The organism is uncultured Shimia sp. (genome assembly GCF_947493595.1).
In the GTDB taxonomy this organism is placed as follows: domain Bacteria; phylum Pseudomonadota; class Alphaproteobacteria; order Rhodobacterales; family Rhodobacteraceae; genus Shimia.
Genome location: NZ_CANLRL010000008.1, coordinates 57,241 through 171,292 on the forward strand (window position 1 = coordinate 57,241; position 114,052 = coordinate 171,292).

At 57.3% G+C, this 114,052-nt stretch carries 105 protein-coding genes and 1 pseudogene (2 of these 106 running past the window's edge); 39 read left to right on the plus strand and 67 right to left on the minus strand.

The annotated features are described in order from the left end of the window. Window positions 1-840: the 5' portion of a hypothetical protein gene (locus tag Q0955_RS16820; protein ID WP_299426564.1), read on the minus strand. Its footprint begins 768 nt before the window's first position; 840 of the gene's 1,608 nt are visible here — the first part of the coding sequence; its start codon is at window positions 838-840; the stop codon falls past the left edge of the window. 137 nt (window positions 841-977) lie between these two features. Here Q0955_RS16820 and Q0955_RS16825 point away from each other — a divergent pair, with 137 nt between their 5' ends. The 3 genes from Q0955_RS16825 to Q0955_RS16835 all read left to right on the plus strand — a co-directional run bounded on the left by Q0955_RS16825 (window position 978) and on the right by Q0955_RS16835 (window position 4,265). Then, a complete protein-coding gene (locus tag Q0955_RS16825) occupies window positions 978-1,328 on the plus strand; it encodes a hypothetical protein (protein ID WP_299426567.1) in 351 nt (116 codons plus the stop codon). Between the two features lie 194 nt (window positions 1,329-1,522). After that, window positions 1,523-2,257 carry a phosphatase PAP2 family protein gene (locus tag Q0955_RS16830; protein ID WP_299426570.1) on the plus strand — a complete coding sequence of 245 codons (735 nt, stop codon included), beginning with the start codon at window positions 1,523-1,525 and terminating at the stop codon, window positions 2,255-2,257. Window positions 2,258-2,261: 4 nt separating this feature from the next. Next, window positions 2,262-4,265, plus strand: coding sequence for a hypothetical protein (locus Q0955_RS16835; protein WP_299426573.1), 2,004 nt, complete (start codon window positions 2,262-2,264; stop codon window positions 4,263-4,265). 124 nt (window positions 4,266-4,389) lie between these two features. Here Q0955_RS16835 and Q0955_RS16840 read toward each other — a convergent pair whose 3' ends face one another. From Q0955_RS16840 to Q0955_RS16855, 4 genes and pseudogenes are all read right to left on the minus strand, one after another. Further along, on the minus strand, window positions 4,390-4,998 hold the full coding sequence (locus tag Q0955_RS16840) for an adenylate/guanylate cyclase domain-containing protein (RefSeq protein ID WP_299426576.1): 609 nt from the start codon (window positions 4,996-4,998) through the stop codon (window positions 4,390-4,392). Window positions 4,999-5,713: 715 nt separating this feature from the next. After that, window positions 5,714-6,146, minus strand: a pseudogene (locus Q0955_RS16845) (tyrosine-type recombinase/integrase). A 359-nt stretch (window positions 6,147-6,505) separates the two neighbouring features. Continuing rightward, window positions 6,506-8,599, minus strand: a complete 2,094-nt coding sequence (locus Q0955_RS16850) for a hypothetical protein (RefSeq protein WP_299426579.1) — start codon at window positions 8,597-8,599, stop codon at window positions 6,506-6,508. Window position 8,600: 1 nt separating this feature from the next. Continuing rightward, window positions 8,601-10,733: a glycosyltransferase 61 family protein gene (locus tag Q0955_RS16855; protein ID WP_299426582.1), complete on the minus strand. Its 2,133-nt coding sequence runs from the start codon at window positions 10,731-10,733 to the stop codon at window positions 8,601-8,603. 947 nt (window positions 10,734-11,680) lie between these two features. On the opposite strand from Q0955_RS16855, the gene Q0955_RS16860 reads away from it, so the two are divergent. Next, window positions 11,681-12,331 (plus strand): response regulator transcription factor, encoded by a 651-nt coding sequence (locus tag Q0955_RS16860; RefSeq protein WP_299426585.1) that lies wholly within the window; start codon window positions 11,681-11,683, stop codon window positions 12,329-12,331. On the opposite strand, the gene Q0955_RS16865 is transcribed toward Q0955_RS16860, so the two are convergent. Beyond that, window positions 12,301-13,980 carry a HAMP domain-containing sensor histidine kinase gene (locus Q0955_RS16865; protein WP_299426588.1) on the minus strand — a complete coding sequence of 560 codons (1,680 nt, stop codon included), beginning with the start codon at window positions 13,978-13,980 and terminating at the stop codon, window positions 12,301-12,303. The two genes, Q0955_RS16860 and Q0955_RS16865, sit on opposite strands and share 31 nt — an antisense overlap. 314 nt (window positions 13,981-14,294) lie before the next feature. Between Q0955_RS16865 and Q0955_RS16870 the strand changes: the two genes are divergently transcribed. Further along, on the plus strand, window positions 14,295-16,703 hold the full coding sequence (locus tag Q0955_RS16870; protein WP_299426591.1) for an Ig-like domain-containing protein: 2,409 nt from the start codon (window positions 14,295-14,297) through the stop codon (window positions 16,701-16,703). Window positions 16,704-17,241: 538 nt separating this feature from the next. Here the strand turns inward: Q0955_RS16870 and Q0955_RS16875 are convergent. After that, window positions 17,242-17,553, minus strand: coding sequence for an ETC complex I subunit (locus Q0955_RS16875; protein WP_299426594.1), 312 nt, complete (start codon window positions 17,551-17,553; stop codon window positions 17,242-17,244). Window positions 17,554-18,089: 536 nt separating this feature from the next. Between Q0955_RS16875 and uvrB the strand changes: the two genes are divergently transcribed. Beyond that, window positions 18,090-20,273: an excinuclease ABC subunit UvrB gene (uvrB, locus tag Q0955_RS16880; protein WP_299426597.1), complete on the plus strand. Its 2,184-nt coding sequence runs from the start codon at window positions 18,090-18,092 to the stop codon at window positions 20,271-20,273. Between the two features lie 303 nt (window positions 20,274-20,576). Beyond that, window positions 20,577-21,398, plus strand: coding sequence for a leucine-rich repeat domain-containing protein (locus tag Q0955_RS16885; RefSeq protein WP_299426600.1), 822 nt, complete (start codon window positions 20,577-20,579; stop codon window positions 21,396-21,398). Window positions 21,399-21,499: 101 nt separating this feature from the next. Here the strand turns inward: Q0955_RS16885 and Q0955_RS16890 are convergent, their stop codons facing one another. From Q0955_RS16890 to dctP, 4 genes are all read right to left on the minus strand, one after another. Continuing rightward, window positions 21,500-22,393: an isocitrate lyase/PEP mutase family protein gene (locus tag Q0955_RS16890; protein WP_299426603.1), complete on the minus strand. Its 894-nt coding sequence runs from the start codon at window positions 22,391-22,393 to the stop codon at window positions 21,500-21,502. A gap of 17 nt (window positions 22,394-22,410) precedes the next feature. Further along, on the minus strand, window positions 22,411-23,688 hold the full coding sequence (locus Q0955_RS16895; RefSeq protein WP_299426606.1) for a TRAP transporter large permease: 1,278 nt from the start codon (window positions 23,686-23,688) through the stop codon (window positions 22,411-22,413). Next, on the minus strand, window positions 23,688-24,197 hold the full coding sequence (locus Q0955_RS16900) for a TRAP transporter small permease (RefSeq protein ID WP_299426608.1): 510 nt from the start codon (window positions 24,195-24,197) through the stop codon (window positions 23,688-23,690). The genes Q0955_RS16895 and Q0955_RS16900 overlap by 1 nt, the downstream gene beginning before the upstream one ends. Window positions 24,198-24,276: 79 nt before the next feature. Then, complete coding sequence (gene dctP / locus Q0955_RS16905) at window positions 24,277-25,272, minus strand: TRAP transporter substrate-binding protein DctP (protein WP_299426611.1); 996 nt, start codon at window positions 25,270-25,272, stop codon at window positions 24,277-24,279. Window positions 25,273-25,475: 203 nt separating this feature from the next. Between dctP and Q0955_RS16910 the strand changes: the two genes are divergently transcribed. Beyond that, a complete protein-coding gene (locus tag Q0955_RS16910; RefSeq protein ID WP_299426614.1) occupies window positions 25,476-25,928 on the plus strand; it encodes an Lrp/AsnC family transcriptional regulator in 453 nt (150 codons plus the stop codon). Between the two features lie 24 nt (window positions 25,929-25,952). On the opposite strand, the gene Q0955_RS16915 is transcribed toward Q0955_RS16910, so the two are convergent. From Q0955_RS16915 to Q0955_RS16945, 7 genes are all read right to left on the minus strand, one after another. Further along, the gene (locus tag Q0955_RS16915) at window positions 25,953-27,770 is read right to left on the minus strand and encodes an aminopeptidase P family protein (RefSeq protein WP_299426617.1); all 1,818 of its coding nucleotides are present in this window, start codon (window positions 27,768-27,770) and stop codon (window positions 25,953-25,955) included. Further along, window positions 27,763-28,761, minus strand: coding sequence for an oligopeptide/dipeptide ABC transporter ATP-binding protein (locus tag Q0955_RS16920; protein WP_299426620.1), 999 nt, complete (start codon window positions 28,759-28,761; stop codon window positions 27,763-27,765). The genes Q0955_RS16915 and Q0955_RS16920 overlap by 8 nt, the downstream gene beginning before the upstream one ends. After that, on the minus strand, window positions 28,758-29,747 hold the full coding sequence (locus Q0955_RS16925) for an ABC transporter ATP-binding protein (protein WP_299426623.1): 990 nt from the start codon (window positions 29,745-29,747) through the stop codon (window positions 28,758-28,760). The genes Q0955_RS16920 and Q0955_RS16925 overlap by 4 nt, the downstream gene beginning before the upstream one ends. A gap of 11 nt (window positions 29,748-29,758) precedes the next feature. Further along, window positions 29,759-30,625: an ABC transporter permease gene (locus Q0955_RS16930; protein WP_299426626.1), complete on the minus strand. Its 867-nt coding sequence runs from the start codon at window positions 30,623-30,625 to the stop codon at window positions 29,759-29,761. After that, window positions 30,622-31,563, minus strand: coding sequence for an ABC transporter permease (locus tag Q0955_RS16935; RefSeq protein WP_299426629.1), 942 nt, complete (start codon window positions 31,561-31,563; stop codon window positions 30,622-30,624). Before Q0955_RS16935 ends, Q0955_RS16930 begins: the two co-directional genes overlap by 4 nt. Before the next feature lie 57 nt (window positions 31,564-31,620). Beyond that, on the minus strand, window positions 31,621-33,204 hold the full coding sequence (locus Q0955_RS16940; protein ID WP_299426632.1) for an ABC transporter substrate-binding protein: 1,584 nt from the start codon (window positions 33,202-33,204) through the stop codon (window positions 31,621-31,623). Window positions 33,205-33,380: 176 nt separating this feature from the next. Continuing rightward, window positions 33,381-33,980, minus strand: coding sequence for an XRE family transcriptional regulator (locus tag Q0955_RS16945; RefSeq protein ID WP_299426635.1), 600 nt, complete (start codon window positions 33,978-33,980; stop codon window positions 33,381-33,383). Window positions 33,981-34,174: 194 nt separating this feature from the next. On the opposite strand from Q0955_RS16945, the gene Q0955_RS16950 reads away from it, so the two are divergent. After that, window positions 34,175-34,561 (plus strand): hypothetical protein, encoded by a 387-nt coding sequence (locus Q0955_RS16950; RefSeq protein WP_299426638.1) that lies wholly within the window; start codon window positions 34,175-34,177, stop codon window positions 34,559-34,561. Window positions 34,562-34,583: 22 nt separating this feature from the next. Here the strand turns inward: Q0955_RS16950 and Q0955_RS16955 are convergent, their stop codons facing one another. Beyond that, entirely contained in the window at window positions 34,584-34,883 is a 300-nt protein-coding gene (locus Q0955_RS16955; RefSeq protein ID WP_299426641.1) for a zf-TFIIB domain-containing protein, read from the minus strand. A 416-nt stretch (window positions 34,884-35,299) separates the two neighbouring features. On the opposite strand from Q0955_RS16955, the gene Q0955_RS16960 reads away from it, so the two are divergent. Both Q0955_RS16960 and Q0955_RS16965 read left to right on the plus strand, forming a co-directional pair. Beyond that, on the plus strand, window positions 35,300-35,803 hold the full coding sequence (locus tag Q0955_RS16960; RefSeq protein ID WP_299426644.1) for a pyridoxamine 5'-phosphate oxidase family protein: 504 nt from the start codon (window positions 35,300-35,302) through the stop codon (window positions 35,801-35,803). Window positions 35,804-35,835: 32 nt separating this feature from the next. Then, complete coding sequence (locus Q0955_RS16965; protein WP_299426647.1) at window positions 35,836-36,240, plus strand: VOC family protein; 405 nt, start codon at window positions 35,836-35,838, stop codon at window positions 36,238-36,240. 112 nt (window positions 36,241-36,352) lie between these two features. Here the strand turns inward: Q0955_RS16965 and Q0955_RS16970 are convergent, their stop codons facing one another. From Q0955_RS16970 to Q0955_RS16980, 3 genes are read right to left on the minus strand one after another with little or no spacing between them, the layout of a single operon-like run. Further along, window positions 36,353-36,853, minus strand: coding sequence for a hypothetical protein (locus tag Q0955_RS16970; protein ID WP_299426650.1), 501 nt, complete (start codon window positions 36,851-36,853; stop codon window positions 36,353-36,355). Window positions 36,854-36,872: 19 nt separating this feature from the next. Continuing rightward, on the minus strand, window positions 36,873-37,280 hold the full coding sequence (locus Q0955_RS16975) for a universal stress protein (protein WP_299426653.1): 408 nt from the start codon (window positions 37,278-37,280) through the stop codon (window positions 36,873-36,875). A gap of 46 nt (window positions 37,281-37,326) precedes the next feature. Beyond that, window positions 37,327-37,647, minus strand: coding sequence for an antibiotic biosynthesis monooxygenase family protein (locus Q0955_RS16980; protein WP_299426656.1), 321 nt, complete (start codon window positions 37,645-37,647; stop codon window positions 37,327-37,329). A gap of 218 nt (window positions 37,648-37,865) precedes the next feature. Between Q0955_RS16980 and Q0955_RS16985 the strand changes: the two genes are divergently transcribed. Together Q0955_RS16985 and Q0955_RS16990 are read left to right on the plus strand one after the other, a co-directional pair. Then, window positions 37,866-38,186: a hypothetical protein gene (locus Q0955_RS16985; RefSeq protein ID WP_299426659.1), complete on the plus strand. Its 321-nt coding sequence runs from the start codon at window positions 37,866-37,868 to the stop codon at window positions 38,184-38,186. Between the two features lie 75 nt (window positions 38,187-38,261). Next, window positions 38,262-39,233: a LysR family transcriptional regulator gene (locus tag Q0955_RS16990; protein ID WP_299426662.1), complete on the plus strand. Its 972-nt coding sequence runs from the start codon at window positions 38,262-38,264 to the stop codon at window positions 39,231-39,233. Between the two features lie 24 nt (window positions 39,234-39,257). On the opposite strand, the gene Q0955_RS16995 is transcribed toward Q0955_RS16990, so the two are convergent. Next, window positions 39,258-39,698, minus strand: a complete 441-nt coding sequence (locus Q0955_RS16995; protein WP_299426665.1) for a low molecular weight protein-tyrosine-phosphatase — start codon at window positions 39,696-39,698, stop codon at window positions 39,258-39,260. Window positions 39,699-39,810: 112 nt separating this feature from the next. Between Q0955_RS16995 and Q0955_RS17000 the strand changes: the two genes are divergently transcribed. After that, window positions 39,811-40,512: an NAD-dependent deacylase gene (locus Q0955_RS17000; protein WP_299426668.1), complete on the plus strand. Its 702-nt coding sequence runs from the start codon at window positions 39,811-39,813 to the stop codon at window positions 40,510-40,512. Window positions 40,513-40,568: 56 nt separating this feature from the next. Here Q0955_RS17000 and Q0955_RS17005 read toward each other — a convergent pair whose 3' ends face one another. The 6 genes from Q0955_RS17005 to meaB form a co-directional block, all read right to left on the minus strand. Further along, a complete protein-coding gene (locus tag Q0955_RS17005) occupies window positions 40,569-41,075 on the minus strand; it encodes a copper chaperone PCu(A)C (RefSeq protein WP_299426670.1) in 507 nt (168 codons plus the stop codon). 43 nt (window positions 41,076-41,118) lie between these two features. Next, window positions 41,119-41,472: a hypothetical protein gene (locus Q0955_RS17010; RefSeq protein WP_299426673.1), complete on the minus strand. Its 354-nt coding sequence runs from the start codon at window positions 41,470-41,472 to the stop codon at window positions 41,119-41,121. A 102-nt stretch (window positions 41,473-41,574) separates the two neighbouring features. After that, window positions 41,575-41,865 carry a 50S ribosomal protein L28 gene (rpmB, locus tag Q0955_RS17015; protein ID WP_299426676.1) on the minus strand — a complete coding sequence of 97 codons (291 nt, stop codon included), beginning with the start codon at window positions 41,863-41,865 and terminating at the stop codon, window positions 41,575-41,577. A 154-nt stretch (window positions 41,866-42,019) separates the two neighbouring features. Next, entirely contained in the window at window positions 42,020-42,655 is a 636-nt protein-coding gene (locus Q0955_RS17020) for a hypothetical protein (RefSeq protein WP_299426679.1), read from the minus strand. Between the two features lie 206 nt (window positions 42,656-42,861). After that, complete coding sequence (locus tag Q0955_RS17025) at window positions 42,862-43,521, minus strand: hypothetical protein (protein ID WP_299426681.1); 660 nt, start codon at window positions 43,519-43,521, stop codon at window positions 42,862-42,864. A gap of 99 nt (window positions 43,522-43,620) precedes the next feature. Further along, a complete protein-coding gene (gene meaB, locus Q0955_RS17030; protein WP_299426684.1) occupies window positions 43,621-44,592 on the minus strand; it encodes a methylmalonyl Co-A mutase-associated GTPase MeaB in 972 nt (323 codons plus the stop codon). 43 nt (window positions 44,593-44,635) lie between these two features. On the opposite strand from meaB, the gene Q0955_RS17035 reads away from it, so the two are divergent. From Q0955_RS17035 to Q0955_RS17050, 4 genes are all read left to right on the plus strand, one after another. After that, window positions 44,636-45,370: a DUF3108 domain-containing protein gene (locus tag Q0955_RS17035; RefSeq protein ID WP_299426687.1), complete on the plus strand. Its 735-nt coding sequence runs from the start codon at window positions 44,636-44,638 to the stop codon at window positions 45,368-45,370. Window positions 45,371-45,417: 47 nt separating this feature from the next. Then, window positions 45,418-47,862, plus strand: a complete 2,445-nt coding sequence (hrpB, locus tag Q0955_RS17040; RefSeq protein ID WP_299426690.1) for an ATP-dependent helicase HrpB — start codon at window positions 45,418-45,420, stop codon at window positions 47,860-47,862. 107 nt (window positions 47,863-47,969) lie between these two features. Continuing rightward, window positions 47,970-48,428 (plus strand): NUDIX hydrolase, encoded by a 459-nt coding sequence (locus Q0955_RS17045; RefSeq protein ID WP_299426693.1) that lies wholly within the window; start codon window positions 47,970-47,972, stop codon window positions 48,426-48,428. 91 nt (window positions 48,429-48,519) lie between these two features. Next, window positions 48,520-50,001: an inorganic phosphate transporter gene (locus tag Q0955_RS17050; protein WP_299426696.1), complete on the plus strand. Its 1,482-nt coding sequence runs from the start codon at window positions 48,520-48,522 to the stop codon at window positions 49,999-50,001. Between the two features lie 3 nt (window positions 50,002-50,004). Here Q0955_RS17050 and Q0955_RS17055 read toward each other — a convergent pair whose 3' ends face one another. The 3 genes from Q0955_RS17055 to Q0955_RS17065 form a co-directional block, all read right to left on the minus strand. After that, window positions 50,005-51,060, minus strand: coding sequence for a 2-dehydropantoate 2-reductase (locus Q0955_RS17055; RefSeq protein ID WP_299426699.1), 1,056 nt, complete (start codon window positions 51,058-51,060; stop codon window positions 50,005-50,007). Between the two features lie 113 nt (window positions 51,061-51,173). Then, window positions 51,174-52,100: an ornithine carbamoyltransferase gene (gene argF / locus Q0955_RS17060; protein ID WP_299426702.1), complete on the minus strand. Its 927-nt coding sequence runs from the start codon at window positions 52,098-52,100 to the stop codon at window positions 51,174-51,176. Window positions 52,101-52,111: 11 nt separating this feature from the next. Next, the gene (locus Q0955_RS17065) at window positions 52,112-53,293 is read right to left on the minus strand and encodes an aspartate aminotransferase family protein (RefSeq protein WP_299426705.1); all 1,182 of its coding nucleotides are present in this window, start codon (window positions 53,291-53,293) and stop codon (window positions 52,112-52,114) included. A 325-nt stretch (window positions 53,294-53,618) separates the two neighbouring features. On the opposite strand from Q0955_RS17065, the gene Q0955_RS17070 reads away from it, so the two are divergent. Continuing rightward, window positions 53,619-54,503: a DMT family transporter gene (locus Q0955_RS17070; protein ID WP_299426708.1), complete on the plus strand. Its 885-nt coding sequence runs from the start codon at window positions 53,619-53,621 to the stop codon at window positions 54,501-54,503. 62 nt (window positions 54,504-54,565) lie between these two features. On the opposite strand, the gene Q0955_RS17075 is transcribed toward Q0955_RS17070, so the two are convergent. Then, window positions 54,566-56,218 carry a lysine--tRNA ligase gene (locus tag Q0955_RS17075; RefSeq protein WP_299426711.1) on the minus strand — a complete coding sequence of 551 codons (1,653 nt, stop codon included), beginning with the start codon at window positions 56,216-56,218 and terminating at the stop codon, window positions 54,566-54,568. 143 nt (window positions 56,219-56,361) lie between these two features. Between Q0955_RS17075 and Q0955_RS17080 the strand changes: the two genes are divergently transcribed. After that, complete coding sequence (locus tag Q0955_RS17080; protein WP_299426714.1) at window positions 56,362-56,784, plus strand: tellurite resistance TerB family protein; 423 nt, start codon at window positions 56,362-56,364, stop codon at window positions 56,782-56,784. A 16-nt stretch (window positions 56,785-56,800) separates the two neighbouring features. On the opposite strand, the gene Q0955_RS17085 is transcribed toward Q0955_RS17080, so the two are convergent. The 4 genes from Q0955_RS17085 to dacB all read right to left on the minus strand — a co-directional run bounded on the left by Q0955_RS17085 (window position 56,801) and on the right by dacB (window position 63,929). After that, on the minus strand, window positions 56,801-58,447 hold the full coding sequence (locus Q0955_RS17085; protein WP_299426717.1) for an ATP-binding protein: 1,647 nt from the start codon (window positions 58,445-58,447) through the stop codon (window positions 56,801-56,803). A gap of 234 nt (window positions 58,448-58,681) precedes the next feature. Next, window positions 58,682-60,355, minus strand: coding sequence for an ATP-binding protein (locus Q0955_RS17090; RefSeq protein WP_299426720.1), 1,674 nt, complete (start codon window positions 60,353-60,355; stop codon window positions 58,682-58,684). Window positions 60,356-60,565: 210 nt separating this feature from the next. Then, a complete protein-coding gene (locus Q0955_RS17095; protein ID WP_299426723.1) occupies window positions 60,566-62,122 on the minus strand; it encodes a PAS domain-containing hybrid sensor histidine kinase/response regulator in 1,557 nt (518 codons plus the stop codon). A gap of 310 nt (window positions 62,123-62,432) precedes the next feature. Further along, on the minus strand, window positions 62,433-63,929 hold the full coding sequence (gene dacB, locus Q0955_RS17100) for a D-alanyl-D-alanine carboxypeptidase/D-alanyl-D-alanine-endopeptidase (protein ID WP_299426726.1): 1,497 nt from the start codon (window positions 63,927-63,929) through the stop codon (window positions 62,433-62,435). Between the two features lie 121 nt (window positions 63,930-64,050). Between dacB and Q0955_RS17105 the strand changes: the two genes are divergently transcribed. Further along, window positions 64,051-64,926, plus strand: coding sequence for a DMT family transporter (locus tag Q0955_RS17105; protein WP_299426729.1), 876 nt, complete (start codon window positions 64,051-64,053; stop codon window positions 64,924-64,926). On the opposite strand, the gene Q0955_RS17110 is transcribed toward Q0955_RS17105, so the two are convergent. From Q0955_RS17110 to ruvC, 6 genes are all read right to left on the minus strand, one after another. Further along, window positions 64,877-66,154 (minus strand): porin family protein, encoded by a 1,278-nt coding sequence (locus tag Q0955_RS17110; RefSeq protein WP_299426732.1) that lies wholly within the window; start codon window positions 66,152-66,154, stop codon window positions 64,877-64,879. The two genes, Q0955_RS17105 and Q0955_RS17110, sit on opposite strands and share 50 nt — an antisense overlap. A gap of 86 nt (window positions 66,155-66,240) precedes the next feature. Further along, window positions 66,241-67,152: a transferrin-binding protein-like solute binding protein gene (locus Q0955_RS17115; protein ID WP_299426735.1), complete on the minus strand. Its 912-nt coding sequence runs from the start codon at window positions 67,150-67,152 to the stop codon at window positions 66,241-66,243. Window positions 67,153-67,694: 542 nt separating this feature from the next. After that, window positions 67,695-68,042 (minus strand): hypothetical protein, encoded by a 348-nt coding sequence (locus Q0955_RS17120; RefSeq protein ID WP_299426738.1) that lies wholly within the window; start codon window positions 68,040-68,042, stop codon window positions 67,695-67,697. Between the two features lie 72 nt (window positions 68,043-68,114). Continuing rightward, the gene (gene ruvB, locus Q0955_RS17125) at window positions 68,115-69,158 is read right to left on the minus strand and encodes a Holliday junction branch migration DNA helicase RuvB (protein ID WP_299426741.1); all 1,044 of its coding nucleotides are present in this window, start codon (window positions 69,156-69,158) and stop codon (window positions 68,115-68,117) included. A gap of 3 nt (window positions 69,159-69,161) precedes the next feature. Then, window positions 69,162-69,875, minus strand: coding sequence for a Holliday junction branch migration protein RuvA (gene ruvA, locus Q0955_RS17130; protein ID WP_299426744.1), 714 nt, complete (start codon window positions 69,873-69,875; stop codon window positions 69,162-69,164). Then, window positions 69,872-70,378 (minus strand): crossover junction endodeoxyribonuclease RuvC, encoded by a 507-nt coding sequence (ruvC, locus tag Q0955_RS17135; protein WP_299426747.1) that lies wholly within the window; start codon window positions 70,376-70,378, stop codon window positions 69,872-69,874. The genes ruvA and ruvC overlap by 4 nt, the downstream gene beginning before the upstream one ends. Before the next feature lie 329 nt (window positions 70,379-70,707). On the opposite strand from ruvC, the gene Q0955_RS17140 reads away from it, so the two are divergent. Further along, the gene (locus Q0955_RS17140) at window positions 70,708-70,896 is read left to right on the plus strand and encodes a DUF1127 domain-containing protein (protein ID WP_299426750.1); all 189 of its coding nucleotides are present in this window, start codon (window positions 70,708-70,710) and stop codon (window positions 70,894-70,896) included. Window positions 70,897-71,060: 164 nt separating this feature from the next. Here the strand turns inward: Q0955_RS17140 and Q0955_RS17145 are convergent, their stop codons facing one another. The 4 genes from Q0955_RS17145 to Q0955_RS17160 form a co-directional block, all read right to left on the minus strand. Beyond that, complete coding sequence (locus Q0955_RS17145; protein WP_299426752.1) at window positions 71,061-71,408, minus strand: hypothetical protein; 348 nt, start codon at window positions 71,406-71,408, stop codon at window positions 71,061-71,063. Window positions 71,409-71,673: 265 nt separating this feature from the next. Next, window positions 71,674-72,546 carry a 50S ribosomal protein L11 methyltransferase gene (locus Q0955_RS17150; RefSeq protein ID WP_299426755.1) on the minus strand — a complete coding sequence of 291 codons (873 nt, stop codon included), beginning with the start codon at window positions 72,544-72,546 and terminating at the stop codon, window positions 71,674-71,676. A 71-nt stretch (window positions 72,547-72,617) separates the two neighbouring features. Next, complete coding sequence (locus tag Q0955_RS17155; protein WP_299427032.1) at window positions 72,618-73,850, minus strand: MFS transporter; 1,233 nt, start codon at window positions 73,848-73,850, stop codon at window positions 72,618-72,620. Window positions 73,851-74,001: 151 nt separating this feature from the next. Next, the gene (locus Q0955_RS17160) at window positions 74,002-76,197 is read right to left on the minus strand and encodes a primosomal protein N' (protein WP_299426758.1); all 2,196 of its coding nucleotides are present in this window, start codon (window positions 76,195-76,197) and stop codon (window positions 74,002-74,004) included. Between the two features lie 179 nt (window positions 76,198-76,376). Here Q0955_RS17160 and fsa point away from each other — a divergent pair, with 179 nt between their 5' ends. Both fsa and Q0955_RS17170 read left to right on the plus strand, forming a co-directional pair. After that, window positions 76,377-77,030, plus strand: coding sequence for a fructose-6-phosphate aldolase (gene fsa / locus Q0955_RS17165; protein WP_299426761.1), 654 nt, complete (start codon window positions 76,377-76,379; stop codon window positions 77,028-77,030). Between the two features lie 128 nt (window positions 77,031-77,158). Further along, window positions 77,159-78,169: a hypothetical protein gene (locus tag Q0955_RS17170; RefSeq protein ID WP_299426764.1), complete on the plus strand. Its 1,011-nt coding sequence runs from the start codon at window positions 77,159-77,161 to the stop codon at window positions 78,167-78,169. A gap of 22 nt (window positions 78,170-78,191) precedes the next feature. Here the strand turns inward: Q0955_RS17170 and Q0955_RS17175 are convergent, their stop codons facing one another. The 7 genes from Q0955_RS17175 to Q0955_RS17205 all read right to left on the minus strand — a co-directional run bounded on the left by Q0955_RS17175 (window position 78,192) and on the right by Q0955_RS17205 (window position 85,289). Then, window positions 78,192-79,574, minus strand: coding sequence for an SPOR domain-containing protein (locus Q0955_RS17175; RefSeq protein ID WP_299426767.1), 1,383 nt, complete (start codon window positions 79,572-79,574; stop codon window positions 78,192-78,194). A gap of 77 nt (window positions 79,575-79,651) precedes the next feature. After that, window positions 79,652-80,284 carry a uracil phosphoribosyltransferase gene (gene upp, locus Q0955_RS17180; protein WP_299427035.1) on the minus strand — a complete coding sequence of 211 codons (633 nt, stop codon included), beginning with the start codon at window positions 80,282-80,284 and terminating at the stop codon, window positions 79,652-79,654. Continuing rightward, the gene (locus Q0955_RS17185) at window positions 80,281-81,267 is read right to left on the minus strand and encodes an adenosine deaminase (protein ID WP_299426769.1); all 987 of its coding nucleotides are present in this window, start codon (window positions 81,265-81,267) and stop codon (window positions 80,281-80,283) included. The genes upp and Q0955_RS17185 overlap by 4 nt, the downstream gene beginning before the upstream one ends. After that, window positions 81,264-82,472: a phosphopentomutase gene (locus tag Q0955_RS17190; protein WP_299426772.1), complete on the minus strand. Its 1,209-nt coding sequence runs from the start codon at window positions 82,470-82,472 to the stop codon at window positions 81,264-81,266. Before Q0955_RS17190 ends, Q0955_RS17185 begins: the two co-directional genes overlap by 4 nt. Then, window positions 82,472-83,776 carry a thymidine phosphorylase gene (locus Q0955_RS17195; RefSeq protein ID WP_299426775.1) on the minus strand — a complete coding sequence of 435 codons (1,305 nt, stop codon included), beginning with the start codon at window positions 83,774-83,776 and terminating at the stop codon, window positions 82,472-82,474. The genes Q0955_RS17190 and Q0955_RS17195 overlap by 1 nt, the downstream gene beginning before the upstream one ends. Window positions 83,777-83,793: 17 nt before the next feature. Then, entirely contained in the window at window positions 83,794-84,201 is a 408-nt protein-coding gene (locus tag Q0955_RS17200; protein WP_299426778.1) for a cytidine deaminase, read from the minus strand. Next, a complete protein-coding gene (locus Q0955_RS17205) occupies window positions 84,198-85,289 on the minus strand; it encodes a cupin domain-containing protein (protein ID WP_299426780.1) in 1,092 nt (363 codons plus the stop codon). The genes Q0955_RS17200 and Q0955_RS17205 overlap by 4 nt, the downstream gene beginning before the upstream one ends. A 198-nt stretch (window positions 85,290-85,487) precedes the next feature. Here Q0955_RS17205 and Q0955_RS17210 point away from each other — a divergent pair, with 198 nt between their 5' ends. Together Q0955_RS17210 and prpE are read left to right on the plus strand one after the other, a co-directional pair. Then, the gene (locus Q0955_RS17210) at window positions 85,488-87,767 is read left to right on the plus strand and encodes an NADP-dependent malic enzyme (RefSeq protein WP_299426783.1); all 2,280 of its coding nucleotides are present in this window, start codon (window positions 85,488-85,490) and stop codon (window positions 87,765-87,767) included. A 255-nt stretch (window positions 87,768-88,022) separates the two neighbouring features. Next, on the plus strand, window positions 88,023-89,915 hold the full coding sequence (prpE, locus tag Q0955_RS17215; RefSeq protein WP_299426786.1) for a propionate-CoA ligase PrpE: 1,893 nt from the start codon (window positions 88,023-88,025) through the stop codon (window positions 89,913-89,915). A 92-nt stretch (window positions 89,916-90,007) separates the two neighbouring features. On the opposite strand, the gene Q0955_RS17220 is transcribed toward prpE, so the two are convergent. Then, window positions 90,008-90,769, minus strand: a complete 762-nt coding sequence (locus Q0955_RS17220; protein WP_299426789.1) for an NAD kinase — start codon at window positions 90,767-90,769, stop codon at window positions 90,008-90,010. Between the two features lie 189 nt (window positions 90,770-90,958). Here Q0955_RS17220 and glyA point away from each other — a divergent pair, with 189 nt between their 5' ends. After that, window positions 90,959-92,257 (plus strand): serine hydroxymethyltransferase, encoded by a 1,299-nt coding sequence (glyA, locus tag Q0955_RS17225; protein WP_299426792.1) that lies wholly within the window; start codon window positions 90,959-90,961, stop codon window positions 92,255-92,257. 50 nt (window positions 92,258-92,307) lie between these two features. Here glyA and Q0955_RS17230 read toward each other — a convergent pair whose 3' ends face one another. Next, window positions 92,308-92,499 carry a hypothetical protein gene (locus tag Q0955_RS17230; protein WP_299426795.1) on the minus strand — a complete coding sequence of 64 codons (192 nt, stop codon included), beginning with the start codon at window positions 92,497-92,499 and terminating at the stop codon, window positions 92,308-92,310. 97 nt (window positions 92,500-92,596) lie between these two features. On the opposite strand from Q0955_RS17230, the gene Q0955_RS17235 reads away from it, so the two are divergent. Further along, window positions 92,597-93,472: a LysR family transcriptional regulator gene (locus Q0955_RS17235; protein WP_299426798.1), complete on the plus strand. Its 876-nt coding sequence runs from the start codon at window positions 92,597-92,599 to the stop codon at window positions 93,470-93,472. 63 nt (window positions 93,473-93,535) lie between these two features. Here Q0955_RS17235 and Q0955_RS17240 read toward each other — a convergent pair whose 3' ends face one another. The 3 genes from Q0955_RS17240 to Q0955_RS17250 form a co-directional block, all read right to left on the minus strand. Continuing rightward, complete coding sequence (locus tag Q0955_RS17240; RefSeq protein WP_299426801.1) at window positions 93,536-93,820, minus strand: hypothetical protein; 285 nt, start codon at window positions 93,818-93,820, stop codon at window positions 93,536-93,538. A 55-nt stretch (window positions 93,821-93,875) separates the two neighbouring features. Next, entirely contained in the window at window positions 93,876-94,556 is a 681-nt protein-coding gene (locus Q0955_RS17245) for a PspA/IM30 family protein (protein WP_299426804.1), read from the minus strand. Between the two features lie 115 nt (window positions 94,557-94,671). Then, on the minus strand, window positions 94,672-95,277 hold the full coding sequence (locus Q0955_RS17250) for a TetR/AcrR family transcriptional regulator (protein ID WP_299426807.1): 606 nt from the start codon (window positions 95,275-95,277) through the stop codon (window positions 94,672-94,674). A 118-nt stretch (window positions 95,278-95,395) separates the two neighbouring features. On the opposite strand from Q0955_RS17250, the gene Q0955_RS17255 reads away from it, so the two are divergent. Then, complete coding sequence (locus tag Q0955_RS17255; protein ID WP_299426810.1) at window positions 95,396-96,574, plus strand: crosslink repair DNA glycosylase YcaQ family protein; 1,179 nt, start codon at window positions 95,396-95,398, stop codon at window positions 96,572-96,574. Here Q0955_RS17255 and Q0955_RS17260 read toward each other — a convergent pair. Then, window positions 96,571-96,945: a hypothetical protein gene (locus Q0955_RS17260; RefSeq protein ID WP_299426813.1), complete on the minus strand. Its 375-nt coding sequence runs from the start codon at window positions 96,943-96,945 to the stop codon at window positions 96,571-96,573. The two genes, Q0955_RS17255 and Q0955_RS17260, sit on opposite strands and share 4 nt — an antisense overlap. Window positions 96,946-97,018: 73 nt before the next feature. On the opposite strand from Q0955_RS17260, the gene Q0955_RS17265 reads away from it, so the two are divergent. After that, on the plus strand, window positions 97,019-97,789 hold the full coding sequence (locus Q0955_RS17265) for an alpha/beta fold hydrolase (RefSeq protein ID WP_299426816.1): 771 nt from the start codon (window positions 97,019-97,021) through the stop codon (window positions 97,787-97,789). Here the strand turns inward: Q0955_RS17265 and Q0955_RS17270 are convergent. Both Q0955_RS17270 and Q0955_RS17275 read right to left on the minus strand, forming a co-directional pair. Then, a complete protein-coding gene (locus Q0955_RS17270) occupies window positions 97,777-97,959 on the minus strand; it encodes a CTP synthetase (RefSeq protein WP_299426819.1) in 183 nt (60 codons plus the stop codon). The two genes, Q0955_RS17265 and Q0955_RS17270, sit on opposite strands and share 13 nt — an antisense overlap. Window positions 97,960-98,050: 91 nt before the next feature. Then, a complete protein-coding gene (locus tag Q0955_RS17275) occupies window positions 98,051-98,806 on the minus strand; it encodes an META domain-containing protein (protein WP_299426822.1) in 756 nt (251 codons plus the stop codon). Between the two features lie 182 nt (window positions 98,807-98,988). Between Q0955_RS17275 and Q0955_RS17280 the strand changes: the two genes are divergently transcribed. The 5 genes from Q0955_RS17280 (at window position 98,989) to Q0955_RS17300 (ending at window position 104,498) form a co-directional block, all read left to right on the plus strand. Next, window positions 98,989-99,675, plus strand: coding sequence for a response regulator transcription factor (locus Q0955_RS17280; protein WP_299426825.1), 687 nt, complete (start codon window positions 98,989-98,991; stop codon window positions 99,673-99,675). 54 nt (window positions 99,676-99,729) lie between these two features. Continuing rightward, window positions 99,730-100,884: an FIST N-terminal domain-containing protein gene (locus Q0955_RS17285; protein WP_299426828.1), complete on the plus strand. Its 1,155-nt coding sequence runs from the start codon at window positions 99,730-99,732 to the stop codon at window positions 100,882-100,884. Window positions 100,885-100,891: 7 nt separating this feature from the next. Continuing rightward, window positions 100,892-103,090 carry a PAS-domain containing protein gene (locus Q0955_RS17290; protein ID WP_299426831.1) on the plus strand — a complete coding sequence of 733 codons (2,199 nt, stop codon included), beginning with the start codon at window positions 100,892-100,894 and terminating at the stop codon, window positions 103,088-103,090. Between the two features lie 140 nt (window positions 103,091-103,230). Next, on the plus strand, window positions 103,231-103,800 hold the full coding sequence (locus tag Q0955_RS17295; RefSeq protein WP_299426834.1) for a DUF4202 domain-containing protein: 570 nt from the start codon (window positions 103,231-103,233) through the stop codon (window positions 103,798-103,800). Further along, window positions 103,797-104,498 carry a CbiX/SirB N-terminal domain-containing protein gene (locus Q0955_RS17300; protein ID WP_299426836.1) on the plus strand — a complete coding sequence of 234 codons (702 nt, stop codon included), beginning with the start codon at window positions 103,797-103,799 and terminating at the stop codon, window positions 104,496-104,498. Before Q0955_RS17295 ends, Q0955_RS17300 begins: the two co-directional genes overlap by 4 nt. Here Q0955_RS17300 and Q0955_RS17305 read toward each other — a convergent pair. Continuing rightward, window positions 104,495-105,493, minus strand: a complete 999-nt coding sequence (locus Q0955_RS17305) for a LacI family DNA-binding transcriptional regulator (RefSeq protein WP_299426839.1) — start codon at window positions 105,491-105,493, stop codon at window positions 104,495-104,497. The two genes, Q0955_RS17300 and Q0955_RS17305, sit on opposite strands and share 4 nt — an antisense overlap. A gap of 155 nt (window positions 105,494-105,648) precedes the next feature. On the opposite strand from Q0955_RS17305, the gene gap reads away from it, so the two are divergent. From gap to eda, 4 genes are read left to right on the plus strand one after another with little or no spacing between them, the layout of a single operon-like run. After that, the gene (gap, locus tag Q0955_RS17310) at window positions 105,649-106,656 is read left to right on the plus strand and encodes a type I glyceraldehyde-3-phosphate dehydrogenase (protein WP_299426842.1); all 1,008 of its coding nucleotides are present in this window, start codon (window positions 105,649-105,651) and stop codon (window positions 106,654-106,656) included. Between the two features lie 6 nt (window positions 106,657-106,662). After that, window positions 106,663-108,117, plus strand: coding sequence for a glucose-6-phosphate dehydrogenase (gene zwf / locus Q0955_RS17315; RefSeq protein WP_299426845.1), 1,455 nt, complete (start codon window positions 106,663-106,665; stop codon window positions 108,115-108,117). 37 nt (window positions 108,118-108,154) lie between these two features. Beyond that, window positions 108,155-109,963 (plus strand): phosphogluconate dehydratase, encoded by a 1,809-nt coding sequence (gene edd / locus Q0955_RS17320; protein WP_299426847.1) that lies wholly within the window; start codon window positions 108,155-108,157, stop codon window positions 109,961-109,963. A gap of 6 nt (window positions 109,964-109,969) precedes the next feature. Then, a complete protein-coding gene (eda, locus tag Q0955_RS17325) occupies window positions 109,970-110,617 on the plus strand; it encodes a bifunctional 4-hydroxy-2-oxoglutarate aldolase/2-dehydro-3-deoxy-phosphogluconate aldolase (protein ID WP_299426850.1) in 648 nt (215 codons plus the stop codon). A gap of 1 nt (window position 110,618) precedes the next feature. Here the strand turns inward: eda and Q0955_RS17330 are convergent, their stop codons facing one another. The 4 genes from Q0955_RS17330 to Q0955_RS17345 form a co-directional block, all read right to left on the minus strand. Continuing rightward, window positions 110,619-112,007, minus strand: coding sequence for an MATE family efflux transporter (locus tag Q0955_RS17330; protein WP_299426853.1), 1,389 nt, complete (start codon window positions 112,005-112,007; stop codon window positions 110,619-110,621). Window positions 112,008-112,146: 139 nt separating this feature from the next. Next, window positions 112,147-113,370, minus strand: coding sequence for an NADH:ubiquinone reductase (Na(+)-transporting) subunit F (gene nqrF, locus Q0955_RS17335; protein ID WP_299426856.1), 1,224 nt, complete (start codon window positions 113,368-113,370; stop codon window positions 112,147-112,149). A gap of 12 nt (window positions 113,371-113,382) precedes the next feature. Further along, complete coding sequence (nqrE, locus tag Q0955_RS17340) at window positions 113,383-113,991, minus strand: NADH:ubiquinone reductase (Na(+)-transporting) subunit E (RefSeq protein ID WP_164645323.1); 609 nt, start codon at window positions 113,989-113,991, stop codon at window positions 113,383-113,385. Then, window positions 113,991-114,052, minus strand: the final stretch of a protein-coding gene (locus tag Q0955_RS17345) for an NADH:ubiquinone reductase (Na(+)-transporting) subunit D (protein ID WP_294228437.1). Its footprint extends 592 nt past the window's final position; the window shows 62 of its 654 coding nt (coding positions 593-654); the start codon falls outside the window, past its right edge; the stop codon is at window positions 113,991-113,993. Before Q0955_RS17345 ends, nqrE begins: the two co-directional genes overlap by 1 nt.

Here is a 114,052-nt window from a genome sequence, read left to right on the forward strand (position 1 = left end):
GGTCGAGTCAAATGCAACAGTTGTGACCGTTCTATCAATGGCTTCGTTAATGAGCCTGGTCAGATTGTTGCGAATACCCGCCCTCTCCCCGATATCAAATTCAAGCGCGCTACGCCAAAGGGTGCTGCCATTTTCAACATCTTTCATGGCGATTTGGACGTAAGTGTCTTGTTCTATCCGGGTTTCATCGACCTCTAGCAGAAGCGTGTTGGCAGGCGGGCGAGCCGGCATAACGTTGCGTATGTCCAGTGGCAGCCAGTCACTTACCCCACTTGAAACAGCGCTTGCCAGATGCTTGGAAAGCGAGCCCGCCGTCTCTGAATATGACAACACCAGAGTTCGCGGAACCTTTGTATCGCACCTGTCTTTTGGTCTGGGCGCGATCGGAGGTTTCGCATCATATTCCGACCGCCGATCCCTCAGCCAGTTGGTAAATTCAGGGTCTTTGACAGTGTTGCCTTCAAGGAACTCGCGGTTGCGGGTGAATGCCCGTTCCGTCGGTCCGTTTTCATCGCAGTCCGTTTCAAAAAGCGACTTGTCCAACCATACCAGTGTTCTGTCACTGTTCAGAATCTGACCAAAATCGCGGAATCCCTTTTTTAATCCGGAAATCTCCTGACGAAGGCTGGCGGCGCCTTGCTCTTGTTCTCGGTCGCTCCAGAGCAGGTCTTGTAGTGTCGATCTGGGGCGGCAAAATTCAGGCGCAACGAGCAGAAACGCCAGCATTCCTTGGGCTTTTTGCGAGTGAGGAGTAATGTTTGATCCGTCAGGAGCGAAGACCCGCAGTCCCCCAAAAGTTACAAACGAGAATTTCTTCGCTCCAAATTTCGTCGATTCCATGCTATTGTCTGGGTCGGACATTTTGAATGGTTCCACGCGCGCTGGGGGTGACTGCAACACTGGTTCGTCCCCCATATTAGCGCAAATTGACGTAAATTTGTGATTTTCAAGCTACACAATTTTTTGGTGCGATATGGATGGAATTCGAAACGCTGGCTCAGGTCCGCTCAATGCAGGCAACGCGGGAAACGCTGGAAATGCAGGCAACGCCGGGAATGCAGGCAATGCCGGAAACGCGGGCAATGCCGGTGGAGAAACGGTCTCTCCTTTCACGTCTGGCGCGCTTCTTCGAAATCGTGACGGGATCGTTGGGAACTGGCAAGAGCTCCAAAACGCTCCACGGCAACATGCTTTTGGGGACCCGCAGAATGCAGGCCTGTGGTCGGATCGCGTTAGGCAGGTCATTTTTGTTCAACAATTACTGCAGCCTTTGGAATTTGCGCAGAGCGCAGAAACTGCTGAAACAGAGGAAGAACAAGAAGATTTGAATGACAAGGGGGGCTGGGCCACGTTGTGGCACCGCGGCCCAATTCTCACTACGCCGCTGGAGGATATGCCAACGTTTGGCAGTTCTGCCCAGCGGCTTTTTGCAATGCGACGCCCGGGGCGAGAATTGTTTCGCGCCCAGATGGAATGGGTGAACCGCTATGCAGATCTGCGCGCGGATCGGTCTGTCGAGATCATGTCCGAGATCAACGACATAATGACGTTTTTTGCGTCGATCATGACAATGCCGTTTCCCCGGATGCGCCACACGAACGAGCTGCTCTTGGCGGTGCAATCGGCCGTAGTCGCAATCGAGATGCGGTTCAAGGATGCGATGGCCTGCAGGCGTCCCTCTGAATTCTCGCCTCAAGACCAACCTCTGATCGTGACACCCGGTCATTCAAGCTTGCCCAGTGGTCACGCAACTGAATCATTTGCGGTCGCCACCGTTATGAGAGCTCTGGCGATTCACCGTGAAAGTGCGCAAGCGACGGCAGGGGGCGCGTCAGGCCCCAGCGCGACCCACACCGAAATCCAGTTGATGCGACAAGCCTATCGGATCGCTGTAAACCGAACCGTGGCAGGTGTGCATTTCCCAGTGGACTCGGCGGCTGGTGCTTATCTTGGTATGGCGCTTGGACGATACTTTGTGCAGCGTTTTCAAAAAGCGTCCGATGCTCCCGAGGTTGTCGATTGGACCGTTGATTCCTATGTTTTCAATGGCCCGGCATACAGCTCTACAGCCATGCCCGGCGTTTCTCCCGACTTTATACCGGCACTTGCGGAGGCCACGCTGGAAAGCGGCGGCGCGTCCGAGACCAACGCCGAAAATCCCGCATATGTGCGGGAAGACAACCCGATCCAGATCACCGGAACAGGTTCGGCTGAACTGGGGCTTTTGTGGAAAAATGCCCTAGACGAGTGGAGGTAGGGCGATGAGTATCGCCTGGTCGGACCCAATTGAGTTGTCGCCGGCTGAAAATGCTCAGGACTCCGCTCAGCACTGGCTATTCGTTCCACCCCAGTCGGATGAAGACAACGAAGACTACAAGGAGCTCATTGTTGCCTACACATTCGTGTTCAATTCCAATGACGTATACAATGAATTCAAGAATGATTTTTTGCCGGATGGTGATGGCGAAACCAAGGTGGTGTTTCCAGAAGGCTTGACGCCGCTAAATGTCTCAGAAGACGAAGGCCTTTTGATGGTCGGGTTTGCCAAGCTTGGCAGCCTTTCGACCATTTATGCCGAACTGATCCGACGTGAAGCCGGCGACATGTTCCTGACCGGCCTTCCAGTCGAAAACACTGATTTTCTTGCAGCTGGGGAAAAGTTAACTGGCGTCACTCCTGACGATAACATTGTGGCGATCATTGACACCGATATCGCTTTCGCCAATGCACGATTTCGCGAGTCCGTCACAAAAACGCGCATAGGGGCTTATTGGGATCAGGACGCAAGTTCGGGCGTGACAAATCCGTTGTTTCTCGGTCGCGCGATACGGGCCTCCGAAATTGATACGTTACTGGGAACCTTCAACCAGGACGGCAACGTCGATGAACATGCGCTCTATGCCCAATATTATTCTGAAAGCTACGGTCCAGGTTCTTACCATCGCCTGCCGACACGGATGGGGCATGGCACCCACGTGCTTGACGTGATGACCGGTGGGGATGGATCTGACAGTATTATCATTGCCGTCGACCTGCGCAGCGAAGCGGTGAACGCGACGCAGGGGAATTTTATCTTTCCCTGGGTGGCAATGGCTTTGATCTGGGTTTCAGGGCTGACCAGCACGGGTCAAACTCCACATATCAACTACAGTTTCGGCGGTCTCGCTGGACGCCATGACGGCAAGGGGCCGTTGGAAATCCTCTTAGACTTGATGTTGCTGTTCTCTAGGGCGTCTGCGATCACGGTGCCAGCCGGCAATTTTTATGACACTGAAACCCACGCCAGCTTCCTCGGCAGCGACTTGCAATCTCAAAAAACACTCGGCTGGAATATTCAGCCTGATGACGGCACATCAAACGCTTTGGAAGTGTGGCTGCCTTTATGTGACGAGAACAACCCGCAGATCTCCTTGACCCTCACGACGCCCGGCGGTGATTTCAGTCTGACCGTCACCGATGCCGAACTTGGTACGTACCACGAGTTGCTCGATGGAGAGACGCTTCTGGCCCGTGTGTATGTTCAATGCGTTGGCATTTTCGGGGCAGATGCACGCGCGCGCATCGCGATCTACACGCGCCACACAGCAATAGACCGGGACTACTATCAGATGCACGGCGGCAGGCCCGACCTCGCCGGTCGCTGGACAATCAGCCTGACAGCTTTGTCGCTAACGGATGACGATAAAGTCGAGTTGTGGATCGAGCGGGATGACAAATTGGGGCATGCCAAAAATGGCGCGAGACAATCTTATTTCGAAGCACAGCGCCCTGTCTGGCCGGAAGTGGAGACGGAGCCGGTCTTTATCCGTAACGATGGAACAACATCTGATCTTTCTACGGGGGCACAAACGCTTGTCGCTGCTGGCTCGATCCGTAACTCCCGCCAACCCGCCCTATATTCCAGCGAAGGATTTGATCGTCCTGTAACATTTCCACCGACGGCGGCGGCGATATGTGACGACAGCCGCGTCCATCGGGGCGTCCTTGCCAGTGGGTTCTTCAGCGGAAGCACAGTGCCAATGAACGGCACAAGCGTCTCCAGCGCTGTTGTCGCCCATATTGTCGGTGAGCGGCTCGCTGCAGGCCAGCCGGTGACGCGCGCAAGTATCGGGAATTTGGCCTCAGTTGACGACGGACGAAATATACCCCCCTCCGCTCCGATACACCCATTATTTCAAACCTACGATCCGACCCCTCCTGAAACCCGGATTGGCCGCGGCTGCCTCAGTTCGGGGTGGACACGTCTGCCGCGGTTTGAAGTTTGAGGCAATAAACTCGGTAGAGCCTTTTTGTAGTCGAGCCAAACAATTGGGTGCCATGTCAACGTCGCCCCATGACCGATGGACGTCTGCGATCGGCAATGGCAAAAACAACTCGCCAGCGCTAACTCTATTTTCGAACCTCATAAAGTGGCCAATCTCCCGGAACGTCCTTCAGGCGTGGTGCACTCACATGGCGAAGATCATGCCCTGATCCGATGGTCACGTCTCTCACCGTTCCGGAGATCAATACTTGCCCGCGAGACGCGTAGCACAGAATTCGAGCCGCAATGTGTACGGTCAAACCGCTGATGTCAGCGCCACGACGCTCGCATTCTCCAATGTGGATTCCCATTCGCATCGCAATCTTCAAGCGGGAAACTTGTGACCGTATTTTCTGCGCACACTTAATCGCGTTTGTCGGCCCCGAAAATGCGATGATAAATCCGTCTCCAGTCGTATTGATGGTGTAGCCGCCATATTCACAGACGGTTTTTCGAACGATTTCATCGTGTTGGTCCAATAATTTGGCCCAGCGATGATCACCAAGCTGCGCCAATTTGCTTGTCGACCCAACTATGTCCGTCATCAAGAGCGTCAATAAAACTGTCTCTGTTTGGCAATCCTCCGCGCTTTGGGAAAACAGAGCCGCAATCTCGTCGCGAACCACATCTTGATTGCTGCACAATTTTAGGTGACCGTCTCTTGGGCCGAATGTGGCCAGTCTCGCGTTCATCATGGCAACTATTCCTTGATATGTATTGACTCACTGTTTCTGGAAATAGCGATACTCAAGTGTCGGTTCGATACATCGTTACGGTACTAATGCGCGGTCCGAGACCAAGCGCCATTTGCAGATAGATCGGCGACCGGACGCCGTTCACAGACGTGTAATCGCTCAACACCAGACCAGTGGGTGCAGAAAACTGCAGATTGAGCGCTAAGATCGGACCAACACCACATACGGCAACCATCGAGCGAAACGTAAAAAAGTTCATTTCTTGAGCCCTTTCCTGTCGTTTTGGTCACTTCCAAAAATCCCGAAAATGCATGTTGGCGTTTAAGTCTTCCCCGCAGCTCGAATAAAATCGGGTGTCGTAAATGCGGCGTATGAGAAACGTAATTTGACCGCAAATATTTCAGGAAAACTGCGTGAAATGGCTCTTTGACTGATGTTTCTGGTTATGCGTCCATGGCGAACTGAGATTTCGGCAAATTGTTTTGATCCCAATACAGGCATGAGCCTTCGGCCTGCTCGCGATTTGACGGGGCTTCGGGGGTTCTTGCTTACTTCTTGCCTATGCATCGCGACGCTTCGAAGCGACATCATCTTTCAGAACACCAGTGCGTTGCCCATTCGACCTTGCAATTGCAGCAAATGACCGGTCTGGGCAGCCGCAATGTTGCTGTCGGATAAGCGGCAGCACTGGACCGCGTGAAGACGGCCCAGGAATTCAGATTTCTACCGCCTCGGCAATCGCCAAAGCGTCTTCCAGTTCTACACCCGGTATCTGACTGTACTGTCCATCTTGGTGTGTCCAAGCAGGAGCTGAACAGCGCGCAGATTGCATGTCTTCCGGTAGATCTGCGCAACCTTCGTCTGCCGCATTGAATGGGGTCCATACGCACTCGGCTCCAGCCCGATTGATTTCACCCAGTCTCGCAACAAACGCGCAGATTGCCGCGTAGAAATATGAAGCCATCCGTGTAAGCGCCCTGGTCAAAGGATTCCGGAGCCGACCATTAGTGGTTCCGCCATCCACCTCAAAAGCGATTTCCAACCGCACACGGATTGCCCAGACATGTTTGGGCAGAAGTGGACGTTTCTGCCCGACAATGCGACCTTTGTTCCAGGCAGGGAATGGTAGGTAAGATTGGTGTTTGCATGGAGGATCCTCCGATCCGCCACTCCCTCCCACTGCGACAACCCGACGTTGACCTGGTCACCTTACTACGGATGCTGCGCTGTCTCCGAGGTCTGCTTTGAGCCCTTAAGGCCGGATCCTGAACTAAGCTCGAACGGCTGCAATGCAAAGGTAGCAGCCGTGATTCAATGAAGAGAACAGCTCATATCGGCCGATACCGGTTTATGAAGGCCCTGAAAGGCATTTAAGAGGCAGACATCGGTCAGCACTTCGACTTTGGGGAACCAAATTACTCAGCACTAGCAAGACGAGGTTCGTTCTAGACCAGTTTATTGCCTTTGTACCAAAGATATCTTGTATACCATTCCTGCCTTCTCGCATTCAGCGTTTACGGCTGTTTGCGATACTTCTAAGCGCCAATTCAACCCGGTTTTGCCGAATTTGACCGCCGCTCGCCTCCGCCCGCTTCAGCAAGTTCATTGCATAAAGCCTGTCCGTTCGACACCGCCTGTATAACCGATGGATTGCAGGAACAGTTGCCTCGTCCTCAACAATAGTGCTCACAACCTTACTCAGAACACCGCCGTTCCGTAGCACAAGCGCAGTTTTGTGATCTGCGTTTCTCAGTGGTACCCGGCGCACATTTGGACTTTTGAAACGTTCCACATGTTTGACATCAAGCGGCATATAGGGATCGTAGAAAATCCATGCCTTTTCCGCTGCCGCCACCTCTTTACTCGCATCGACAAAAGCGCCTGTCCAATTGGCGCGTCGACCAGCTGGGTATCGCGGCTCCCAAGGGACCAAACGTTTGGACAGTGTAGATTGCGGTGAAAATGCCGCGACCCGGCACCCTGGAACAAGAGACGCAAAGGCACAGGCAGCATATGCGCCCATTGATGTGCCAAACAGTGTGACATTCTGAAAACGAGAGAAAAAACCAGACTCGCTCAAGGAGGTGAGGTAGTCGTGCAAAGTTTCGTCGCGGTACCACGCAGGCACATAGGTCATAACGCCCAAATGGGACCACCCTGCTTTGCGTACAAAACCATACCCCCAAGGCTCCCGTTCCACAGGGTTTTCCGAAACCGAGGACAAGTTATCAAAAGACACCAAAAGATGCTCTTGGCTGCGCGCGACATAGCTGCACCCATAGTTTGGCATCGAATGATAAAACCCATGTGCATGTCCAGATAGCCTGAGATCGCTCAGCCATTCAGGCGCATGGTTTTGCGTCGGACTGCTTGCATTGTTTTCAAGCCCTTTAGGAGAGTCATCTTCGTCTGCAAACATGCTTTCTTCGCTCAGTTCCGACTTTGAAACATTATGCCTAGCCGCCCAGGTCGAGGTGGCTTCCGACACGGGGGGGAGTGTGGTTTCAACCCCCATCGGAACCTCCCACCCATACATGTTGGCAGCGGGAATTTGCCCCGCCAAAAACAGTTTGATCGTCTCAACTGCTTGAGGGTCTTGCTTGGCCAACAGCCTGTTTAATCTCGAGCGGAATTCTTCGACGACTGCCTTATGCGCATCTCTGATAGATGGCGCGCCCTCAAAGAGGGCGTCTCTTGCGGCTTCAAGCCGGCTGATATCTCGATCCAGCCCTGAGACCTTGGATTGCAGAAAGTTGAATCGCGCGTAGTTCTCAATGGACGCCTTCAGCATATCTGGCGTGATAAAACGAAGCGTTTCTGATGAGTCTGTTTTCCGCAACAGCCAGGTCTCGGGATCCTGCGCGGCAAAGGAAACAACACGCGCATATCCAAACCCTGGGTCTGTTTTGGGCGCTCTCCAACCCTTCTCGCGATACCGCTCAAACACCTCTTGCCCGGCACCGTCAAGCCACTGAAGTGTTTCTTTACGTTTTTTGTATTTGGGTTTCAGTTTCGGGCGGTTCGGTTGGACAGATGCAGCAACCGATGGTCGAAACAGGGTGCGCAGGGCTGTTGCAAAGATGGGCCCACCTTCACCTGCGCCAGTACCAGCATCAAAGCGGCGCATGAGCAAATCCGGCTGATAAGTAAGCTGTCTGCTTCCGCCAATCATTTGTGTTGTCAAACTCAATAAATCGAGTGACGGCGACAAAACGTCGGCCAAATCCAAAAGCCGTCCATCCCCCACCGAAACAATGACAAAATCTTCAGGCGCCAGCCACAATGCCAGTTCATCTCGGCCCCTTTTGGCACTGTCGAGCATATGTGCCATACTGGCCTGCTCCCGTGCTTTCTGAACACTCAGGCCTTTTAGCTCAGGACTGATGTAGCTGATCAATTTTGCATCGTGGAGCGCTCGACAAAGAACTTCCGCCTCGGAATTGGCGCCATCACCATAAACTGTGATTTTTCCAAAACCCAAAACGCGATGATGCAGCACCCATTCTAGCAGCGTCGGCGCGCTGTCACTCATTGCCATGAACAGGCTGACGCCTGGCATCGCGGGCCATTTTTTCTCAAAGTTGTCTAAAAAATATGACATGTTATTTCTCGCCCGCCTCTGAACCTGCGCCGGTCTGACGCAAAGCCTCGGCCCTCTGTGTGATGCGCTCCGCGTAGCCGCGCATATTGTTCGCAATTGCGAACTGGGCAACACGGCCCAAAAGCTCGGGGCGGTTTTTAGCCTCCAAGCGTTCACACAGCTCCTGCAAGAACCACGTCCGAGTTCTCATGGTTCGGTAGGCCGCACGAAAACGTGTCACGTCCATCTGGTTTTGGGCGATCTCCCGCATCATCGTCCCAAACATATCCGCTTGTACCAGACGTAAAACGCCGTTTCTGCCTGTGTATCGCGCTCTCAGATGGACAACATTTGACGAGGTGAACCGTTGTGCATGTCGTAGATCCGAGGCCTCAAGCGGGTCATAAACCAGATACACCTGGCACGCCGATTCAACCTCAGCGGCAGCATCTGCATAAGGCCCCTCCCAAGAAGCAGCCCGCCCTGAGGGAAACCGCTCCTCCCATGGCACCAAAGTCTTGTCCAATGTTGATTGCGGCGAAAATGCCAACACTCGCGTACCCTGGGCCAAGGAAGAAAATGCGCAGGCCGCATATCCCCCCATCGATATGCCACTCATGGTCACACTCTTGAACTGCCTAAAAAAACCGCTGTCGCGCAGACGGTGCAGGTAGTCAAACAAGGTCGCGTCACGATACCAGTTCGGGCTGAAAGAGAACACACCCAGGTGCGACCAGTTTGCCTTGGAAGCAAGACCATATCCCCAGGTCTCGCGGTCAATTTGATCGTGCCGAGTTGCGACCAGATCGTCAAATGTCACAAACAAATGCTCGCCGCCGCGATTTGCAAACAGTGCGGCGAAGGTTTCTTCGGAATGATAAAACCCGCGTCGCCAGGCTGATCGGCGGAAGTCCACCAACCACTTTGGTGCATGATTGGGCTGCGTGTTCTTGTCTGAGGTGGCCTCTTTCTCAGGCGGCAACGCCGCCGAGGGCGAGGTCGGCAACGGCTGCGGCTCCCATGGCGTCGCGATATTGATCGGCATAATCGGAGTAATGACCGAGGATGGAGGTTTTGGCCTGCGCGGGCGCTCATGTTGCACAGGCTTTCCGACGTTGGAGGCCCCGACGGCTTGAGCGCGCTGTTTGGCCTCACGCTCGGCGAGCTTCGCGTCGCGAATGGCAATGTTTTCGTCCAAAGGATGAAAGGAATTATTGTGCAGCAACGCGATCCGATCCAGATCTTCTTGCCGCTGTGCGTCCGTCAATGCAGGCCAGGGCGTTCCTCCAGACACCATGCCGTTGGCGTTCAACACCTCCCAAGCCTCCTCAAAATTCATTTCCCCGAAAGAGCTGCGGCTTGGGCGCAGGCCCCGGCCCGGAATCCAGTCCCGATCCAATGCGTCAACTTCAAACGCAACCCCATCGTTAAACGCTTTCAGCTGGCGCACAAAATCCGCGCTGAATGCCATGCTACGACGCGTCAAAATGCCCACTTTCTGCGATGCATTCCCTACATATGCAAGAAGGTGGAGGGGCGAACAATCAACGGCAATGATGTGTGTGGCAGCTTTGTAGGCGGCAATCTGTTCGGCGGCCGAATGGTTCTGCGGATGGAACATTTCGTAGCCTTCCGCAGCCAGATAGTCCTCAAGAATGCTCTCGCAAATGAGGCCACCACGATGCGGGGGAAGCTTGCTGCGCGAGATGTAGATCTTTGTGGCCCCATCCGCTGGAATATCGGCCCCGGCGTGTTTATTCATGAAGTCGCGAAACTTCTGACTGCCCTCCATGAGGTCGTGCATGCCTATACCTTGACGAGGCACGAAAAGGGTTTCGACGCGGGTCGGCGCCAAAGCCACGCGGGCCTCAACGTTAACCCCAAGCGCTTCCATCAGTGGCCTAAGCTGTTTCAACACCTGATGAAACTGAGGGTCGTTGCGCTTCGGTGTGAATATCACTCCATCAATTTTTCCACGCAGGTCCTCCAACGCCCAAATTCGGCTCAGGGATTCCAAAATGAAGTGACCAAAATGCCCATACAGCGTCCCGCCAAACACCCAAGTGCCGGCTAATTCTTCTGCGCTTGAGGGCATGTCCGGTTTGGAATTGACCGGGCTTGTGCTGTCGGTCCAGCTGATGGAGTTGCTCACCATTTGACCGTCAGGTGAAAGAACCCCACAAGGGTGATTTCGGGATCCTGTTTCGCCCATTGGAGGAACTACGAGCGCGTTTTTGACGCGGTCAAGGTCACCGGCTTCGTCTAGTTCGAGCATTTGCAAAACCGATCACTCCAGTTCAAATCCAAATTTGGCTACACGGGCGTCATGTTAAATTTGTGTCCTGAATGTGATCAATTTTTTTGTTTGTCGGAGCACTTGCCACTGAAGTGACTTTTTGTCGGCATCTGGTTTCGAAGATTGGGCGTAGGTAGGATAGGAGCGCAGTAACTTTACGAACGGTCCTACCCGGTTCTAAATGGCGTTAGCTTTTTTACTTGAAGCCCGCTCAAAACCGCGCTTCGCAAGGTTAGGGAACACTTATGCGGCTTTGAAGCTGCATTTGAAGCGCAATGCACCGAAAGTCCACGCCACCCAAGGTGCGATCTACTTTAGGTGGAGAACTGCGCATTGCGCAAGTTGAGATCAACGGCGGCTTCGTCCCGCTCTGCCGACCTTCACCTTTCGAAAATGCTGCGCTCACGGGGCAATGTCTGCTTCGGTGAAAATGCGATGCAGCAATGGGACATCGGGTCAATGACCGCAAAGGGCCGTTTCTGAATTTGCAAAGTCAGCTATCTCCGCATAGCCACCATCGGCACGACGGGTTTCCGTATGCCGGCTGCCCGCGGGAGCGGGCCTTGGCGTTCGGAGGTCGGCTACCAGCCCAAAGCAGACACGTCGGATCTACACGTCGGGCGGTAAGCGGAACTACGCTACAGGGCAGAACCATGAAACACATTCGCCAGTGTCTCAATGTGCGAATTAACGTACCTGCGTTGATCAACAACGCCACTCTCCCTTACACTATCTAGCGAACCACAATGCAAATCGACGTCAATGCGGACGTTTGAATCCTGTCGGTTGAATGGGGAGAAGTCAAATTGGGGAATTCGCCAATCCGTTTGGCTGTAATTGATGATCATGTGCTGTTCTTGCAGGGCCTCGCCTATGTGTTTGAGAATTGTGATCTGGATCTCGAAGTGCAGAGCTTCACAACGGCGACCAGCTTTTTGAATGCGACCGATGTTGGCCAAAAATGGGATGTGGTCGTTACGGATTTGGCCATGAAACAGATCAATGGGATTGCGCTGATCGGTGCCCTGCGCGCCCGTAACGTGGGGGTGCAGGTGATTGTACTCTCCGCCTCCGAGGACGCGATAACCCGAAACAACGCAGAGATGGTAGGCGCGTTTTGTTTTGTTCACAAATCCAGTGATGAACAAATTCTACTTGAGACCATCAAGTCGGCGTATGAAGCTGGCCCGCTCCCTATGCGGTCCGTCCAAAACGGGACGCGCCGTATGATCTTCCGACCAGACGGCACCGACACTATTGTGCAGCCAAAACTAGGCCCGCAACAGCAGCGTATCCTGGGGATGATGGCTGAAGGCGCCACCAACAAGGACATCGCCCGCGCTCTCTCCATCAGTGAAAACACCGTCAAAACCCACGCCAAGGCGATTTTCCGGGAGCTTTCGGTCAGCAGCCGTGCTGCTGCTGTTCAAAGAGCACGAGAATTAGCGTTGTTCTGAATGCAACACTCAAACATCTGCCGAAGCTCGGTTTCTAAATCTGGCAAGGCGATAGTCGTGTGGCTTGAAGGCGGGGCCTCCTCTTGCGAAGAGCGTCTGAGTTGCACGATAGGCGCATGTGCGCCAATGGTTCGCACGTCTTCTGAGGAGAATGTTTGACCCACCGCGGGATCCAGAACAATCAAATCGGGGACTTGTCCCAGAACAGACATCATCCCCAATGCGTCTTCGCAGGTTTCGGTATGGGCAAACATCCAGGCCCACGAAGAAATCAGGTCTGCCCAAGCACCCATGTTGGGCAGAGTCTCTTGCCCAACAATCAACACAAAGGCCTGTTCTCGCACTTCAACGGTTTTAAAGTGTGGTAGGCGCAGCAACGCTTTCGTTCCATTGTCTTTGCTTGAGGCGATCTCAACCGATCCGCCAATCTCTTGGGCCAACTTCCGGGCAATGCCCAGACCAAGCCCGTTGCCAAACGACGTTGCCTCAAGGTCCTCACCACGCTTTACGGCACGCATCTGCGCTTCTGACATGCCTGGGCCACAATCCGCGACTAGCCAAGCGCTTTCATGATTTTGCGCGGTAATTGACAGATCAACCCGCCCTCCAGACGCGCCATATTTCACCGCGTTGCTGAGAAAATTGCGCAAAATGCGCTCAAGTCGGGCGCGATCACTTTCAACGACATCCAAGTCTACATTGACGGTAAACGCGCACCCTACTGCCGCAAACTGCGGTCGGTACTCATCGTCCAACTGCGCCACTAGCTCAGGCACATTAATCTCGGCTTGCACTCTCTCAGGCGCCGGTTGGCCGACATTTGAGAGTTCCTCAACAAGCGTTTCCTGGCTAATCAGCGCGAGACGAATTTGCCTTACCAGAACCGCTTGCTCCGGCGAAGTCGCCTTCCGGTCCATCTCGGCCAGAAAATTTCGGAGCGCCAGCAATGGCTGGGCCATGTCGTGGCGAATAGCCTGCAAGGAACGCTTGCTTGCGCGCTGGCGCTTGGCCGTTTCGGCAAACTCCTTGAGAGCCACTTCAGCCTTCCGGCTTGTCAGATTAGCGGCCAAAGCGTCACGCGATTTTTGGCTGGCGGTCTTGTTGGTGGTGAAACAGAAACTCAGGTAAAACAGGAGAAAGCCGCCATAAATCCGCTGAACCCCCGCCATGGTGATCAATAGGTAAAGGCTAAACGGCAGCAGTGTGCAAAGGGCAAGAGCGAGGTATCCCGGCCGATACACGGTGCCCGCCATCACCCCGCCAGCGGTGATCGATGTCAGAAACAGTCCCGCCAGGAATGTCTGAAGTTCAGAGGTGGGGCTAGCCAGTTGCATAGCGCCCAAGGCCCACAACAGACCGGTGCACGCCGAAATCGCAATGTGTCCCTTCAGGTAGCGGTTCACCTGTCGCACGTCGGTCTCGGAAAACTGCGAGAACCGCGCGTACAGAACTGTGACTGCGACCATGATCGAGGCCAGACCAGTCCAGAGTAAAGCCTCTCGATAGAGATGCACTGACGCCAAGCTGATCGCGATCAAACCGATCAGGATCAGCACCGACCGGGCAGACCCCACGGCACGCCCGCGCAGCATCCGAGCCTCTTCCGCGCGTATTTCGAGCGCTGTTGGTGGCGCAAAAAACTGGCTCATGTAACCAGTACCGTCACGGCTGTCTCTTGCTCGCGGCGCGCGCTGAAACCGAGAAAAGACCAACTGTCCAGGGTCCGATTGTGTGATGTCATGTGTATTCCCCAAGCCCCCAACAGCATCTTGAACGCATTGATGTTTCCAAAGAAACAACTTTCTGTTTCACCGATAACAATCACCCGTTTGGGTGATTGCCGCCGCGGCACTCAAATTCCTAAAATTTAATTTGTTTTTGCGATTTCCGCCCTGGGTCCGGGCACACATCTGTTGAGGGTTGGGGCGCATAGGCGATCCCATGACAAATTTGGAGGGGTATCATGGGATATCGTGGTCGTGGCTATCTGAAAAACAAAGACATGGAGGTGGATGCCTCCGGTGCGTCCCACGGGCAATTCATCTGGACCCGAAGAGGAGATGATGAAGTGACCGGGTCTAATCACAGCGATTTTATTTTCACGGGCCGCGGGGACGATACGGTTGAAGGCGGCGGCGGCAACGACGTGATGTTTGGCGGCCGCGGAACCGATACCGCGGTCTTCTCAGGTTCTGTACTGGACTACAAAGTGCTCAGCTTTGGATGTGGGCGCTGGAACCTTGTCCAGGGGGCCGACGGCTATGATTTCCTGCATAGTTTTGAGGTCCTGCAGTTTGACGATTTCACGCTGGACTTGAGATCCAACAACGACCCGCTGGTCATCCTGCGAGATGACGGTCTGGAGACATCGCAAGGCGAGCCCTTGAGCTTTCAGGTGGATTTTTATGATCTGGACGGCTCCACCGTGGAACTGGTTTCGGCCAGCGTCACCGGCGGCGGCACCCTTACCACGCATAACAGCGGCGCAAGCCAGGTTGGGCAAATCGGTGTCGGCGGCGGGACAACCATCTCTTTTGATCCAGGCAGCGCTTATAACAATCTTGGCGCCGGTGAAAGCACCACCGAAACGGTCACGCTTGTCATCTCGGATGGGCAGGGCGGCACCACCACGGTGACCTATGACATTACCATCGAAGGGCAAAACGACGCCCCTTTAGCTTTGGCGGTTTCGGCGACCGCGACAGAAGACAGCCCCATTGTTGTGACCGCGGACTACAGCGATGTTGACGCCAACGATACGCACAGCGTCTCCATCGACACGACCGGCACATTGGGCGCTGTCACAAACAATGGGGATGGCACCTTCAGCTATGACCCTACCGCAGCATTTGACAGCCTTGCCTTTGGAGAAACCGCAACGGATACATTTACGTACACAGTAGATGATGGCAATGGCGGCACATCGACGGAGACCGTGACTATTACCGTTCAGGGGCAGAATGATGCGCCCATTGCCATGGCCGTCAGCGACACAGCCGATGAAAACGGCTCCACAATCACCGTGACAGCAGATTTTTCAGACATCGATGCCTCCGATACACACACGTTTAGTGTTGATACAAGTGGCACGCTCGGCACTGTGATCAACAATGGCGATGGCACCTTTGACTATGATCCCAACGGGGCCTTTGAGAACCTCGCCGGCGGGGAAACCGCTACAGACACCTTCACTTACACGGTGGATGACAGCAATGGCGGCACCGCCACTGAGACCGTAACTATCACAATTCAAGGCCAAAATGACGCCCCGGTGGCGCTTTCCGTGGGTGCCGTGGTCAGTGAGGACGGACCGGTTTTGACAGTCTCGGCCGATGTCTCTGATGCAGACACCTCCGACACCCATACCTTTGCCGTCGACACAACCGGTACACTTGGGTCGGTGACCAACAACGGCGACGGTACTTTTAACTATGACGCCAATGGCGCTTTTGAGAGCCTCGGGGTCGGGGAAACCGCAACCGACACGTTCACATATACGGTGGATGACGGCAACGGCGGCACTGCGACAGAGACTGTTACAGTGACGATCACCGGCCAGAATGACGCTCCGATTGCTGAGGCGGTTGTTGGTGAAGTTGCCGAAGACCCTGCGGCTTTCAGTTCGGCAAGCGTCGGAGCCTACACGATCCCCAACTACGGGCGGTTTTACGTCTATGACTTTGACACCGGCACAGCCATTTCGATCCCGCGAGACGGCGGTGCGAATAACACCTATGACCAGCTCGCAGCCCAATACTTGAGCGACGGCAACGGCGTGGTTATGCAAGCCAACCCCAACAATGTTGGATGGGGGTTTGCAGCTGTCGTCTATGTGGATGGGGTCGGAGACTTCGTTGATGCCTCCACCTTTGATGTCATAGGCGGCAACGGCGATGAAGACCGCTCCAATGGAGACTGGATTGCGTTTGGCGACAGCAACGAGAATATTGACAGCATCGAATTTGACATCGTTGGACTTGATCTGGGCAATGGTTACTCAGTGGATGCGCAGGTTTCGATTGGGCCATTGAACTATGAGTATTATACGACCGACGACCTGCGCGTGGATGGCGCACAGTTCAGTTCGACACTGAATGGCCCTAGCCCGTCGGTCACGGTTGCGGCTGACGTCACCGATCCGGACAGCGATACTTTTGTGTTTAGCGTTGATGACAGCGGAACCCTTGGGTCCGTTGTCAACAATGGCAATGGTACGTTCACCTATTCGGCTGACGGCATGTTCGAACATCTGGATAATGGCGAAACGGCCACCGATAGCTTCTCCTATACGGTTGATGACGGAGAAGGCGGTTTGGATACCGAATTGGTCACCATCACCATCACAGGTTCTGACGATTTCTTGTTCGCCTAGTTGGCAAGCAGGGAGGCGCCTCTTCAGTGAGGCGCCTCCAGCGGTTTGGGTGAAATAGCGGGGCAACTTCTAATCTCTGAATCGCGCTCGTCTCGATATCTCAAAAAGTCTACCTTGCGATGCTGCGGTGAGGCGTTTTGGCGTCCAGCCAATATCCGCTAAGGGCGGTCTACGAGACTCTGCAAAGTCCGCATCCTGCCCATGGCTGCCCACAAAGAGCTAGGCTGGGCGCTCAGCTCTTTGCCTTGGTTCAGGTCGCCAACAATTAGCGATCCCACCCCAGCCGTTCTGCGCGATCCGCGACCATGGCGGCGAGCCCATGTGCAAACTGAAAAGACGGCGCAAACAGGTCGTCCTCATCGACCAGAAACACTATCTTCGCCACCTCGGTCCTCGAAAACAAAAGGCGCCCATGGGCGCCCAAAACAAAATCAACATATGACCACAATGCACACTCGCACCACAAAATACGGAGTACATCGAGGCTTCGCGAAATCTTTAACTCGATTTCGCGAGAACTATACCCAGATCTACAGCCTCAGTGCGTCCAGGCCCCACGCCGATTGGTGGCAAAGTTCTCGCCATAGCCGCCCTGCCGGATGTTGGCCTTGCGCTTGTGCGGCTCCATCACCTGCACCTCAATGTCGTTTTCCCGCGCATAGGTGACAGCCGCTTCTTTGCTGTCAAACTTCAGACGCACTTGGCTTTGCGTGTCGCCAGAGCCGGTCCACCCCATCAGCGGATCAATGTCTTTGGCTTCTGACGGACCATATTCCAACACCCACTGGTGGGTCTTGGCGGTTCCGGACGACATTGCCGTGCGGGCTGGCTGATAGATACGTGCAATCATGGGGCACTCCTTCGCTTGCCGCTTTATCACGGATTCTACGCCATCGGGCAAGAGGCCAATCTTAGACAAACCGCCGCAAAGCCACTGCATTTCCATATATTTCTAAGGAGAAAGCTTGCAAGCAGCCCAAGGTCCGGACCAAGCCGCGGGGAGCGAGGGGTGTAGGTGCAGTTTGGACTGGAGACCTTAACGGGCTGCTTGCTGAGTTGACCATAGCGAGGATGCCAATCATTTGGCAAGTGCAACATATATTTAATTTCATAGATGGGTGGAATTTTGTTCTAAAATTACCAAAGCACCCACAATTTCTTACCAAAAGCGGCTCCGCCATGCTTTACCATGGGTAACTTCACCCCAATCGCACGCATTTTGGCCGACCAAACAGTTAACATTTTCTGCGCATGCAAAGCACTTTTTTGCGCACCGCAGCATCTCCGCCCACAAAACCCTTGATCACAACTGCGCTTTCGCCCTTGCATAAGAACAAAAAGAGACCAAAATCGCGCCAACGACTCTTTCCAACACGGGACGCCACGATGAGCGATGCAAGCAACCTGCCCCAGATGGCCGATCGCGCGGCCCAACGCCGCCCCAAGCTTGAGGGCGGCAAGCGCATTGTCATGCACACCGAGTTTGAACCGGCTGGCGACCAACCCACCGCGATTGCTGAACTCGCAGCAGCCATTAACGAGGGCGAACGCAACCAAGTCCTGCTGGGTGCCACCGGCACAGGCAAAACCTTCACCATGGCCAAGGTGATCGAGCAAACTCAGCGCCCGGCCATCATCCTTGCCCCCAACAAAACCCTCGCCGCGCAGCTTTATGGCGAGATGAAAGGCTTCTTCCCGGAAAACTCCGTCGAATACTTCGTCAGCTTCTATGACTACTACCAGCCCGAGGCCTATGTGGCGCGCTCTGACACCTTCATCGAGAAGGAAAGCCAGATCAACGAACAGATCGACCGCATGCGCCACTCAGCTACGCGAGCTTTGCTGGAGCGCGACGACGTGATCATCGTTGCGTCTGTCAGCTGCATCTACGGCATCGGCTCGGTGGAAACCTACTCCGCCATGACCCTCGACCTGAAAGCCGGCGGCGAATATGACCAGCGCCAGGTCATCGCCGATTTGGTGGCCCAGCAATACCGCCGCAACGACGCTGCCTTCCAACGTGGTTCCTTCCGTGTGCGCGGCGACAGTCTGGAAATCTTCCCGGCCCACCTCGAAGACCGCGCCTGGAAACTGTCTTTCTTTGGCGAGGAGCTGGAAAGCATCACCGAGTTTGACCCCCTAACGGGCGAAAAAACCGGCACGTTTGAGCAGGTGCGCGTCTACGCCAACAGCCACTACGTCACACCCAAACCCACGCTGACCCAAGCCATCATCAACATCAAAAAAGAGCTGCGCACGCGGCTTGATCAACTGGTCGACGAAGGCAAATTGCTCGAGGCCCAACGGCTGGAGCAGCGCTGTACCTTTGATCTGGAAATGATGGAGGCGCAGGGCTTCTGCAACGGCATCGAAAACTACTCTCGTTACCTCACTGGCCGCGCGCCGGGCGAGCCCCCCCCCACCTTGTTTGAATTCATCCCTGACAACGCCATTGTCTTTGCGGATGAAAGCCACGTCTCCGTGCCACAAATCGGCGGCATGTATCGCGGCGACTACCGCCGCAAGTTTACACTGGCGGAACACGGCTTCCGCCTGCCGTCCTGTATGGACAACCGCCCGCTGAAGTTTGAGGAATGGGACGCCATGCGCCCCCAATCCATCTTTGTCTCCGCCACCCCATCGGCGTGGGAGCTGGAGCAATCCGGCGGCGTCTTTGCCGAACAGGTAATCCGCCCCACCGGCCTGCTGGAACCCGTGATCGAAATCCGCCCGGTGGAGATGCAGGTTGACGATCTACTGGATGAGGTGCGCAAAGTCACAGCTGAAGGCTTCCGCACATTGGTCACCACGCTGACCAAACGCATGGCCGAAGACCTCACCGAATACCTGCACGAACAGGGCATCAAGGTGCGCTACATGCACAGTGACATCGACACGCTGGAGCGCATTGAAATCCTGCGCGACCTGCGCCTTGGCGCGTTTGACGTGCTGATTGGCATTAACCTGCTGCGTGAGGGGCTTGATATCCCCGAATGTGGGCTTGTGGCCATTCTGGACGCCGACAAAGAGGGCTTTCTGCGCTCTGAAACCTCACTGGTGCAAACCATCGGCCGCGCCGCGCGCAACGCCGAGGGCCGCGTGATCATGTACGCCGACCGCATCACCGGCTCCATGGAACGCGCCATGGGCGAAACCGAGCGCCGCCGCGCCAAACAGATCGCTTACAACGAAGAGCACGGCATCACCCCCCAGACGGTCAAAAAGAACGTCGAGGATGTGTTGTCTGGCCTCTATCAAGGCGACACCGATCAATCCCGCGTCACCGCCACCATCGACAAGCCATTGCACGGCGCCAATTTGGAGGCTGTGCTGGACGGTCTACGTGATGATATGCGCAAAGCTGCCGAGAACCTCGAGTTTGAAGAGGCCGCCCGCCTGCGCGATGAGGTCAAACGTCTGGAGGCGGTGGACTTGGCCGTCGCCGACGACCCCATGGCGCGCCAGTACGCGATCAAGGCCGCTGAGGAAAAAGCGACCAAAAGCCGGGGCCGCTCTATGGCTGGTCGGGCTGGGCAACGCGGTGGCAATGTGAAGCGGCGGGGGCGGTAACCCCCTACCCCGGCCCTAATCCGGGGCTTCTCCCTGCAATCTCTGTAGGGTGCGCATTCACTGCGCACCGCCTCATTCACAACAGAAGGGCCAGCGCCGGACCGGGGGCTGGCGCACACGACGTCCCAAGTTGGCACTTTATGTCCGCCACGTGTCTCCCGCCCTCTCCAGCGGGCTCGACACTCGCAAAAGCGCCGGCCCATGGGGCCGGTCCGGCGCTGGCCCGGCGGCGCAAAGCGCCTTGTTCCGGGCTGCAGAAGATTCAACAATAAGTAGAACAGACTCTTCGACAATGAGCCAATGATGAAACCAGCCGAATTCCATGACCAAATTAGAATTGCCTGCGGAGATGCACGCCCTTGCTCCGAAGATTACTTTATCTGCATCGACGGAGTAAGCTACCCACTGGAAAATCTTCCAAGAGGTAAAGTCACTGCGTGTTTTGGCTCCGGAATTAGTCAAAAAGTGTTCGACACGCTCTGCGCGGCAATTGATCCTACGTTTCTTGCCTTTAAGGAGTTGCGAGCGCATGACTTAACAGCCCTTACTGGCTTCTCTAACCTGCGAGGCCTAGAGCTGTTTTGGTGTCCAAAGCTTGAAAACTTGAACCCCCTTGGCAAACTTGCCAATCTTGAACTTCTGGAATTGACTGACTGCAATAGGGTAACGGATCTCTCGCCACTCTCTCAGCTTTGTGTCAGTTCTTTGGCTGTAGAAGGCGGTATGTGGAAGCCGACAAAAGTGAACACGCTCGAGCCACTGGCTCGCATGGCAAACCTAAAGTGGCTCAGGCTAGCTTCATTAAAGTGCCATAAAGATGGGTTAAAGCCCTTGGCTAAAAATCAAAATCTAGAGGCCCTTCAACTACCTCTGACATTCCCAACAGAGGACTACGCGTTTTTGAAAGCCAAAATGCCAAACGTTCAATCAAATGCACTGCAGCCATGGGTAGATGCGACATTGCGTACTACGCAAGATGAACAGCAGCGTACTTCAGCACCCGAAGTCAGAATCACAGGCTTCCGAAAGCCGACCCTCGAGCAAGGCAAAGACAACGAACGAATAATGAAGTACGAGGCCGCATTTTGGAAACTGGTTAGGGAATTCCAATCGCCTGAAGATTGACGGTAAGGGACGGGCCTCGGAATTCTGCGACGTCAACTGCTCAACGCGATCCCAACGGGCCAAAAGTTCCGCGCCTGCACCGCCGTGCAACTCAGCTAGTCCTACGCCTTATACCCCTCCGAGGCCTCATAATACGCCTCAAACCCAATCCGGTCCCGCACCTCAGCAAACGACATCAGCGCGCTATCTTGCACCGTATCGGCCTTCATCGCCGCCAGGGTCTCCACCATCTGCTGCATCACCGCCGACAACAGCGTCAGCGGATAGGCCGCCAGGTTGAACCCCATGTCCGCCAGCTCCGCATGGGACAGGATTGGCGTGTCGCCACCTTCCAGCATATTGGCCATCAACAGCCCCGGCGTTTCCTCACAAATCAGGCGCATCTCCGCCACGCTCTGCGGCGCCTCAACAAAGATGATGTCCGCACCAAGCTCAAAGAACCGCTGTGCCCGCTCAATCGCCTCGCTCATGCCATGCGCCTTACGTGCATCCGTGCGCGCAAGGATCAGCACATCTTCCTCTTCGCGCGCATCCACCGCAGCCTTAATGCGGTCAAACGCCACCTCGCGTGCCACCACCGCCTTGCCCGGGGTGTGGCCACAACGTTTGGGCGCCACCTGATCCTCAATCATCACCGCCGCCGCCCCGGCCCGCGCCAGACCTTTCACGGTGCGGATCACATTCATCGCATTGCCGTACCCGGTGTCCCCGTCCGCCACAAACGGCAGGCTGGTCGCCTCCGATATGTTGCGCACGTGGTCCACCACCTCGCCATAGCTCATCAGCCCCAGATCCGGCATGCCAATGCGCGAGGCCGAGGCGGCAAAGCCCGACATAAACGTCATGTCAAACCCGGCCTGCTCAATCAGCTTGGCGGAGAGCGCATCATAACAACAAGGCGCCACCACCAGCTCTTTCTGCTCCAGAAGCGAGCGTAATCGTGCCGCGCGCAGGTTGCGCCCCTCGTTGGGTGCAATGCGAACTGTATTTGTCATGGTCAGTGTCCTTCCGCTCAGCGGGCCAATTCATACGGGATGTACAGCGCCAGCGCAGGCCAGAACCACAACAGCACCGCCACCGCCAGCATGATCGCCGCAAACGGCAGCGCGCCTTTCGCAACCTCCTGCAACCGCGCATTGGCCACCGCCTGAATGACAAACAGGTTCATCCCCACCGGCGGCGTGATCAACGCGGTCTCAATCAGCACCACAAAGAAGATGCCAAACCAGATCGGATCAATCCCGATGTTGAGCACCGCTGGCAAAAGCACTGGCACCATAATGAGCAGCATCGACAGGCTCTCCAGAAAGAACCCCATGAACAGCAGCACCAGGCCCACTGCGAGAATAAACAAGCTTGGGTTGGAGATGTTCTCCGTCAAAAACGCGCTGATCGACTGCGGGATCAGGTAGAGCGTGATCGCATAAGAAAACACCTTCGCCCCCGCCACAATGATCAACACCATCACCGACGTGCGCAGCGAGCCTTCGACTGCCTCCCGCAGCTTGGCCCAATCCATGCGCCCCATGGCAAAGGTCATGATCAGCGCAATCACAAAGCCCAACCCCGCGCTTTCAGATGGCGTCGCAATACCGGTGTAAATCGAACCTACGATCGCCACTGCCAGCGCCACCGTTGGCAGCGCCATCAACGAGCTTCGCGCGCGTGTGCCCCAATCGGCTTTGGGCATCGGTTGATAGGCACCCGAGAAGCGCGAAAATAACATCCCATAAACAATGAAGGCCCCGGCCAAAAATAACCCCGGCCCAATGCCCGCCAGGAACAGCGTCGGGATCGAGCTTTCCGTTACCACACCATAAATGATCAGCGGGATCGACGGCGGGATCAAAATCCCCAAAGTGCCGCCCGCCGCCAACATGCCGTAAACAAACGGTTTGTCATAGCCACGCTTAGACATCTCCGGGATCGCCACGGTGCCAATGGTTGCTGCGGTCGCCACCGAAGAGCCGGAAATGGCGGAGAACAACGTGCAGGACAGGATCGTCGCCACGCCCAGCCCGCCGGGCCAATGCCCGACCCAACTTTGCACCGCCGCATAAAGATCACGCCCCACCCCGCCTTTGAGCAAGACATTGGACATCAGCAAAAACATCGGCACGGCGAGGAGCTCAAAACTGTCCATCGAGCCATGCAACCGCTGCGGCACCGCCACCAATGGCAGGCCTTTCAGACCCAGCAGGATCACCCCGAGACCGCCCAGCGCAAAGGCCACCGGAGTGCGCAACAACAACAGCGCCATCAGTGCCACAAGAATGAGAACCGCTTCCATCAGTGCGCGCCCCCCATCACGTCATCGCCGGGCAAAGGCTCTGCCCACACGCGATACAGCTGCACTCCGCCCTGCAGCATCAACAAAGCGCTGCCGACCCAGACCGGGGCATGGGTGATCATCTTTGGCGGTGCCAGATAGGTGTCCGTGGTATGCCCCGCCATGGTGGCTTTCAGCCAAATCTGAAACCCGAAATAACAAGCCGTGCCGGCAAAAATGAACAACACGACAATCGCCAAAGTCTCCGCCAACCGGCGCCAGAGCGTGTTGGGGTTGCTCAACAGCACATCAATCGTGACCATCTCACGGTGCTTCAGCACATAGGCCGCGCCCAGGTACACCACCCAGACCTGCAACACCCGGCTGATCTCATCCACCCAAATGGTGGGCGCGTTAAAAACGTAACGCATAAGCACTTCAAACGTGATGAAAAAGCCGATGGCAAACAGGGTCCAGGCACAAATCTTGCCTGTAAACTCAGTGATGCCATCAATGATCCGGATGATCATTGGCCACTCCTTGCTGTGAATTTTCGCGGGAAAGAAAAAGGGGGACGCCATCCCTTAGGACAGCGCCCCCCCAAAAGGCTTAGTTGGTCATTGCGCCTTTCACAGCCGCAACCGCCGCCGCGCCGGTCTCGCCGGTTTCTTCAACAAAACGGTCCACAACGCTGGCCGTCGCCGCAACCCAGGCCGCGCGCTGATCATCAGACAGTTCGGTCACGGTCATGTTGGCTTTCATCTCATCCACGGTGGCCGCTTCTTCTGCGTAGATCTGATCACGCAGTTTTTGCTCCACTTCCGCCGCAGCCGCGTCGATGATGGCTTTGTGCTCAACAGACAAACCTTCGTAGACGTCATTGTTGATCACCGCGACAAACTCGATCGCGCTGTCAAAGGTCAGGGTCATCTGATCCATCACCTCAAACAGCTTGCGGGATTTCACCGCAGACGCGCCGGTCATGCCCACATCCACGGCACCCTGCTGATACGCGAGGAATTGTTTGGAACCGGACATCAGGGTTGGCGCACCGCCAAGTTCCTGCACGGTCCAGCCATGGACCTTGCCGTAGGTACGGACTTTTTTATCCGCAATATCAGCCGGTTCCACAATTGCGTCGCCGTTGGTCAGATACACGTTGCGACCAAATGCCTGCCACCACAGAATGCGGTTGTTGGTCTCTTTCAGGATCGCCGCGTCCAATGTCGCACGCATGTCAGAGCCTGGTGCAACAGCGGCGCGGATGTGGGCTTCGTCAGCAAAGATAAACGGGATCGACACCACGTCCACCGCAGGAACTGACCCGGCAAAACGACCAATAAAGGCAGAGCCCGCCTCAACTGCACCGCTGCCCACCGCACCTGGTACTTCTTTGTCTTTGAAAAGCTGCGCAGACGGGAACAATTGAATTTCCAGCGCACCATCGGATTTTTCTTCAACGATGCTGGCAAAATCCTGCCAGTTCTTGCCCAAGGAATGTGTTTCCGGCAGCTGCAAAGTCACCCGGATGGTCTCTGCAAAGCTGGCAACTGGTGCAACGCTGACAAGCGCGGCTGTCGCGGCGGCTGCAATCCAATGTTTCATGACGTCCTCCCAAAATCGTACTTATGAACGCTCAACCCTAGGGCGGCTTATGGAAACCGGGTCACAATTTTGAACGCCTGTTTCCGCTAACGCGCAACAGCGTTTCTTTTTGCGCGCAAATTGTAGGACCAAACGGTCAAATTTTGGACTGCAAGGAAATTTGCTTTCGTTGTATACAGTTACAACCGAGGAAGGAAACCGCTTTGGACGACGCCGACAAACGCATCTTGCGCGCTATTCAAGAACAACCAGAGCTCACAATGCGAGAGCTTGGCGAAGTCACCGGCTTAAGCCACACGCCCTGTTGGCGCCGCCTGAAACGGTTGCGCGAAGAGGGCTATATCACTGATAAACGGTATGTTTTGGACGCCCAGAAGCTTGGCTTCGACATTGTTGCCTTCTGTTTGGTGAAGCTGCAGAAGCACACACAGGAGTCGCTGGAGGAATTTGAAGCCGCCATCGAATTTCTGCCGGAGGTGGTGGAGTGCTACTCCGCCACCGGTGATCAGGACTACATCCTCAAGGTGCTCGCGCTCAGCGTGCGGGACTACGAGGAAACCATCAAACAGCGCCTGCTAAAACTGCCGCACATTGGATCCATCCGCACCAGCCTCGCGCTCAACGAGATCAAGAACACACCAGACGTGCCGGTCTGAAGCGCCAGCACGTCCGCGTAATTATCAACCTGACGCTGCGCCCAACCCTATCGCCGCATTGGCCTGACACCATGCCAATGCACGGTCACTCAAAAACGAACCAAGCTTCACCTCAACCTCCTGATGGTAGCTGTCCAACCAGGCGATTTCCGCCACTGTCAGCGCATCATAATCCAACATCTCGGTCATGATCGGCGCCCAGGTCAGATTGCGGAACCCAAAGAAGCCATTGTCCTCTTCGACAATCTCAAACAGGTTTTCGATACGGATGCCATAAAGCCCCGCCACATAGTGTCCCGGCTCAATCGACATCACCATACCAGGCATCAAATCCACCGCACTGACCGGCTTGCCAATCCGCTGCGGATGTTCATGCACCGACAGCCGATGCCCAATCCCATGGCCCGTGCCGTGGTCATAATCCAAGCCTAAGTCCCACAGCGGACGCCGACAGATGGCATCAATATGATGCCCCTGCGTGCCGCGCGGAAACTTCAACGTGGCCAGCGCATAGAACGCTTTGAACACTGCGGTGTAGGCCTGATCGTACCCTTCGGGCCGCTGCCCAAAGGCAAAGCTGCGGGTAATGTCGGTGGTCCCTGTCTCATACTGCCCACCACTGTCCAGCAGGTACGGAGCCTCCGGCAAGATCGCCGCGTTGCGCGTTTCCGTGGTGGCATAATGGCACATCGCGGCATTGCCGCCCGCCGCCGAGATCGTATTGAAACTCTCACTCAGGTAACTACCACTGGCCTGGCGAAACGCGTTCACCTGCGCCTCCGCCTCGCTTTCCCGCAGAGGATCGCCATTGGCCGCCCGCACAGGCACCGCTTCTGCCAACCAGGCCGAAAACTCGGTCACCGCCACGCCATCCTGAATGTGGCAGGCACGCATGCCTTCCAGCTCCACCGCATTCTTCAACGCCTTGAGATGCGTCAGGTAGCTGGTCCGTCGCTCAATCTTAGCACCAATCTTCTCCAGCGCCAGACACACCGCAACAGGCGAGAACTCAGGATCCACCAAGACCCGCTGTCCGGTTTTCACCGAGGCGCGGATAGAAGGCAAAAACCCATGTGGCGGCATGACCGAAATACTCTCCGGCAGGCTGGCCACCAGATCATCCGGCAGTTTCTCCGGCTCCACAAACCAAGTGACTGCGCCCGTGTCTGCCACCAACATAAAGGACTGCGGAATCGGCAAAAACGGCACATCGCCGCCGCGCACATTCAGGCACCAGGCAATGTTGTCCGGCTGCGTTTCCACATGAAACTGCGCCTGCTCCTGCGCCATAAACGTCGTCAGCTCCGCTACCTTCTCACTTGCCGTTGTCCCGGCAAACTGCACCGGCATCGCGCTCACCTTCTCCATGGGTGGCGGTGGCTGCGTGTCCCAAATGAAATCCACCGGATTGTCATTTTGTGCCGCCAGCTGCACGCCTGTCTCCGCAAGGGCCCCGGCAAAGCGATCGTACCAACTCGGCGGCAAATGCATCGGATCAAACCCAACGCACCACCAATCTCCGGCCTGCTCCGACAGCCACGCCTCCGGCGGCTCCTCAAACAAGTGGCGGAAGGAAAACACCCCGCCCAAACACTCTTCGCGCACCTGCACGCTATAGCGCCCGTCCACAAACATCGCGACCTCATCCATGGTCACAATCGCCATGCCAGCCGATCCCGAAAACCCGGTCACATACTGCAACCGCTCATCATGCGGCGCGACATACTCGCCTTGATGGGCGTCATAGCGCGGCAGGATGAACGCATCCAACCCACGCACACGCATCTCCGCGCGCAACGCAGACACCTGCGGCGGCACAGTCTCGATCCCACAATCAGGCATGGTGGTTGATCTCCTCCGCATGGTGACAGGCCACCTCTCCCCGTCCCTCCAAGGCCCGCAATTCCGGGATCACTGTCCGGCACTGGGCTGTCACATGACGACAGCGCACATGGAACGGACAGCCGGGCGGCACATTCAGGGGCGACGGCAACTCGCCCTCCAACTGGATCGCCGCGCCTTTGTCATCGGGATCCAACGACGGCGCCGCGCTCAAAAGCGCCTGCGAATAGGGATGCGACGGCGCCGAAAATAACGTCTCACTGTCGCCAATCTCCACAATCCGCCCCAGATAAATCACCGCCACACGGTTGGACACATGCCGCACCAATCGCAGATCATGCGCCACAAACAGGATGGTCAGCTGCAGCCGCTCCTGCAGCTCAAGCAACAGGTTCACCACCTGCGCCTGCACCGACACATCCAAGGCCGAAACCAGCTCATCCGCGATCAGCACCTCCGGCTCCACCGCCAAGGCCCGCGCAATGGCAATCCGCTGACGCTGTCCGCCGGAAAACTCATGGGGCAACTTGTCGACCGCATCTTGCGGCAAACGCACCAGCTCCAACAACTCCGCAACCCGTCCGGCAATCTCCGCCTCCGGCCGCATCTGATGCACCCGCAGTGCTTCGGCCAGAATGTCGCCGGTTGTCATACGTGGGTTCAACGACGAGTACGGGTCCTGAAACATCATCTGAACACGCCGGTTGTAGCTGCGGTCCTTGCGCGCCGCCGCGCCAAAGATGTTCTCCGCGTCAAAGTGGATCTCACCGCTGGTCGGCTCATACAGCCGTACGATGCAGCGTGCCAAAGTCGACTTGCCACAGCCGGACTCGCCGACCACACCAAGGGTCTCGCCCTGCTGCAACTCAAGGCTCACACCATTGAGCGCATTCACCGCTTTACCCGGCTTGCGCTGCACCACATCCAGAAGGCTGCGCGACACCGGAAACGACAAATGCAGGTCGTCAATTTTCATCACAGTCTGGGTCATGCGGCATCTTCCTGTGTCGCGGGCAGTGGGTTGAAACAGGCGGTCTGCCGCCCAGGCGCAATGTCCTGCAAACTAGGTCGCGCGGTCTGACAGGCCTTTCCAGCCGCCTGACAGCGCGGCGCAAAGGCACAGCCTTTAGGCAGTGAAAACAGGCTCGGCGGCGTGCCTGGCACCGAATACAGCTGTGTACGAGGCGGCACGTCCTGCGGCACCGAGCGCATCAGGCCTTCAGTATACGGATGGCGCGGGGTTTGCAGCACCTGCCGCACGTCACCCTGTTCAACCACCCGTCCGGCATACATCACCGACACCGTGTCACAGGTCTGCGCCACAACGCCAAGGTCATGCGTCACCAGCACAACCCCCATCGACATCTCATCCGCCAGCTTCAGGATCAAATCCAAAATCTGCGCCTGAATGGTCACGTCCAGCGCGGTGGTTGGCTCATCCGCCAGCAACAGCTTCGGGCTCGCAGCCAAAGCAATCGCAATCATCACCCGTTGCCGCATCCCGCCAGAAAACTGGTGCGGATATTCGCCAAGCCGCGAGGCCGCCGCCGGAATGCCCACGTGATCGAGCATCTCAATTGCGCGGTCCCGCCGCGCCCGCCGCCCCAAATCGGTATGCGCCTTCAGGGTCTCGGTCAATTGCGTGCCAACGGTCAGCAGCGGATTGAGCGAGGTCATCGGCTCTTGAAAAATCATTGCAATCTCGCGTCCACGGATCTTGCGCAGCTGTCGTTCTGACATCGTAGTCAGCTCTTGTCCCTGCCAGCGCACGGACCCGCTCACCTCGCCATAATGCCGCGCCAATCCCAGGATCGAGCGCAAGGTCACGCTCTTGCCGGAACCACTTTCACCGACAAGCCCCTGCACCTGCCCTTTACCAAGCGCAAAGCTCACATCGCGAACCGCAGGGAGGGCAGTGCCGCCCCGGCTAAAGGTGGTGCAGAGGTTCTCTACTTCCAAAATCGGGTGATCAGCCATTGTCTTTCCCCTCACCCGCGTGGCCGCAACAGATCTGCCAGACCGTCGCCAATCAACGAAAAGCCCAGCCCGGTGATCACAATCGCAATCCCCGGCATCAGGCTCAGCCACCAGGCCGTGGTGATAAAGTTACGCCCCTCAGCAATCAGCACGCCCCACTCGGCCTGCGGCGGCTGCGCCCCCAATCCAAGATAGCCGAGCGACGAACCGAGCAGGATCGCCAGCGCCATATCGGTCATCCAGTAAACAATCACCGGCGTGATCGCATTGGGCAGCAGGTGGCGGAAAATGATACGCCGGTCGGAATAGCCCATGACAATCCCGGCACTGGCATAATCATTGCCCATCTGCGCAATCACCTCGGCCCGCATCAGCCGCGCATAGTAGACCCAGCCCACCAGCGTGATCGCGATATACATATTGATCAGCCCCGGCCCCAACACGGCCACCACCGCGATGACCAACACCAAAAACGGGAAGGTGATGATTGCGTCGACCACGCGGCCAAAAATCATGTCAGCCACGCCGCGGTAGTATCCCACCAAGGCTCCAACAGTGACGCCGATGGTCAAGGCAAATACCGTCGCCAAAATCGCCATTTGCATGTTCACCGTATAGGCGTGGATCACCCGCGACAGCGCGTCCCGTCCCAGCATATCGGTGCCAAACGGATGGGCCCAACTTGGCGGTTGCCGCACTGCCAGATAGTCGATGAAGTTCGGATCATAAGGCGCAAAGAAGCTTGGAAAGAGCGCCAACAGGGTGGAAAACCCGATGATCACAGCCCCGATCAGAAACCCCGGCTTGCGCAGCGCCAGTTGCACCCGCGACAGCGGCGCATCGGAGGATTTTGCAGAAGTCACAACAGCATCGCTCATGTCAGACGCATCCTTGGATCAAGCAGGCTTTGGAACAGATCGGTCAGCAGGAAAACAACCGACACCAGAATGGCAAAGGTCAGCGTCAGCCCCTGAATAAGCGGATAGTCCCGCGCAAAAATCGCTTCCAGCATCAGTCGCCCCAATCCGGGCACGGCAAACACGGTCTCGGTCACCAGCGTGCCGCTCATCAGGTTGCCAATCGACAGACCCAGCAGCGTGATGGTGGAAATCAACGCGTTGCGCAGCACGTGCCGCCCCAGGATCAACCGATTAGGCAGCCCTTTGGCGCGCGCAAACTGCACATATTCCGCATCCAGCACTTCGATAATGGCGGCACGCAAATTGCGCATGATGATCGCGGAGGTGTAGAGCGCCACAGTCATTGACGGCAGGAACAGATAATAAAGCTGGCCAAAGAAGCCATCGCCACTGCCCCCTACCGGAAACCAGCGGAGCTGCGCCGCCAGAAAGGTCAGCAGGATAAGACCGATGTAAAACACCGGCATCGACAGGCCGACCTGAAAGACCGTCCGGATCACCGTGTCCGGCCATCTGCCACGGTTGAGCGCGGCAACAAAGGCCAGCGGCCCGGCGATCAGCAACGATAGGGATACCGCAAAAAGCGCAAGGAACCCTGTGGTTGGCAGCCGCTCGATGATTACACTGGACACAGAGGTGCGCATCATGATCGACCGCCCAAGGTCGCCTTGCAAAGTGTTGGTGAAAAACAGCCAGAACTGCACCAGCAGCGGGTCATTCAGACCAAGCTTTTCCCGGATTGCCGCCAAATCGGCGTCCGAAGCTTTGTCGCCCGCAATTGCGATGGCTGGGTCGCCCGGCAACAGCCGGACCAGAAGAAAAATGATGATCATCACAAGCACAAATGTGGGGACCATCAGCGCGAGGCGCTTCAGAACGTATTGCAGTCCGGCCATGGGTATTTTCCAATTGAGAAACGCGCCGCAGGCCCTCACCCGCGACGCGCTAAGGTCTTACTTGCTCACAGTTGCACGGGAGAAGATGTTGGCGCCCAACGGGGTCTGAACATAGCCGTCAACCGCTGTGGACACCGCCACCGAAAAGGGAGTCTCATACATGAACAGCAACGGCGCAGCATCGGCGTAGATCTTCTGCATGTCCGCATATTGCTGAGCCCGAGCCGCTTGGTCCATTTCTGTACCGGAAGCCTCAAAGAGCGCGTTGAACTTGTCGCTCTCCCAACCGGTGCCCACCGCATTGCGCACTGGCGAATAGCCCAACCAACCAGTGACCTGGCTTGGATCGTTCACGTCATCCACCCAGCCATAGGTGTGGATGTCAAACTCACCGGAACGGTTTTTCGCGCCACGGGTTGCCCCGTCCACTTGCTCCACCACCAGATCAATGCCCAGCGGCGCCCACATCTGCTGAAGCGCCGCAAAGATGGTCGCGTCATCAGACGAGCCTGCCAGCGTGGTCAGCGTCACCTTGGTGCCCGCTTCAATCCCCGCCTCTTTCACCAGCGCCATGGCTTTGTCCATGTCGTAGGAATAGAGATCCAGCTTGGATGCCAGACGGGTAGACGAGGACATCAACGGCGCGGTCATCGGCTGACCAGCGCCTTGTAGCACCAGACCAATCAGCGCGTCTTTGTTGGTGGCATAATTGATCGCCTGACGCACACGCACATCGTTGAGCGGGTTGGCCGAACCATCCGCACGGGTTTCGCGGGTGTTGATCGGCGAATAGATGATCCGCGTGGACGGGTAGAGGTTCATGTTGATCGCCGGATCGGCGTCCAGTTCGGCCACACGGCTGAACGGCACAAACTCCACCGCATCAACTTCGCCCGCCTGCAGCTTCAGGATACGGGTGGCATCATCCGGGATGATCTCAAAATGCACCTTGTCCAGATATGGCAGCGGCTTGCCATCGGCGCCCATCTCCCAGTGGTGCTCGTTGGCGCAGAAATCCATCGACGCGCCCTGCTCAAAGCCACACATATAGAACGCGCCGGAACCGACACCGGCGCTTGCGGTGGCAAAGATGGCGGCGGATTTCTCTTGATCCGTTGCGCCCTCTGCCGCCTCAAACACGTCTTTGTTCACAATCGCGGTGTTAAACGTCGCCAGCATCGACAGAATGGTTGGGTCCGGCTGGCTCAGGCTCACGGTGATGGTGTTGCCGTCCGCGGTCACGTCAGACACGCTGCCCAGCATGCCGGACCACGGCCCCAAATCGCCATTGCGTGCGCGGTCCAGTGAGAACAGAACATCGTCCGCCTCCAGCGCCGACCCATCGGCAAACTTCAGGCCCGACTGCAGCATCAGCTTGACGGTCTTGCCATCCTCTGAGACTTCAAAGCTCTCGGCCAATCCGCCCACAATCGACTTCCCGTCATCAGACGAACGCAACAGCGTGTCAAACAAGCTGCCCACCATCCAGATGTCCGGATTGCGGTCCGCGTAAATCGGATCAATCAGGCGCGAGCCGTCGTAGCGGGCAAAGTTCATTGTGCCGCCGCGCTCCTGCGCCGCCACCGGCATTACAAGTGCGGTCGTTGCCGCCAAAGCCGCCGCCATAAGGGTGCGTGTCATGTCTATTTTCCTCCCTGGTCGAATCTCTTCGGTGACCGGGAGAATAGGCAGTTTTTGACATTTTGCTAAAACTTTTTTTAGCAAAACTAAATTTTTGAAGTGGAGACTTTAGCCAAAATCCAGAAATTGGATACAATATACTGAAAACACTACCCTTCTTTCTGACATCCGCAAACTTAATTTTCTGCCGCTGTGCTCATTGGCGTGGTGCTGACCCACAACTCCACGGATTCCACATCGCTTACGACACGCGAAAAATGCGGTTTTGCGGTGTTGTGGTGAATCACATCCCCCGGCCCCATGACAAACACTGCGCCCTCCAGATGGTACTCAACCTCTCCAGACAGCAGGTAACAAAACACCTCCCCGTCGTGGCACATCTTCTCGGATTCATGCCCAGGCGGACGGTGAATGATCTGTGAATGCATCAGCGCACCGGGGAAGCCAGGCCCCAATCTCTCATAAAAACGCCCTGCTGTGCCAAGTGCATAGGATTGTCGGCGGTCTTTCTGGATAAACTCGGAATAGGTTTCCGGCACACTCAACAACTGCTCCACGCTGGTCTGCAACGCCGCTGCAATTGACATCAGCGAAGACAGAGACGGAGAGCTGATCCCGCGCTCCACCTGCGAAATGAATCCGGTGGTCAGATCAGCCTCTTCAGCAACCGCATTCAGCGTCTTGCCCAACGCCTTGCGCCGCAGACGGATCGCCCGCCCCAGCTTCTCCGGCTGCCCCTTTTGTTTTTTCTTCTTTGTTGTCGGGGAAGCCGCCATCACTCTCTCCAATGGTTGATCTGGGAAAACTGCGGCCACACCATATCAGCGGAAAAAGATATGTATACTAAAATGAATTTTAGCATGACTAAATACCGCGCCCCGCTCTGTGCGCCGGTTATCTAATAACAAGCCACTGATTTTGCCCGACGCGCGACACCGGCGGCACCCTGCTACCATCAAAGGAGCTCTTCATGCAATTTGTCTGCCCCGCCGCCCTGCTCGGCCTCTCCCTTTTGACCGCCTGCGCCACCCCACTGGAACGCTGCATCTCCACCGCCCAATCCGAGGTCGCCACCCTACGACGCGCCATCACCACCGCCGAGGGCAACATCACCCGCGGCTACGCCATCCACCGCAGCTCAGAAAGCTACACCTATTATGACACCTGCTATGACAAAAAAGACCGCCCCTACAGCTGCCCGGAAACCCGCTACCGCACCGTGGAAACCCCAGTCGAAATTGACGTCGCGCAGCAGCGCCAGCGGTTGAAATCGCTGCGGCGGGACCTGCCCTCCGCCGAAGACCGCGCCCGTGTTCAGGCGCAGCATTGCACGGCCCTGCACCCGCCAACCGGATGACAGAGCCACGCTCTAAGAGATCTTAGAAGTCAAAAATATCATCTAGGAAGCTGCTCATCTTTTTCTTCTTGCGCGGCTTGCCCTCGTAGCGGCGCGCATGGCCTTCGTCATAGCCACGCCCATCGTACCCCCGCTGCGGCGCAGGCTGGACGTTCTCGGATGGCGGCGGAGGCGGTGGCGCAACATAGGCACTCGCCCGCTCGATGATCTTATCCAGTTCTCCGCGATCCAGCCAAACGCCACGACACGTTGGGCAATAGTCAATCTCCACCCCGTTGCGGTCCGCAATCACCAGGGTTTCGCCATCCACTGGACATTTCATCAAGCACTCTCCTCTTCTTGCTTCCCAACTAGATAGGAAGCCCTCTCGCCATTTTCATCACCCCGGCACGCTTTCCTCTGCGCAAAAGCATCAACACGCCCACACATGGGCACCGCAAGCCTGAATACCCGACAAAACCTATCAAGTATTTGTTTTTAAACGATTTTCCCTTGCACTCCCCCGCGGCTCATTCTACATACCAATCAACAGAGCAAGCCAGACCGGCCACTCACGTACGCAGCACGCATTCCAGCAAGGCCCAGCTTTCGCCAGGTCCAGCCAGACAGCAAGCCACGCACGCAGGCAGATACGGTCCAGCCAGCCACACAAGAACGGCGCCAAGGTTTCATCCCAGGCGCCGTTTTTGTTTGCACCCTCCCCTTTTGCCTTCCCTGAATTACTGGCACGCTCCCACCATGACCAAATCCGATCCCATTCGCCCAACCGATGCGGACGCCCGCGCCTTGGCCCGCGACCTTCTGTCCTCGGCCACCTATGCCGCGCTTGCCGTCACCGATCCCGCCACTCGCACCCCATCCGTGACCCGCGTGGCCCTTGCCACCGCGCCAGACGGCATGCCCTTCACATTAATCTCCGATCTCTCCAGCCATACCGGAGCACTGCAGGCCGATGCCCACTGCGCCTTGCTGGTGGGTGAGCCCGGCGACAAAGGCGACCCGCTCACGCATCCGCGCATGACCCTGCACGCCAAAGCCTCATTCCTTGAAAGAGACAGCGATGAACACGCGCAAACACGCGCCCACTATCTATCGCTGCGCCCCAAAGCCAAACTCTACGTCGATTTCCCCGACTTCTCCTTTGTGCGCTTTAAGATGACCGGCGGGCTGCTGAATGGCGGCTTTGGCAAAGCGTTTCACTTGACGCCAGACGATCTGTTAGCGCCAACACCTTTCGCTTGACGCAAGGCTACGGCGCACCCTACCGTCGCGCCATGCCATTACACAGCTTAGATCACGCCAACATCGGCACGCAAAATCTCGACGTCATGATCCGCTTCTACGAAGAGGTGCTGGGCATGACCAATGGCCCCCGCCCGGACTTCGGCTTTCCCGGCGCTTGGATGTATCTCGGCGAAACAGCGGTGGTGCATCTGGTGGGCGCAACCAAACCATTGATCGCGGGCGGTGGAAACATCGCGCTGGAGCACGCCGCCTTTGCCGCCACAGACATGCCAGCTTTCCTGGACGTGCTCAAAGCGCACGATCTGGACTATTACCTCGGCTTCCCACCCGGTTTCCCGATTGTGCAGGTCAATATCCACGACCCGGACGGCAATCACCTGCATGTGGATTTTCACATCGACGAGCTGCCCGATGAGCTGCGCCCCGCGACCTAAGGCGCCCAATAAGTTAACGGAGGCGCGTTCAAATCCGCACCTCCGTGAAACAGTCGCAATACCGACGTAATACCGACGGCCAAATCTGCCGTTCGATCCCGGTCGTAAACCTTTATTGCAGCAGCGCCTTGGACGCTTCGATGGCCTCGGCAATTGGCGCAAAATAACGCACTTCGATCGACGACCCGCTGCGCATCACCTCCGCCGCCTTATCCGCACCCGCCATATAAAGCTGAGTGGCCTGCGGCAAAGACGCCTCTGTAATGGCCTTGATCCGCCCGCCGTTCACACGTTCCCGCCCAAGGTTGGAATCGGTGTTGGCGCGCACAAAAGAATACAAACCACGGTTCACGCGGGTCAGCGCCACTTCCGCTTCCCAATAGACCGAAGCCTTTGAAATCACACGCACAGTTTGGCTGTAGGTCTGACGCAAACAATCAATCCGATATACCTTCGCCACCTTCGCACACTCGCCCACACCGTAGGTGAAAATATCCACCGTGCGCTTGGTCTGCTGGTCAGAAAACCCAATGTCATCTTCCGCCATCGCGGGCTGCGCCATCACCCCAACCACAACCACTGCCGCTGCTTGCAACGTTTTGACTAAGCGCATGAACTGTCTTCCTTTTGCTCTACCGCGTCACATGTACCGCGCATTTGGCATGACGCACAACCTGTGCTGCGGTGCTGCCCAACACAATATCCTGAACCCCAGGCCGATGTGACGCAATCACAATGCAATCCACCGCGTTTGCCGCCCCCCATTTCACAATGGTTTTCCCTGCATGCCCTTCTTCTACAACGCCTTTTACGTTGGGAAGGTCAGCACCCATGGCCTCCAGGCTGGCCACAATCGCCGTCTGCGCTTCTGCCTGGAACCCCTCCGGCACGTAGTTGATCACATAGCTGGGGACATGGGCCATGACATGCAGCAAGCTGACCTGGCCATCCTCATCAATCAACCGCCGCGCCACGGCCACAGCCTCACTTGGGTCATGCGCTTCGTCAAAGGCCACCGGCACCAAAATATGCTTATACATTTCAATCTCCTAACAACAATCAACCACACGAATGTTGCCGCCGTCGTTAGTCAAAGGCGTCCATAACATCATACATGACAGGCTCAAAGCTGCGACACAGCTGATTGATTTTGCGATTGCGCTCACGCATCTCCTCAGACCGCAACATCGCTTGAAAATCTTCACGTCTTTGCCATTGGGAATAATTGGCAATCCGCGTCTGCGCATCGTTTACATGTAACCCGGCAGCAATAAATCCCGGCTGTTTGGAAATGAACTGCTCATAGGCATCGGTCAGCGCATCCAACAAATCCTGACAGGTGCCCGGTGTCATCTCAAAGGTGGTGATGACGGTCTGAAGCTCCGCCTCCTTGGAAATCTTCGGCATAAGTTCCTCCTTCCTTTTCCTCAGCTTAGTCCAGCCTCGCCCAGCTTGGCCATACGTTTTAACCGGCAATGCAGCCTCAAGGGCGCTGCACCCTGTGTCAGACACACGCATGTGATTGCACAAATCCGGTTTTTGCCCCATATTGGGCTTGGTTTTCTGCTGGGTGAAACAGATGGCGACACATGCCACACAGCCCGGCACAGGCAGATGAGGCAACCATGACCAGATTCCTAGCTGCGCCAATTCTGGCGCTGATGCTCGTTCCCGCACTTCCCCATATTGGTGATGCCAACACGTTGAATCGCGCCTGTATGCGTTCAGACCGCGATGGTGCCACCCGACAGATGTGCCGCTGCATTCAGAAAACGGCGAACAAAAGCCTGTCCCGCGCGGATCAGCGCTTGGCGGCCAGCTTCATCAAAGACCCGCACCGGGCACAAGAAATCCGCCAATCCGACCAACGCAGCCACGAGATTTTCTGGAAGCGCTACAAGAAGTTTGAAACCAGCGTTGTCTCGAGCTGCAAACACCTGCGCTGATCCGACGTCCTGATGAAAGCCACTTGACCCATCGTCGTTCCCTATTCACAAAAGCAAAAGCTGGTGGAGGGACCTATGCTCAACAAAGGTGTCACCTTACGTGGCCTCGAGGTCTTTGAAGCGCTCGCCGAGCACGGTTCTGTCGCGCGCGCCTCCGAGATCACCGGCCTGTCGCAGCCAGCCGTGTCTCAGCAAATCCGCAACCTCCAAACCGCGCTTGGCACCGACCTGATTGATCACAGCAAACGCCCGATGCAGCTCACCGCAGCCGGGCGCACCTATTTGGTTCGGGCGCGTGACGTTCTCTCACAACTGCGGCTGGCGGAATCTGAGCTCACCGTCATGGACCTCACCCATTTGACGCAGCTGTCGATGGGCATCATTGACGATTTTGACAACGACTTGACCCCTCGGCTTGTGACCAAACTGGCGGAATCGATGACCCAATGTCGCTTTCGCCTCGTGACCGCGCCCAGTCATGAAATCACCGACGCCATTCGCGATGGAGACCTGCACCTCGCGATCACCGCCGTGGCTCCGCAAGCGGCTGAAGGCATGACAGAATATCCTCTGGCGCAAGATCCCTTCATCCTGGTTACGCCTTCCGGTCGCCTCCCCGCGTCCGGCGATATCACCCAGATTTTGCACGATCTTCCAATGCTGCGCTACGGACAGGAACAGCTGATCGGACGCCAAATTGAGACGGAGTTGATCCGCGCCAACCTGGACGTGCCACAGCGTTTCGAGATTGGCTCCAACCCCTCTCTCATGGCCATGGTCTCACGCGGCATCGGCTGGGCTATCACCACGCCTTTGGGATATTTGCGCGCCGCCCGTTTTCACGATCAAGTCGACGCCCACCCGCTCCCCTTTTCCCCGTTCAGCCGCCAAATCTCACTGCTGGCAAGCGGAGATTGGGCCGACACTGTACCGCGCGATGTGGCCCAGACCATGCGCGGCTTGATCCAGGCACACATGGTCACCCCTGCAATTGAACGCTTCCCATGGTTGGAAGGTGAGTTCAAAATTCTTGGGTCTGACACCTAATCCAGTTTTCAGTTTCCCAAAACTTCACACACGTTCAAGCGCCGCCTTGAGCCCGCGTGCGCAGTCTTCAATCAGATCCAACGCCCCGTCAAAATCGCGGGTGTAATACGGATCCGGCACCTCAGACATGCCGCAATCCGGCGCATAGTCGGTGAACAGGCGCACTACAGTATCGCTGCCATCCGGGCGCAACGCCTCAATATTGGCGATGTTCTCCGCGTCCATCCCAATGATCAGATCGAACCGTTCAAAATCCGCTGCCACAAACTGCCGTGCGCGCAAATCGGACAAGTCCACATCTCGCGCCAGTGCCGCATCCTGCATTGGCCCATAAGGCGACTTGCCCACATGCCATCCCGCAGTTCCCGCGCTATCGGTTTCCACCTCTGGCGCCAAGGCGCGAAACACGCCTTCCGCCGAGGGCGACCGACAGATATTGCCCAAGCATACAAACAGAACCCGCATGGTACCTCTCCCTTGTGGTGCCCTAGCCATCGCCGCAACTGGCTTATAGGTCAAGCACTTGCCTCCCTCCGAGCCGCTTGCAACACTGCACACAGCCAATTCAGGAGCGCCTATGTCACAATCGATTGTCATCCTCACCGGTGCCGGGATCAGCGCCGAAAGCGGTCTGGGCACCTTTCGCGACGAAAATGGCCTCTGGGCGCAGCACCGGATCGAAGATGTCGCCACGCCAGAAGGCTTCGCCCGCAACCCTAAGCTGGTGCATGATTTCTACAACGCGCGCCGCGTGCAATCTTCCGAGGCAGAGCCCAATGCAGGTCATCATGCGCTTGCCAAGCTTGAAGCCAATTATCCAGGGGAGGTGTTAATCGTCACCCAAAACGTGGATGGGCTGCACGAAAAAGCGGGGAGCCGGAACGTGTTACACATGCACGGAACACTGCACGGCGCCCTTTGCCACAGCTGCGACCACCGATGGCCTGCCCCTCTTGAGATGGCCGCAAACGACCCCTGCCCGGCTTGTAGCGCGCCAACAACTCGCCCCGACATCGTCTGGTTTGGCGAGATGCCATACGGCATGGAGCGCATCTCAAACGCGCTGGCACGTGCCGATGTGTTTGTCTCAATTGGCACCTCCGGCGAGGTCTACCCTGCGGCCAATTTTGTCAATGAAGCCGACATGTTTGGCGCCCATACAGTGGAACTGAACCTCGAGCCCTCATCCGGCGTCTCCCGCTTTGCCGAAACCCACTTTGGCCCCGCCACCCAGGTTGTGCCGCAATGGGTCGCCACAGAGCTCGCCCGCACCAAATAGAAAAAGGCCGATCCCCACGGACCGGCCCTCCATTATTCAACAGTTTTGACAGACGCTTAGCCGTCAGATTTTTTCATGTCATGGCCAGAATGATCACCGTGCTTCATCGCACCGTGATCTGGCTTGCGTTCTAGGTCCACTGGTACTTCCAGGGTCACGTCGCCTGCTTTTTCGAACGTCAGAGTGATTGTCACAACGTCACCATGCTCCAGTCCACGGTTAAGGCCCATAAACATCACATGATCGCCGCCACGCGCCAGCGCATGCGTACCGTTTGCTGGCACAGCAAAACCTTCTTTCACGTGCATCATCTTCATGTTGCCGTCGGCGTCTTCTTTATGCGTGTGCAACTCTGTCCGCTTGGCCACGTCTGACGATACGCCGATCAGCTGATCATCTTCTGCGCCGGTGTTTTCGATCACCATAAAGGCGGCACCTGCTTTGGACATTTTTGTTGCCACACGCGCATAGGCATCGTTCACGGCAATGGTGCTTTCTGCAAAGGCAGGCAAAGCAAGGACAACGGTAGCCGCGGCCGCGAGGGAAAGTGTTTTGAAGGACATGTTGGTCTCCTGACCGTTAGATTTTCTTGATTTTGAAACGGGATCAAAGAAAATCAAACGGCGGCGCACGGGCACTTTCGGCGATGAGTCGAATCACATCTTCAACCGCGGCCTGTGGACTGCGCAGCACTTCGCCGCGCCCAAGCTCAAGGCCAACCTCCTGCGGATCAGCAGCGATCCAATTCAGCAGAGAAAAGCTCACTTCCGGGCACAGATGCGCCGGCCCGGTCGGATTGCCCTCGGCATCCACCGGCACCATGACAGCGCTTTCGCCAATGCAGTATTCCGCAAAGCCCTCAGGGCCTGTCATACCACGCGCAATGGCCATGCTGTGCCCGGTTAAGACCAGCACCAGCGCCATTGTGGCAGCCACATATTTGCGCAATCGAAGCATCATGGCCGCATATAGGCACGCCCCGTCAAGATTGTGAAGCGTGACAAAAAGAAACAGCCCCGCAAAACTGCGAGGCTGCCCAAATCTTCAAAAAGATCAGTGCGATCAGGCGTTTGCGGCCTGTGCTTTGGCGATCTCTTTTTTAACTTTCAGCGCGTTGTCAGACAGCTCAACGTCTTTGGCTTTCGCCATGAAGCCGTCCAGACCACCGCGGTGATCTACAGTGCGCAGCGCGGCCGCGGAGATGCGGAACTTGAAGCCACGGCCCAGAGTCTCAGACTGCAGGGTCACGTCGTTCAGGTTTGGCAGAAACCGGCGACGGGTGCGGTTTTTGGCGTGGCTTACGTTGTTGCCCGTCATCGGGCCTTTTCCGGTCAGTTCGCAACGGCGCGACATGGGTATATCCTCGTTTTACGGTCCACGGGGATATGGACCCCGTCAAAGCAATTGGGCGCCGCCTAGGCCGCGCCCGGAAATTCGTTTGGCGTCATTAGGCCCATTTCGCGGGGGCGTCAAGTGATTCAGCTGCGCTTTGGCTGCATTTTGCAGCTTAAGCCTCCGGCGCGTGATCTTCGTTATCCGCCAGACAGTTTCGGTCCCACTGAATTGTCATACCTTGATGCCGACGGGCAAAGATTTCAGGCAGAAAGTTTTCAAAATTTCCAACCTCTTCGACCGAATGCAAAATCCACGCGTAATTCTTGTCTTCGTAATAAAGCCAGGGAATCATCACCCTGTTGACCAACGGTTTCAGCCACCCGCTTTCCACCCCCACAGTGAGGTGGTTGGTAAACTTGGCCCCTTCCGGCCCATCTTCAAACCGGAATTCCAAATCCGCCACGGTCACCCCACGCCGCGTTGCCTTCAGAGCAAACTTCTCCTCCTCCAGCGCCACCACTTCCAGCCGTTCATCCAACATGTATTTTGGATTGCGCTGATAAGCCTCTTTGACGTTCACGAAGTCCCCAGCAGTTAAAGGCCCTTCGGGGGAGGCCTTCTCACTGTCCAGAGAAATATGATCCTGCGGGTGGCTGACCATAAAAGCCGGGTACGTCTGCCCGTCAATCACCAGCGTTAAATCCGCGTAGACACCATACCACCAGCTGAGCATCTCGGCGGTCACGTCCCGCACCGGCGGGTGATCCACCTCAAACAAAGTGCGCCCGTCCGGGAGATGGGTCACCATTGAGTGGGCATTGTCAAAACTCTTGAGTTCCCAGCCGAACTCACGTGGTTCAGGTAACTGCACTTCGCTCCCCCTGCATCTCGACGCTCTACGTGCGGTCCCATCGCGTCGTTAGTTGCACCGTGATGGTGCCGTGTATGTAGAGTGCGTGTACTTACCATTGGCGGGCAAGAAACATTTTCCACATTTCAAATAAACCTTTTGCACTAACTTTCCTCAACAGCCCGATCCCACACAATCACCTCCCCCTGATCCCGGCGGGCGTAAATGTCCGGCAAGAAATGCGCCCAAGCGCTGATTTCTTCCACATTGTGCTGCATCCAAGCCTCAGTTTTCTTCTCGTCAAAGAGCACAGGAATGAACACCTGATTGATCAGTGTCTTTGCCCACCCATTTGGGACTCCAATACACAGCCGGGTCATCACCTGCACACCACTATCGGTGTCTTGGAAAGAGTGTTCCAGCTGGGCAACGGTCAATCCCAACCGAACAGACCGAATGGCATAATTTCGGGGAGTCCGTCGCAAGACCTGGAGCGTCTCATCTGTGGAATATCGCGTATTCCGACCATAGGCCTCTTGAAAGGCAATCCGATCCCCAGCTTTCAGCGGCGCTTTTGTCTCGCCTCCGACCCGTTCGATGTACGCATGGTCGCGGGGATGCCACACCAAAAAGGCCAGATGTGTCTCTCCATCAATTTTCAGCTTGAGATGCGCATAAACCCCAAACCACCACGCAACCATCTCGGCTGTCACACCCGGCACAACCGGGTGGCTCAATTCCATGACCAGACGCCCATCATGGGTTTGGGTAAACACCGTTTCGGCTTCTTCAAGTCCACGCAAAGCCCAGCCGAAATCACGCACGGGGGGTAAATTTTCCAACGGCTTAGTCAAACGGCACCATCTTGCATCCCAGGCAAGGTACGGGAGAACGTATTATCCATACAGACATGATGGCGCAGTTTAAGAGAGGTGATCAAGCATCTCTTTGGCCGCCTGGCCCGGGGTCATAGCACCAGACGCCACTTTTCCATCCAGTTTTGCCATTTGGTGCGGGGCCTGCCCTTGCTGCAATCTGGCCAACAGCCCTTGCCGCACTTCCTCGTGAAACCAGAACTGCGCCTGCGCCGCGCGCCGGTAGGCCCAATGACCCTCCGCCTTGCGCCACTCCGTAAGCGTCGTCATCTCGCCCCACGCGTCGGTCAATCCGTTTTCTTCCAGAGCCGACACTGTCATCGCTTTTGGGAACCCTTCCGGGTCCTGCGGCCGTTTGCGCAACAAGCGCAACGCTCCGGAATAATCCGCACAGGTCCGCATCGCGGTGGCCTTCAGTTCGCCATCCGCCTTATTCACCAGGATGACGTCCGCCATCTCCATAATCCCGCGCTTCACACCTTGAAGCTCATCGCCCCCGGCAGGCGCCAGCAACAGCAAGAACAGGTCCGACATCTCCGCCACGACGGTTTCGGATTGCCCAACGCCCACAGTCTCAATCAGCACCACGTCAAAGCCCGCCGCCTCACAGAGTGCCACAGCTTCCCGCGTGCGCCGTGCCACGCCGCCCAAATGGGTCTGACTGGGCGAAGGTCGAATGAACGCATTCCGATCCCGGCTCAGCCGTTCCATGCGCGTTTTGTCACCCAGAATAGACCCGCCCGACCGCGCCGAAGACGGATCCACCGCCAGCACAGCCACCCGCAGACCCTGCGCGGTCAACATCATGCCAAAGCTCTCGATAAAGGTGGATTTACCCACCCCCGGCGTGCCCGACAGCCCAATCCGCAGCGACTGTTTGCCCGCCTTTGACAGTTCATCTAACAGGGCCGTGGCCTGCGCCCGATGATCGGGCCGCGCGCTCTCCACCAACGTGATGGCACGGGCCAGAGCCCGACGGTCCTGTTTCAGTATTCTGTCGCGCAGATCTGCGATATCCATGGACAAGCCTGTATCTTTTTGATTGTGAGTCTTCATGCCGCGCATGACCCCATTTTGTCTACCCCGCCCCGCCCACCTTCTCGCCCCACTGCTGCTCTGTGCCGCAGTTGGCGTGCCGCACGTGGGGCAAGCCAATTCTGAAACCCAAAAGTGGTCGGTACATGCCTTTGGCTTCAAGGTTGGCGAATTGGACGTGGCCGCGCAGCAAACCAAAAGCAAATTTTCCGGCAAAGGCATTTTTTACACAACCGGGCTTGCTGGCGCCCTCCGCCGCATCCGCTTCACCGTACAAAGTCAGGGCACGATCCGCGGCAACAAAATCGCTCCGTCCCGCTATGACGGCTTCATCGACACCGGCAAACGGGTCAGCGAAACTACCCTGACCTTCACAGGCAACCTGCCCCGTAAAACCGCTGGCGCCCAAACGCCCGCCGCACCGATCTCGGACAAAGCCAAGCGCGACGCTGTCGATCCGATGACCATGATGTGGCTCACGCTACGCGATCAGGACGCGGATCAACTCTGCACGTTGGACCAAACCCAGTACGACGGCACCCGCCTCGTGCGCATCACGCTGAAATCCCGCCAAAACGGAAACGGCAAAGTCACCTGTGCCGGCACCTACGACCGCATCGGCGGCTATTCCGCCGAAGAACTGGCGGAACTCAAGACCTCACCACTCTCCATTGTCTACACGCCCGCTGGCGACCACTGGCGCGCCAGCGAGGTGCATCTCACCTCCCGCCACGGCAAGGCCAAACTCTTCCGCCGCGACTAGCGTATCCCCCCTAGACGCCCCGCGCCCACGGGCCGATAAGGTGCTTCATGACGCAACTGCCCATCCACGACGCCCTCGATCCCCTGATCGCCGCTCTGCGCACCACCGGCCGTGCGGTCCTGCAAGCCCCACCCGGAGCAGGTAAAACCACCGTTGTGCCCCTTGCCATGCTGGAGGCGAACCTCAGCGAAGGCCGCATCCTAATGCTGGAGCCGCGCCGTCTGGCCGCCCGCGCCGCTGCCGAGCGCATGGCGCAGACCTTGGGGGAAACCGCCGGTCAAACCGTGGGTTACCGCGTGCGTGGCGAAAGCAAGACCTCCAAGTCCACCCGCATTGAAGTGGTGACCGAAGGCATCCTCACCCGCATGATTCAATCTGACCCGGAACTCTCCGGCATCGGAGCGGTGATCTTTGACGAATTCCACGAACGCAGCCTGAACGCCGACCTTGGCTTGGCCCTTTGCCTCGAAATCTGCGACGCCCTGCGCGATGACCTGCTTTTGCTAGCCATGTCCGCCACGTTGGACGCGGAACCCGTGGCCGCCCTGATGGCCAACGCCCCGATGATCACGTCGGAAGGCCGCGACTATCCCGTTGAAACCCGCTGGCTCGACAAACCCTTGCCCAAAAAGGCACGTCTGGAAGAGGCCACCGCGCGCCTCATCACCCAAGCGGTCAAAGAAACCGACGGTGGCGTGCTGGTCTTCCTACCCGGCGAAGGCGAAATCCGCCGCACGCAATCTCTGCTCAACCTGCCCGATGACTGCACCGTACACCCTCTGTTTGGCGCCATGCCTTTCAAGGATCAACAAGCCGCCATCCGCCCCGCCAAAACCGGTCGCAAGGTGGTGCTCGCCACCTCAATCGCGGAAACGTCCCTCACCATTCAGGACGTGCGTGTGGTGGTTGACGCAGGCCGCGCCCGTCGCGCCCGCTTTGATCCCGGCTCCGGCATGTCCCGCCTTGTGACGGAACGCGTCACCCGCGCGGAAGCCACCCAACGCCAAGGCCGCGCCGGGCGTGTCGCTGAGGGCATCTGCTATCGTCTCTGGACCAAAGGCGAGGAAGGCGCGCTTTTGCCCTTCCCGCCTGCCGAAATCGAAGCCGCCGACCTCAACGGCCTCGCGCTTGAGCTTGCCCTCTGGGGCGCCGCCCCCACGGACCTCGCCCTTCTGACACAGCCCAACCCCGGCAGCTTTGCCGAAGCGCAAGCGGTCCTGCACATGCTTGGCGCATTGGACGGTGACAACCGCATCACCGCGCATGGCAAAGCCCTTGCCAAACTGCCGCTACATCCGCGCCTTGCCCACATGCTCACCACTGCAGGACCGCAAGCCGCGCCCATGGCCGCACTGCTCGCCGCCCGTGACCCACTCACCCGAGGCGCCCCTGTGGATCTATCACTGCGCATCGAAGCCTTAACCGATCTCAAAGCCTTCACAGACCGCCGCCCCTACAGCGTCAACCGCGCCGCGCTGCACACCATCCGTGACGAAGCCAAACGCCTCGCCAAATCCGCCAAAGGCAGCGATCCGACCCCGCGCAGCACCGCAGAGCTCGCCGCACTGGCCTATCCCGACCGCATCGGCCTGCATCGCAAAGGCGACGATCCGCGCTTTGTCTTATCCGGCGGCAAAGGCACTGTCCTCAACGACGAAGACCCTTTGGCCGCCACACGCCTGATTGTGGTGACCGACACGGACGGCAACCCGCGCGAGGCCCGCATTCGCCAAGCCATCCAAATAACAGAGAGCCAAATCCGCGAGTTGTTTGCGGATCAGATCTCTTGGCAAGACAACTGCCACTGGTCCAAACGAGAGCGCCGGGTCATCGCCCGTCGGCAAGAGATGTTTGGCGCAGTCGCCTTGGATGACCGCATCTGGAAAGACGCGCCTGATGACGCCGTGGCGCAAGCCATGCTGCACGGCGTGCGTGATCTTGGCATCACGCTCTCCCCTGCTGCCCAACGCTTTGTGGCCCGTGTCGAACTGATCCGCGCCGCCGGTCACGACCTGCCCAACATGACGCCCGACGCTCTCCTATCCACCATCGACGAATGGTTGCTGCCGCATCTCTCCGGCGTGAAAACCGCGGACCATTGGAAGAAGTTCGACCTACTGGACGCCCTGCGCGCCCGCCTCGACTGGAACCAGATGCAGCTCGTGGACAAGCTCGCGCCCGCACATTTCACCACACCGCTCGATCGCAAAATCCCGATCGACTATTCCGGCGAAAACCCAGAAATCACCCTGCGCCTGCAAGAGCTCTTTGGCCAAACCACACACCCAATGGTCGGCAACACGCCCTTGCGCGTCACCCTGCTCTCTCCGGGGCAAAAACCGGTGCAAACCACCATGGACATTCCCGGCTTCTGGGCCAGTTCTTATGGTGACGTGCGCAAGGACATGCGCGGCCGTTACCCCAAGCATCCCTGGCCCGAAGACCCCACGCAAGCGGACCCCACTTTGCGCGCCAAACGCCGGAAACAATAGGTGTATTTGGGACAAACCTTGACGTTTTGCCAACCAAAACGTATATACAAAAAGAACAGCAAAGAACCGTCCCGATAATAAAACCGAAAAAAGCCGAGCAGACCTCCATGACCAACGCCCTTAAGTCCGCCTTTGACAGCGTGATCGCACCGATGTTGCGCCGCCCGCGCCGGATTCAGGTGGCTGCGCTTTGCACGCGTGAGGCAAAAGGCGCAACCGAGGTTTTGCTGATCACGTCGCGTGACACTGGCCGTTGGGTTCTACCCAAAGGTTGGCCAATCAACGGGTTGGACGCGCCTGGCGCAGCCCTGCGCGAAGCCTGGGAAGAAGCTGGCGTGAAAGAAGCCAACATCAACAGCCAGCCGGTTGGAATCTATGGCTACGACAAACGTCTGGATGGTGGGCTTGAGGTACCGGTCGACGTGACGGTGTTTGAGACTGAGGTCATGGAATTGGTTGATGATTTCCCCGAAGCGGAGGAACGCACCCGCAAATGGGTGCCTGCGCAAGAAGCCGCCGGTATGGTGAACGAACCACAGCTTCAGGCCATTCTAAGAGAATTGTAATCCTTTCGTAACGCATTTGTAATGAAATCGTTGCAATGACCCAGCGACGGGGGTAGCCCCCCCGTACGACATAAAGCTGGGATTCTTTGTCATGACCTCGCCAAACTCAGGCAAGAAATGGTCCACTCTGGACCGAGACCTCAACCGCATCTCCCATTTGGAATCTGCCACCCTCTATGTCTCCCGCCCTATGGTCGGGTTTGGCATTGCGATTGCCTTCATTGTGCTCGCAGGGATGGCGGCTGGTCTGCTGTCTGGCAGCGACTCCAATACGATGATCATCATCGCCGCCGCAGGTATCGGCGCTTATATGGCGATCAACATCGGTGCCAACGATGTGGCCAACAACATGGGCCCCGCTGTGGGCGCCAATGCGCTCACGATGGGGGGCGCCATTGTCATTGCCGCTTTCTTTGAAAGCGCAGGAGCCCTGCTTGCCGGTGGCGACGTGGTTTCGACCATCTCCAAAGGCATCATTGATCCAACCGGAATGGCCAATACCACCATCTTCATCTGGGCAATGATGGCCGCGCTGATTTCTTCCGCGCTTTGGGTTAACCTTGCCACGTGGGTGGGCGCACCGGTTTCCACCACGCACTCGGTTGTGGGTGGCGTGATGGGTGCAGGCATCGCCGCCGCAGGTTTTGCCGCCGTGAACTGGCCGACCATGGCCAAAATCGCCGCGTCTTGGGTGATTTCTCCGGTTTTGGGTGGCGTGATTGCCGCAGCTTTCCTCGCCTTCATCAAAGTCAAAATCATCTATCAGGATGACAAGATCGCCGCCGCCCGCCGCTGGGTGCCAGTGTTGATCGGCATCATGGCCGCAGCGTTTGCGTCTTATCTGGCCCTGAAAGGCCTGAAGAAAATTATCAAGATCGACCTGCAAACCGCGCTGCTGATCGGCGTTGCCACAGGTGGTCTGGCCTATGTGGTGTCCGCCCCGCTCATTCGCCGCCAGTCCGAAGGTCTGGAGAACCGCAACAAGTCGCTCAAAGTTCTGTTTGGTATCCCACTGGTGTTCTCCGCTGCGCTTCTGTCTTTTGCCCATGGCGCAAACGACGTCGCCAACGCAGTTGGTCCGCTGGCCGCTATTGTTCACGCCGCCGAGTTTGGCGAATTTGCCGCCAAGGTTTCGATCCCAAGCTGGGTGATGATCATTGGTGCCTTCGGGATCTCTTTTGGCCTGTTCCTGTTTGGCCCAAAGCTGATCCGCATGGTGGGCGAGAAGATCACTAAGCTGAACCCGATGCGCGCTTACTGCGTGGCCCTGTCTGCGGCCATCACCGTGATTGTCGCCTCTTGGCTCGGCCTGCCCGTCAGCTCCACCCACATCGCTGTTGGCGGCATCTTTGGGGTTGGCTTCTACCGCGAATGGCACGCCGAGCGCCGCCTGCGCAAAACCGCCGTTCAACGCGCGCCGGAAAAACGCATCGCCCCCGAAGAACGCCGCCGCCGCAAGCTGGTGCGCCGCAGCCACTTCATGACCATCATCGCCGCCTGGGTTATCACTGTCCCTGCCGCAGCCCTGATGTCCGCTGCAATCTTCTTCGTGCTCAACACATTGAGCAGCTAAGCCTTAGCCGTCTGCGGGTGCGTCTAGGGCCCGCAGACGCGCCTGCACCTCCTGTGCCGTAAGTTTGGGTGCCCCGCCACCCAGCGTCTCCACTTCCTTTAACAACTCGGAAATTCCCACATTGATGGGCGCTGCCACATTGGCGACGCGCGCCAATCGCACAATCTTGCCCTGCAGCTCATCAATCTCGGTCCTACGACCTTTCTGAAGGTCCTCCCACATGGAACTGCGGGCACTGGGATCAATCGACAGCATGGTCTTCGCCACCAGCCGAAACGCCCAGGTTGGCAGCCGCAATATCCGCGGCACCAGCCCCATAGGCACCTTTGCCACAGGGTTCTGAAAAGCCATTTCCGCCGCCTGCAAAACCATCACAGCTTCCGCCATTTGCACCGCCATTAACCGCCGCCACCGCCTGTCCCCAAGCTGCTCCCGCAACGGCAAGCCTGACAGAGCATTCAGGGCATTGTTGAGGTTGATCAGCAGTTTGCCCCATTGCACGGCCGCAATGTCTACGTGTTCATGAATGGCCAAGCCCGGCACGCTCAGGTGCCGCCCCACGTGCCCGTGGCCCTTCTCAATAACGATGTCGCCACTGGTGCCGCGATGAAAGCGACCACCACCAACCCAGACCACATTAAACGGCACCATACCGGCCCGCACGTCCCAGCCCGGCAGCATCTCGCGCAGCAGCGCTGCGTTCGCCACCCCGTTCTGAAGGCTCACCACCACGGCATCTTGCGGCACATGCTCTGCTATCAGCGCCGCCATCTCTTCCGTGGCCCCGCTTTTCACCGTGACCAACACCACATCCGCTGCCGCCAAACATGCCGGGTCAACGCTCATCGCAAACCGATCCGGCGACAGGGCCACGTCCAAATCACCAAAATCCGTCAGCGTCAGACCATTCTGCGTGATCTCCTCAGCCGTGTCAGCCCGCAACAACAGCGTCACATCATGACCGCCGCGCGCCAACAGCCCGCCGACAAAACACCCAATACTGCCAGCTCCGGCCACCACAACCCTTGGCGTGCTCCTACGCCCCTGCGCCTCAGCCATCACGCGCTCCCTTTGTCCTCTCGCAAAGCCAGCTTAGGCGCACATCGGTCAACCGAACAACAAAAAGGGCGCCAGCACCGCGGACGCCCTTAGGTCACCCAATGAGGGAGAGTTTAGCTCTGAAGGCACCACTTCATGATCGCCTTCTGCGCGTGCAGCCGGTTTTCCGCCTCATCAAACACAGCCGAGTTTGGCCCATCCATCACGGCGTTGGTGGCCTCTTCGTTGCGGTGTGCCGGCAGGCAGTGCATGAACAGCGCGTCATCCTTGGCATGGCTCATCAACTCTTCGTTGACCTGAAACCCACGCAGCTGATTGTGGCGACGCTCCCGCGCAGACGGTGCATCATGCATGCTCACCCAGGTGTCTGTCACAACCAAATCCGCGCCCTGCACTGCTTTCACCGGATCGCGCTCGATCTCAACTTTCACACCTTTGGCGCGCGCTTCATCAATGAACACCTGTTCCGGATCCAGCGTCTGCGGGCCAGTGAAGGTCAGATCAAAGCCAAACTGCCCTGCCGCATGGGCAAAACTGGCAAACACGTTGTTGCCGTCGCCAGACCACACAACTTTCTTGCCCGCAATTGGACCCATCTTTTCCTCAAAAGTCAGGATATCCGCCATGATCTGACACGGGTGTGTACGGTTGGTCAGCCCGTTGATCACCGGCACTGTGGCATTCTCCGCCATCTCCAACAAAGTGGCCTCCTCAAAGGTCCGGATCATAATCAGGTCGACATAGCGGCTCAGCACCTTGGCAGTGTCCGCCACGGTCTCGCCATGGCCTAACTGCATTTCCGAGCCGGACAGCACCATGGTCTGCCCACCCATCTGGCGCACGCCAACGTCAAAGCTGACACGGGTCCGGGTGGACGGCTTTTCAAAGATCAGCGCAACCATGTGATCTTTCAGCGGAAGATCGTCATCCAGAGCGCCTTTTGGGCGACCATTGCGCGCGTCTTTGATGGACTTGGCGCTGTCAATCATGCTGCGCAGATCGTCCACAGCGGTCTTATTGATATCCAGAAAATGCTTCATCTTATTTGTCCTTAACCTTCTGCGCCAACTTGCGCGGCTGCCTTTTCAAGCCGCACAACGGCCTCGGCAATTTCCTCATCTGTGATGTTCAGGGGGGGCAACAGCCGCACCACATTGTCCGCTGCCGGTACAGTCACAACCTCGTTGTCGTAGCCTGCCGCCACAACGTCGCCACAAGCCGCGTTGGAACACTTCAGCCCCAACATCAGCCCGGCGCCACGCACCTCTTCGAATACTTCAGGGTGCTCCGCCACCAGCCCTTCCAGCTTCTGACGCAGCAAGCCCGCTTTGCGATTCACCTCCGCCAAAAACGCGTCCTCCGCGACCACATCCATAACCGCGCCGCCCACAGCACAGGCCAGAGGGTTGCCGCCATAGGTCGACCCATGTGTGCCCGCAACCATGCCGCTCGCCGCCTCTTCGGTCGCGAGAACCGCGCCCAATGGGAAGCCGCCGCCGATGCCTTTGGCCACCATCATGATGTCCGGCGTCACGCCGGCCCACTCATGGGCAAACAGCTTGCCAGTCCGGCCCACACCACATTGCACCTCATCCATGATCAGTAGAATGCCTGCCTCATCACAAATTGTGCGCAATGCCTTGAGGTCCTCATCTGCCATGGGACGAATACCGCCTTCACCTTGCACCGGCTCCACAATAATGGCTGCCGTCTGATCGCCAATCAGCGCCTTGGCCGCGTCCAGATCGCCCCAGGCCACCTGATGGAATCCCGGCAACAGTGGCCCAAAACCCGCTACGAGCTTCTCAGAACCAGCTGCCGCAATCCCGGCGGAACTCCGGCCATGGAACGCACCTTCAAACCCGATGATTTCCACCCGCTCCGGCTGGCCTTTGTCGTTCCAATACTTCCGCGCCATTTTCACCGCCAGCTCACAGCACTCTGTGCCAGAGTTGGTGAAAAACACTGTATCGGCAAACGTGCTGGCAACCAGCTTATCCGCCAGCGCCTGTTGTTGCGTGATGTTGTAGAGGTTGGACACATGCCAAAGCTTGCCCGCCTGTTCGGTCAGCGCTTCCACCAACACCGGGTTGGCGTGGCCCAATACGTTCACAGCAATGCCCGCGCCCAGATCCAGAAAACGTCGGCCATCCGCCTCGATCATCCAGCTTCCTTCACCCTTTTCAAACGTAAGGGCGGCGCGGTTGTATGTCGGCAAAACGGACGGGATCATGTCGATCTTCCTTTTCAGATCATGAGCCTTTGTGACTGCATCACTTGGGGCATTTACGTCAATGTTTTTGAGAGGTTGTGCGCCACTTTGCAGCGCAATGGATCAGGTACCGGTCACGCAGTGGCGCGTCGGCGTCGTACAAAAAGGATATCTGTGCGTTTGATCATATGCACTGACTAGAGCCATCCATGACAAATGGGAACCCCCAAGTGTCGATTTGCGCAAATTTTGTGACATCTACGCAAATCGGCACCCGAAAACCAACACCCACTCTGCCAGTTAGATGTCCCTTGCCAGCCCAAAGCCGCCGCCGCATAACCCTCAAATGAGCGAACAGCCCCTCCCCCGCAGCAATCCGGCCCTTGCTGCCGCACTGACCCTAGCAGCCTCCGCCTTCGCGGCTGGCACCACGCTGCTGGCCAAGGCACTTGGCACCGGCGCTTTGGGCCCAGAGCTGCACCCACTTCAAATCAGCCATGGCCGCTTTCTGTTTGCATTCCTCGGGTTTGCCACCGCAGCCATGGTCATCCGCCCGCAAATCACACGCCCCAACTGGGGGTTGCACATTGGCCGATCCACCTTGGGCTGGGGCGGCGTCACCCTGATGTTTGCCGCTGCGACTTTCATTCCGCTCTCTGATGCCACTGCGATCAGCTTCCTCAACCCGGTGGTTGGCATGTTGCTGGCGATCCCCTTCTTAGGCGAAAAAATCGGTCCTTGGCGCTGGGGCTCTGCCGCCCTCGCTTTCACCGGCGCCATGGTACTCACCCGCCCCGGCGCTGGCGCCTTGGAGTTTGGCGCTTTTCTGGCTTTGGGCGCGGCCTGCGCCATGGGCGGCGAACTGATCTTCATCAAGAAGCTCACCGGCCGCGAACGCCCTTTCCAAATCCTGCTGATCAACAACGCAATCGGACTGGCAATCGCCACGGCCGCAGCCGCCTTTGTCTGGCAAATGCCGACCTTACAACAATGGGCCGCACTCGCAGGCATTGGCCTGCTGATGGCCTCCGCGCAAACTTGCTTCATCAACGCCATGCGCCTGGCAGACGCCAGCTTTGTCAGCCCGTTTTTCTACACATCTCTGGCCTTCGCCGCGCTCTATGACGCCTTGGTGTTCTCGGTCCTGCCCGACGCAATCAGCTGGCTTGGCGCAGGCATCATCCTCTGCGCCGCCGCGGTACTGGTCTGGCGCGAAGCCCGAAATAGTTAAGCCAGAAACGCAAAAGGCCCCGCCAAAGCGGAGCCTTTCAAATCCTGTGTTGTCAGCCGATCTTACTCTGCTGCAATCAATTCACCCGCCAGCGCCTTGTGGATCAACGCAATGGTTTCCTCCACGCCATAAAGCGCGATAAATCCGCCAAACCGAGGCCCTTGGGACGCCCCCAGCAGCACCTCATAGATCGCCTTGAACCAATCGCGCAGCGGCTCAAACCCGTGGGTCTTACCAATCGCAAATACAATCGACTGCAGGAACTCTTCATCCGCAAAATCCGGCTCCGGCAGCGGATCGTCATTGCCCACTTTCGCATTCTTCGCGGCAATCACCGCCAGCGCCGTCTCCGCAGAGTTCAACGCCCCAGCCAAGTCTTCAAGCGCCGCACGCTCCTGATCGGTTGGCGCACGGTACTCTTTTGCCGGCTTCACAAAGTCATTGAAGTAGCTGACCGCATGGCCCGCCGCCGCATCCATACCCGGATGGGTTTCCGCCGTCGCATCGGGCGCATACTTATTGATGAAGCCCCACATGGTTGCCTTGTCCTCGGCAGAAGACGCCGACGCCAGATTCAGCAACATCGAGAACGGCACCACCATATCGGACTGCGGCACGTCACCACCGTGGATGTGCCACACCGGGTTGTTAAGCTGCGCCTTGATGTCCTGCGCGTGATAGGCGCGCAGCTGCTGATGATACTCGTCCACCGCCTTCGGGATCACATCAAAGTGCATCCGCTTGGCGGTTTTGGGCTTCTGGTACATGAAGTACGCAAGGCTCTCCGTGGAGGCATAGGTCAACCACTGGTCAATCGACACACCGTTGCCGGACGACTTGGAAATCTTCTGACCGTTTTCATCCAGGAACAGCTCGTAAGAGAAGTGATTTGGCTGACGCCCGCCCAACGCACGACAGATCGCATCATAGATCTTTTCGTTGGTGGCGTGCTCTTTGCCATACATCTCAAAGTCCACGCCCAGCGCCGCCCAGCGCGCGCCAAAGTCCGGCTTCCACTGCAACTTCACATTGCCGCCGGTCACAGGCACAGTCCACTCTTTGCCGTCCTCATCATCAAAGGTGACAGTGTAGGTCTCCGCACAGACCTTTTTCATCGGTACGTACAACACGCGCCCGGTTTCAGGATGCAGCGGCAGGAAAATCGAATAGGTTGCCGCCCGCTCTTCCCGCAGCGACTTCAGCATGATCGCCATGACCTCGTCATACCGCTCCACGGCCCGTTTCAGGATCTCATCAAACTGACCGCTGCGATAAAACTCCTTGGCGGAGTAAAACTCATACTCAAAGTTGAACGTATCGAGGAACCGGCGCAGCATGGCGTTGTTGTGATCGCCAAAGCTCTCATGCGTGCCAAAAGGATCCGGCACTGACGTCAGCGGCATCTGCAGATACGCCTCCAGCTGCTCCGGATTCGGAACGTTGGACGGCACTTTACGCATGCCATCCAGGTCATCTGAGAAACAGATCAACTTGGTTGGAATGTCACTGATCGCCTCAAAGGCGGTCTTGATCATTGTGGTCCGGGCCACTTCGCCAAAGGTGCCGATATGTGGCAGGCCGGAAGGACCGTAGCCTGTCTCAAACAGCACATATCCCTTCTCCGGCGCAGCCTTTGCATAGCGTTTGAGAAGCTTGCGCGCTTCTTCAAAGGGCCAGGCTTTGGATACGAGGGCTGCGTCGCGCAGGTCAGACATTGTCCATCTCCGATGTCGGGATTGGTTTCAGCAAAATCATGCCCAGCGCTTCATTACACCAGACAATCCGCCGCTTCCTATTGCTCCTTGCGGGGTCAGTCAATATTCTGCACCGCAACAAGGTTATTTCAAAGGATTTCCCAGTGCCGGATAAGACCCCAACAACCCTCACGCCACAAGACTGCCTTGTTGCCGTGATGATCGCCGTATCGGCCTCTGACGAAAACATCCGCACTGCAGAGCTGGTGAAAATTCAAGTTGCCGTGAACAACCTCCCGGTCTTTGCCGAATATGACATCGACCGCATGCAACATGTCAGCCAACTGGTGTTTGAACTGTTTGAGCAGGAAGATGGCCTGGCAGCACTGTTTGGCCTTGTGCGCCACGACCTGCCGGAACATCTGTTTGAAACCGCTTACGCGCTGGCCTGCGATGTGGCTGCGGCGGATGGCACCCTGGCAGAAACCGAGCTGCGTATCTTGGAAGAAATCCGTTACGAGCTGGAAATTGACCGCCTGCACGCCGCTGGCATCGAACGCGGCGCCCGCGCCCGTCACATGGTCTGACACATCCCTGCGGTTATCAGGTTGCGCCTGATGACCGCGCCTCTTTGGCGATGATCGACAGAAGCTCCCGCTTGCGGAAAGGCTTGCTCAAAAAGTCATCCATCCCCGCCTCCAAGCTGGCATCAATATCACTGGGCTGTGTATTTGCGGTCAGCGCAATGATTTTACAGGGTTTTTGACCGGCCTCTGTTTCAAACGCGCGAATGTGTCGGGTTGCGTCCAGCCCCCCCATCACAGGCATCAACAGATCCATCAGGATCATATCCCATTCCCCATTTTGATACGCATCTACCGCCGCTTTGCCGTCCTCGACAAACGTCAGCGCTGCGCCGGTTGGGGCCAGCATCTTTTTCACCACCAACTGGTTGGTCTTGTTGTCCTCGGCCACCAGCACTTTTGTCCCCTGCAACGAAGGCACGCTCTCCGCATCTCCTGATAAATGCGCGGGCGACACAACCAGCTCAAAGTCCAATTGGGGGGGGCGGTCCTCTTTGTTTGGCGACGGCGCACAACACGGCGGGGCCTGTACATCTTGAGGTTCTGCAACCGGGAGATTCAGACACACTTTGAAGGTCGCCCCTTCCCCCCGTGCACTGTACACCGAGACCTTGCCCCCCATGCGCTCGACCACGGCGCGCGTGATTGCCAATCCCAATCCAGTGCCCTCCTCCCGCTGCATTGCAGGCCGGTCCACCTGTTCAAATGCGGAGAAAACCATCTCGTGATCTTCAGGCGCTATACCCGCACCGGTATCAGACACCGCTATCCGTAAAGGCCGCATCTCCCCCTGCACATAGGTCACACCAACACAGACATGGCCGTCTGTGGTAAACTTAATCGCATTGCCAATCAGATTGAGCAGCACCTGCCGAACTCGTGTTCCGTCCCCCACAAAGCTGTCCGGCAGTTCCGGCGGATAATTCTCCAGCAGAACCAAGCCCTTGGTCTCAGCCCGTGCGCTCAACAATGTGATTGTTTCCGAAATCAGGCTGCGTAGAGAGAACGGCTCAATATGCAGCGTGATGGTCTCAGACTGAATTTTGGAGAAGTCCAACACATCGTTCACAATCTCCAACAACGCATTCGCCGAATTAAAAATCGTTTCCGAGAACAGCCGCTGCTGATCGTCCAGCGCGGTGTCCCGTAACAGTTCGCACATCCCCAAAATACCATTCATCGGCGTGCGGATCTCATGGCTCACATTGGCCAAAAACCGCTCTTTGGCCCGCACCGCCAGCTCTGCCTTCTCCTTGGCAACTTTGGTCAACTCCAGCGCATCGTCGCGCTCCTTGTTGGCCGACACATCCATGGATGAACCAACAAGATGGGTCAATTTTCCGTCTTTGTTAAACAACGGGCTCAAGGTGGTGCGCATCAAAGCAACCCGATTGCCGCGCGGGAAAGGAACCTCGTAAGTCACCTCTTCCGCTTGCGCGATAACACTCAGATGGTGCGCCAATCCCCGCTGGCCAACTTTCCCGCCGAACACCTCAAGCGCAGTTTTTCCGACCACCTGCTCCAATGTGAAATCTGTATACTGAAGTGCCGCGGCATTGGCGGCAACGTAACGCGGCATGCCGTCATCGCACACTTCCAAGACAAACACAGAAAACGCGACCTTGTCCAAAAATGCGAACGGATCGATCTGCTCGTTGCCTATCACAGGTCACCCCTTGTTGCCGTCGTCGTCCCTATCCACACATGGCCAGCGACCGATGCAACGGATGGTAAGCGAGACGTGTCTAAAATCCGCCCTAAATTTACAGCGTTTGGTTAATAAATTCTAAAATTGGAATTGGTTCAAGCGCCCGCTTGCCCCAGAAATATACTACTTTTGTTGTAACAGCTTAGCGGATTTCTTAAAGCGGCATTTGGTCCCACAGGGCACGCATCACCCCTAACTTGCAACCGCAGAAATCAACTCGCCCTTTCGAAAGGGTTTGCTCAAAAATTTGTCCATGCCGGCCTCCAGACAAGCCTTGGCGTCACTGGGCTGTGCATTGGCTGTCACCGCAATGATCTTACACGCCGGACGCGCCGCATCTTTCTCGAACGCGCGAATTTGGCGCGTGGCTTCAAGCCCCCCCAAAACCGGCATCGACAAATCCATCAGGATCAGATCACACCCACCTGCCTTGTAAGCATCCACCGCCTGTTGGCCGTCCGGGACAAATCGCAAATCCGCGCCAGTTGGCCCAAGCATCTTACTCACCACCAGTTGATTGGTGCGGTTGTCCTCAGCAATCAGGATTTTCATACCGGTCAGCGATGGCATGTCCTCAACAGGCACGTGCACGGGGGCCACATCCACATCAATGCCTCTCCGCGAAGCCAGGGGGGCCGGTTGATTTGATACCGCCGGTTGCGCATGTGACAGCGCGCCTTCGGCTTCCGGAAAATTCAACCGCACGTCAAACGTCGCCCCGGCTCCCTCTGCGCTGGTCACGGAAATCACACCGCCCATGCGCTCCACCAACGCCTTGGAAATGGCAAGGCCAAGGCCGGTGCCGTCCTCGCGATGTGCCGCCGGATTATCGACCTGTTCAAAAGCTGCGAAAATCTCTGTCTGCAGCTCCGGCGCGATACCCACCCCTGTATCCGCAACCGACAAAACCAACGGATGCAATGCATCCCCCATGTCTTGTGTCACAGACACGGTGATATGCCCCTTCTCCGTAAACTTGATCGCGTTGCCAATCAGGTTCAACAACACCTGACGCACCCGTTTGGCATCTCCCACAAACCCATGTGGCACCATCGGCGCATAATCTGTGTGCAACACCAAGTCCTTGCTCTCCGCGCGCGTGCTCAACAGTGTGGTCACTTCCATAATCACCTGCAACAAAGAGAACGGCTCTTCGACCAACGACACTTTTTCTGCCTGTATTTTGGAGAAATCCAGCACGTCATTCACAATACCCAACAACGCATTGGCAGAGTTGTGAATTGTATCTGAATACAGCTGTTGCTGCGGCGACAGGCCGGTTTCCTGCATCAACTCGGACATGCCCAAAATGCCATTCATCGGCGTGCGAATTTCGTGGCTCATATTGGCCAGAAACCGCTCCTTTGCCTTACTGGCCTCTTCAGCCTTCTCCTTGGCAATCCTGGTCAGTTCAAGCGCTTCATCCCGCTCTCGCTCTGGAGTGACGTCAATGCTGACCCCAATCAAATGCGTCATCACACCGGCCTCATCAAAAACCGGCGTCAATGTCGTGCGCAGATCAAGCACCTTTTTGGGAAACGGAATAACCGCCAGATAAGTCGTGGTTTGGGCGGCCTCGATCACAGCGAGGTGTTTTGCCAGCGCACGATCCCCCATGGCCCCGCCATAAATTTCATACGCAGTCTTGCCAACAATCTCCTCCGGACTGCGTTTCACCAGGTTACACCCCGCCTGGTTCATCATCACATACCGCGGCAAGCCATCCTCGCCAATTTTCAACACAAAAACGGAGGTCGGAAGCGCGTTCAAGAGCGCGAAATAGCCAGGGAAATCCAGTTCTGTCACGCAGGCACCTGTCATGTCGTCAACACCATAAAGACGCTGAGAAATTTCATTGTAGTTCATAGCTGATTAACTGTTACCAAACTGTTGCAACCAAACAAAATCAGGCGCCTTACCTCCAATTGCACTGCTGAAAACCACAGCCGCGATGTCTTCCGTCCTTAAACATGCATTTCTGCAGCACCTTTACCACTGCCACAAGTGCCAAATGACCTGTGTTTGTTGAGATCGGGACACACAGGCGCCCACTTATGGGCATCTTGGCGAACGGTATTACCAGTTGATAATGGAAATCAGCTCGCCCTTGCGAAACGGTTTGCTCAGAAAGTCATCCATGCCCGCCTTCATACAGGCTTCCGCATCGCTGGGTTGCGCATTGGCGGTCACCGCAATGATCTTACACGCCGGCCGCGCCACATCCTTTTCATAGGCCCGGATTTGCCGTGTGGCCTCCAGCCCCCCCAACACCGGCATCGAGAGATCCATCAGGATCAAATCACATTCGCCTGCCTTATATGCATCCACCGCCTGCTGCCCGTCCGGCACAAACTGCAACGCCGCGCCGGTTGGCCCCAACATTTTGCTGATCACCAACTGGTTCACGCGATTGTCTTCCGCCACTAGGATCTTCATCCCGTTGAGCGGCTCACCCGACTGCGGTTGCGTTTCCGCCTCCAACCGCCCGGCCTGCACCTCCATCGGCGGGTAAGAGGCAATCAAAAGTTCCTCAACCTCTTGCACCTCAACCACTTCTTGGGTCACCGGCAGCGCCAGAGACACGGTAAAGGTTGTGCCTTCTCCCACCGTGCTGTCCACTTCGATTTTGCCATGCATCCGTTCAACCAGCGCCTGCGATATGGTCAGGCCCAACCCGGTCCCGTCCTCCCGACGTGTCGCCAAATTGTCGATCCGCTCAAAGGCTGAAAAGATCATCTTCTTTTCGGAGTCCGCAATGCCTGGGCCTGTGTCCTGAACGATCAGCTTCAAGGGCCAGCGCTTCGCATCGGGATTGTAGGCAACCCGCACATCCACCTGTCCGGTTTCGGTGAATTTGATCGCATTGCCGATCAGGTTCAAAAGGATCTGCCGAACCCGGCTTGCGTCACCCAAGAAATTGGACGGCAGGGCGTCGCCATACCCTACATGAATGCGAAGCCCTTTTGCCTCCGCCCGAATGCTCAGCAACGTGGCGATTTCCGCGACCAAATCCCGCAACGAGAACGGCGCGTCATGGATCGACAATTTGCCAGCCTGAATTTTGGAAAAATCCAGCACGTCATTGATAATATCCAAAAGCGCGTTGGCTGAGCTGGAGATCGTATCCGAATACAGCTTTTGCCGGTTATTCAACATCGTCTCACGCAAAAGCTCACACATGCCAATAATGCCATTCATCGGTGTGCGGATTTCATGGCTCATATTGGCCAGAAACTGCTCTTTGGCTTTATTGGCTTGCTCAGCTTTATTTTTGGCAATTTTGGTCAACGCCAATGCGGCGTCACGCTGCTTCTCAAGAGTGATGTCCGCCGAACACCCCAAGACATGGGACAGCGTGCCATCCTCATAATAAATCGGCGTCAGAGTAGTGCGGATTTCCATCACGTTTTTGGCAAAGGGGAAGGTAATCTCGTAGGTCGCCTCTTCGCCGCTCTCAATCACACTGAGATGCTTGGCAAGTGCGCGCTCTCCGGTGATACCGCCAAAAATCTCAGCTGCAGTTTTTCCAACCACAAAATCTGGCTCCAACTGCGCAGTTGCGCGCGCCAGACGGTTCATCATCAAATAGCGCGGCAGCCCATCTTCGGCCACTTCAAGCACGAAGATGCCCATTTGGACCTCTTCCAAGAACGCAAATTCATCCAGTCTATCGCGTTTCCGCACGTCTCATCCCGCAACCTGACGGCCCAATAAAAGTGGGCAATTAAACTCTAGCTCAAATTATTCCGAACTGGTTACCGAAACCTTGCCGGTCGCGTCTTTCGGTTGGCGCGTCAACTGGTTGATCGCCCTTGCTGCGCCATACGCCACCGCGAACCCATTGATAAAACTATCAACGAGGCCGCAAAGCCACGTCAAGAAATTTGAAAAGACAGAAAGGCTTAGAATGTGCGTTTACAGTCATAGCGGGAATGGCAAAAACTCAAGCGCCGTATACCGTGCCCCAGCGCTCAATCAGCTTCTGCTGTAACTTCTTGGCACGCCCATTATAGGTCCGTGCCCCCTGAGGCCGCTCCCGATCCGCGCCAATCAGCCGGTCGCGCGCGTTGATATCGGCCCCAAAAATTGCAAAAGCCAAATCACGCCCATCCGGTGTGGTCACATACCCCGCCAGCGCACTGACAAAATGCAACGTGCCGGTCTTGGCCAAAACCTTCAACGGATGGCCTTTGTTGACCTTGCCATTGGCGTCGCGCAACGCGATGTTTTTTAAGATCGGGCGCAGCACCGCATGTTGCCCTGCCTGCGCCAGCATCAGCGCCATTTCATCCGCCCGCAACCGCGACTTTTCTCCCAAACCTGAGTGATCCACCAGCGCTGCGCCACGCATGCCCAAGCTTTCGGACGCCCAGGCATTCATCGCGGCCGCGGAGGCTTTGACCGAGCCGGGCTGGGCTCCACGGGCTTGACTGGCCGCCATGCCCACCATCTCAGCGGTGAGATTGGTGGAATACTTCAACATTGCTTTGAGGATGTCTTTGAGTGCCGGGCTGCTCTTGCGTGCCAACACCGCGCCACGCGGCGGGGTTTGCGTTTTCTTTGGCGCCTTTAGGGTAATCCCATGCGCCCGCGCCAGTGTCCGGAAGACCTCACCGGCATAGACCTCCGGCTCGCGCACCGGCAACCACCGCGCACCACCTTTGCCCAGTGCGCCGCTGGCCACAGTCCAATGATCCCGCCCGCCCTGCGACTTGTAAGTGTAAACCGGCACACTGCGCTTCACGATTTTCATGCGCGCAACATCGACTTCGGGCCGGTACTTGTCGCTGCGCCCGTCCATGGCCACGGAATAGCCGTTGGCCCCACGTTTCCATTCAAAATGCACGCGATTGTAGTTCAACGAGATGCCCGACACTGCCGGATTATATCCCGCGTGATCCGGCTGTTTCCTGTCAATCCGTTCAACCGACGGCAAAGCCCCGCCCCAGACCAGAAATTGCCCCCTGACTTCTCGCACGCCCGCCGCTTTCAGCGTGCGCGCCAGATCCGCCAAACCATTGGTGTCCAGGGTTGGATCCCCGCCGCCGCGCAGCACCAGATCTCCTCGCAACACCCCGTTGGAAATGTTGCCCACGGCCACCAAACTGGTCTGAAACCGGTGGTTGGGCCCGAGGTAAGCCAAAGCATAAAGCGCGGTGAGAACTTTGGTGACACTGGCAGGCGGCAAGCCGCTGCTGGCCTGATGCCCTTCCAGCACCGCGCCATCCCCCATCCGCGCCACTGCAAAACTGACCTTGCCGGTCAGCCCGCTGTCGCGGATCAGCGCGTCTGCCGCCGGTGCCGCCTTGGGCAAGGCTCTGACCGACGACGGCCGCAAAACCGGCCGCAGAGAGCGCGCTGGGGCGTCCGCCAAAACAGACGTGCCAAGCGACGCAACACTCAAACTCAAAAATGCACGGCGGGAAAATACCTTCGTCATATGTAAAACTTTAGCCTTTTGCGCCCCGCCGGTTCAACCCGCCGTTCCGCAATTCTCTGTTTGCAATCACGCATCAATACACCGACTTTTTGTCTCAGAACAAACATGTTACCCCGCATACATGTGGAAAACCTTTGCCTTGATGTTTGTCGCCATGTCGATGATCCCCGCCGGGGACACCGCCGGCAAACTCATGACCCAGGTCCACGGCACCAGCCCGCTGTTTGTCGCCTGGTCACGCTTTGTGCTCGGCAGCCTAATTGCCCTGCCACTGCTGCGGCCAGACACCCTGCGTCTGCTCGCCAACTGGCGCATCTGGCTGCGCGCCGCCCTGCTCACCGGCGGCATCACCTGCATCCAAACCGCATTGCAATCCGCGCCACTGGCGGATGTTTTCGCCGCCTTCTTCATTGGCCCACTGTTTTCCTACCTGCTGTCCGTCTTGCTGCTTGGCGAAACCGTCACCCGCGCCCGCAGCGCCCTCATGGGCCTGGGTTTCCTTGGCGTGATGCTGGTGGTCCGCCCCAGCTTTGACATGTCCCCCGGCCTGCTCTGGGCGCTGGCCGCAGGCCTGTTCTACGGCGCCTTCCTCACAGCCTCCCGCTGGCTCGCCCCGATTGCGCGCCCCACCAGCCTGCTGTTCACACAGCTGTTCCTGGCAGCGGTGATGATGACCCCCTTCTGCCTGGACCAAGTTCCACCAATGACACCAACCCTCGCAGGCCTCACCGCCACCAGCGCCATCCTCTCGATGGGCGGAAACTTTCTGCTGCTGTTTGCCTACGCCCGCGCCGAAGCCGCCGTACTCGCGCCGTTTGTCTACCTACAACTGGTCAGCGCAGTGGCGCTTGGCTGGCTGGTCTTTGATGATCTGCCCGACACCTACACCTGGCTCGGCCTCAGCCTCATCATCGGCGCCGGCATCGCCTCCGCCCTGATGTCGCGGATCAGAACCGGCGTTCCACGCCAATCTGAATCCCCAACACCCGCGAATTAAACGCCTCCACATCACTTCGCATGCGTTCGGCATCAATCTGAAAATAGGGCGTGTAGCCGCCAGGCAAAAACGTGTTGGTTTTCTCCAGCCGCAGGCTGCCGCCAATCCCGGTCTCATCCGCGCTGTTCACCCAAGACGCATGCTGCTCCAGCACATCCCGATGTCGCACATAAAGCCGCGGCGACAAAGTCCAGCCTCGCCCCACATCCACGGAAGAATAAATGCTCCACTTCAGGCTTTGATACCCCTGACGCCCAACCCACATCTGATCTGCGGTCCGGCGTTCGTAATACAGCTCTGTCCCCACAATGGACCGCCCACCAACTGAGCGCCGGAACCCGGCCAATGCCGACATAAAGCGCCCATCAAACGCCGAGTTGGCCCGGTTGTCGACAACAGCATAGGACAAACCGCCGTAGGCCGATCCCCCCATCAGACTACGACGCTCAAACGCCGCTTCAATGCCAAACCGATCCTCATAAGGGTCCCCTGCCGCCCACTGCGTTGAGGCAAAAGGCGCAATCGACGCGGTGGTCTTCTCAGACAACAGTCGCAAGCCAAACTTGGCCCGAAGTTGCAGGCTGTCATACCGCCGCCCTTCCGCCTCCAGCAGGTCAAACCCTAAGCTGGCAAACCCCAGAGAGGTGGTCGTTCCGGCCGCATTGCTGCCCAGCGCACGCCGGAAATTCATCGCTCCGGTGGCGGTCACCGCAGGCAAACGCTCTTCGTCTGCGCGGGTGATCGAAAACGGCAGCACCCCAAAGGCGGTGTTGGCATTCACAATATCGCTGTCATAGGTCCGCGAGCCACCGGCGGTGGTGAAGCCAATCGACAGATCCCAGTCAAAGCCGCGTCGCGCATCAATCTGTCGAATGAAGGACAGAACCGTTTTGCGCACGGGTTCGGGTAGATCACCGGACAACACCCGGAAAAACTCCTCCCGCGAGCGCGCCCACTGTTGCGCCATAAAATACGCCCGCGCAAGCTCTAGCCGTACGCGGATCAGTTTTGGATCAAGGGCCAGAATATCCTGCAGAAGCGGTATCGCCGCCTCAGGTTGTCCCGCATCCAGCGCCGCCATGGCCTGATCAAAAGACCGCTCAATTTCCAGGACTGTTGCAGGTGGGGTCGTGGCTTGAGCCTGTCCTGGCATCATCGCTGCTGCCGCAAACAGAAGCGCAAGCGCCAACAGACAGAAGTGCGGTTTTGTAGACAGTACCTTGGCCATTCTGGTTACCCCAATGCTGTGCCCTTTTCAGAGCTACCCCCGCTGTCGCGAGGGGCTGTTCGCATTCGCCTTGTAAGACGAATTTCTTAATTGCCGCCAAACGCGCCGGTGTAATTGCCGATTGCACCGTTCATCTCGAAGGTTCCGCCAACTTCCTGCGCTTCGTCGCCGTAGAAAGAGCCGTCCATCGTGCCGGAGCTAGTCGCGCTAAATGGAACTACGCCATTGATATTCGCAGTGAACCCGTTGCCGTCGACTGTGCCGGTGCCGGCAAAGTCCAGATGTTGTCCACGCCAGGCATTGCCACCGGAGAGATTGCGCACATAGGTATTGGTGCTGGCCACGCTCACGCTAGAGAAATCAGACGTTGTCACGCCAACTTGGGATTCCGCCACAAGCGCGCGCCCATCAGTGGTGACCACCATGCCAACAGAACGGCCGGAGAAGGTTGCAGACCCGCTGCTTGGCATGTCGGCGGTTGCCGTGCGGCTCCCAAAGCTGCCCACACTCACACTGCCGCTAGACGTGCCCACACCGTTGGCCCACATGCCAAAAGTCTGGTGATCAAAATCCAATGCATCCGCATTGCCCATCCAACCGCGTTTTTCGCCATTGGAAGACCGTGCGGTGATCAGCAATGAATCCATGCCATCGTCAATTCTGTCGCCGTCAGCACCAAATCGCGTGGTGGCGCTGCCATTGTTCATCCCCAGGGATTCCAGCTCGCCAACGTTGGTGCCAATTTCCAAGGAACCATTGCGCGCGCTGTCTGGGCTTCCGCCTGTGACATTGCCGTCTCCGTCTGTCGACATTGACGCAGTGCGGACGCGACCATTCAGAGTGGTGTCACCATGCGCAAGATACAGGCGATCGCCCGCCATATCATTCAGGCGGTCACCCACTTCATTTTCCACATAAGATTCGATTGTGCTTTTGCAGCCTGCAATCGACACCAAAGCGCCAACTGCCATCATGGCCTTGATAGATGTGTTCAGCATTTTCTTGTACCCGTAAGAAGTTTATTTCGTTGGTCAGAGAAGAGCGCTGATCTTGATTTGGTTCCCACCGGCTCACTCTTGAGCTTCAACCAAAACTGTTTTCCTTAACGGGCGGTTTCGGCATTCCTTACAGGGGATTAACCCTCCGAAACCTCTTAAAAATTGAGCGTTATCCCACATAAATGCAGTCAAAATGCAAAATAGAGATCACATATTTTTCTGTGACCGCAACGGCCCAAAATTCACGTTTGATTGCCACAAGCGCCGTGAAATCAAGCGGTTCTCCGGACAAGGGAACAGGCGAGTGAAATTGACTAAAAAACCGCGTAGGTGACGCACGTTTAGCTTTTGCCAACTAATCGGCTGGCACTTTGCATTTTAGAAAAACTCGACTGCTTCAAATTGAACAGAAACGGCACATTCTGGCCATGAATTTTCCCCGCCTCAAACTGAGATTTTGCATGGGGCCCTGACGGAATCACCCCACCGACAGACGGTCAGCCTCTCGGTTTCCCATCAAAATACGGGAGCCGAGGCGCACCTCAATCAACCTGATCGGGAAGATAGCGGCCCCATTTGGCCGCAAATGCGTCCGCCAAATCGATGCCTTGCCAATTGGCAAAGACCATCAGGAAGCCAAACAGGTCCGCCGCTTCATCTATCAGGTTTTGACGCGCCTCTGTCAAAGCGACCTCACCCCGCTGCGCCCCTTGTGTCGCCAGATAGGCCGCCTGCAACTCGCCCAGCTCTTCGGTCATCTTGGCCAGATACCACGCAGCATCCCGATGAATGCCAAACCGCGCGGCATAGATGTCAGAGACCGCAGCCGCCTGTCTGGTTAGCGCGCGAACATCACTTTCGTTTAGTGCCAGCACTGGCGCTTGTGTCATGGCGTTAACATCTTCCCTGTTCAAAACCGCACCTCCGCAAAACAGTCACAAAACCGACGTGATACCGACGCCCTATTTGCCGTTGCTTGACGGGGTAAACAGATCGTTCTGGTCCCTTGGTCGCGGCGCGCTCAGACCTAGATGTGTCCAGGCTTTCTGCGCCAACATCCGCCCGCGCGGGGTGCGCTGGATCAAGCCTTGCTGCAGGAGAAACGGCTCAATCACTTCTTCAATGGCATCCCGGCTTTCGCTCAGTGCAGCGCTGATTGTGTCGATCCCCACCGGCCCACCAGCGTAGTTTTCGGCAATGAACAGCAGGTAACGCCGGTCCGCCCCATCAAGGCCAAGGTTATCCACCCCAAGCCGCGTAAGTGCCCCGTCTGCAAGGGATTTTGTGATAACACCGTCGCCTTCAACCAAGGCAAAATCCACCACCCGCCGCAGCAAGCGTCCGGCAATCCGGGGCGTCCCGCGCGAGCGCCGCGCAATCTCCCGTGCGCCACCATCATGTGCAGGCACCCCCAGCTTGTTGGCATTGCGGGTGACAATCTCGTTGAGCTCATCCTCGGTATAGAACTGCAACCGCGTCGGAATCCCAAAACGATCCCGCAATGGCGTGGTCAACAAACCCAACCGCGTCGTAGCCCCAACCAGCGTAAACGGTTGCAATTCAATCCGAACCGTCCGCGCCGCCGGCCCCTCCCCGATCACCAGATCAAGTTCAAAGTCCTCCATCGCCGGATAGAGAACCTCTTCCACCGCAGGATTAAGACGATGAATTTCATCGATAAAAAGCACATCTCTGGATTCTAGGTTGGTGAGGATCGCCGCCAGATCACCAGCCTTAGCCAACACCGGACCAGAGGTCATTCGGAAGTTCACCCCCAGCTCCCGCGCCATGATTTGCGCCAAAGTGGTCTTCCCCAAACCAGGCGGTCCATGGAACAACGTGTGATCCATCGCCTCGCCACGACGGCGTGCACTCTCAATAAAGATCCGCAAATTGGCGCGGGCTTCCGCTTGACCAATGAACGCGTCCAGCTCCTGTGGGCGCAGCGCACGATCAGCATCCTCCGGCCGGGCTTCCGGGCGCAATGTTGGGTCTGGTTGTTCCATCATTTACCCCTTTGGAGCCAACAACTTAAGCGCGGCCCGGATCAAACCGGACGTATCCGCCTCAGGATCTTCTCCCGCGGCCTGCGCCACGGCGCCAGCCGCATCAGCAGGCCCATATCCGAGGTTGCCCAAAGCCGACAAAGCGTCCGCCTGCACACTCATCGAGGCCGCCGCCGCTGCGCCACTGGCCGCAGACGCGCCACCGGAATTCATCGGCGTACGGGCCACATCCTCAATCACATCTTCCGCCCCTGCGTCGTCCTCTCCGGACATAGATGCGAGGGTTTCCCCAAGACTGCCTCCCAGCGCCATAAGCTCTGGGGCCTTGTCTTTTAGTTCAATCACAACACGTTGCGCTGTTTTGGGCCCAACACCTTTGGCGGCTTTGATCGCCGCCACATCACCCAAGGACACCGCTCGGCTCACACCATCTGCGCCCAAGGCCCCAAGGATCGCCAGGCTTGCCTTTGCGCCAATGCCCTGAACGCTGATTAGCAACCGGTGCCATTCTTTTTCAAACAAACTTGGAAAACCAAACAGTTGCAGCAAGTCTTCACGCACCAATAGGTCTGTGTACAGCGCAACCGGCTCCCCCACGCCTGGCAACGCCGCAAGTGTTCGGTCCGAGCAATAGACCATATAGCCCACACCGCGCACATCGATCAGCACGTGATCCGTACTGCGATATTCCAGCCGCCCGGAAATCTTGCCAATCATGCCTGTGCCCTCTTCAATGCTTCGGCGTAGCCCGCCCCGGCCCGCGCGTAGTGGGCGTGGCACATGGCGATCGCCAAAGCATCAGCCGCATCCGCCCCGGCAATTTTCACGCCCGGCAATTGCAACTTCACCATATGCTCCACCTGATGTTTCTCAGCATGCCCCACGCCAACAATGGTTTTCTTCACCTTGTTTGGCGCATACTCACCAATGTGCAATCCTGCCTGCGCAGGCACCAAAAGTGCAACGCCACGTGCCTGACCCAGCTTCAGTGTCCCTGCGCCGTCTTTATTCACAAAGGTCTGTTCAATCGCCGCATGATCCGGAAGAAACCGCGCCACCACATCGGTGAGCTGTTCATGCAGTGAGAGCAAGCGTGCAGCCAAGTCTTGCCCAACCGAATGACAAACGCCATTGGCCACGTGGCTCATTTTGCTGCCATCGGCGTCAATCACGCCCCAGCCCATGTTTCGCAAGCCCGGATCGATTCCCAATACACGCATGTCATGCCCCAATTGTGTTCTATTTTCTTATTATGTTCTGTGAGGTAGCACGAAACGGGAACAAACGCCAAGCCTGAAGAAAACCGTTTACCGGATTTCTTTGGGTGCGGCGTTTTGTCGGCCGTCGTCAACCCCGGCATTCATGTGCCAAATGCGACACTTCATGGTGGCAAATACGACCTTATTAATAAGGTGTTTCGACGATGCCCCACCTATGCAAAACCCACATGGCTCCTATGCGATTTTGCCCCTTGCTGGTGGCGAAATTGCCTCCTATTTGCGGCCAATCGAAACACAGACCATAGCTACTGTAAGAAAGGATTTCTGATATGGCCGCCTTCGAACATACGTCGACCTCTGGTTTTGCTGGCCGTGTTGGTCAGCCGATCTTCGCGGTTGTTGCCCGGTTTATCGACTGGAACGAAAAACGCCGCACCCGCAACGCTCTGGCCATGCTCAGCGACCGCGAGTTGGACGACATCGGACTGTCCCGATCCGACGTCTACGCGATCCGCTGAGCGCAGCTCCACCGCTCACGGTTTTTCGGCCAAGCGTTCACAAACCGCTGCCTCCTAGGGGCAGCGGTTTTTTGTGTTTCCACGATTCTGCAAAAAAACGGCCCCGGGGAGAGAGACCCGGGGCCGTGTGGGATCTTGGAGGGATCCACGGAAACTTTAGAGTGTTAGAGTTTGGTGTTGATTTGCGTCGCAATCCAGCGGGACACGGGATCGGGGGCCATGGTCCAAGCTGCTGCCTTTTCCACCGCTGTGCCACCGCTCAACCGCGCAATGTCCTGAGAATAGAAGTCAGGGCCAAACTGAGACATCATGATTCCTTTGATCATGAAGAAAGACACAACCACGGTGAACAGGCCTGCCCAAGGGATACCCCGACGGCGACCCGCGCCTTTTACGATCATGTAACCGTTGCGATTGATCACAACAGATTCACGGCCCACACGACCGGTCTTCGCCTGCTTGCGATAGATCCGTGCAAGGCGATCATGAAATTCTGCGTAAGATTCACTCATGGCAACTAACTCAGGTTTGGCCCCCACCAAACATGGCTAAATCTGGTCTCGAAATGTGGCGAAAATAAGGCGCAAAGCCGAAAATAAGGCAAATTATCGACAAATCTGACCGCAATTATGCGCTTCTGCGGGAAGAACGGAAACAGCTAGTCTCTGCCGTGCATACTGTCCAAAAAAGAGAAACAAAACCAGCCCCGCAGACAAAAAAATGGGCGACTGATGCCAGTCGCCCATTTTGATTCTAGAGGAAGGTTTTTCCGGTGATTTAGCCGCGACGTGCCATTGTCAGCGTGGTCCACTCGCCAATCTCTTCGCGCGTATGCACGTCAAAACCAGCTGCATCGTAAGCAGCAACCACATCGTCCGCTTGTTCGTTCAAGATACCGGATAGAATTGCATATCCCGCAGCGGCAATATTGGCGCCCATGTCCGGTGCCAGATCAATCAGCGGCGCTTTCAGGATGTTAGCAAACACCAAATCATACGGCGCCTTTGCCGCCAAATCCGGGTGACCAAAGCCCGCGGCCTCCAAGCAAACAACCTTACCGTCCAAACCGTTGGCGGTGACGTTGGCCTGCGCCACATCCACAGCCACCTCGTCAATGTCGCTGACGAGCACAAGGTTTGGCCAAATCCGCGCCGCGCCCATGCCCAACACGGCTGTGCCGCAGCCGATGTCCGCCACGTTTTGGCCAACAAAGCCCTCATTGGCCACACGGTCGAGCGCTTTGAGACAGCCCAACGTCGTGCCGTGATGCCCGGTGCCAAAGGCCATCGCCGCCTCAATCAACAGCGGCTCAGCCCCTTCAGGGATCTTGTCTGCATCATGGCTGCCATAGACAAAGAACCGCCCAGCAGCGACCGGTGCCAGCTCGCGTTTCACGTGGGCCACCCAATCGGTTTCCGGCAACTCAGACACGACAAAGGGTTTTGCGCCAAAAGCAACCGCCAGCACGGCCAGCCCCGCCTCATCCGGTGCCTCAACAAAGTAGCCGCCAATTTCCCAGAGGCCGGACCCGTCTTCGACCTCAAACACACCCACGCCGGTGGGTTCCGGCACCAGCCGCTCCATCGCCTCGCCCAGCGCTTCGGCCTGCTCTTTGCCCATCAATGTGGTCAGTGCGGTGAATGTCGGCATGTCTGTCTCCTATAGGGTTGCGCAGGGCCTAGGGTCTCCCCTTGGCCCCGTCAAGCCTGCGGACCACGAAACTACTCCGCGGCAGCCGCCAGAGGACGGGTCAGGCGGGTTTCATTGCCTTTTTCAGGGTGACGCGGGATCAGGAACGCCAATCCGAGCGAGACTGCGGCCATTGCTGCGGCCAGCACAAACACCGCGCCGGGGGAGGCCAGCCACAACAGGCCGAGCAACACCGGCAGGAACACCGCCGCGATGTGGTTGATGGTAAAAGCCACAGCTGCCGTCGGCGCCATGTCTTCCGGATCTGCGATTTTCTGGAAATAGGTCTTCAACGCCAAAGCCAAAGAAAACAGCAGGTGGTCCACGACATACAGCGTCGCCGCCAGTGCAATGCCCCAACCAAAGAAATAGATGCCGCCATATGCAAGAAAGACGATCACCAGACCAGCATATTCAAAGATCAAGGTGCGCCGCTCGCCAAACCGTGACACAGCCTCGCCGATCATTGGGGCAATGATCATATTGGCAATCAAGTTGATCAGGTACAGCGCGGTGATTTCATGCACATCAAAACCGAAGCGCTCAACCATCATGAAGCCAGCAAAGACCACAAAGATCTGACGCCGCGCACCCGCCATAAACTGCATGGCGTAGTAGAGCCAATAGCGTTTTTTCAGCACCATTTTCCGGGCCTGGGGTGTGCGCCCTTCAAACTGCGGAAAGGCCACAAAACAATAGAGCGCGATCAGCGCCGTGATCCCGCCACCGGCGAGGTAAACCACGTCATAGTCCCAGTTGTACCGCTTCCAGCCCAGCACAATGATACCATAAGCCAACAGAGTGGCCGCCGAACCCGCGGCCACGAGCCAGCCCAGCACCTTCGGCGCGCGCTTCTTATCGAGCCATTGCAGCTGCAGCGACTGGTTCACGGTTTCATAGTAGTGAAAGCCAATCGAACTCAGCAGAGTGATCATCAAGATTCCGCCCATCGACGGGAAATAGGCGGTAAGCGCTGTTGCAACGCCAAGCAGCGCCAGTGACACCAGTCCCAACACTTGTTCCCGAATGAAAAGCAGCAGGAAGATCACGCCAATTGCCAGAAATCCTGGGATCTCGCGGACGGTGTGCAGCAGACCAATGTCGGACCCATCAAAATCCGCCACTTCAATCACAAAATTGTTGAGCAGCGCGCTCCAGGTGTTGAAGGCGATGGGCATGGCCAACGCCATGAGGAACAAGAGTGTGATCGGGCGACGCCACCACGGCAGCAGATGCGCGTCATCAATGGGGATTTTTCTGAACATGTGCAGCAAATACGCCGATTGATAGAGAAAGGCGAGATCAAAAGGGCGCACAGACTGGCGTGCATTTTCGCACGCTCATGAATGCTGAGAACATAGATACGAGGCGCCGCCTCGTGCTCCGGGATATTTGGGGTCAAATGAAGCTTTGGGGTCAGTAAAAACTCTGCGGATCAATATCGACGGCGAGGCGCAGGTCCCCTTTGAGGCGGAATTGCCCCACCCATTGCGCCAAGGCCGCCTGCAATGGTGCAGATTTATCAGCCTTGACCAAAAGTCGAACACGATGGCGGCCGCGCACGCGGGCAATTGGCGCCGGGGCCGGTCCGTAGACCTGCGCCCCAATGGCGTGCAAAGCACCCGCGTTGCGGGCCAGCGCATTGCCAAGATCAAACACCTGCGCCACGTCACCACCTGATAGGATGATCCCGGCCATACGCCCAAAAGGCGGCACCACCGCATGACGGCGCTCATCGGCTTCAGCCCGCCAGAACCCGGTCTCATCTCCGGTCAAAATGGCACGGATCACCGGATGTTCCGGCTGAAACGTCTGCAGCAACGCCAAGCCAGCCCGCTCGGAGCGCCCGGCCCGCCCCGCAACCTGCCGCATCAACTGAAAAGTTCGCTCAGCGGCCCGAAGGTCGGAGCCCTGCAACCCGAGGTCCGCATCAATCACACCGACCAGCGTCAGCAGCGGAAAGTTGTGCCCTTTCGCCACCAACTGCGTGCCAATGATAATATCGGCCCCGCCATCGGCTATCGTCTGGATGCTTTCCTTGAGCGCGCGGGCTGATCCAAACAGATCCGAACTCAACACCGCCTGCCGCGCCTCCGGCCACAGCTCCTGCGCCTCTTCCGCCAAACGCTCCACGCCGGGGCCCACGGGCGCAAGCTTGCCCTCAACCTCACAAGACGGACAGGCCTCTGGCATGGGTTTGGTCTCACCACATTGGTGACACAGCAGGCGCCTAAGAAACCGGTGTTCCACCATCCGCGCATCGCAGTTGTCGCAGCCAATCTGATGGCCACAGGCACGGCAGATCGTGACCGGCGCATACCCACGCCGGTTGATGAACAACAGTGCCTGTTCGCCCTTGGCAATCCGCGCATCCACCGCCGCCTTCAAACTGGGGGAAATCCAGCGACTGGCGGGCAATTTCTCTGTGCGCATGTCAATCGCGCGCATCTCCGGCAGAACCGACGCGCCGTAGCGGCTGGTCAGCTCCAGTTTTTTGTATTTGCCCGCCTCCGCATTGGCCCAGCTTTCCAAACTGGGCGTAGCGGAGGCCAAGACCACCTGCGCCTCACAGAGGGCAGCCCGCAGCACCGCCATATCCCGCGCATTATACAGCACCCCGTCTTCCTGTTTGTAAGAGGTGTCATGCTCCTCATCGACAATGATCAGCCCCAAATCGCGATACGGCAAAAACAGCGCAGATCGCGCGCCAATCACCATCTGCACCCCACCTTCGCCCACCATTTTCCAGGTCCGCCGCCGCTCGGTCATGGTCACGCCGGAATGCCATTCCGCAGGCTTGGCGCCAAACCGCGCCTCCACACGGGTCAAAAACTCTGCTGTCAACGCGATTTCCGGCAACAAAACCAATGCTTGCCGGCCCTTGCGCAAACACTCCGCCACCGCCTCCAAGTAAACCTCGGTTTTGCCAGAGCCGGTCACGCCCCTCAGCAAGGTTGTGCCATAGGTCCCGCTCTGGACTCCCGCACGCAGCTCCGCCGCGCCCGCCTCCTGATCTGCCGACAATTCTTTGCCGCCATACTCCGGATCAAGCCGGGCAAACGGCGTGTCTCTCGGCGCGGCTTCCTCACGCACCACGCCCTGCTTCACCAAGCCCTTGATGACAGAGTTGGTCACGCCAGCCATTTCCGACAGCTCCCCCATCGTGAAGGCCAGATTGCCGTATTCCGATAGTGTCTCCAAAACCCGCCGCCTTGCGTCAGTCTGGCGATCCGGTTCACCTTCGCCGCGCCGGTAAATCTTGCGCATCGATGGTGGGTCAGACAACCCCGGCGCCCGCGTGGCCAGCCGCAGCATCGCATTCATTGGCGTGAGCGTGTAATCTGCGGCACGCTGTAAAAAGCCCCGCATGTCATCGCCCATCGGGGCCACGTCAAGCGCCCGATTGGCGGGCCTGATCTTGTTGATATCGTAGTCGCCCTTGCCCGGGCCCCAAACAACACCAAGCACCCGGCGCGGTCCCAGAGGCACCTCCACAAATGCCCCAAGCAAAACCCCGCCATCCGGTGCTTTGTAGTCCAACACCCGATCCAGCGGCTGCGTCGTCAGCACCGCAATCAACGAACCTTCAGGAAAGAACTGTGTTTCGCTCAATTGTCCCTCACGCAACGCTCATCCGCACGCCTTGTTAACGCTAACGGAAAATACGCCAGACCAACGCATTCCCACTTCCAGCAAGGCTCTCTATCGGGTAAAGGCAAGACAGCCGCAGCGCAATCCCGCAGTTGCAACCGCCGCCCTTTCAGACCTGCTTACGCAGGAGAGGAGATGACATGAAATTCTTCGTAGACACCGCCGACATCGACGCCATTGCTGAGCTGAATGCCACTGGCATGGTTGACGGCGTGACCACAAACCCGTCTTTGATTAAAAAATCTGGCCGAGACATTCTAGAAGTCACCAAAGAAATCTGCGACCTAGTTGATGGTCCGGTTTCCGCCGAAGTGACCGCCACCGACGCCGACGAGATGATCGCTGAAGGCCGCAAACTGGTCGAAATCGCCGAAAACATCGCCGTAAAAGTGCCGCTGACCTGGGCCGGCCTGAAAGCGTGTAAGACACTGACCGACGAAGGTCACAAGGTCAACGTGACCCTATGTTTCTCCGCCAACCAGGCGCTGCTGGCCGCCAAAGCCGGCGCAACCTTCATCTCGCCGTTCATTGGCCGTCTGGATGACATCAACATCGATGGCATGGACCTGATCGCAGACATTCGTCAGATCTATGACAACTATGGTTTTGAAACCGAAATCCTCGCGGCCTCCATCCGCACTGTGAACCACGCCACCCAATGTGCCCTGGTCGGTGCTGACGTGATGACCGCGCCTCCCGGCGTGATCAAATCCATGATCAACCATCCGCTGACCGACAAAGGTCTGGACGCCTTCCTGGCGGACATCAAATCGGCAGGCATCAAAATCCTGTAACGGTTGCCGACATCGTACCATTTGAGGCCCGGACACCGCTCCGGGCCTTTTTCGTGACCGCCATGTGATTGCCCCCCCGTTTACCCCCATGCTAGGGTTTCTCGTAAAATGAGGCTGAGCACCCGGAAATGAGCACCGCACTAGACAAATTCCAGCGTTTGGAAGGCATGGCACTGTGGCGCGCAACACCCGACGTCCAGCGTCGCGAAGTGATTGTGTCTCTGGGCGAAGCCACTCTTGTCATCAAAGACGCGCAGGACCGGGCGCTGACACATTGGTCCTTGCCTGCTGTGCGCCGCCTCAACCCTGGCCAACAACCGGCTGTGTTCTTTCCTGACGGAGATTCCGACGAAACTCTCGAGATCGACGCGGCCCACGACGACCTGGTAGAGGCCATCGAAAAGCTGCGCAAAGCCGTCGCGCGGCCCACCAACGCGTCCGGCCGCTTGCGCATGTCGGTTCTGGCGATTAGCGTTGCAACCGTGGCGAGCTTGGCGGTCTTTTGGCTGCCGGATGCACTGGCCAACCACGCATTGCGTGTTGTTCCCAATGTGGCCCGGCAATCCATCGGACAGGATATGCAACAGCTGGCCACGCGCTTGACCGGTCAACCGTGCAGTGCGCCACTCGCCGTCCCTGCCGTGGATGCCTTACAAAAGCGCCTGCAAGTACGCTCTATTTCCATATTGCCAAACGCCCTACGCGAAGCCGTGGCCTTACCGGGAAATGTTGTTTTGCTCGGGCGTGACACCATTGAGGACTATGAGGAGCCCGACGTGGCTGCGGGCTATATCGTTGCCGCACAGACAGCATCTCCTGACCCGCTGCGTGGAGTGCTGGAAACTGGCGGCATTCGCGCCAGCCTGCGCCTCCTGACATCAGGCACTCTTCCCGAAGATCTTCTTTTGAAGCATATCGAACGGTTGATCAGCACGCCGCCGACAGCGGCGGCTGACACCGACCTCATTGCAGCATTTGAAGAAAAGCGGGTGCGTCTGCAGCCATATGCCCTGGCGCGGGACCCATCGGGGGAAAGCACATTGCCACTGATAGAAGCGGCACCCTTCACCGAAGACCTGCCAGAACCGATCCTGATTGATCGCTATTGGGTGGCTTTACAAGGCATCTGCGGCAGCTGACACCGCCGCAGAAGTCTTCTCATCATTGGCGCACAAATGCGCCGCCAAATCCGGCACTCTGCGCCTTGTTCAGCGCGGCATTGGCACTGTCCGCGCTGGAAAACGGACCTGCCAGAACCATACGCTGAGTCACACCACCACGCTGGTATTTGCCAATCCGCACCGGCAATCCAAGACGTTTCACCTGCTTGGCTGCGGCCTGCGCGCTCGCCTGATCACCAAAGGTGCCCACCTGCACATAGGGTGTGCCCGCCAGACGCAGGGACTTGGATGCGGGCTCAGACTTGGTGGACACAGTTGTTGCAGCCACCGGTGTGGCGCTGGCCCGCGCAACTGTTTCGCTTTCCTCCGAGACTCCAACAAGCTGACGGGGCAAAGTGTTGGTCCAGATTTGTTCCATTTGCGCCTGACCGCCCAAGGTCATCTCGGCGCGGCGTTCATTCAAACGGCCGTCATCAAACGCTCGACGATAGCCCTCCGGCACAATTGCCAGAACATGAGAGTCGCGATTGGCCTCATACACGTGACGCGGCACAACCCGCACATCGGGGGCAACTTCACCGACGCGCACAACGGTGCCTGCCGGTGGAACACGCAATGAGCTGTTCTGATCAAAGCGCATCTGCGGTGGTTGAGCTGTCGGACGGCCGGTTCCAGGTGTAACTGGCGAAAGCGCCTGTGGACCGCAGCGGACAGCTGACCCCCTCCAAGACGTCACACCTTCCCGACATGGAGATACAACTCCCGCAGCGCGCGGCGCCTGTTTGGAGGTCCGGCGCACTGTTGTTGTGGTCGTTTGTGGGGCCACTGGCGCGGGTTGAACCACCGTTGGCGCCGCTGCGGTGGCAGCCGGAGCAACCGTGCGAGTCGTGGTCGTTTTAGCTGTTGTTGTCGTGGTTGGACGTGCCGCCGTTGGCGTGGTGTAAAGCGGCGCGCCTTTGGCCTGCTTTGGCACCTTCACCGTGCGAGTTGTGGTTTTCGCTGCGCTGGTTGCAGCACTGCTGGTGGTGCGTGCCGTTGTTGTCGTCGCAGCTGCCGGCGCAACAGCTTTTGGCGCCGCAGCCACAGCAGGCGCACCGGCCTCTGGCGCCGCCGGCTGGATCTGCACAACATTTTTGTCGAGCTTTGGCGCGGCGCTGGTTGTCGTCTGCGCCTTAGAGAAGGTCGGCTTGAAGCCACAGATCACCTTGCGCTCCCGCGTCACGCGCGGCACCCAAGTTGTGGCCCCATCAACACCGGCACGGATGTAGACACACCCGCGACTATCAACAAACTGCTTACCTTTGAAATCACGCGGCGGGAACTCCGCCGGAATTTCGTTTGAACTAATGGACTGCGCGGTCACAGCGCTTACGCCCAAGGAACTCACGATCACACCGATCGCAATAACTCTGGTCAGTTTCATTTTGCCCCCACAAGATGTAGGGGCACCTTAGCCGCTTTGTTTCCAACGAGTAAACCGTTGAAAACACGAAATTTGACCTATTGCGTGCCAAACATGCGGTCGCCCGCATCGCCCAATCCTGGCAAGATGTAGCCTTTTTCATTGAGCCGTTCATCCAGAGATGCGGTCACAATTGGCACATCCGGATGTGCTTCTTTCATGCGCGCCACACCCTCGGGGGCGGCCAATAGGCAGAGGAACCGAATGTTGGTCGCGCCCTGTTTCTTCAGCAAATCGATGGCCGCCGCAGAGCTATTGCCGGTTGCCAGCATCGGATCAACGGCAATCACCAGACGCTCATCCAACTCGCTTGGCGCCTTGTAGTAATACTGCACCGGCTCAAGCGTTTCCTCATCCCGATACAAGCCAACAAAGCCCACACGTGCAGATGGCACCAACTCCAGCATGCCGTCTAGCAGGCCGTTTCCCGCCCGCAAAATGGACACTAATGCCAGCTTGCGCCCCGCCAGGGTTGGCGCATCCATTTCCACCATCGGCGTTTGGATTTTCTTGGTGGTCATCGGCAGTTCACGAGTCACCTCATAGGCCAGAAGCTGGCTGATCTCACGCAGAAGACGGCGAAACTCCCCTGTTGACGTGGCCTGATCGCGCATGATGGTCAGCTTGTGCTGTACCAGCGGGTGATCCACTACTGTCAAATGATCCATCAGGCTTGCTCCAGTCTTTTAGCTACTTTGGCTTTGGTATCGGCATCACAGAAGGCTGCGTCAAGCGCCGTCTGGTTGAGCGCACGAAAATCGCTCTCGTCCCACCCAAAAGCTTTGGACAGCTCTTCGTACTCGCGCCGCATGGTGGTGTGGAAGAAGGGCGGATCATCCGTGCTGACCGTCACTTTCACCCCTGCATCCCGCAACTTCTGAATAGGATGGCTGGCAAAATCCGGGAACAAACCCAGCACCACATTTGAGCCCGGGCAAACTTCCAGCGTGATTTGACGCGCCACCAGTTCTTTCACCAGCTTAGGGTCCTCGATGCTTCGCACGCCATGGCCAATGCGCTCCACGTTCAGGTCTTTGATCGCATCCCAAACGCTTTCAGGACCGCCAAATTCCCCGGCGTGGGTGGTCAACTGCAATCCAGCCTCTTTGGCCTGATCAAACGCATAAGCAAATGTGCCCTGCGTGAACTGCCCTTCATCGCCGCCCATGCCAAAACCGGTCACAAAATCACCAGCAGTTTCAGCCGCACAATGCGCTGTGGTTTTGGATTTATCGGCTCCAAAGTGGCGCACCGCTGTCACAACACCGCGCAAAGTGATGCCGTGCTTGGCCTCTGCCGCAACCGCAGCTTCCTGAATTGCCGCGAGGTATTCCCGCCACGCGCCAACATCACCACCGCCACAGAAGTCCGGACTGATGAAGCTTTCGGTATACACCACGCCGTTCTTGGCGCTTTCTTCCAGGATCGCAGTGGTCAGCCGGGCAAACTCTTCCGGGCCCGTAAGTACGGACGTGGCATCCTCATAGGTGCTCAGGAAGTGCACAAAGTCCCGAAACGCATAACCCCCGTTCTCGTCAAAAATCTTACTCAGATCGACGTTCTTTTCATGCGCAAGCTGCTTGATAAACGCAGGCGGGGCCGCGCCCTCATGGTGCAGGTGCAGCTCGACTTTAGGCAGGTCAGCAACGCTCATAAGAAACTCCTTCCACGGGGAGGTGTGATCCCCAGATGTGTGGCCACCGTTGCGGCCACATCAACAAAATCCATAATCCCGACTTCTTTGGCGCCCACACCGGCGGCCAATACTGGCACGCGCTCTCGGGTGTGGTCGGTTCCGGTCCAGCTTGGGTCATTGCCGTGATCGGCTGTGAGGATCAAGAGATCATCCGCCTTCAGATTTTGAAGGACCTTTCCGATTTCCAAGTCAAACCACTCCAGCGCACGCGCATAGCCGGAAATGTCACGACGATGGCCATAAAGGCTGTCAAACTCCACAAAGTTTGCAAAGGTCAGGCTACCATTTTCGGCGGTGTCCACCAATCCCTGCAAATCCTGCATCAGCTTGGCATCCGCGCCCTTGGTGCAATCATCAATGCCCGCCATCGTGAAGATGTCGCCAATCTTGCCAACACCATGCACCTTGCTTCCAGAATTCTGCACCCAATTGGTCAACAGCGGTTCCGGCGGCGCAATGGCGTAGTCCCGGCGGTTGGTGGTGCGTGTGAACCCAGTCTCCGCATCGCCCACAAACGGACGCGCGATCACCCGGCCAATTTTCATCTCGTGCAATGTCGGCGCAAGATCCTGACACAGCGTCAAAAGCCGTTCGAGACCAAAGGTCTCTTCGTGCGCGGCGATCTGATAAACGCTGTCAGCAGAAGTATAGCAAATTGGCTTGCCGCTTTTGACATGCTCCGCACCATGATCGTTGATGATCACGGTGCCCGAGGCATGACAATCCCCTAGAATGCCGTCGACACCGGCCAGTTCGCACACCAATTTGGTCAAATCGGCTGGAAAGCATGGCTCCTCTTTGGGGAAATAGCACCAGTCCCAGGGCACAGGCAGGCCGGCCAACTCCCAGTGGCCGGATGGCGTATCTTTGCCCGGACTAACTTCCGTTGCCGCCCCCCAAACCCCTTGTGGCTCCGCATCCAAACCCAGCGTTGCGTCACCAGAGGCCAACCGACAGGCAGCGCCAAGGCCCAAGGCATCCAGGTTGGGCAGCTTCAACGGCCCGCTGCGCCCCTCTTCGGCCCTTCCCGCCGCGCAAGCCTGTGCTATATGCGCCAAGGTATTTGCCCCAGTGTCGGGGCGATCTTCATTGAAGAACTGCGCCGCATCTGGTGCACCACCAATGCCAACCGAGTCCATCACAACCAGAAATGCACGTGCCATCAACGGCTCCTTTCATGGATTAGCGGCGGCATATCCGGCATCTGATCGCCAATGTCCATGGCTGCAACAACTGCCGCCGCGGCAGCGTCCGCCTTGTCTTCGCGGCTTGCGTGCACGCGCAAAAGCGGATCACCGGCTTTGACCTCTGTACCCAGCCGCACCACGTCAGAAAAGCCAACCGCCATATCAATCACGTCACTCTCCACCATGCGCCCGCCGCCAAGACCCACAACAGCAAGGCCCAGCGCTTCGCCTTCAATAGCAGTCACAAAGCCGTCACGAGGTGCTTTGACTTCACGGATCACCGAAGCTTCTGGCAAGAACCGCCGCCACTCCTCAACAAATCGCATCGGTCCGCCATGTGCAGAAACCATCTTGCCAAAGCGCTCTGCCGCTTGCCCGTTGGCCAACACATCAACCATCTTGGCAACGCCCGCCTCAACATCCGCCGCCAATCCGGCATTGGCCAACAACACGCCACCAAGTGAAACACTCAACTCCGCCAAGGGACCACCTTTAGCGCCACAGAGCACCTCCATGCATTCCGCCACTTCCAGCGCATTGCCAAGTGACGGTGCCAAGGGTTGGCTCATGTCCGATATCAACGCGCTTGTTGGGCAACCCGCCAAATTGGCTGTGCTCACCAAAGAGTCCGCCAAAGCTTCGGCGTCCTCCAGCGTCTTCATAAATGCACCGCTGCCAACCTTTACGTCCAACACCAGTCCTTGCAGCCCCGCCGCCAACTTCTTGGACAGGATCGACGCGGTGATCAGATCCAGGCTTTCCACCGTCCCGGTCACATCCCGCACCGCGTAAAGCCGTTTGTCCGCAGGTGCGATCTCTGCGGTGGCACTGACAATAGACGCACCAGCCTCTCGCACCACCTTATCAAATTGCGTCTCATCCAACCCGGTCTGATAGCCCGGAATGGCCTCCAGCTTGTCCAACGTCCCGCCGGTGTGTCCCAACCCGCGACCAGACACCATCGGCACATAAGCCCCACAGGCCGCCAAAGCCGGTGCCAGCACCAAACTCACACAATCACCAACACCCCCAGTAGAGTGTTTGTCGAGCGCAGGTCCCGGCAAATCCCAAGACATCGTGTCGCCGCTGTCGCGCATCGCCAACGTCAACGCCACGCGCCCTTCCTCAGACAAGCCACGCACACATACGCCCATGGCGAATGCCCCGGCTTGCGCATCGCTCACCGTGCCATCCGCCAAGCCCCTGGCAAACCAGGCCAGCTCTTCACGGCTGGGGTCTTCGCCTTTGCGCAACTGCGCGATAATGGCCCGTGCATCCATGGGTTTCTCCTTTTGTATCAGTCGCGGTCTTGGTGGTCTGCGTCCATATGATCGGTGCCAAACGCCCCGGGTAGGAGCTCCGCCATCGTCATCGTCACGCGCACTCCGTCCAGATTGGCCAGTGTCACTTTCGTGTCCGATGCGCCAAACTCAGCCAGTTTTTGGCGGCATCCTCCACATGGGCTGACCGGCTGCTTACTGTCCGCGACAACAAACACTTCAGTTAACTTACTCTCACCCGCGGCCACCATCGCCGCTATCGCACCAGCCTCGGCACAAGTGCCCTCTGGGTAGGCAATGTTTTCTACATTGCAGCCAGCGTAAATTTCGCCGCCCTCAGACAGCACTGCCGCTCCCACTTTGAAATTCGAATACGGCGCATAGGCGTTTTCGCGCACGGCAAAAGCCGATTTTTCCAAGCTCATGTCTCTGTCACTTTCGTCTTAAACGCCCCCGGTAGCGTGACTTCGAGCAATTCGATGTCCGCGCTTGGATCGGCGTATCGGGTTTTCATTCCTGGCGGGATCACAAAGGCATCCCCGGCTTCCAAGGCATGCGGCTCCCGCCCTTCACCTTCCAAAACCATCGTGCCCTTCATCACAAAGGTAAAGTGTATTTCCGCATCATGGCACGCCCAATGCGGTGCACCTTCTCCGCAACGGATCACCTGCACCCCCGCCACATCTTTCGTGTTGGTTGCAATGGTTGTGTCTCGGGCTATGAAGCCCGGCAATCGAAAGCCGCCCCAAGCCGCGCCTTCTGCCAGATTATGCACAAATCGCTGCCCATCCCACTCGCGGTCTGGCCGCTCCTGTGGTGTTGGCAACTTCATTTCATGGTCAATTTCGGTCACATGATCCGCTGGCACCCCAATCTCGATCACTTGTAGATCATCACTGGCTTCGCAGACCCGATGGCGAATTTCCGGCGGCTGGATAAAGCAGTCCCCCGCGTTGAGACGGCGCATGCCACCTTGATCCTCATACAGCACGTCAACCCAACCGTTGACGCAGAAGATCAGCTGAAAGCCCACCTTATGGTAATGCACCATATCCGGCACCGGACCGCCATCGGGAATACGGATATGACTGGCAATCATCGCCCCGCCCAACCGGTCCGGCACCAGATCCCGATAATGCATGCCCGCCCGGCCAATCACCCATGGCGCCTGATCCGCCAATCGTCGCACCACAAAGGAATGCTGCACCTCCGGCAACACCAGCGGCGGATTTAGGTCTTCAATTTCGATCTTTGTGCCGTTTGGTGCCGTCAGTTCCCGCGCGCCTCCGGCAAACCCATCTGGATCATCCGTCAAAAGACGAATGCACCCCGGCGCCTCGCTTACACCTTTCTCAACACGCAACCGCAGGCCGTGTCCCGAAAACACCGCAACCGTCGGGTCATCCGCCGGATAAATCATATCCATCCGCATTTTGAGCACTTTGGTGTAAAAGGGGATGTCATCGCGCAGTTCCTGCGTTGGCAACCTTACTTCCGCTCTGATCTCTTCCATTCCCACTCCCCACTGTGACCTCACGGCAGAATTTACCGAGAATGTAACCAAATGGTCAAAAATTCAACGGTGAAATTTTAGGGCTTTTCATCAAGGCACATTTGCCCATTCCCACAGAAGAAAAATTAGTTTAATGCTGAACCAAATTTCAACCACCCCACAAACCGCCGCTGCGCCCCGCGCACTATGAGGTCCGCCATGTCCGACAACCGCAATCAATCCCTGCGCGACGCCGCCCTGTTTTACCACGCCAACCCAAAGCCTGGGAAACTGGAGATCCGCGCCACCAAGCCACTGGCCAATGGCCGCGACCTCTCACGCGCCTACTCCCCCGGCGTCGCAGAAGCCTGCCTCGAGATCAAAGACGATCCCGCCAACGCCGCGCTTTATACGGCCCGGCAAAACCTTGTAGCGGTGGTCTCAAACGGCTCTGCGGTCCTCGGCCTCGGCAATATCGGCGCACTGGCCTCCAAACCCGTGATGGAAGGCAAAGCGGTCCTGTTCAAGAAATTTGCCAATATCGACTGCTTTGACATCGAGCTGGACGAAGCGGACCCGGAGAAGTTGGCAGACATCGTCTGCGCCATGGGGCCAACCTTTGGCGCAATCAACCTCGAAGACATCAAAGCACCGGACTGCTTTGTGGTCGAAAAGCTCTGCCGCGAGCGCATGAACATCCCAGTGTTCCACGACGACCAGCACGGCACCGCCATTGTTGTGGGCGCAGCTGCCACCAACGCGCTTCAGGTCGCAGGCAAGAAATTCGAAGACATCAAAATTGTCTCCACCGGTGGCGGCGCGGCGGGCATCGCCTGCCTCAACATGCTGCTGAAGCTGGGCGTAAAACGCGAAAACGTCTGGCTCTGCGATATCCACGGGCTGGTCTATGAAGGTCGCGAAGACGACATGAACCCGCAGAAGGCGGAGTTTGCGCAGAAAACTGACCTGCGCACCCTCGAAGACGTGATCGACGGTGCTGACATGTTCCTAGGCCTTTCCGGCCCTGGAGTCCTTAAGCCTGAGCTGGTTGAGAAGATGACCGCGCAGCCGATCATTTTTGCGCTTGCCAACCCAACCCCGGAAATCATGCCCGAGCTGGCCCGCAAAGTGGCGCCTGACGCGATCATAGCCACCGGCCGCTCCGACTTCCCAAATCAGGTCAATAACGTCCTCTGCTTCCCTTTCATCTTCCGCGGCGCGCTGGATGTGGGCGCCACTGAAATCAACGACGAAATGTGTGTGGCTTGTGTAAACGGTATCGCTGAACTTGCCCGCGCCACCACTTCCGCCGAAGCGGCCGCCGCTTACAAGGGCGAACAGCTCACCTTTGGTGCGGAATACCTGATCCCCAAACCATTTGATCCCCGTTTGGTTGGCGTCGTCTCCGCCGCCGTGGCCAAGGCCGCCATGGACAGCGGCGTCGCCACCCGCCCGATCGACGACATCGACGCCTACGTGCACAAACTCAACCAATCGGTCTTCAAGTCCGCCTTGCTGATGCGCCCCGTGTTTGAAACGGCGCGCAAAGCCGCGCGCCGCATTGTGTTCTCCGAAGGTGAGGACGAACGCGTGCTGCGTGCCGCACAAGCGATCCTGGAAGAGACCACAGAAACCCCAATTCTGATTGGTCGCCCCGAAGTTATCGACGCCCGATGCGAACGCGCTGGCCTTTCCATTCGTCCAGGCCAGGACTTCCAAATCGTGAACCCGGAAAATGATCCGCGCTACTACGACTACTGGAACAGCTACCACGAGCTGATGGAGCGCGAAGGTGTCACGCCCGACCTTGCCAAGGCGATCATGCGCACCAACTCCACCGCAATTGGATCAATCATGGTGCACCGTGAAGAGGCTGACAGCCTGATCTGCGGCACCTTTGGCGAATACCGCTGGCATCTGAACTACATCACACAGGTTTTGGGCAACAAATCCCTGTCGCCCCACGGCGCGCTCTCGCTGATGATCCTCGAAGACGGCCCGCTGTTCATTGCTGACACCCAAGTGCATGAACTGCCAAGCCCCGAGGACATCGCCCGCATCACCATCGGCGCCGCGCGCCATGTGCGCCGCTTTGGCCTGGAACCCAACATCGCGCTTTGCTCGCAAAGCCAGTTTGGCAACCACCAACAAGGCTCCGGCAAGCGCTTGCGCGAAGCCATTGAGATTCTGGACAGCCGCCCACGCGACTTCACCTATGAAGGCGAAATGAACGTCGACACCGCGCTTGACCCCGATCTGCGCGCCCGCGTCTTCCCGCGCACCCGCTTAAACGGCGCCGCTAACGTGTTGGTTTTCGCCCATGCGGATGCCGCGTCAGGCGTGCGCAACATCCTGAAAATGCGGGCTGACGCGCTGGAGGTCGGCCCGATCCTGATGGGCATGGGCAACCGCGCCCATATCGTCAGCCCGTCGATCACTGCGCGCGGCCTGCTGAACATGGCCGCTATCGCCGGAACGCCGGTGACGCAATACGGCTAAGCCGCCATGACTAGCACACGAAAACGCGGCGGAGTGATTCCCGCCGCGTTTTGCATTTCTGAACTTCGCAACTTTGCAAAGACCTCCTCAGTTTCCAGCGAAGCCCAAGCAAACCCACCTCTTTGCAAAAATTTGCAGCGCCGCTCGGCAAAGACTTGCAAATTTTCCGCGATAATCTGCCACGCCCGCCTCCCCAAGACTTGCCGCCACGACAGCCCCTCCTCTATCCATTTGGGTAAGGATAGGAGGACACCCATGTCATATCAGGACGTCTACAACGGCTGGAAGAACGACCCCGAAGCATTCTGGATGCAAGCGGCAGACGCGATTGACTGGGATACCCCCCCCAGCAAAGCGCTCTTTGACAAAGGCGACCACATGTATGAGTGGTTCTCCGACGCCAAGGTCAACACCTGCTGGAACGCCGTGGACCGCCACGTGGAGGCAGGTCGCGGCGAGCAAACCGCCATTATTCACGACAGCCCCATCACCCACTCCAAACGCGAGATCTCTTATGTGGAGCTGCGCAACCGTGTCGCCTCCCTCGCAGGCGCTCTGCGCGCCAAAGGTGTGGAAAAAGGCGACCGCGTCATCATCTACATGCCGATGATCCCCGAAGCGCTCGAAGCCATGTTGGCTTGCGCTCGCCTTGGCGCGATCCACTCGGTGGTGTTTGGCGGCTTTGCCGCCAACGAGCTGGCCGTGCGCATCGACGACGCCAAACCAAAAGCCATCATCGCCGCCTCCTGTGGCCTCGAGCCAGGGCGCGTGGTGCACTACAAACCTCTGCTGGACGGCGCCATTGAGCTTGCCACTCACAAGCCGGATTTCTGCGTGATCTTCCAACGTGAACAAGAAGTGGCGCAGCTGATCGAAGGTCGCGATTTTAACTGGCACGGCTTCCAATACGGTGTGGAACCAGCCGAGTGTGTGCCTGTCGAAGGCAATCATCCCGCCTACATCCTCTATACCTCCGGCACCACCGGCCAACCTAAAGGTGTGGTGCGCCACACTGCCGGTCACTTGGTCGCTTTGAACTGGACGATGAAGAACGTCTTCAACGTCGATCCGGGCGACGTGTTCTGGGCTGCGTCCGATGTAGGCTGGGTTGTCGGCCACAGCTACATCACCTACGCGCCACTGATCCATGGCAACACCACCATTGTGTTTGAAGGCAAACCCGTGGGCACACCTGACGCTGGCACCTTCTGGCGGGTAATTTCCGAACATAAGGTCAAAACCTTCTTCACTGCCCCAACGGCTTTCCGCGCCGTGAAACGCGAAGACCCAAAAGGCGAATTTGTGAAGAAATACGACCTCTCCTGCATGGAACAGGTCTTCCTCGCCGGGGAACGTGCCGATCCGGACACCATCATCTGGGCGCAAGACCAGCTACAAAAACCAATCATCGACCACTGGTGGCAGACGGAGCTGGGCTACCCCGCGATCTGCAACCCCGTGGGCATTGAGCTTTTGCCAGTGAAACTCGGCAGCCCCTCCCTGCCCATGCCGGGCTACGACATGAAAGTGCTCGACGAGGGCGGCAACGAACTGCCCGCAGGTGAACTGGGCGCAATTGTCAGCAAGCTGCCTTTGCCACCGGGCACCCTGCCAACTCTGTGGAACGCAGAAGACCGCTTCAAAAAATCCTACCTGACCAACTTCCCCGGTTACTATGAAACCGGCGATGCGGGCATGATTGACGAAGACGGCTACGTCTACATCATGGCGCGCACCGATGACGTCATTAATGTCGCAGGCCACCGCCTCTCCACCGGCGGTATGGAAGAGGTGCTTGCGGGGCACCCGGATGTGGCCGAATGCGCGGTGATTGGCGTGGCCGATCAGCTCAAGGGCCAGATGCCGGTGGGTTTCCTCTGCCTGAACGCAGGGGCGGATCGCGACAACGCTGAGGTGGTGAAAGAAGTTGTGAAACTGGTGCGCGAAAAAATTGGCCCGGTGGCGGCCTTCAAACTGGCTGTTGTGGTCGATCGCCTGCCAAAAACCCGTTCCGGCAAAATCCTGCGCGGCACCATGGTCAGCATCGCTGATGGCACTGAGTGGAAAATGCCAGCGACCATTGATGATCCGGTCATTCTGGATGAAATCACCGTTGCCCTGCAAAGCATTGGCTACGCCAAATCGTAACACCGGAGCGGGGGCCAGCCCCCGCGCCCCCGGGATATTTGGGGCAAGAAGAAACCAGGACGGCGCGCCAAATCGAGGGCGCGCCTTTTTTGTTAGACAAACTGTTCGCGGATGAGACGTTCTTCCAACCCGTGGCCCGGATCAAACAGGATCCTGTGCGCGACACTCTCATCTGAGCGGATCTCAACAGCGGCCACATTTTCAAACGACCGGCTGTCCGCATGGGCCATCACCGGCCGCTTGTGACTTTCCAGCACTTCAAAAGACACCGTTGCCTGCTTTGGCAACAACGCCCCGCGCCATCGTCGTGGTCGAAATGGTGCAATTGCGGTAAGCGCCAGCACATCGGAACCGATTGGCAAGATCGGGCCATGTGCCGAATAATTATAGGCGGTGGAGCCCGCAGGCGTACTGATCAGCGCGCCGTCACACACCAGCTCCTCCATACGCAACCGGCCATCAATCTTTATGCGCAGCTTGGCCGCCTGTGGCCCTGCCCGCAGCAAAGACACTTCGTTGATCGCCAGCGCCTCATGCACGGAGTTGTCGACACAGGTCGCCCGCATCGCCAAGGGATTGAGCTTCTCCTCCTCCGCCGCAGCCAAACGCTCCGTTAAATCGCTTTCCGAATAGGTATTCATAAGGAACCCCACCGTGCCCCGATTCATACCGTAAACAGGTGCAGGCAGCGCCTGTGTGTCATGCAGCGTGTGCAGCATAAAGCCATCACCACCGAGTGCGACAATCACGTCTGCCTCTTCGGGCGCGACATTGCCATAGCGGCCAATCAATGCGGCCCGCGCGGTTTGCGCCACCGGCGCGTTGCTGGCCAAAAAGGCGATTCTTTCGGACATATCGGTCCCAGCTCCAGTCAAACACCAGCAGGTTTCCCCGCCCTGCCAAAGGTTTCCTATGGCGTCATATGTTTATCCCCTGCACCATCTTCGGCGGTCAGGCAAGGTTTTGCGTCGCTTTGAGACCTTTCAACACAACAACCTTTCCTTTAGGAACCGCATCAACGCGAACCCCCTGATCTGGAGCACATGCCCATGTCCACCACCCGTGATGCTGGCTTTTTCACCGAATCCCTCGCCTCCCGCGACCCGGAGCTGTTTGGCTCGATCACCAACGAGCTGGGTCGCCAGCGCGACGAGATCGAATTGATCGCCTCTGAGAACATTGTGTCCGCTGCCGTGATGGAAGCGCAGGGCACCGTGCTCACCAACAAATACGCCGAAGGCTACCCGGGCCGCCGCTACTACGGTGGTTGCCAACATGTGGACGTGGCCGAAAACCTCGCCATCGACCGCGCCAAAGAGCTGTTTGGCTGTGAGTTTGCCAACGTGCAGCCAAACTCCGGCTCCCAAGCCAACCAAGGTGTGTTTCAGGCGTTGATCCAGCCAGGTGACACCATCCTCGGCATGGACCTGGCCTCTGGCGGTCACCTGACCCACGGCGCACGTCCAAACCAATCCGGCAAATGGTTCAATGCCGTATCTTACGGTGTGCGCCGCGACGACAACCTGATCGACTACGATCAGGTCGAAGCGCAGGCCAAAAAGCACCAGCCTAAGATGATTATCGCCGGTGGTTCCGCCATCCCACGTCAGATCGACTTCGCCCGCTTCCGTGAGATTGCGGACATGGTTGGCGCCTACCTGCTGGTCGACATGGCGCATATCGCTGGTCTGGTTGCCGCTGGTGAGCACCCATCGCCATTCCCACACGCACACGTTGCCACCACTACCACGCACAAAACCCTGCGCGGCCCACGCGGCGGCATGATCCTGACCAACGACGCCGACATCGCCAAGAAGCTGAACTCGGCCATCTTCCCGGGCATTCAGGGCGGCCCGTTGATGCACGTCATCGCTGCCAAAGCTGTGGCCTTTGGCGAAGCGCTGCGCCCTGAATTCAAAGAGTACCAAAAACAAGTCCGCGCCAACGCTGTGGCCCTGGCGGACCAGCTGATCAAAGGTGGTTTGGACATCGTCACCGGCGGCACTGATACGCACGTGATGTTGGTGGATCTGCGCCCGAAAGCCGTGACCGGCAACATCGCTGACAAAGCCCTTGGCCGCGCGCACATCACCACCAACAAAAACGGCATCCCGTTTGACCCGGAAAAGCCGATGGTGACCTCCGGCCTGCGCTTGGGCACACCCGCGGGCACCACCCGTGGCTTTGGCGAAGAAGAGTTCCGCGCAATTGCCGACATGATTGTCGAAGTGGTCGACGGCCTGGCCGCCAACGGCGAAGAGGGCAATGCCGAGGTGGAAGCCTCTGTCCGCGCCAAAGTGGCCGATCTCTGCGCCCGCTTCCCGCTGTACCCAAACCTGTAAGAACAGCGGCTCCAACAGTAATACCGCCCGGCTCTCACGGCCGGGCGTTTTTATTTCCCCCACAGCTTTGGACGTGCACTCTCAGCAGCCTGATCCATCGCGCTTTTGCGCACAAACCGCTCTCGGCGATCCTCGCGCCAATGTGGCTGTAGTTTCGCTTCAGATACAGCCGTCGCATCCTTGTCACTCCAATGGTTTTGACGGGTGGCTACCTGAAAGCTATTTGAAAGAATTCCCAACATATTTGGTACTCCTTGTGTTGATCTGTTTCAAACATGGTGGACTCGCGCCTGAAAATCGACTCAATATGACATTCAATATGTAAGCTGGATTTACAGTATGGATTGGGCCACTCTGCCATCTCTCGCCGCCCTGCGGGCCTTTGAAGCCGCTGCGCGTCATCAAAACCTCAGCGCCGCGGCTCGAGAACTCAATGTCACCCATGCTGCTATTGCCCAACATGTCCGCAGCTTGGAGGCGGAGTTGTCCACGCCGCTTCTGTTTCGATCCGGCCGCGGCGTGGCCCTCACCGAAGAAGGTCGTCATCTGGCGCAACATCTCTCCGACGGTTTTGAGGTGATTTCCGAAGGTGTCTCTGCCCTTCAGCGTTCCAAAGAAGACCGCCCGCTCAGTGTCAGTGTCACGCCATCCTTTGCCGCCAACTGGCTGATGCCACGCATCGGCGGCTTCTGGCAGAAACACCCGGAGATCTCACTCAGCATCAACCCAAGTGTGAGCTTGATTGACCTGCGCCGCGATGGCTTTGACATGGCGATCCGGTTTGGCAATGGGCAATGGCCAGGGGTGTCGTCCGAATTGCTCACGTCGGGGGAGTTTTGGGTAGTTGCCTCCCCTAAGCTGCTCAAAACAAATTCGGAAATCAGCCTCACAGACGCTGGGACCTACCCGTGGCTGATGGATTTGCACATGTTGGAATGGCGCCAAGTGGTGGAAGACGCCGGACTTGACCTCAACACTGTGGAGATGACATCGCTGGAGACCAATGAGCTTGTGCTCTCTGCCACCGTGGCTGGCTTGGGGGTCTCTGTACACCCCCGATCCCTGGTAGAGAGGGAAGTTGCTTTTGGCACGCTTGTGCAGATCACCAGCCTGCCCCGCACCGACCTTGGCTATCATTTGGTTACGTTGCCGCGCCCGCTCAACGCCAAGGAACGGGCATTTCGCAAATGGCTGATGGCCGAGGCAAAAACCTAGCCCGACCAACATCAAAGGCAGCTGAGGACACGCCCCAACTGCCGTCTTCGTTTAGTCGCCTCCTCAGACGTTTGGCTTCGTATCCAACAACGCCTCTTCCAGCATTTTTTCGTCACGCACTTCCTCAATGCGGCGAATGCGATCATCACGCTGCTGATTGTCAAAACGGTACTTCACAACATTGATCAGGCTTATGGTGAGCAACACAATGCCCATACCCCAGTAGCCCTTGGTGGAGAGCGGCACATCCGTCGACATCCAAAGGGAAATACCGAGCAGAATATAGGCCAGCGCCACACCGGCCATGTTGAGCATTACGATGGTGGAATTGTCGTTACGGTCAGTCATGTTGATTTCTCCGAATTTTTTGAGTTTGAATATTGTCTTGCCGAAAGCGGCGGTTTTACTTGGGTTGGGTTTTCAGGCGGTTCATCACGGACGCAGCAGTTGCTTTGCTCGCATCCCCAAATCCTGCATCCGCCATGCGCCCCGCGATTTCGCCATGGTTCAGGCCACTGTCGATCTCGCGCAGAATTTCGCCCTGTTCAAACGGATCATCTTCGCCCATCACGCGGGAAATCAGTGCTTCAGCCTCTTCAAACGGGCTGTCCCCTCCCAAATGGCGGTTCACCTTGCGCTGAATGCCTTGTTCCTTACGCATGGCGCGCGCCGATACGGCCCCCTGCTTCAGATCAATGATACGGCGGTGCGCGGTTTCCACACTCTGGCGCAGCTGCATAATCCGCGCTTCCAGGCGCGCTTGAGTTTGCTGACGCCCCGCCAACTCGTTTTCCAGATCCGCAATCGCTTGCGCTGCTTGCTGCGCCAGATCTTCTCGACCCTCTGCAAGGGCCTGTTTGGCACGCGCTAGCAGATCCACAATGCGGCCTTCCAAAGTTTCTATCTGGCGCTGCTCACCGCGCTCCCTCTGGATCAAACCGGCCAAAGCCACCTTTGCCGCCTTCAGGTTTGCGCTCGCTTCGCGAATTTTTTGATCAATCAGCTCAATGGCATAGACGTCACGCACCTGTTCTTCGGCCCGGGCGTTTGCCCCCACAATCAAAGTTTTCAAAGTTCCGAACATCTGTCCCTCCATTTTTTTGAACATCGTTCACAAATAGGGTGATAGAATTTTCCTGAACATCGTTCAAGAAAATAATTGAACGATGTTCACTTTTCTTTGAAGCACCTGTTTTTACTTAACTTTCCAAGACTACTTTAGGCCCAAGCCGGGACAAAACTTGCGCAATCATGGTCCGAATGTGCACCGGTGGCACGCCAGAGATGCGATTCTCCAACCCCAAAAGCACGATTCCATGCACCGAGGAGAACATCGCACGAGTCATCAACCCGAGTTCCTCCTCGCCCATCTCCGAATAAAGCTCCGACAGCGGCGCGCGAATATTGGCAAACAGCGCCCCCAACGAGGACAGATACCACTCCGGCACCTCCCCGCCCTCAGTCATCTCCACATCAAACAACGCCCGCCACAGTTTCGGATGCGCGGCAGCAAACTCCAGATAGGCGTTGGACATGAGAATGAGTCGTTGGCGCGGGCTTTCCCTGCCGTCATAAGATGCCGCCACCGCCGCGCCGAGCTTCTTGAACGTGCGCCCGTTCACTTCAAGTACAAGATCGTGCAAATCGTCGAACACGTTGTAAATGGCCCCAACCGCACAGCCCGCGCCTTTGGCCAGTTCCCGCGCCTTCAGCGACGACAAGCCCCCTGTCGCAATCTGCGTTTCCGCCAATTCGATCAGTTTCACACGCAACGCCGCGCGCCGCTCTGCCACTTTGCCAGCCATAGTGCCCCACATATTGAACCGCGTTCAGGCATACGCGCCCTCAAAACAAATGCCAAGTCCGCCGGCCAATCCGCAAAATGTTCTTTCTTTGTTCAACGCACTCCCCTAGCGTGCACCCATGAGTTTTCGCATTTCAAACCGTGACGCCCGCCACCTCTGGCTCTCGCTGCAAGGCCTATCTGATACCCCCACCGGCCCCGCCGACCCACGCGCCATCATTAGAAAGCTGGGCTTTGTTCAGCTGGACAGCATTCAGGTCCTGTCACGCGCGCATCACCATATTCTTTGGTCGCGCAATCAAAACTACCGCGAGCCGATGTTGAACAAGCTCCTAGCCGAAGATCGCACGGTGTTTGAGCATTTCACCCACGACGCCAGCATTCTGCCCATCGAAACCTATCCCTACTGGCGCACGCAGTTTAAGCGCCGCAAATCCCGCATGGATCAAAAAGGCTGGTTCAAAACCGCCCTAACTCAAGTCAGCACCGAGGACATTAAGGCCCGCATCGCTGACGAAGGCGCCCTATCGACTGAGGCTTTTGACACCAAGATCGAAGGCCCCAAAGAAATGTGGTCTCGCCCACCCCACAAACAGGCGCTGGATTACCTATGGTACGCTGGCGAGCTGGCCACCTGCTATCGCCACAACTTCAAGAAATTCTACAACCTTCCAGAACGCGTCATCCCCGATGCCCTACGCGACGCACAGATTGACCACAGAGACCAAGTCAATTGGCTCTGCACTCAAGCCGTCGATCGCCTTGGCTTTGGCACCTCCGGCGACGTCAAACGCTTCTGGGAAGCTGTGGACACAGCGGAAGTGAAAGACTGGATGGCACACGCCGACCTGATCGACGTCGAGGTGCAAACCGCAAACCGCCAGTGGGTGCCCATGCAAGCCTCCGCCGACATTGCCCAGCGCTTGGACCAAATCACCGCTCCGACCTCCCGCCTGCGCATCCTCAATCCGTTTGACCCGGTGATCCGCGACCGCGACCGGCTCTCCCGCCTGTTTGGCTTTGACTACCGCATCGAAATTTTCGTCCCCGCCGCCAAACGGCAATGGGGCTACTACGTCTATCCTCTCTTAGAGGGAGACCGTTTCGTAGGACGTCTGGAAGCCAAGGCCAATCGCAAAAAAGGGGAGATCACCATCACCCAGCTTTGGGCAGAAACCGGCGTGCGTTGGACCGAAGCACGCGCCGCCAAACTGGACGCAGAACTCACCCGCATGGGGCGGTTCATAGGCGCGCCTGATATCGTCTGGGACTGCGACCGCGCGCCAAAAACCGCTTAAACAAGCCCCTGCCAACGCAACATAAGGATCACCAACACCACAACCACCAAGAGGTTGAACACCAGCGCCGCTGCCAGATTGAGCAATGCACCTTTGCGCCGATCCGCCACGTCAATGGCCTCCAGGTGCGCAACGATCTCATCAAACGCCTTGCCCACAGCCACAGCATCCACCTGCATCATCAGCTTTGGATGCGCGCCAAGACGCTGCGCCTCGACAAGCACCTCCGACTGCCGATGTAACCGCGCTGGCACTCGGCGCCCAATCTTCTTCATGGCTCGGCTCAAGGTCTTGGCGCGCACGCCAAATTTCTCCTTGGCCAGTTCCAAAAGCCGCGCCTCTTTGGCCTGAATGTCCTGCGTCGTCATCATCCGCGCACCCTAGACTGCGCTCGCACAACACTCAACTCTGGAACCCACCAGCCCAGCGCGGTATCACACCGCTATGTTGAACTTGATCGAACATGGCACCGCCACCGCAGAACCCGACCTCTTGATTGTGCATGGGCTGTTTGGCTCCGGCCGCAACTGGGGCGCCATTGCCAAACGGCTCTCCACCACCCGCCGCATTCTCTGCGTGGACCAACGCAACCACGGCCAAAGCCCTTGGTTTGATAGCCATTCTTACAAAGACATGGCCGCCGACCTTGCCGAAGTTATCACAGCGCAGGGCAAACCAATGGATGTGTTGGGCCATTCAATGGGCGGCAAAGCCGCCATGGTGCTTGCCCTCAGCCAACCGGACTTAGTCAACCGCCTGATTGTCGCGGACATCGCCCCAGTCGCCTACAGCCACGACCAGAATCAAAACATCCAGGCCATGCGCGCCGTAGACTTGTCCAAGGTCAGCAAACGCTCCGATGCGATGACGCAATTGGCCGAGCATCTGGATGACACCACGTTGCAAACCTTCTTCACCCAATCCCTGGACGTGAAAGAGCAGCGCTGGCGCCTCAATCTCGATGTTCTGGACCGAGAGATGCCCAAAATCCTGGACTTCCCACAGGTTGGCGGCGCCTATGGTGGCCCAACTCTTTTCCTGTCCGGCGCCACCTCAGACTACGTCACCCATGCGCAACGCCCGACAATCCGCGAGAAATTCCCTAAAGCCCGCTTTGCCAAAATCACAGGCGCCGGACATTGGCTTCACGCAGAAAAACCACGGGAGTTCATCGCATCAGTGCAAGCCTGGTTGGATTTGGATCAACGCGCGTAAAGCGCCTGCGCCACTTTCCAGCTGGCAGGGAACGCAATCACAAAGCCGATCAGCGCATAGACAAACAGCATCAAACCGCTGTTTACACCTGCCACCAGAGCGGCGATGACACCGACCCCAGCCAAAGTGGACCCAATAAAGATGTGCAGAATCATTGCCAGTCGCAGCATGACTGTCTCCTTCAAGTTGTTGGCCGCAGATTTGGCGCAAAATCCCACGGCCAACTTTGATTTGGATCAGTCAAGTCTCAGGTAATTGATTTCACTCGGCGATCAACTGCATCTGTTCGGTACCCTCTGCATCCAGCAGAACGGCAATCCCGTCGCGCACTTCAAATCCGACCACCTTTGACAGTGCCTGAAAGAAGGCTTTCTCCTGCTGATCCAACGGGCCAGGGCAGGCCATACGTGTGGTTGCAAGCGGTCCAAACTCCAACTGCCCCCCTGTCGCCGTGTAGCCTCCGGAGAAACGGTTACACCCGCTTGTTCCACTCACCTGACCATCGCTTCCAAACTGAAGAAGGGGCCCCTGCGCAGCTTCAACAACCTGGCCATTGATCTGCGCAACCAACCAATTGCTGCCACTCAAGCCGGTCGCATCTCGTTTCACCATGCGTTCCACCACCACATCCACTGTTTCAGGGGCATCATAGGTCAATGCCGGAAAGCTCTGCGTACTGCGCCAAAGTACATCTTCCCCGACTCGGATTACCGCTCGAACCGAATACCGACCGCGTGCCTCAACCATGGCGTCGTCATAGCTCAGCTGAAAATCCACCGGCACCTGCCCCGCAGGTTTTAATGTCTGGCTCGCCAACACCGTCGATTTCACATCCATCTTACTCACGTCTTCCAACGTGACCTCCACCAACGCTTCCGGCGGCAAGGCAATTTTTTCCCGGTAAAGCACCGATCCCTGCAAGTTTTGAAAATCAGCCATCGCGCTTCCCGCACTGAGGCACATCGCCATAACAAGGCCCGCCCCCACGCCGGCGGATTTGATCGTTGTAAGTGTCATTTAAAGGCTCCCGGCTCTGTTGCGGTCATCATACCCTACCACCTAGGGATGAGGTCACGACCTCCCAAGGGGGAATTGTTTTTTCGGCAAAGCCTTGCCCAAACCCGATGCGCTCCCTAGGCCCGCCAAGATACGACCTTTGACCCCCTTGGCGTGGCCCCACTCTCTGCTAGGCTACTGCCATGCCAAATGATGTCGCTTCGCCAGTTCTCAAACGCTTCTCCAACGCCCTTGTGGTCGACGACCATCCGCTGTTCTGTGACGCTCTGGTCATGACCTTACAGGCCATCGCGCCGATCACGGACGTGGCCACTGCACCTTGCCTGACAGACGCCTTGGCCCGCCTGGAAAATGCACCACACCCGGATCTGGTCGTGCTGGACCTGAACCTGCCGGATGTGGACGGCTTTGACGGGTTGCTACGCCTACGCAAGGCCACCAACGCCAAAGTGCTGGTAGTGTCCTCCATGGCCGACACACGGATCATCAACGCCGCGCTGAATGCTGGCGCCGCCGGGTTTGTGCCCAAACACAGCCAACGCGATATGTTCCGCCGCGCCTTGCAGGCCCTGGCCGAAGACCGAAATTTTGTGCCCGAAGGCCATATGCCGACCTGCGACGAGGACAACGCCACAAAAGACGCCGTGGCGCGTCTGGCCAGTTTGACCACACAACAGGCTCGCATCCTGGATCTCATCTGCGAAGGTAAACTCAACAAGCAAATTGCCTTTGAGCTGTCGATCGCAGAAACCACGGTGAAAGCCCATGTGACTGCGATCATGCGCAAACTTGGCGTTCACTCGCGCACACAGGCGGTCCTGATCGCCAAAGAAGCCAGCTTTGAGGAACACTTGCGCAGCAGCGGGTAGGCAGCCTAATCTGCCACGAGCGGCTTTGAGGAGAGCTGCGGGAGGAACGCCAGCATGGATGCCAGCACACCCTTAGACGGGTCTCACATTGTGCGCACAGGGTTTGCCCCTTGTGACGCGCCCGATGCGGTTGACCAACTTGTCGCGGCATTGGGTCCGGACCCTTTTGCATTGGTTGTTCTGTTTGTATCGCCAAACACCAACCTGCAGAAATTTGTATGCGATATCGCTGGCCGTTTTGGCGCAGCGGAAGTTGTCGGGTGCACCACCGCAGGGGAGTTGGCCGAAAACGGCTATACCGAAGGTGAAATTGTCGCCATTGGCCTGCCACAAACCCATTTTGCCGCCCGCACTCTGCTTGTGGAGGACCTCTCGGAAATAAAAGCAGAAGCGCGCATCACCGAGATGATCCACAACCGGAAAGCACTGGCCGCCAGCCACCCATGCTGGACATCCGAATTTGCCTTTCTCATGGTCGACGGCCTCTCCACCCGCGAAGACGCTTTGGCCGCCGACCTGTCGTTGGGCTTAGGTCCCGTGCCCTTGTTTGGCGGATCCGCCGGGGACGGAGAGGATTTTCAGCAGACCCACGTCTTGTACAAATCCGCTTTTCGCAGCAACGCCGCCGTCCTGGTGCAACTGCGCTCCAACTGCCCAGTGCATGTCTTCAAGACTGACCACCTCCAGCCCACAGAACAGCGCATGGTTGTCACCGGCGCAAACCCGAGCACCCGTCGTGTTCACGAAATCAACGCCGAGCCAGCGGCCCGCGAATATGCCCGTATCCTTGGCAAAGACCCGGAACAGCTTTCCACCTTCACCTTTGCCGCACATCCGGTTGTGGTGCGCATTGGCGAGCAAACCCATGTGCGCGCGATTCAGCAAGTCGCGGAAAACGGCGATCTGCAGTTTTTCTCCGCAATTGACGAAGGTGTCGTGCTCACGCTGGCCGAGCCCGAAGACATGGTTGCGCATCTCGATCGCGAACTCAGCGCCCTGACGTGTGAAACAGCACCCGCCCTGATATTGGGCTGCGATTGTGTTCTACGCCGTGTGGAAGCCACGCAAAAACAGATAACGGGTGACATCTCCCGCGTCCTCGCCAAACATAATGTGGTGGGCTTCTCCACCTACGGCGAGCAGGTCAATTCGATGCATGTCAATCAAACCTTCACCGGCGTTGCCATCTACCCACCGGAAACGGACTAACGCCGCAATGACCGACGCCACATTGATCGACCCAAAGGACTCGCTGGAACGCCAGAATCAGAAGCTCCTGAAAATCGTCGACACGCTCATGCGCCGTGCCGAGGCCAGCCCCGACACCACCGGCGTGGCCTATGCCCAATTTGAACGCGCCGTCATGCTCGAGGAGGAGGTCGCCGCCCGCACCCGCGAACTCGAACACGCGCTTGACCTGCTCAACACCTCCAACGCCTCGCTTGCCCAAGCCAACGCCGAAGCCGAAGCCGCCCGTGCCAACCTCGCCAACGCGATCGAGACCGTACAAGAAGGCTTTGCGCTGTTTGATGCCGACGAAAAACTGGTGCTCTGTAACACCCGCTTTGGCAAACACATGCGCGACATCCACCCGCTGTTCAAACCCGGCCTACCATTTGCCAACTACGTCGACATCGTCTCTCAAAGTGCGTTTTTAGAGCTGCCCGACGGTATGACCGCCAACCAATGGGCCGACCAGCGTCTGCTGCGCCACCGCGAACAGCACGTAGTGTTCAACGCCCGCCTCGCAAATGACAAATGGATCCAGGTGTCCGAACATCGCACCCGCGACGGCGGCACTGTGGTGCTTCAAACCGACGTCACCGACATGATGTTGATCGAGCGACAAGAGCGCGAGCGCCTGCTCGACGACCAAGCCCGCCTGATCAAAGCCACGCTAGAACATCTGGATCAGGGCGTCGGCATCTTTGACCGCGAAGCCCGCCTTGTCGGGTGGAACCGGCGCATGGGAGAACTGCTCTCCATCCCTCTGCGTCACTTTCACCTTGGGTTGCCGTTTGACACCATCTTTGACCAGCTCTCGCGCAAGCTGGCCTTTCTGGAAACCGCCGACGCCGAGGCTCTGGCCCACTGGGCCGCCCACGATGGGCGCCGCGCACCGTTGTCTTTTGAGGTGGAACTGGGGGAAGATCGTATCCTTGCGGTTTTTGCCCAACACATGCCGGACGGCGGCTTTGTGATCTCTTTCGCTGACATCACAACAGAACGCCGCGCCTTACGCGCTACGGCCCAAGTCAACGAAACCCTTGAGCGCCACGTGCAGGAACGCACCCTGGAACTTCAGGACGCTCTGGCAGAGGCCGAGCGCGCCAACGCGTCCAAGTCCCGATTTGTCGCCGCCGCAAGCCACGACCTGTTGCAACCGCTGTCGGCAGCCAAACTCTATATGGCCTCGCTGGAAACCGATCTCGAAGAGCCCGACCAACGTGAGCGCCTGTCCAAAGCCTCGTCCGCCTTGCAAAGCGTTGAACACATTTTGGGGGCATTGCTCGACATTTCCCGCCTCGACAGTGGCCGCGCCGCCGTACACGACACACAGATCCCACTGGGCGCTCTGCTGGGCCAGCTACACGACGAATTTGCGCCCATCGCCCGCGAAAAGGGCCTCCGCTTCGATCTCCGCAGCCATGACGTCACCGTGCACTCTGATGCCACTTACCTGCGTCGCATTCTACAAAACCTCATTGCCAACGCATTGCGTTACACAGACGAGGGCCGCGTTTTGGTCGCTGCCCGTCGACGCGGCGACCAGATGGTGGTGGAAATCTGGGACACCGGACCGGGCATCCCGGTGGAACAGCAAGCCAAAGTGTTTGACGAGTTCCACCGTGTAAACGCCGCTGCAAGCCCTGCCGAAGGGCTGGGCCTTGGTCTGGCCATTGTGGAACGCGCCTGCCGTCTTCTGGCGCATCCAATGCAAATGCAATCCGAACCCGGCCGTGGCACGCGCTTCTGCATCACACTGCCGTTGCACACAGAACAAACTGCTCCCACCGACATCCCCTTGCCTACCCCGGAGCCGACTGCGCCACTGGCCCATCGCATCGTACTTTTGGTCGAAAACGACACCGAGCTGCGCAACGCCATTTCCATGACCCTGGAAAACTGGGGCGCCGATGTACTCGCGTGCGGCAGCGACATCGAAGCCCTCGACCTGCTGCGCGAAATCGACATCGCGCCCGACATGGTGCTGGCTGATTACCAACTCGACAACGACGCCACCGGAACCGAGCTTATTGCCAAATTGCGCAAGACCTACGGCCCCCTGCCCGCCTGTGTCATCAGTGCCAATCGTGACCCGGATCTGAAACTACAATGTCAGGCGCTTCAAGCGCCCCTGTTGCACAAACCTCTGGACTTGGATCAGCTGCGCGCCATTCTTACCGGCACGTAAATCTTTGCCCCGAAATCCAAAATACGCACCTCCGCAATACAGCCGCGATACAGACGCAATACCGACGTGGATTTTTGCCTCTTTTCGCCAGCCGCATCACCCCCTAAAAACACCTCATTAAAGCAGCTCGGAGCCAGCCCATGACCCGTCTTCAAACCTCCTTGGACGCCATTGACACCGCCAATGCCAAAGACCCGAAACTTGACAATGGGCAGCCAGAATCACTGCTCTACGGTCAACGAATGACCGAAGAGTGCAACCGGATTTTTCCCAATGCTTCCGAGGCGTTACAGATCGCATCCCGCGGTCAGCATATTGAACGCTGGGTTCTCAAACGCGCGGATTATCCGGAAGGTCGCGCGGGCTATCTAAAGTGGCGCCGGGATCTTGGTACACATCACGCCACCCGCGTTTGCGAAATTATGACCGAAGCGGGGTATGACGAAGATGACGTTACCGCAGCGGGTGCCATGTTGCGCAAGGAAGGCATCAAACGCAACGATCAGGTGCAAGCTCTTGAAGATGTTATCTGTTTTGTCTTCATCAAACACTACTTCGCGCCCTTTGCGGCCAAACACAGTCCAGAAAAAGTGCTCAGTATCGTTGTGAAAACCGCCCGAAAAATGTCCGCCGACGCGCGGTCACGGGCTTTGCGGGAGTTTGACTTGCCCGATGACCTCGCAGCAGCGTTTGAGGCCCCGGCTGCATGAGCGAGACGCCCCGCGAAGCCCTAATCGTTGCACACGGTCAACCGTCCGCTCCAGAGCCGCCGGAGCAGTGGTTGCAAGGGTTCGCCGCGGCTGTGAACCGGCATCTCCCCAACTGGACCATTCGCGCTGCCACCCTTGCAATGCCACACGCATTGGAACGCCAAGTATCTGAAATGTCATCCGGATCTTTGGTTTTCCCCATGTTCATGGCGGACGGTTTCTTTGTTTCAAAGATGCTACCGGATCGACTAGGCAACGCGGAATTACAGGTTTTGCCGCCGCTGGGGTTTCATCCAGAGTTGCCGGATGTGGCGGCCAACCGTGTCAAATCCGAGCTGGCAGACCGCAATTGGCTACAAGGTGAAACGCACCTTCTTTTGGCAGCCCATGGCTCGGCAAAAGGCCCAAAGGCAGCCGAATCGGCATTTGCCTTTCAAGACGCGCTTTCAAAGCGATTTGAGGCCTTGGAAATTTCTGTGGGTTTTGTCGAAGAAGAACCATTTATAGCCGACGCTGCCCGCCCTCTTCCAGAACAAAGCCTCTGCTTGCCTTTCTTTGCACTGGAAGGTGACCATTGTCGCCAGGATATCCCGGAAGCCCTTGAAAAAGCAAAATATACCGGCATCACCTTGCCACCACTTGGGACATGGCCGGAGATTGCAAAATTGACTGCCGACGCAATCCGAGACGCGCGTTAAAGCGACTGCCCTGTTGTGACAACTGGCTCCAACTTCATCACCTGCGCCGGGCTGTCCGGGCTCTGCGCCGCAAGGATAATTTCCGCCGCCTTCTGCCCGATCTCAAACCGATGCGCATCCGTGGTTGCCAGCGGCATTGGCAAACCTTTGAGCAAATTCAAGTTGTTAAACCCAGCAATCGCCAAATCTTTGGGCACTGAAAGCCCTTTGGAAAGACAGTACATATAGGCGCCAATGGAGAGCACATCGCTGGAAAAATAGATGCACTCAAGCTCCGGCGAGCGCTGCGTTAAAAGCTCCGTCAATTTGTTGCCGGTCTCAATTGAGGACACACCGGAATAAAGTTCCTGATCAAACAACGACAAGCCAGCTTCTTTAAGCTCCAACTCAAAGCCCTGCATACGCTTTTCGGCACGGTAATCTTGCGGCATCTTGGTGCCGACAAAGCCAATTTTCTTATAACCGGCGTCCAAAATGGTGCGCGCCATTTTGCGGCCGGCTTCAAGATGGGAAATCCCAACGCAGTGCTTGATGGGATCTCCGTCCACATCCATGACTTCCACAACCGGGCAATCAGCGTTGGCCAGCATTTTTCGGGCAGCGTCATTGTGCTCCAGACCGGCGATGACAACCCCGGTGGGCCGCCAACTCAGCATCTCTCGGATAACCTCTTCTTCTTCCTGCAAATCATAACCGGTGACGCCAATCACGGGCTTCAAAGCGGTGGCCTTTAAAGTCGAGCTGATGCCAGACAACACCTCAGGAAAAACCGAAGAATTCAGGCTGGGTACCACCACGCCAACCAGATTCACGGTCTTGGACGCAAGAGCGCCCGCAATGCGATTCGGCACGTAGCCAACGTCCCGCGCGATCTGTTCAACCTTTTTGCGGGTCGATTCCGAAACGTCTTGCGCCCCGCGCATTGCGCGTGAGGCCGTCATTTCACTTACACCTGCCAATTTGGCGATGTCCTTGAGAAGAAGCTTTTTTCCCATGGTCGGATGGTCTGACACAACCCAGGCCAAAGCAACCCCGAAAGCGCCCCGTCGAGAAGTTAATTCCTCCCCTTGATTCCCGTTGCATTTCCTTGTAGCGATAGCGCTAACGGTGGCGCTACCGAAAGCGCTGATTTGCATGTTTGGAGAATGACATGAGCATCAAGATTGCCATCAACGGGTTTGGCCGCATTGGCCGCGGCGTGCTGCGCGCCCTCATCGAAAGCGGTGCCAACGACATTCAAGTCGTTGCAATCAATGACCTTTCCCCTAACGACCACTTGGTGCACCTGCTCAAATACGACAGCGTCCACGGCCGCCTGAACGCCGAAGTTTCGCTGGACGGTGACACCATGAAAGTTGGCGATCAATCGATCCGCCTGACAGCCATCCGCGACCCGCAAGAGCTGCCATGGTCCGACGTTGATATTGCTTATGAGTGCACAGGCATTTTCACCGCAAAAGACAAAGCAGAATTGCTTCTCAAATCTGGCGCCAAGCGCGTGCTGGTCTCAGCCCCTGGCGCAAATGCCGACAAAACCATTGTCTATGGCGTCAACGACGACACACTTACCGCTGACGATATCATCGTCTCCAATGCCTCCTGCACCACCAACTGCCTTGCTCCTGTTGCTAAGGTACTGGACGACGCGTTTGGCATCAAAACCGGCTACATGACCACAATTCACGCCTACACCGGCGACCAGCCAACACATGACACCAACCACAAAGATCTCTACCGCGCCCGCGCTGCGGCGCTGTCGATGATCCCGACCTCCACCGGTGCCGCTCGCGCGATTTCTCTGGTTCTCCCGCACCTTAAAGGCAAACTCGAAGGCTCCGCCATCCGCGTTCCAACCGCCAATGTGTCCATGGTGGATCTGGTGATCAACACCAACACACCGGCCACAGTTGAGGCAATCAACGCAGCGGTCAAGGCTGCAGCAGAAGGTCCTCTGAAGGGTGTACTTGGCTATGAAGAAGCGCCATTGGTGTCCGCGGATTTCAATCACGACCCACATTCTTCCGTCTTTGCACCGGCCCAAACCAGTGTGACTGAAGAAGGCCTGGTGCGTGTGGTAAGCTGGTATGACAACGAGTGGGGCTTCTCCAATCGTATGCTCGACACCGGTCGCCGCATGGGCGCACTTCTGAAAGGCTAAACTGTTATGGTTGCACGCGTAATCCCAGTCGAACCCTTTGACCTAGTGATCTTTGGCGCAACGGGCGATCTCGCCCGCCGCAAAATCCTACCAGGGCTCTTCCACCGGTTTCGCGCGGGCCAAATGCCAGAAGACGCCAAAATCATTGGCTCGGCGCGTTCCGACATGGATAACGCCGGGTTCCGCGCCTTGATCGGCACCGCACTTGCTGAATTTGTCGAGGAAAGTTTGCGGCCCGCAGAAATGGTTGCCGAGTTTCTCGAACATCTCAGCTATGTACACATAGACGCGATGGGGGAAACCGGGTGGCGGGACCTGAAGGACGTTTTGCGTGAGGGAACGGTTCGCACGTTCTATCTCTCTGTTTCTCCCTCACTTTTTGGTGCCATTGCAGAGCGTTTGAGCCTCAATGGTATTGCTACTCAAGAAAGTCGCATTGTTGTTGAGAAACCCTTTGGTCATGACCTGGAAAGCGCACAAGCGCTCAACAAAGACCTGCTGAAGCATTTTGACGAACAGCAGATTTACCGGATTGACCACTACCTCGGCAAAGAAACCGTGCAAAACCTCATGGCGTTGCGGTTCGCCAATTCCTTGTTTGAGCCGCTGTGGAATTCCACCCATATCGATCACGTGCAAATCACCGTTGCTGAAAGCATTGGTGTCGCTGGTCGTGGGGGATACTATGATCAGTCCGGTGCCATGCGAGACATGGTGCAAAACCACCTGATGCAATTGCTCTGCTTGATCGCGATGGAGCCGCCCAGCAAGTTCACCTCAAACTCAGTGCGAGACGAAAAAGTCAAAGTCATCGAAGCTTTGGAACCGGTTCTCTTGGATGACATTGTCCGTGGTCAGTACCGAGCTGGCCGGGACAATCAAAGCTACTTAGAGGATGTTGAAAACATCGACAGCCGCACGGAAAGCTACATCGCCATGAAGCTGTCAGTTGGCAACTGGCGATGGGCAGGCACACCGTTTTATCTACGGACCGGCAAGCAGTTGCGTGACCGCGCCTCCGAAATTGCCGTGGTGTTCAAAGACCCGCCACACAACATCTTCCCAAATAAAATGGAAGGCCGCAAAGGCAATGCCCTGATCATCCGACTGCAACCGGACGAAGGCATCACATTGCGCACAACCATCAAAGAACCCGGTCCCGGGGGTATGCGTCTCACTGAAGTTGACATGGACATGTCCTTTGCGGACGCCTTGGGCGACAGCCTAATGTCGCAAGACGCCTATGAGCGCTTGATCATGGATGTGATCCGAGGTGATCAAACGCTGTTTATGCGCGGCGATGAGGTTGAGGCCGCTTGGGCCTGGGCAGATCCTTTAATTGCGGCTTGGGAAGAGGCAAATCAGCGCCCTGTCCCATATGATCCTGGCAGTTCCGGTCCTGAAGAAGCCCTTATGCTGATGCATCGAGGTGGGCGGCGCTGGCGCCCCATCGGCGACTAAGTCTCACCCCACTCCCTTACTAGGAAGGATGGTCCCCATGCCACTCCACCCAACCGTCGAAAAAATCACTGAACGCATCATCACGCGTTCCAAACCACATCGTGACAGTTATCTGGAGCGCATGGCGCAGGCGGCCAACAAGGGGCCTGCGCGGGCGCATCTGAGCTGTTCCGGACAGGCACATGCATATGCAGGTGCAGGTGGCGATCAATCCGCTTTGGCCAAGGGATCAGCGGGCAACCTCGGCATTGTGACCGCCTACAACGATATGCTGTCCGCCCACCAACCGTTTGAGCGCTACCCGTCCCTGTTGCGCGATGCCGCGCGGGCAGCGGGCGGCACAGCACAAGTTGCAGGTGGCGTGCCTGCAATGTGCGATGGTGTGACACAAGGCGAAGCGGGCATGGAGCTATCGCTGTTTTCGCGAGACGTGATTGCTTTGGCTGCGGGTGTAGCACTCAGCCACAACACCTTTGACGCCTCTGTCTACCTGGGTGTCTGCGATAAAATTGTGCCTGGCCTCGTAATCGCCGCCCAAAGCTTCGGCCATCTCCCAGCAGTCTTCCTACCCGCGGGCCCAATGGCCACAGGCATTTCCAACGACGAAAAAGCCAAGGTTCGCCAACGCTTTGCCGCCGGAGAAGCGGACCGCGCGGAACTGATGGCCTCGGAAATGGCCGCCTATCACGGACCTGGCACCTGTACCTTCTACGGCACAGCCAACACCAACCAGATGTTGATGGAGTTCATGGGGCTGCATTTGCCCGGCTCTAGCTTTGTCTCGCCAAATACGGATCTACGCGATGCGCTGACCGAAGAAGGCGCGCGCCGTGCTTTGTCCTTGTCCGCTCTGGGCAACAACTACACGCCAACGTGCGACATCCTTGATGAGAAAGCCTTTGTGAACGGCATCATCGGCCTGAACGCCACAGGTGGCTCGACCAACCTTCTAATCCACCTGATTGCCATGGCGCGCGCTGGCGGCATTGTGTTGACCTGGGAAGACTTTGCGGAGCTGTCCGACATCACACCGCTCTTGGCGCGGGTGTACCCGAACGGCTTGGCAGACGTGAACCACTTCCACGCCGCCGGAGGCCTTGGATATATGATTGGCGAGCTTCTGTCGGCAAACCTTTTGCATCCGGACACCAAAACAGTGGCCGGTGAAGGGCTGGAAAACTACACCCACGAACCCAAGCTTATCGACGGCGCCTTGTCCTGGCAGCCGGGCACCAAAACTTCGCTCAACGACAAAATTGTACGCCCGGCAACAGACCCGTTCCAGCCAACCGGTGGTCTTGCTCGCCTGTCTGGCAACCTTGGCATGTCGGTCATGAAAATTTCGGCCGTGGCTCCGGAGCACCGGTTCGTTGAGGCTCCTGCGCGCGTCTTTCATGATCAGGACGAGGTCAAAGCGGCCTTTCAAGCCGGCGAGCTTACCACAGACACTGTCATTGTGGTGCGGTTCCAAGGCCCCAAAGCGAACGGCATGCCGGAGTTGCACAGCTTGACGCCATTGATGTCAATCATGCAGGGCAAGGGGCTCAAGGTTGCCTTTGTCACCGACGGGCGTATGTCGGGCGCATCCGGCAAAATCCCCTCGGCAATCCATGTCTCTCCTGAGGCGCTGGACGGCGGCCCAATTGCCAAACTCCACGATGGCGACTTGGTCCGCGTGGATGCCGAGGCCGGAACACTGGAAGTCTTGGCCGACGATTTTGATGGTCGCCCGCTGGCGACTGCAGACCTATCGTCTTATCAACACGGCACTGGGCGCGAACTCTTTGCCGCCTTCCGCAATGCTGTGGGGCCAGCCGCCACCGGCGCATCCATTTTTGAAGGATAAATTTCGATGTCTATCACTCCCCAAGAAGCCAGCGCTCAGGCGCGGAAGATCTGCAACGCCGCTCCCATTGTTCCGGTACTGGTGGTCGAAGATGTCGCCCATGCTAAGCCTCTCGCAGAAGCCTTGGTTGCAGGTGGCCTTCCAGCGCTGGAAGTCACGCTGCGTACACCGGCAGCACTGGATGTAATCCGCGCTATGGCTGACGTACCCGGCGGTGTGGTTGGTGCAGGCACATTGCTGACACCTGACGACGTCAAAGCCGCAAAAGATGCGGGCGCCACCTTCGGCGTGTCTCCGGGGGCAACCGACACGTTGTTGGCTGCTTGTGAGGCAGAGGGGCTGCCCCTCCTACCTGGGGCCGCCTCCGCGTCTGAAGCCATGGCGCTACTTGAGCGTGGCTACAACATGCTCAAGTTTTTCCCTGCTGAAGCTGCGGGCGGTGCTAAATTCCTTGGGTCACTGGCAAGCCCTCTCCCCCAAATCAGCTTCTGCCCCACCGGTGGCGTAAACCCTCAAAACGCCACAGACTACCTATCACTGGCCAATGTGGTCTGCGCAGGCGGCAGTTGGGTCGCCCCGTCTAAATTGGTCAAGCAGGGCGCATGGGATCAAATCGAAGTCCTCGCGCGCGACGCCTCCAAGCTGCCACGCTAACTCACCAATTTCGGCGTCCGCTAATGTGATGCAGCGTGCTTTCTTCTGCAAACGGATCAACCGGTTCAGGACGACTGAGCCGGTTGATTGTTTTTATGGCCATGGCCAATCCCACTGCCGCAAACAATGCCCCGCCGATGGCTTGCCCCATCAACACGCCTGACGCGCCCCAGTAGAGACCGCCAACAATCACAAACGGATAGGTGCCCAGCGTGTGCCGTCCCCAGTTCACATAAGTCGAAAAAATGGGGTGACCGAGGTTGTTGAAACAGGCGTTGCACACAAAAATCACGCCGTTGAAGAACTGCAGCAGCGCCAGCGGCCCACAGAACAGATAGATCAAAGCACGCATCTCGCCGTCGGCTTCAAACAGATCAGCAATCAGGCCCCGCGCAACAAACAGGATGAGTGCCGCCAATAGCGTGTAAGCCAGTAAGAACTGCAAGCCCGCTTTCAACGTTCCACGCACACGATCAAAAAGCGCTGCTCCGAAATTTTGCCCCACGATCGGGCCAATGGCGCCAGAAAGCGCAAACACAACCGCGAAGGCCACAGGCATCAACCGACCAATCACTGCCATAGCCGCCACGGCATCCGTGCCGTAACGTGCCATTTCTCGAGTCACAATCGCCGTCCCAACTGGTGAGGCGACATTGGTCAAAATCGCTGGCCCAGCAATGGCACTGATCGCTTTGGCATCTCTCTGCACAATGCCCGCCGATGGCGCTGCAAAGCCCTGATGGATCCGGACAACACACAGAACGGCGTAAGCGCACATAACAGCGCGCGCGATGACCGAAGCATAAGCGGCACCGTCCAAGCCCAGCCCGAAGCCAAAGATAAGCAAAGGATCCAACGCGGCATTCACGGCCCCGCCAAATACGGTCCCCATCATCGACCGCCGAGCGTCTCCATGCGCCCGCAGCACTGCCATGCTTACCATAGCAAGCGACATCACCGGCATGGTGGGCATCACAATTCCAACGTAGCGCTTGGCCAAATCCAAAGTGTCTCCCTCAGCGCCCAACCACGTCAGGATTGGATCAAGATACACAAATACCACAGCTGGAATTACCAGGCCGATCAAGATCCCCAAGAGTGCCACCGACGTCGCATATTCCCTCGCTCGGGCCACCTGATCTGCTCCAATGGCGCGCGCAACCAACGACCCTGCGGAGATCGACAAACCAATGTTGATCGCATTGGTGAAGAACAGCAGCGTGCCAGCATAGCCCACAGCCGCGGCCAAGGCTTTGTTGCCCAGCATCGAGATGAAGATCATATCAACAAAATCGACAGCAAAAATAGCCATCAAACCCACCGACGATGTCAATGACATCACGGCTACATGGCGCATCAACGCACCTTGCAAGAACACTGCTTTGGCCATCAGGTTACCTGTTCGCTTCTTGGTTTCCAGAGGCGGGCACCCTGCCACCTCGGCACTGCGAGGCCAACCAGATTGTTTTGCAACGCAACAGAAAACGCCGCCCCAAAAGAGCGGCGTCTCATATTCTTAGTCTTTTTGCTTAACCGCCGAAGTCATCCAGCATGATGTCTTCACGGTCGACACCCAGATCAAGCAACATGTTGATTACAGACTGGTTCATGATGGGAGGACCGCACATGTAGTATTCGCAGTCTTCTGGGGCTGGGTGGTTCTTGAGGTATTCCTCAAACAGCACGTTGTGGATAAAGCCGGTGTAGCCGCCCCAATCATCTTCTGGAAGGGCATCGGACAGAGCCACGTGCCAGTCGAAGTTGTCAAACTCCGCCGCCAATCCGTCAAAGTCCTCAACAAAGAACATCTCACGCTTGGAGCGCGCACCGTACCAGAAAGAGATCTTTCGATCGCGGTTCTGCAGACGCTTAAGCTGGTCAAAGATGTGCGAGCGCATCGGCGCCATACCAGCACCACCGCCAATGAAGACCATTTCTTTGTTGGTGTCGCGGGCAAAGAATTCACCAAACGGACCGGAGATCGTCACCTTATCACCTGGCTTCAGGTTAAAGATGTAGGACGACATTTGGCCGGGTGGAATACCCTGGCTGCCCGGAGGAGGAGAGGCCACACGCACGTTCAGCATGATCAGGCCCTTTTCATCCGGATAGTTCGCCATGGAGTATGCGCGTTCGACCGGTTCAGAGACCGAAGACTCAAACTGCCACAGATTAAACTTGTCCCAGTCCTCTTTGTACTCTTCCTCAATCGCGAAGTCCTTGTAGCTCAATTTGTGAGCAGGCGCTTCAATCTGGATGTAACCACCAGCGCGGAAGTTCACGTCCTCACCTTCGGGCAGTTCCAGAACAAGGTTCTTAATGAAGGTTGCTACGTTTTCGTTGGAGCGCACAGTACACTCCCACTTTTTCACGCCGAACACCTCTTCAGGCACTTCGATGTCCATGTCCTGCTTCACTGCCACCTGACAAGACAGGCGGTCACCGCAAGCCGCTTCACGCTTGGTGATGTGGCTTTCTTCTGTTGGCAGGATTGACCCACCTCCGGAATGCACACGCACCTTACACTGCGCACAGGTACCACCACCGCCACAAGCAGACGGGACGAACAGTTTCTGCTCCGCCAAGGTTTGCAACAGCTTGCCACCAGCTGGCACCGAAATTGTCTTCTCACCGTTGATGGTAATTTCGACGTTGCCCGTGCTCACCAGTCGGGACCGCGCCACCAAAATGATGGTCACCAGCGCCAGAACGATTAGGGTGAAGAGAACGACACCTAGAGTAAATGTTTCCATCTCGCCTACCCCTTAGAGTTTCACGCCGGAGAAGGACATGAAGGCCAAAGCCATCAGACCCGCGGTGATAAAGGTGATGCCTAGGCCCTGAAGACCATCGGGAATGTCGGAATACTTGAGCTTCTCGCGCACACCGGCCATTGCGGTGATTGCCAGCGCCCAACCAAAGCCGGAGCTAAGACCATAGGTCACGCTTTCCGCGATGTTGTAGTCACGTTCCACCATAAACAGAGAGCCACCCAGGATGGCGCAGTTCACTGTGATCAGCGGCAAGAACACACCCAGCGCATTGTAGAGCGGCGGGAAGAACTTATCGAGGACCATCTCAAGGATCTGAACCATCGCCGCAATCACGCCGATGTAGCAAATCAGGCCAAGGAAGGTCAGATCCACATTCGGGAAGCCTGCCCATGCCAGCGCACCAGGCGCCAACAGGTAGGTCAGAAGCAGGTTGTTGGTCGGAACCGTAATGGCCTGTACCAGCATCACAGAAATGCCCAGACCAAGCGCGGTCGAGATCTTCTTGGACACGGCAATGAAGGTGCACATGCCGAGGAAGAAGGAGAGCGCAAGGTTCTCAACAAAGACGGCCTTTACGGCTAGAGAGAGAAGCCCTTCCATTAGTGGCCCTCCACAACTTGAATTTTGTATTCACGCTCTTCCACCTGCTCCGGTTTCCAGG

What these genes read in the sequence shown, in the direction of transcription:
- Q0955_RS16825 (WP_299426567.1), top strand. Translation starts at nt 978, where the DNA reads ATGGAATTCGAAACGCTGGCTCAGGTCCGCTCAATGCAGGCAACGCGG.
- Q0955_RS16830 (WP_299426570.1), top strand. Translation starts at nt 1,523, where the DNA reads ATGTCCGAGATCAACGACATAATGACGTTTTTTGCGTCGATCATGACA.
- Q0955_RS16835 (WP_299426573.1), top strand. Translation starts at nt 2,262, where the DNA reads ATGAGTATCGCCTGGTCGGACCCAATTGAGTTGTCGCCGGCTGAAAAT.
- Q0955_RS16840 (WP_299426576.1), bottom strand. Translation starts at nt 4,998, where the DNA reads ATGATGAACGCGAGACTGGCCACATTCGGCCCAAGAGACGGTCACCTA.
- Q0955_RS16850 (WP_299426579.1), bottom strand. Translation starts at nt 8,599, where the DNA reads ATGTCATATTTTTTAGACAACTTTGAGAAAAAATGGCCCGCGATGCCA.
- Q0955_RS16855 (WP_299426582.1), bottom strand. Translation starts at nt 10,733, where the DNA reads ATGGTGAGCAACTCCATCAGCTGGACCGACAGCACAAGCCCGGTCAAT.
- Q0955_RS16865 (WP_299426588.1), bottom strand. Translation starts at nt 13,980, where the DNA reads ATGAGCCAGTTTTTTGCGCCACCAACAGCGCTCGAAATACGCGCGGAA.
- Q0955_RS16870 (WP_299426591.1), top strand. Translation starts at nt 14,295, where the DNA reads ATGGGATATCGTGGTCGTGGCTATCTGAAAAACAAAGACATGGAGGTG.
- Q0955_RS16875 (WP_299426594.1), bottom strand. Translation starts at nt 17,553, where the DNA reads ATGATTGCACGTATCTATCAGCCAGCCCGCACGGCAATGTCGTCCGGA.
- uvrB (WP_299426597.1), top strand. Translation starts at nt 18,090, where the DNA reads ATGAGCGATGCAAGCAACCTGCCCCAGATGGCCGATCGCGCGGCCCAA.
- Q0955_RS16885 (WP_299426600.1), top strand. Translation starts at nt 20,577, where the DNA reads ATGAAACCAGCCGAATTCCATGACCAAATTAGAATTGCCTGCGGAGAT.
- Q0955_RS16890 (WP_299426603.1), bottom strand. Translation starts at nt 22,393, where the DNA reads ATGACAAATACAGTTCGCATTGCACCCAACGAGGGGCGCAACCTGCGC.
- Q0955_RS16895 (WP_299426606.1), bottom strand. Translation starts at nt 23,688, where the DNA reads ATGGAAGCGGTTCTCATTCTTGTGGCACTGATGGCGCTGTTGTTGTTG.
- Q0955_RS16900 (WP_299426608.1), bottom strand. Translation starts at nt 24,197, where the DNA reads ATGATCATCCGGATCATTGATGGCATCACTGAGTTTACAGGCAAGATT.
- dctP (WP_299426611.1), bottom strand. Translation starts at nt 25,272, where the DNA reads ATGAAACATTGGATTGCAGCCGCCGCGACAGCCGCGCTTGTCAGCGTT.
- Q0955_RS16915 (WP_299426617.1), bottom strand. Translation starts at nt 27,770, where the DNA reads ATGCCTGATTGTGGGATCGAGACTGTGCCGCCGCAGGTGTCTGCGTTG.
- Q0955_RS16920 (WP_299426620.1), bottom strand. Translation starts at nt 28,761, where the DNA reads ATGACCCAGACTGTGATGAAAATTGACGACCTGCATTTGTCGTTTCCG.
- Q0955_RS16925 (WP_299426623.1), bottom strand. Translation starts at nt 29,747, where the DNA reads ATGGCTGATCACCCGATTTTGGAAGTAGAGAACCTCTGCACCACCTTT.
- Q0955_RS16930 (WP_299426626.1), bottom strand. Translation starts at nt 30,625, where the DNA reads ATGAGCGATGCTGTTGTGACTTCTGCAAAATCCTCCGATGCGCCGCTG.
- Q0955_RS16935 (WP_299426629.1), bottom strand. Translation starts at nt 31,563, where the DNA reads ATGGCCGGACTGCAATACGTTCTGAAGCGCCTCGCGCTGATGGTCCCC.
- Q0955_RS16940 (WP_299426632.1), bottom strand. Translation starts at nt 33,204, where the DNA reads ATGACACGCACCCTTATGGCGGCGGCTTTGGCGGCAACGACCGCACTT.
- Q0955_RS16945 (WP_299426635.1), bottom strand. Translation starts at nt 33,980, where the DNA reads ATGGCGGCTTCCCCGACAACAAAGAAGAAAAAACAAAAGGGGCAGCCG.
- Q0955_RS16950 (WP_299426638.1), top strand. Translation starts at nt 34,175, where the DNA reads ATGCAATTTGTCTGCCCCGCCGCCCTGCTCGGCCTCTCCCTTTTGACC.
- Q0955_RS16955 (WP_299426641.1), bottom strand. Translation starts at nt 34,883, where the DNA reads ATGAAATGTCCAGTGGATGGCGAAACCCTGGTGATTGCGGACCGCAAC.
- Q0955_RS16960 (WP_299426644.1), top strand. Translation starts at nt 35,300, where the DNA reads ATGACCAAATCCGATCCCATTCGCCCAACCGATGCGGACGCCCGCGCC.
- Q0955_RS16965 (WP_299426647.1), top strand. Translation starts at nt 35,836, where the DNA reads ATGCCATTACACAGCTTAGATCACGCCAACATCGGCACGCAAAATCTC.
- Q0955_RS16970 (WP_299426650.1), bottom strand. Translation starts at nt 36,853, where the DNA reads ATGCGCTTAGTCAAAACGTTGCAAGCAGCGGCAGTGGTTGTGGTTGGG.
- Q0955_RS16975 (WP_299426653.1), bottom strand. Translation starts at nt 37,280, where the DNA reads ATGTATAAGCATATTTTGGTGCCGGTGGCCTTTGACGAAGCGCATGAC.
- Q0955_RS16980 (WP_299426656.1), bottom strand. Translation starts at nt 37,647, where the DNA reads ATGCCGAAGATTTCCAAGGAGGCGGAGCTTCAGACCGTCATCACCACC.
- Q0955_RS16985 (WP_299426659.1), top strand. Translation starts at nt 37,866, where the DNA reads ATGACCAGATTCCTAGCTGCGCCAATTCTGGCGCTGATGCTCGTTCCC.
- Q0955_RS16990 (WP_299426662.1), top strand. Translation starts at nt 38,262, where the DNA reads ATGCTCAACAAAGGTGTCACCTTACGTGGCCTCGAGGTCTTTGAAGCG.
- Q0955_RS16995 (WP_299426665.1), bottom strand. Translation starts at nt 39,698, where the DNA reads ATGCGGGTTCTGTTTGTATGCTTGGGCAATATCTGTCGGTCGCCCTCG.
- Q0955_RS17000 (WP_299426668.1), top strand. Translation starts at nt 39,811, where the DNA reads ATGTCACAATCGATTGTCATCCTCACCGGTGCCGGGATCAGCGCCGAA.
- Q0955_RS17005 (WP_299426670.1), bottom strand. Translation starts at nt 41,075, where the DNA reads ATGTCCTTCAAAACACTTTCCCTCGCGGCCGCGGCTACCGTTGTCCTT.
- Q0955_RS17010 (WP_299426673.1), bottom strand. Translation starts at nt 41,472, where the DNA reads ATGATGCTTCGATTGCGCAAATATGTGGCTGCCACAATGGCGCTGGTG.
- rpmB (WP_299426676.1), bottom strand. Translation starts at nt 41,865, where the DNA reads ATGTCGCGCCGTTGCGAACTGACCGGAAAAGGCCCGATGACGGGCAAC.
- Q0955_RS17020 (WP_299426679.1), bottom strand. Translation starts at nt 42,655, where the DNA reads ATGGTGACCCATCTCCCGGACGGGCGCACTTTGTTTGAGGTGGATCAC.
- meaB (WP_299426684.1), bottom strand. Translation starts at nt 44,592, where the DNA reads ATGGATATCGCAGATCTGCGCGACAGAATACTGAAACAGGACCGTCGG.
- Q0955_RS17035 (WP_299426687.1), top strand. Translation starts at nt 44,636, where the DNA reads ATGACCCCATTTTGTCTACCCCGCCCCGCCCACCTTCTCGCCCCACTG.
- hrpB (WP_299426690.1), top strand. Translation starts at nt 45,418, where the DNA reads ATGACGCAACTGCCCATCCACGACGCCCTCGATCCCCTGATCGCCGCT.
- Q0955_RS17045 (WP_299426693.1), top strand. Translation starts at nt 47,970, where the DNA reads ATGACCAACGCCCTTAAGTCCGCCTTTGACAGCGTGATCGCACCGATG.
- Q0955_RS17050 (WP_299426696.1), top strand. Translation starts at nt 48,520, where the DNA reads ATGACCTCGCCAAACTCAGGCAAGAAATGGTCCACTCTGGACCGAGAC.
- Q0955_RS17055 (WP_299426699.1), bottom strand. Translation starts at nt 51,060, where the DNA reads ATGGCTGAGGCGCAGGGGCGTAGGAGCACGCCAAGGGTTGTGGTGGCC.
- argF (WP_299426702.1), bottom strand. Translation starts at nt 52,100, where the DNA reads ATGAAGCATTTTCTGGATATCAATAAGACCGCTGTGGACGATCTGCGC.
- Q0955_RS17065 (WP_299426705.1), bottom strand. Translation starts at nt 53,293, where the DNA reads ATGATCCCGTCCGTTTTGCCGACATACAACCGCGCCGCCCTTACGTTT.
- Q0955_RS17070 (WP_299426708.1), top strand. Translation starts at nt 53,619, where the DNA reads ATGAGCGAACAGCCCCTCCCCCGCAGCAATCCGGCCCTTGCTGCCGCA.
- Q0955_RS17075 (WP_299426711.1), bottom strand. Translation starts at nt 56,218, where the DNA reads ATGTCTGACCTGCGCGACGCAGCCCTCGTATCCAAAGCCTGGCCCTTT.
- Q0955_RS17090 (WP_299426720.1), bottom strand. Translation starts at nt 60,355, where the DNA reads ATGAACTACAATGAAATTTCTCAGCGTCTTTATGGTGTTGACGACATG.
- Q0955_RS17095 (WP_299426723.1), bottom strand. Translation starts at nt 62,122, where the DNA reads ATGGGCATCTTCGTGCTTGAAGTGGCCGAAGATGGGCTGCCGCGCTAT.
- dacB (WP_299426726.1), bottom strand. Translation starts at nt 63,929, where the DNA reads ATGACGAAGGTATTTTCCCGCCGTGCATTTTTGAGTTTGAGTGTTGCG.
- Q0955_RS17105 (WP_299426729.1), top strand. Translation starts at nt 64,051, where the DNA reads ATGTGGAAAACCTTTGCCTTGATGTTTGTCGCCATGTCGATGATCCCC.
- Q0955_RS17110 (WP_299426732.1), bottom strand. Translation starts at nt 66,154, where the DNA reads ATGGCCAAGGTACTGTCTACAAAACCGCACTTCTGTCTGTTGGCGCTT.
- Q0955_RS17115 (WP_299426735.1), bottom strand. Translation starts at nt 67,152, where the DNA reads ATGCTGAACACATCTATCAAGGCCATGATGGCAGTTGGCGCTTTGGTG.
- Q0955_RS17120 (WP_299426738.1), bottom strand. Translation starts at nt 68,042, where the DNA reads ATGACACAAGCGCCAGTGCTGGCACTAAACGAAAGTGATGTTCGCGCG.
- ruvB (WP_299426741.1), bottom strand. Translation starts at nt 69,158, where the DNA reads ATGGAACAACCAGACCCAACATTGCGCCCGGAAGCCCGGCCGGAGGAT.
- ruvA (WP_299426744.1), bottom strand. Translation starts at nt 69,875, where the DNA reads ATGATTGGCAAGATTTCCGGGCGGCTGGAATATCGCAGTACGGATCAC.
- ruvC (WP_299426747.1), bottom strand. Translation starts at nt 70,378, where the DNA reads ATGCGTGTATTGGGAATCGATCCGGGCTTGCGAAACATGGGCTGGGGC.
- Q0955_RS17140 (WP_299426750.1), top strand. Translation starts at nt 70,708, where the DNA reads ATGGCCGCCTTCGAACATACGTCGACCTCTGGTTTTGCTGGCCGTGTT.
- Q0955_RS17145 (WP_299426752.1), bottom strand. Translation starts at nt 71,408, where the DNA reads ATGAGTGAATCTTACGCAGAATTTCATGATCGCCTTGCACGGATCTAT.
- Q0955_RS17150 (WP_299426755.1), bottom strand. Translation starts at nt 72,546, where the DNA reads ATGCCGACATTCACCGCACTGACCACATTGATGGGCAAAGAGCAGGCC.
- Q0955_RS17155 (WP_299427032.1), bottom strand. Translation starts at nt 73,850, where the DNA reads ATGTTCAGAAAAATCCCCATTGATGACGCGCATCTGCTGCCGTGGTGG.
- fsa (WP_299426761.1), top strand. Translation starts at nt 76,377, where the DNA reads ATGAAATTCTTCGTAGACACCGCCGACATCGACGCCATTGCTGAGCTG.
- Q0955_RS17170 (WP_299426764.1), top strand. Translation starts at nt 77,159, where the DNA reads ATGAGCACCGCACTAGACAAATTCCAGCGTTTGGAAGGCATGGCACTG.
- Q0955_RS17175 (WP_299426767.1), bottom strand. Translation starts at nt 79,574, where the DNA reads ATGAAACTGACCAGAGTTATTGCGATCGGTGTGATCGTGAGTTCCTTG.
- Q0955_RS17185 (WP_299426769.1), bottom strand. Translation starts at nt 81,267, where the DNA reads ATGAGCGTTGCTGACCTGCCTAAAGTCGAGCTGCACCTGCACCATGAG.
- Q0955_RS17190 (WP_299426772.1), bottom strand. Translation starts at nt 82,472, where the DNA reads ATGGCACGTGCATTTCTGGTTGTGATGGACTCGGTTGGCATTGGTGGT.
- Q0955_RS17195 (WP_299426775.1), bottom strand. Translation starts at nt 83,776, where the DNA reads ATGGATGCACGGGCCATTATCGCGCAGTTGCGCAAAGGCGAAGACCCC.
- Q0955_RS17200 (WP_299426778.1), bottom strand. Translation starts at nt 84,201, where the DNA reads ATGAGCTTGGAAAAATCGGCTTTTGCCGTGCGCGAAAACGCCTATGCG.
- Q0955_RS17205 (WP_299426780.1), bottom strand. Translation starts at nt 85,289, where the DNA reads ATGGAAGAGATCAGAGCGGAAGTAAGGTTGCCAACGCAGGAACTGCGC.
- Q0955_RS17210 (WP_299426783.1), top strand. Translation starts at nt 85,488, where the DNA reads ATGTCCGACAACCGCAATCAATCCCTGCGCGACGCCGCCCTGTTTTAC.
- prpE (WP_299426786.1), top strand. Translation starts at nt 88,023, where the DNA reads ATGTCATATCAGGACGTCTACAACGGCTGGAAGAACGACCCCGAAGCA.
- Q0955_RS17220 (WP_299426789.1), bottom strand. Translation starts at nt 90,769, where the DNA reads ATGTCCGAAAGAATCGCCTTTTTGGCCAGCAACGCGCCGGTGGCGCAA.
- glyA (WP_299426792.1), top strand. Translation starts at nt 90,959, where the DNA reads ATGCCCATGTCCACCACCCGTGATGCTGGCTTTTTCACCGAATCCCTC.
- Q0955_RS17230 (WP_299426795.1), bottom strand. Translation starts at nt 92,499, where the DNA reads ATGTTGGGAATTCTTTCAAATAGCTTTCAGGTAGCCACCCGTCAAAAC.
- Q0955_RS17235 (WP_299426798.1), top strand. Translation starts at nt 92,597, where the DNA reads ATGGATTGGGCCACTCTGCCATCTCTCGCCGCCCTGCGGGCCTTTGAA.
- Q0955_RS17240 (WP_299426801.1), bottom strand. Translation starts at nt 93,820, where the DNA reads ATGACTGACCGTAACGACAATTCCACCATCGTAATGCTCAACATGGCC.
- Q0955_RS17245 (WP_299426804.1), bottom strand. Translation starts at nt 94,556, where the DNA reads ATGTTCGGAACTTTGAAAACTTTGATTGTGGGGGCAAACGCCCGGGCC.
- Q0955_RS17250 (WP_299426807.1), bottom strand. Translation starts at nt 95,277, where the DNA reads ATGGCTGGCAAAGTGGCAGAGCGGCGCGCGGCGTTGCGTGTGAAACTG.
- Q0955_RS17255 (WP_299426810.1), top strand. Translation starts at nt 95,396, where the DNA reads ATGAGTTTTCGCATTTCAAACCGTGACGCCCGCCACCTCTGGCTCTCG.
- Q0955_RS17260 (WP_299426813.1), bottom strand. Translation starts at nt 96,945, where the DNA reads ATGATGACGACGCAGGACATTCAGGCCAAAGAGGCGCGGCTTTTGGAA.
- Q0955_RS17265 (WP_299426816.1), top strand. Translation starts at nt 97,019, where the DNA reads ATGTTGAACTTGATCGAACATGGCACCGCCACCGCAGAACCCGACCTC.
- Q0955_RS17270 (WP_299426819.1), bottom strand. Translation starts at nt 97,959, where the DNA reads ATGCTGCGACTGGCAATGATTCTGCACATCTTTATTGGGTCCACTTTG.
- Q0955_RS17275 (WP_299426822.1), bottom strand. Translation starts at nt 98,806, where the DNA reads ATGACACTTACAACGATCAAATCCGCCGGCGTGGGGGCGGGCCTTGTT.
- Q0955_RS17280 (WP_299426825.1), top strand. Translation starts at nt 98,989, where the DNA reads ATGCCAAATGATGTCGCTTCGCCAGTTCTCAAACGCTTCTCCAACGCC.
- Q0955_RS17285 (WP_299426828.1), top strand. Translation starts at nt 99,730, where the DNA reads ATGGATGCCAGCACACCCTTAGACGGGTCTCACATTGTGCGCACAGGG.
- Q0955_RS17290 (WP_299426831.1), top strand. Translation starts at nt 100,892, where the DNA reads ATGACCGACGCCACATTGATCGACCCAAAGGACTCGCTGGAACGCCAG.
- Q0955_RS17295 (WP_299426834.1), top strand. Translation starts at nt 103,231, where the DNA reads ATGACCCGTCTTCAAACCTCCTTGGACGCCATTGACACCGCCAATGCC.
- Q0955_RS17300 (WP_299426836.1), top strand. Translation starts at nt 103,797, where the DNA reads ATGAGCGAGACGCCCCGCGAAGCCCTAATCGTTGCACACGGTCAACCG.
- Q0955_RS17305 (WP_299426839.1), bottom strand. Translation starts at nt 105,493, where the DNA reads ATGGGAAAAAAGCTTCTTCTCAAGGACATCGCCAAATTGGCAGGTGTA.
- gap (WP_299426842.1), top strand. Translation starts at nt 105,649, where the DNA reads ATGAGCATCAAGATTGCCATCAACGGGTTTGGCCGCATTGGCCGCGGC.
- zwf (WP_299426845.1), top strand. Translation starts at nt 106,663, where the DNA reads ATGGTTGCACGCGTAATCCCAGTCGAACCCTTTGACCTAGTGATCTTT.
- edd (WP_299426847.1), top strand. Translation starts at nt 108,155, where the DNA reads ATGCCACTCCACCCAACCGTCGAAAAAATCACTGAACGCATCATCACG.
- eda (WP_299426850.1), top strand. Translation starts at nt 109,970, where the DNA reads ATGTCTATCACTCCCCAAGAAGCCAGCGCTCAGGCGCGGAAGATCTGC.
- Q0955_RS17330 (WP_299426853.1), bottom strand. Translation starts at nt 112,007, where the DNA reads ATGGCCAAAGCAGTGTTCTTGCAAGGTGCGTTGATGCGCCATGTAGCC.
- nqrF (WP_299426856.1), bottom strand. Translation starts at nt 113,370, where the DNA reads ATGGAAACATTTACTCTAGGTGTCGTTCTCTTCACCCTAATCGTTCTG.
- nqrE (WP_164645323.1), bottom strand. Translation starts at nt 113,991, where the DNA reads ATGGAAGGGCTTCTCTCTCTAGCCGTAAAGGCCGTCTTTGTTGAGAAC.